Genomic DNA, 112999 nt, shown 5'->3' with positions numbered 1-112999 from the left:
TGTTGCCATGGCTCGAATGACGGACAAGGTTGCGCTGGTGTTGGGTGGTGCAAAGGGTATCGGCCTTGCCATCGCGGAACGGCTTGCAGCCGAGGGTGCGGCGGTGTTTCTTACGGGACGGCAGCGCAGAGAGGTCGAAACGGCAGCCAGGAATATCGGACACGGGGCGCGTGGCATCGTCGCCGATGCCGGTATGCCGCAGGATGTGTCCAGGGCCATCGCGACGGTTCGGGATGAGCATGGCCGCATCGATGCGCTGGTTGTGAACGCGGGTATATCGGAACCGGCGCTGCTCGCCGACGAAACGCCGGAGCATTTCGAACGTCATTTCCTGGTCAATGTCCGCAGCTCGGTCCTCGCCCTGCAGGAGGCGGTCGGCATCATGGGAGACGGCAGCTCCGTCGTGCTCGTCGGCTCAGCCGCGGATACGGCTGGCGTGTCCTCCTACGGCACCTATTCCGCAAGCAAGGCCGCCTTGCGCTCCTATGCGCGCACCTGGACCGCTGAACTTGGGCCGCGCGGAATTCGCGTCAATGTCGTGAGCCCGGGTCCAACCGACACCGCGATGTTCGACGCGGTGTCGGACGAAGTGCGCTCGGCGCTTGTCGGCCACATCCCGCTCGGACGCATGGCTCGGCCCGAGGAAGTGGCCGCCGCGGTGCTGTTTCTGCTCAGCGACGAGGCGAGTTTCATCGCCGGTGCCGAGCTCTGCGTCGACGGTGGCATGCGGCAGGTTTGACGCTTGGATCGCTCGACCGCCATGCGCACATTCCATGCCGCCGATGCGCGAATGGATGGGCGCAGTGGCAGCTTGGTTGCCGTCCGGACGTCCGGCGTTCAAGGCGGATTTGGGAACGCTGGCGCATAGCGTGCGTCAGTAAAAATAGGCGGATCGTGACCCTATTTTTTCTTCGCGGTTTTCCCGCTGACCAGCCGGTAGGCCGACAGTTCCTCGCGCGAAAAGTAATAGAGGGCGCGCGGCGGCGTATCGAGCGCGTGCAGCCATAGTGCCGGATCGACGTCGAGGGACGCCAAATGCCGCGAAATCCGTGCGGTGGTGGACTGCGCGTCGGCCATGATCTGTTCGGGCGCGGACTCGATCGTGGCGGCGGCGTAGAACTGGTGCACGCCGATCGCCGCCTTGTCGCCGGCCGCGCGGTGTTTTCCGCCGGCCATCAGCAGCGGGCAGGAGGAGGCGCAAAGCGCGCCGTCGGCGACCTCGGTGTCGAGGCCGCGTTCGCGGATCAGGCGGGCCATCGCCATCGCGTCGTCCAGCGCGCCGCCGGGCGAATTCAGCGACACGGTCTTTACATATTCGCCACGCTCGTTCATTTCGGCGGCGAAACGTTCGGCGGTTCCCGGCTGGATGCTGCCTGTTGCCTTCAATCGGCCGCCGGGCTCGAGCGCAAAACTCATCGGCTTGCCGAGCAGGCTTTCTTCGGTCGTCAGGAAGGGACGCGGATCGGTCGAGGGAGCGTCGGGCACGCCGACCTTAACGGCGGGCGGCAGCACCGGCTCCATATCCGCGGGTGCTGCGATCTCGGCAAAAGCCCAGCCATTGGTTTCGGCGAGATCGCGCAGGTCGATCGCCAGAACGCTGACCGCGCCTATCAGCAGGCCGCGAAACCCCCAGCGAAGCACCTCGCCGTCGTCGAAGCGCGAGAGGTAGCGGACCAGCAGGTTGGGTCGCGTTTCCCGCTCCGTCGGCGCGTCGACCGACCGAATATCACCCGGCAGGCTCATGGCTCGAACCGCTTGCGGTCGGAGAGCGAAAGCGGCGTCACGTTTTCGGCGGTGCCTTGCCTGGCCGGCGGCTCCGGACGTTCCGGCTCAACCGGCGGCGATGCTTCCGACATGACGGGCGCACTGGCCGGCATGTCGTCCGCTGCATTGCTTTCCGCAGTCCTTTGCTCCCGCAGCCGTACCTGCAAAAGTTCGTTGTATTTCAGCGACCGCAGCATGTCGCCCGCCGTGATGCGATCGGCCTCTTCCAGATCGTCCTCGCCGCGCCGCATCACGCCATGCACCACCGCCATGATGCCGACCAGCACGGCGGGCAGGAGATCGATGGAGATCGCGCCGGCCCAGCTCGGAATGAAATCGCCGGCATAACGCAGCACGGCTTCCGCCGAGGTCAGCGGCACGTAGCGGCGCTCCGGCACTTTCGGCTGGTTGAGAATCTCGGCGGCCGCGTCGGACAGCGCCCTGGACTGCGCCGCGACCGAGGCGCGGATCGTCGCCATCACCTGGTCCTGGCGGCCGGCAAGGTCCGGGGTCGTGCCGTCGGCGACCGGAGCGATGAAGCCGACAGTCAGGTCGGCGGCGGCGCGGCTGACCGAGGCGGCGATCGACGTCTGCTCCAGCGATGAGATCACGCCCGACAGCGCCACCGATTCCGCTGCGAACTGGTCGGAGCGCTGCTCGATCGGCCCCGGCGCCGAGACCAGCCCGCGCATCGTCGAAAGATGTTTCTGGCCCTGCTCGAATGCCTGCTGGATCGGCTCGCGCGACGACTGGATGGTGGTCTCCAGTTCCTTCATCTGCGCTGCCATCTGGCTGAGCAGTTGCACCACGCTGCCGGAGCCGGAGGTGCCGGTCAGCGCGCCCGAGGCCTGCTCGTCGGCGGCAAGTCGCGAAAACCGCTCGCCGGCGCGCTGGATGTCGGGCAGCAGCGACAGCGCGCCCAGCGCGTTGCCATGCGCCTGGTCGAGGTCGGCGGTATATTCCTCGATGGTGATGGCGAGATGTTGCTCCACCGCCGCCGAACCGGCCAAGGCGGCGGCGTTCAGCCAGGACGACATGGCGATGATCATCGCCGAGCCGACCGCCATGATGCCGACCAGCGCCAGCCGCGAGCCGCCGTCGCGCATCTCCGGCAGGAAACGGATCAGGTAGGTCCAGAAGCCGTACATGGCGACGGACACCGACGCCGAGTAGATGACGGCCGCGAAGAACACGACCGTGGCGGAGCCGTCGAGCAGACTGCGCACGCCGAGATAGGTGTAGACGCCGCTCGCCAGCGCCAGCGTGGCGAGCACGAAACGCGTCATGGTTTCGAGGCCGGCAATATGGTCCTTCAGCCGGCGAGACTGGGCCGCATGGCTCATTTAAGGTTAACCGTTCCTCAACGCCCCGGTCGCCAAGCTTGGCCGGACAAAGGTGACCGAAAAAGGGCCGGGGCAGTTTCGCGGCCCGGAAGCGCCCTGGCGACCGATTGCAGATGGATCAGGACGTGGCGAAAACGGTGTTCACAGCCCGTCCGCCGCCAATTCCCGATGATCCCTCAGCGGCAGGGTCCCCCTTGCAGTGGAATTTCGCCCTGGTCGAAGCCATACATGTAGCTGCGGCCCTTCACCAATACCGGCGGCCGATAACAGCCTTCCGAGATGATCTCTCTGGCCGGGTCGGCATAGATGACCTCGCCGCCATCCGGCTGGCCCGCGCCGACAAATTTCGACAGGCGCTCGGCCTGGGCACCCTCGCCGACGATGATACGCTTGAAGCCGGCGGCGCTCTCGATGACGAGATTGCCGAAACTGTCGGCGTAGACCAGGTCTTGATCCCAGGCGGCGGCCGGCGCGGCCGTCGCGATCGCAAGGGCCGCGCTCATCGCGGCGCCTGCGAGAATTTCGAGTGCGAGACGCATCATGCTCTCCTTGGCTCGAGGCAAAGCCTCCTCGAATCGCAAGGTTAATACTTTCTTAACCAAAGTTAAGGGCACGGCATCTCGCCGCGCCGCCTATCGGGGATTATGGTTAACGACGGGAGGGCCATGAGCCATTTCCTTGCTGCGACTCCACTGCTGACCTCGGCCCGCTGCCGGGGTCGGCCGTCGATTTTCTCCGCCCGCCCTTTTGGGCTCACAGATGCAAAGGCGGGCCGTCCGGGCCTCGCAAATCGAGCGAAGCGCGTTGGACGAAAACCCTCTTCCGCCAATCCGTATCGCCCCGTAGTCGCCATGCGCGGCGCCGAAAAAAGAGGGTTCGTGAAGCGAATTACGCGGCTGCGGTCCTGCTACTCGAACAATTCTTTGAAACTGCTCGATCTTCCGGACTTCACACATGCGTGGCGAAGTGTCGCCCGCGGACGGCTTTCATCCCGGCTCCCCCACAGGAGGCCGTACAAGCCGCGTTCGGCCGGGCGCCCGAAGTCATTGAGATCGCGCCTGTTTCCAGCCCGCGGTGGATATCGGACCTGCCCCGCTCCCGCCCCATTGATCGCCGATCCTGTCCGAACTTATGCTTGGCGCCGATGAAGGAGGGTAGCGTTGCGTCGAATTGTTGGGATTGCCCTCCTGTCCATGCCCTTCGTGTGCCTTGCCGCCTGTGTCGGCGAAGGCGATGCCGCTTCCACCCATGCGGCGGCGCACCTGGAAAACCGGCCAGGCCTCGCGACATTCCGCTGTGAGGACGGTTCGATCACTGTCGACAACCGGTCGAGCGAGGTCGTGCTGACCGACATGAGCGGCGAGACCGTCACCCTGCCGGCCGCCCCCGCCGAACAACGCTCGCGCTACGGGCTGCCCGGATACGCGCTTGTTCTGGAAGGCAACAATGCGCTCTACGTCAAGGGCGGCAAGCCGATGGACTGCTCGCGATAGGTAGCCCGCCACGATTTTTTGTCCGATTTATACAGCGGCGGCGCAATCGGCGATTTTGCCTCCCTCGGCTGGTTTTCAGAGCCCTGGCGCGAGCGCCAATATGTTGAACCGATTGAAGTGCAGCGCACCCACACATTGCTCATTCTTCGTGACTAAATCCGCGCGCCGCAACGGTTTTTTGGCCTTTGACGCGGTGCGAAAAGCGCATTAAGTAGCCATCGTCCAGTCGCTTTCGGATACGGTCCATGTCGTTCCGGCGACGGGATGGGCGACGACGACAAGGGGCAGCCATGAGCCAATCACCAGCCACCCGCCAATCCCCGCGCGCCCGGCCGCTTTCGCCGCATCTCACCATTTACCGCCCAACCATCACGATGACGATGTCGATCGTCCATCGCATCACCGGCGGCGCCCTCTATTTCGGGACGCTGCTGGTCGTCTGGTGGCTGGTCGCGGCCTCGATCTCCGAAAGCTACTTCGATTTCGTCAACGGCATCTTCGGCTCCTGGCTCGGGCGCCTCGTGCTGTTCGGCTACACTTGGGCGCTGATGCACCACATGCTGGGCGGCATCCGCCACTTCGTCTGGGATACCGGGACAGGATTGGAAAAACACACGGCGTCGAAGATCGCCTGGGCAACGCTCGCCGGCTCGGTGGTGCTGACGCTGGCGATCTGGGTCGTCGGCTATCTGGCGCGGGGAGCCTGACCATGAGCAGCGGCAAGAACGACATGCGCACACCTCTCGGCAGGGTGCGCGGGCTGGGCTCGGCCCGCGAAGGCACCGAGCATTTCTGGCGGCAGCGGCTTACCGCCATCGCCAACGTTCCGCTGACCCTGTTCTTCGTCGGCCTTCTGATTTCGCTGAACGGGGCGGGGTTTGCGGAGACACGTGCCGTGCTTTCCAACCCGCTTGTGGCGCTGGTGCTGCTGCTGTTCGTGATATCCGGCCTCTACCACATGCGCATCGGCATGCAGGTGATCATCGAGGACTACGTGCATGGCGAGGGTATGAAGCTTGCCCTGCTGGTACTCAACACCTTCTTCACGGCCGCGGTCGGCGTCGCGGCCGGCTTTGCGCTTCTCAAAATGGCATTCGGGGGCTGATCCAGTGGCAAACGCACCGTCCGCGGCCGCCGGCAAAGGCTACAGGTTCGTCGATCACAAGTTCGACGTGGTGGTGGTGGGCGCCGGCGGCGCCGGCTTGCGCGCCACGCTCGGCATGGCCGAGCAGGGCCTGCGCACGGCCTGCATCACAAAGGTCTTCCCGACGCGCTCGCACACCGTTGCCGCGCAGGGCGGCATTGCCGCCTCGCTGGCCAATATGGGGCCGGACAATTGGCAATGGCACATGTACGACACCGTCAAGGGGTCGGACTGGCTGGGCGACGTTGATGCCATGGAATACATGGTCCAGCAGGCGCCGGCCGCCGTCTACGAGCTCGAGCACTATGGCGTTCCCTTCTCGCGCACCGAGGAGGGAAAGATCTACCAGCGCCCGTTCGGCGGCCACATGACCCAGTTCGGCGAGGGCCCGCCGGTGCAGCGCACCTGCGCCGCCGCCGACCGCACCGGCCATGCCATCCTGCATACGCTCTACGGCCAGTCGCTGCGCCACAGCGCCCAGTTCTTCGTCGAATATTTCGCGCTCGACCTGATCATGTCGGAAGACGGCAGCCGCTGCACCGGCGTGGTCGCCTGGAACCTCGACGACGGCACCATCCATCGCTTCTCGGCAAAGATGGTTGTGCTGGCGACCGGCGGCTATGGGCGGGCCTATTTCTCGGCGACCTCGGCGCATACCTGCACCGGCGACGGCGGCGGCATGGTGGCGCGCGCCGGGCTGCCGTTGCAGGACATGGAGTTCGTGCAGTTCCATCCGACCGGCATCTACGGCGCAGGATGCCTGATCACTGAGGGCGCGCGCGGCGAGGGCGGTTATCTCGTCAATTCCGAGGGCGAGCGTTTTATGGAGCGCTACGCGCCCTCGGCCAAGGATCTTGCGTCCCGCGACGTGGTCTCGCGTTGCATGACGATGGAAATCCGCGATGGGCGCGGCGTCGGCAAGAACAAGGACCACATCTTCCTGCATCTCGACCACCTCGATCCGGCGGTGCTGCACGAACGGCTGCCGGGCATCTCGGAATCGGCCAAGATTTTCGCCGGCGTCGACGTCACCCGCGAGCCGATTCCGGTGCTGCCAACCGTTCACTACAATATGGGCGGCATCCCGACGAATTATTGGGGCGAGGTGCTAAACCCGACACCGGAAAAACCTGATGCCGTGTTTCCCGGCCTGATGGCGGTCGGCGAAGCGGGCTGCGCCTCGGTCCACGGCGCCAACCGGCTTGGCTCCAACTCGCTGATCGACCTCGTCGTGTTCGGCCGCGCCGCGGCGATCCGCGCCGGCCAGGTCATCGACCGCAAGTCGGCGATCCCGTCCATCAACGAAGCCTCCGTCGACAAGATCATGGAGCGCTTCGACCGGCTGCGGAATGCCAACGGCTCGACCCCGACCGCGGTGCTGCGGGAGAAGATGCAGCGCGCCATGCAGGAGGACGCCGCCGTGTTCCGCACGCAGGAATCGCTGGCCAAGGGTTGCGAACGGATTTCGGCGATCTGGAGCGAACTGCCGGACATAAAAGTGTCCGACCGCTCGATGATCTGGAATTCCGACCTCGTCGAGACGCTGGAACTGGAGAACCTGATGGCCAATGCCATCACCACGGTCTACGGCGCGGAGGCGCGCAAGGAGAGCCGCGGAGCGCATGCCCGCGAGGATTTTTCCGCCCGCGACGACGTGAACTGGCGCAAGCATACGCTGTCTTGGCTCGATCCGTCCGGAAAAGTGACGCTCGGCTACCGTCCGGTGCACACGGAAACCATGCTGCCGGTAGAGCAGGGCGGCATCGACCCCAAGAAGATCGCGCCCAAGGCGCGGGTGTATTAGGCGATGGGTAAATTGCGAGAGTGGCGATGAAAGGGCTTTCGCCATGAATGTGATGATGGGTCACAACCGCCCGAGGAGCGGAAGAATGTACGCGATCACCTTTGATCTCGATACACAGACGCTTGAAGCGAGCTATGGAAGCGGCTCTTGGCGCAACGCCTATACGGATATCCGCAACGCACTTCGGAAACATGGCTTCGATTGGCAACAAGGTAGCGTCTACTTCGGCGACGAGAGCGTAAATGCGATCACCTGCGTTCTGGCCGCTCAGGATCTGACCCGGAAGTTTCCGTGGTTTCGTGCGTCCGTGCGAGACATGAGAATGCTGCGGATCGAGGAGAACAACGATCTCGGTCCGGCGATCGAACTTGCCGCGCAAGGATAGCCAGACATGGTCGAACTCACCCTCCCCAAAAATTCGAAGATCAATGCCGGCAAGACCTGGCCGAAGCCTGAAGGCGCGACCAGCCTGCGCGAGTACAAGATCTACCGCTGGTCGCCGGACGACGACGAGAATCCGCGCGTCGACACCTATTTCGTCGATCTCGACGATTGCGGGCCGATGGTGCTCGACGCGCTGCTCTGGATCAAGAACAAGGTCGATCCGACGCTGACGCTGCGCCGCTCCTGCCGCGAAGGCATCTGCGGCTCCTGCGCCATGAACATCGACGGCGCCAACACGCTGGCCTGCACCAAGGGCATGGACGACATTTCCGGCGCGGTGAAAGTCTATCCGCTGCCGCATATGCCGGTGGTCAAGGACCTCGTGCCGGACCTAACAGTGCCCTACGCCCAGCTCACCTCGATCGAACCGTGGCTGAAGACCGCCTCGCCGGAGCCGGCCAAGGAATGGCTGCAGAGCCACGAGGACCGACAAAAGCTCGATGGGCTCTACGAGTGCATCCTGTGCTTCTGCTGCTCGACCTCCTGCCCGAGCTACTGGTGGAACGGCGAGCGCTATCTCGGTCCGGCCGTGCTCTTGCAGGCCTATCGCTGGCTGATCGATTCGCGCGACGAGGCCAAGGGCGAGCGGCTCGACAATCTGGAGGACCCGTTCCGGCTCTATCGCTGCCACACCATCATGAACTGCACGCAGACCTGTCCAAAGGGTCTCAATCCGGCCAAGGCGATCGCCGAGATCAAGAAGATGATGGTGGAGAGGCGGGTCTGAGGCTGCGCCGCCGCGTGCCCCTTGCCGCGCCGGCGCTCATTTGCGAGAAGCGACGGCATGAGCAGCGACCTTCCCATCCTTAACGCTCTCGAAGTCCGCGTGTTGGGCTGCCTGATGGAAAAGCAGCTTCTGACGCCGGACGTCTATCCGATGACGCTCAACGCGTTGCAGTCGGCGACCAACCAGAAAACCTCGCGCGAGCCGGTGATGGCGTTGGAGCCTGTCGACATCAACCGCACGCTCAAGTCGCTCGAGGAGAAGGGCCTGGCGCGGCGGATGATGGCGTCGCGCGTTGACCGCTACGAGCAGACGGCGTCGCGGAAATTCAGCCTAACCACGCCACAGAGCGCGCTGGTCGCCATGCTCCTGCTGCGCGGTCCGCAGACGCTGAACGAATTGCAGACCCGCACCGACCGCATGGCCAACTTCAGCTCTGCCGACGCCGTGCGTACCGAACTCGACATGCTGATCGGCCGCCGTCCGCCGCTGGTGAAGGAGATCGGACGCGCGCCCGGCCAGCGCGAGGACCGTTTTGCGCATCTTTTGGCCGGTGATGTCGATGTGTCATCGATCCCCACGCCGGCGGCCCGCGGCGCCGCTCCCGCCGGCTCCGCGCTGAGCGAACTGGAAGACCGCGTTCGCCAGCTGGAGGAAGAGATCGCCGCGCTGAAGGCCAGGCTAGAGGCCGTGGGCGCCTAGGCCAGTTTTGCGTCGAGCGACACGTTGATTGCGCCCAGCGCGCGCGACACCGGGCATTCGGCCTTGGCCTTGTCGGCCAGTTCCTTGAACTTTTCCGCGCTGATGCCCGGCACCGAGCCGGTCAGCGTGATGGCGCTGCCGGTTCCCGGCACCAGCGTCACCACCGCCTTGGCGTCGAGCTTTTCGGCCGGCGTGCCGTTCTCGGCAAGGAAATGCGAAAGCTGCATGGCGAAGCAGCCGGCATGGGCGGCCGCCAGCAGTTCCTCCGGATTGGTGCCCGACTTGCCGCTCTCGTCCTCGAAGCGGCCCTTGAACGAATAGGGCAATGCCTTCAGCGCTCCGCTCTGGGCGTCGAGCGTGCCCGAACCTTCTTTCAGTGTGCCTTTCCAGACGGCGGTGGCGTGACGGTCCATGATGGTCTCCTTGGGTTGCGCTTGCGAGCCGTTGCGGCTTCGGCGGAAACTATAGCGCGCGTCCGTGACGGCGCCAGCGCCGCGCTGCTGAAAAGCACGCCGGGCACGGAACTCGGCCGTGAAAAAAATCCGCGTGCGAAAATGTCGGCTTGCCGAACCGGCATCCGTCCTGCGTGCGACCGCGCCGATGCGGCTGAACGGAGGCCTATCATGAGCTTGCTTTTCGATGCCTTTCCGAAAGAGTCGTCCCATGCCGGTCTGGCCGAAGACCGGCTTCGTCCAAGGCCCGCCGGGATGTTCCGGCTGGCGATGGCGATTTGCCTGATCACTGCTGTCGTCGGCGCGCTCGAGTTCGGGGCGCAGCAAACAGGCGATGAAGCCGCGAGGCTTGCCGCCTATGATGCCCGGCAACAGGGAGACGTGCGATGAAATACATGTGCCTGGTCTATGGCCAGGAGAAGGACCTGCATGCGCTGACGCCGCAGGGCCGGGAAAAGCTCGACGCATCCTCGCTCGCCTACGACCGTTCCTTGCAGGTCAGCGGCCGGTTCATCGCCGCCGAAGCGTTGCAGTCGGTCAGGACCGCCAAAAGCGTGCGCCGGCGCAAGGGCAGGACGCTGGTCACCGACGGTCCGTTCGCCGAAACCAAGGAGCAACTGCTCGGTTTCATCCTGATCGAGGCGAAAGATCTCGATGAGGCGTTGGAAATCGCCGCCGACATCCCGGTGGCCGAAATGGGTACGGTCGAGGTCAGGGCAATCTACGACATTCCGGAGCCGTGAGGCTGGGAAAATCGGGGAAAAACCGGCAGTCGGGGTCAAACGGTCCCGATTTCCTCGCACCGAGTCTATTGGCAGACATCGACCCATTCGCCGGCGACCAGCGCAACCATGCGCTCCGGTGCAAGCCTGACCGCGGCGTTGGTGGCGCCCGCCGCCGGAACGACCTCGCCGAAACTTTTCAGCGAGGCGTCGCAATAAACCGGCAGCGGCGCCGGCAGGCCGAAGGGGCAGACGCCGCCGACCGGATGGCTGGTGACTGCCACGACTTCCTCGGCGCCCAGCATGCGCGGCTTGCCGCCGAACCGGTCCTTGAATTTGCGGTTGTCCAGCCGCGCTAGCCCGCCGGCGACGACCAGCATCACCTGGTCTCCGACGCGCAGGCAGATGGTCTTGGCGATCTGCGCCGGCTCGACGCCATGCGCGTCGGCTGCAAGTTGCACCGTGGCGGAACTGGCGTCCGTGACGATGACGTCGATGTCGGGGGCTTTTTCGGCGAAGAAGGCGCGGACGGATTCGAGCGACATGCGAGCACGACTACAGATCACCGACCCGGCTGACAATCTGCCCGCGCCGGCCGCTGCTATGGTCCAGACGAAATGTCGGCAGGAACGTGGTGCGTGCGTCCTTGATCCGTCTCAGGGGTAGCCGCCAGAAGGGAGTGAAAGATGCAGTACATCTGCCTGATCTATCATGACGAAAGAATCTTCCAGCGCATGTCGGCGTCCGAGATCGAGACGATGCAGCGCGAGGCGCGAGCCTATGACGAGCGATTGGGAAGTGAGGGCAAGATCGCCATGGCGCGGCCGCTCAAACGCCCGCACAGCGCGAAGACCGTTCGCGTGCGGGCGAAAAAACGTCACATCGTCGATGGGCCGTTCGCCGAAACCAAGGAGCAACTGATCGGTTTCGTCCTGATCGAGGCCGAAAGCATGGACGAGGCCGTCGAACTGGCCAGCATGAGCCCGATGGCCAAAACCGGCTTCATCGAGGTGCGCGGCATCTCATTTCATGGCGATCCCGACCTGGAACAGCCGACGGGTTGACGATCCAACCCCTTTTCCGCGCGGCAGCCTCAGCGTACCGCCGAGCTGGCACTAGAATTTCCGGTCGTCCAGCCGCGCCAGTTCGATACCAGGCGCTTCGGCCGTCAGTTGCACCGCGCCGTATCTTTTCTGTGACGATAACTGCGATGGCCGGAGCTTCTTCGGTGAAGAAGGCGTGAACGGATTCGAGCCTCACGGCGGCGGACAAGCAGCCGCGCCATCAGGCAATCATAAGTTGCAGCGACCCGATCTTGCCTGCCGATGCCCTGGATGGGTCGACGCGGAGCCGACTGGCTTGCAGACTATCCCAAGTTGAAATAGTCTCCGGACTTGGGTGTGCCTGCTGAAATCGGCGGGGTTGTTTCAAGGGGGCTTGGGATGCCAAACACTCCGACGCTTTGGGGCGGCGCTGTCCAGGCGAATACCACCGATACAATCAACGATCCATTCGCGGGGCTGCTGTCGGGCCAGGGCAACGCGCAAGTCGCCGCCATCGGAGGCGGGCGCTTCGTCGTCATCTGGGAGGACGACACCAACACGTTCGGCTTCGGGCTCGGCCCCAAGGACATCGTCGGCCAGGTCTTCGACGCGACCGGTGCGAAGGTCGGCAGCGAGTTCGTCGTCAACGTGGTCTATGCCGACTACGACCAGAGCCAGCCGGATATCGTCGCGTTGCCAGGAGGCGGCTTTGCGGTGGCAATGAAGAGCCTTGGCGATCCGCTTCTCGAAGATGGAGAAAACATCATCGTCGAGATCTTCGATGCCGATGGCGTCAAGGTGTCTGATGACGATTTCCGACAGTTCCCCGGCGGCCCCGATTTCGTCGACGACACGAGGCCTTCGCTCACCGCCGTGTCCGGCGGCTATGCCGTCGTCTACCAGCAGTCGGACGGCGTCGACGAGGACATCGTCGGCCACATCGTCTCGGGCGGCGTGATCGGAACCGCCTTCACCGTCGAAGGCACGGCCGGAACCGGACGCGATCCGGAGACGACCACGCTGGAGAATGGCAATTTCGTGGTGGTCTACGAGGTCGAGGCCGCTGGCGGGGCGACCCAGGTCCGCGCGCAGATACGCACGCCGACCGCAACCCTCGTCACCGACTTCCTGATCGATTCCGACAGCGCGGACGATTTCGGCCCGGTAAAGGTGGCCGCGCTCACCGGCGGCCGCTTCGCCGTTGCCTTCCAGAAGGAGAACGTGGATGGCAACCGGCCCGGCATCCTGGTCAAGACCTACGAAGCCGATGGAAGCCTGGTTGCCGATACCGACAGCATGACCTTCGCCACTACGGTCGACGGCGTGACGGAGCCTGCGATCGTGGGGACGCCGGACGGCGGCTTCGTCGTCGTCTGGCACGAGAACGAAACAGGGGCGATCCGCGGGCAGCGGTTCTACGATGACGACGAGGCCTTCGCCAGAGGCCGGGAATTCATCGTGGCCGACATCGCTGGCACCTTGTCGTCGCCGCAGATCACAGTGCTCGGCGACGGCCGCCTGCTCATCTCGTTCGTCAGGGACGAGGGTGGTGGGGACTCGGACGTCTTCACCACCATCTGGGACCCGCGCGACAGCCCGATCACCGGAACCGTCGGCGACGACGCCCTTACTGCGCGTGTCGAGGGGGCGACGATCCACGGGCTCGGCGGCAACGATACGTTGTATGGCGGGGCTGGAAACGACGTGCTGCATGGTGGCCGCGGCATCGATCGGATGGAAGGAGATGCCGGCAACGATATCTACTACGTCTACGAGGCGGGGGATGTAGTTGTCGAACTGCCAGGGCACGGATCGAATGACTGGGTCGCAACCGGAACGGACTACCGTCTCGCGGCCGGCGCCGAGATCGAGAAGTTCACCACCACCAACGTCGGCGGACTGACGGCCATCGACCTGACGGGCAACGCCTTCTCCCAGGTAATCCATGGCAATGCCGGAAGGAATTGGATCGACGGCGGCGGCGGCGGTGACCGGATGATCGGTCACGGGGGTAACGACGTCTATATCGTCAATTCGGACGCCGACATCATCGTCGAGGCAGTCAACGAGGGCGCCTTGGATATCGTCGCTGTCCGGACGAGCTACGTCCTGACTACGGGCGCCGAGATTGAAAGCTTGCGCACCACGAATTTTGGAGGGCTGTCGCCGATCAACCTGACAGGGAATGAGTTCGGGCAGACCGTCTACGGCAACGCCGGCAACAACGTCATCAACGGTGGCAGCGGCAACGACACGCTTTTCGGGCTCGGCGGGGCCGACACTTTCGTCTACGACACGCCGCTCGGGCCGAACAATGTGGACACGCTTGCCGATTTTGTCAGCGGAGAGGACTTCATCCATCTCGATAATGCGGTGTTTGCAGGTATGGCACCGGGCGCGCTTTCGGCAGCCGCCTTTTTCGGGGGCACGGCTGCGACGACGGCCGGTCACCGCGTTATCTATGATTCGGCCAACGGACGATTGCTGTTCGATGCGGACGGCAACGGCGCGGCACTTGCGGTCGAATTCGCCGCCGTGTCGCCGGGCCTTCCCGTCGCCTTCAGCGATTTCTTCGTCGTCTGACGCGGCCTCCGGTCAGATCCCCTCGCCGCGCAAAAGCCTCGGCGTGCCGCCGGTCAGGCCCGACGCCTGGCGGATGAAATAGTCCTTCAGGCGCGGCATGCGGTCGACCAGGCCGAGGCCGATATCGCGCACCGCGCGCAGCGGAGCGAAATCGTTGGAGAACAGGCGGTTCAGCACGTCGGTGGTGATGCCCATCTGCACCGTGTCGAAGCGACGCCACTGCTGATAGCGCTCCAGAACGTCGAACGCGCCGATATCCTGCCCGAGCCGGTCGGCCTCGACTACCGTTTCGGCCAGTGCCGCGGCATCCTTGAAGCCGAGGTTGAGCCCCTGGCCGGCGATCGGATGGATGCCGTGGGCGGCGTCGCCGGCCAGCGCGAAGCGTGGTTTCACGAAGTCGCGCGCAAGCGTCAGGCCCAGCGGCCAGGCGCGAGGCTTGCCCTCGACGCGGATCTCGCCGAGCTTCAGGCCGAAACGCAACTCCAGCTCGGTCTCGAACACCAGTTCGTCGGAGGCGACCAGCCGCTCGGCGGCGTCGGTTCGCTCGGTCCAGACGATGGAGGAACGGTTGCCGCCATCGTCACCCGCCGGCAGCGGCAGGATGGCGAAGGGGCCCGCCGGCAGAAAATGCTCCTCCGCCCGGCCGCCATGCGGCCGCTCGTGGCCGACTGTGCAGACGATGCCGGACTGGCCATAATCCCAGTGCAAGGTCTTGATGCCGGCCATATCGCGCAGCCTCGACTTCACGCCGTCGGCCGCGACGAGCAGGCGGGTGCGGATTGTCACGCCGTCGGCGAGGTGCACCAGCGCCATGCCGGAGCCGGTCTCGAACCCCTCGACGGCGACGCCCTCGATGATGTCGATGCCGAGTTCGGCGGCGCGGCGGCGCAGGCTGCCATTCAGCACCTTGTTGGAGACCATGTGAGCGAAGGGCTCCCCGGTCCCAACGTCGCCGCCGAAGGTCAGGAACACCGGCCGTACCGGATCGCCGGTGCGCGAATCGGTGACGATCATGTCGGTGATCGGCTGCGCCCTGGGCTCGATCTCGTCCCAGCAGCCGAGTTGCCCGAGCATGCGGCAGGCGGCTGCCGCGATCGCCGAGGCGCGCCCGTCGCGCTCCCAGGCGCCGGCCGGCGCGGCGTCGACGACGGCCACGGCCAGGTTCGGTCGCGCCTGGCGGATGGATACGGCCACGGCAAGGCCGACATAACCCGCGCCTGCCACGAGCACGTCGAGCGCCGGGATTTTCGTGTTCGCGTCCTGTGGCTTGATCATCACATGCCTCGCATTCGCTGACTGGCGCCGGAGGGTCGGCGATCCCCACACTATATGGTTATGGCCGCGCGGTCACCGTTGCCGTGTTACCCGGACGTCAGAGCGGCCGCTGCATGCGGTGCCTGACATGGGTCTTGGCGCGGATGGCCGCCGGCGGAAAACTCCGCTCCAGCCGGAATCCTTCGCGCTCCCAGAAGGCGCGGCCGCGCACATTCTCATCCAGCACCGCAACCAGCATACGTCCGGCATTTTCGGTGCGCGCCATCGCCGCCAGATGCTCGACAAGCGCTTGTCCCAACCCTTTTCCCCGATGGGCGGGGTCGATCAACAGCAGTCCGATATAGGCGTCGCCGGCCTCGGGATAACCGAACGCCATGTCGGCGATGGCGACAAGCCCGTCGCGGTCGAGGAAGACCCCCAGCTTTCCCGAGGCGGCAAGATCTGAGCCCGGCGGACAGGCGGCGAAAAAATCCTCGACCATCCTGTCGTCCGGCGCGCCGCCGCTCTCCATCGACACATAATCGGCGGCACGGTCATAGAATTCGCGGACGGCCGGGGCGTCTTCACGGGAAGACAACGGGCGAATCCGGACCGACTCGAATGCGGGAGGCATGAAAAGCCCTTTGATGACCATAGGCACCGCCCTTGACGGGACTGCCATGTTGCCCCAGACGCAAGTCGCACAAAAGCAAGGAAGACCCAATGTCCGCCGCCATGCGGGAGCTGCTCTCCATTCTCGACCTGGAGAAGCTCGAACACAACCTCTATCGCGGTCGCAGCCCGAAGGAGAGCTGGCAGCGCGTGTTCGGCGGGCAGACGATCGCCCAGGCTCTGGTAGCCGCGCAACGCACCGTCGAGGCGGACCGCCATGTGCATTCGCTGCACGGTTACTTCATCCGGCCGGGCGACACCGCTGCGCCTGTCATCTACGAAGTCGAGCGCACCCGCGACGGCGGTTCCTTCACCACGCGGCGCGTTGCGGCGATTCAGCACGGCAAGACGATCTTTTCGCTCGAAGCCTCGTTCCAGGCCGACGAGGACGGGCTGGACCACCAGATGCCGATGCCGGACGTGCCGGAACCCGAAACGCTGATGGCGCCCGCCGACCTGCTGCGTGAATATGGCGACGCCGTTCCGGAAGGGGTGCGCCGCTACTGGGCCCGCGAAAGGCCGCTGGACATCCGGCCGGTCATCCTCGAGCACTATACCAGCCGCGAAAAACTGCCGCCGGCGCAGCATATCTGGATCCGCACCACCGGCCCCGTGCCTGCCGACCGGGCATTGCGCTGCGCCATACTGGCCTATCTCTCCGACATGACGCTGCTCGACACTTCGACTTTCGCGCATGGGCGCGCCGTATTCGACCGCGACCTGCAGGCGGCGAGCCTCGATCATGCCATGTGGTTCCACCGGCAGGACCCGCTCGACGGTTGGCTGCTCTATGCGCAGGACAGCCCCTCGGCCAGCGGGGCGCGCGGCTTCACCCGCGGCGCGCTCTATTCCCGCGGCGGCGTGCTGATCGCGTCCGTTGCACAGGAAGGACTCATCCGCCTGCGGAAGTCGCCTGCCCAATAGGCAAAATTTAGTTTTTGCCTATTTTTTAGGCGATGGCTTTGCCGCATGCACGATGCCAGCGGGCCGCGAAGCGCGCAATTCCGTTCGATTCCAAAAGGTTAAGGCGTGCCCCACGCAGTTGGCACGCAGTTTGAATTGCCCTTTGCACTCACCGGCTGCCTCGCGGCAACCGCCGAGGCACGAAACGCGGGGGAACCCGCAGAGCAAAGGGTGAAACCTTATGAAAATCGTGATGGCTATCATCAAGCCGTTCAAGCTCGACGAGGTGCGCGAAGCGCTCACCGCCGTCGGGATTCAGGGCCTGACCGTCACCGAAGTCAAAGGCTACGGGCGTCAAAAGGGTCATACGGAAATCTACCGCGGCGCGGAATACGCGGTGAGCTTCCTGCCGAAGATCAAGATCGAGGTCGCCGTCGGCACCGACATGGCCGACAAGGCCGTGGAAGCCATCACCTCGGCGGCCAAGACCGGACAGATCGGCGACGGCAAGGTCTTCGTCTTTTCGATCGACCAGGCGGTGCGCATCCGCACCGGCGAGACCGACACCGACGCGCTCTAAGGCACGCCACAAGGCATCATGGAGATATCAATGACCTTACTGAACCGAATTGCGCCGGTGGCGCGCACAAGCCTTGCGACCGCGGCGGCGCTCTGCGCGCTGGGTACGCTGGCCGCTTTTGCCCAGGAGGCCACCCCGGCCGCCACCGAGGCCGCCGCCGCGGCGCCCGCGGCTGTCACGGAAAAGGGCGACGTGGCGTGGATGCTGGTTTCGAGCCTACTCGTGCTGTTCATGCTGCTGCCCGGTCTCGGCCTGTTCTACGGCGGCCTGGTGCGCGCCAAGAACATGCTTTCGGTGCTGATGCAGTGCACCACGATCTGCGCGGTGGTCATCATCGTGTGGGTGCTGTGGGGCTATTCGTTCGCTTTTGGTGGCGGCACCAGCCCCTATTGGGGCGGTCTTGGCAAGCTGTTCCTGGCCGGCGTCAACCTTGAGTCGACCGCGGCGACCTTCACCGACGGCGTGGTGCTGCCGGAATACGTCTTTATCGTCTTCCAGATGACCTTCGCCTGCCTCACGCCGGCGCTGATCGTCGGCGCCTTCGCCGAACGCATCAAATTCTCGGCGGTGGTGCTGTTCACCATCCTGTGGGTCACCTTCGTCTACTTCCCGATCGCGCATATGGTGTGGGACGCCAACGGCCTGATCTTCAGCTGGGGTGCGCTCGACTTCGCCGGCGGCACCGTCGTCCACATCAATGCCGGCATCGCAGCCCTGGTCGGTTCGCTGATCGTCGGCAAGCGGGCGGGCTACGGCAAGGACAACATGGCGCCCCACTCGATGACGCTCACCATGGTCGGCGCCGCCATCCTGTGGGTGGGCTGGTTCGGCTTCAACGCCGGCTCCAATCTCGAAGCCAATGCCGGCGCGGCACTCGCCATGATCAACACCTTCACCGCCACCGCCGGCGCGATCCTGGCCTGGGTCGTCATCGAACGTCTGGCCCGCGGAAAGGCCTCCATGCTGGGCGCGGTTTCGGGCATGATCGCCGGCCTCGTCGCGGTGACGCCGGCCGCCGGTATCGTCGGGCCGGTCGGGGCCATCGTGCTGGGCGCCTTCGCCAGCGCGGTCTGCTACTATTTCGTGGCGGTCGTGAAGATCAAGGCGGGCTACGACGACTCGCTCGACGTGTTCGGCATCCATGGCATCGGCGGTATCATCGGCGCCATCGGAACCGGCATCTTCGCCTCGTCGTCGCTGGGCGGCATCGGCTATGCAGACGGCGTCAGCATGGGCGGCCAGGTGTGGACGCAGATCCTGGCCGTGCTGGTGACGATCGTGTGGTGCGGCGTCGTCTCGGCGATCCTCTACAAGATCGTCGACGCAGTCGTGGGTCTGCGCCCGGCCGTCGAGGCGGAGCGTCAGGGCCTCGATCTCACCTCGCACGGCGAAGTGGCCTACCACTCGTGACGCATTGCGGCGCGGAACGGTCCGCGCCGCCGGCTTCCATCCCGTCGGGCGACCAAAAGTCTCCCGAACCTGAACCCGGCTCCGGCCGGGTTCTTTTTTCCCGCCGGACACTCCGCGAACGGGCAGCTTCCCTGAGCGGAAGCCGGCGTCAGTTCGGGCCGGCGATTACCGTGTAGTTGTGCGCGCCCTTGAAACCCGACGGCGAGCGAATGCCGTTCGCCAGGTTGCTCATGTCGAATTCGAGTTCGCCCAGGAAGGCAACGTCGGTCGGGTCATACATGCCGCCCTCGTATTTCAGGATCGAGCCGGTCGGCCACGGGTCGATACAGAGGAACCGCGTCGCCGAGTAGCCGATGACAGTGAGGAAATGCGACCGCCAGTCGCCCTGGATCACCTTCTTGAAGCCGTCCGCGTGGATCATCCACAGGCGGACCGGAATGTTGTCATCGACAAGCCCCTTGATGCGGGCGACCCGCTTGCGCATCGCCTTCTCGTCGAAGCGCAGGTCGGCCATCTTGTCGCTGGTCGGCGGCAGGTAGTAGGTGTAGTACGGCGTGTAGGCCTCTTTCGCGAACAGCTTCTTGCCGTAGCCGGCGGCCACGTCGCCGCAATTGAATTTGCCCTTCTCGGTGTTCTGCGAAAGCATATGGGCATTCGTCGAAGGGCCGTTGATGATGCGGCTGTAATCCCATATCTGCTTGCCGTTGCCCTTGATGGCGAGATCGGACAGCATGTCGACGTCATACCCGGTATGCTTCTTGGGCTCGCCCATCACCCTCAGCCTCAGATCCTCGCTGTAAGTCTGCATGCGCTTGGAATCCTTCACATAGGCGGAGACATTGGCGGTTGCGCCTTTCTTCCGGCCGAGTGCGGTGAAGATGGTGGAGGCCGCGGCCGCCTTGTCGGGCAGCACATTGACTTCGACGTCCGTGGTTGAGGCGTTGAGCGCCACGTCGAGTTGGTTGTTCTTGCCGTCGCCGCCCCATTGCCGCAGCTTGACGGTACGATTGAGCGGGAGGTCGAAGGACGAGATGTCCTGGTCGATCTCGAAAAGTTTGAAATTGGCCATGATGCCTCCTGAGAGAAAGCGCCCCGGAGTCACTGGAATCGGCGCTGGAAGCACCAAGCGCGCCGCTCGTCGCCAGCGCGTCTTTTCTGCGATTCGACGCTGTGGCGCAGCATTTGTCAATTGCCATGACGTTGGGGCGCGCCGACTTGGCCCAACCCTTTCCGCCAGGCAGTCGAACAGCGCTCCTTGACTTGAACTTGAATCGATTTAATACCCGCGGCTTCTCGTTTCGCAGTCGCAAGGGCCGCCATGGACGCCTCCAACATGATCCGCACGGGTCAGCGCCATCGATGGGCTGTCGCCGGGCTGTTCCTGATGAACGGCTTCGTGTCGGGGAGCTGGGCGCCGCAGATTCCGGTCTTCCTGACCCGGCTCGGCATCAGCGAATTCACGCTCGGCCTGCTCATCCTGTTGTTCGGCGTCGGCGCCGTCACCGCCATGCCGTGGTCCGGCTACCTGATGTCGCGCCATGGATCGAGCAAGGTGGTGCGCGGCTTCGCCACCGTCACCGCCTTCGGCCTGCTCGGCGTGGCGCTGGCGCCCAACGTTCCGCTGGCGGCGGTCGCCATGTTCCTGTTTGGCGGGCTGATCGGCGGCATGGACGTTGCCATGAACGCCAACGCGGTTGTGGTCGAGCGCTACATGTCGCGCGCCATCATGTCGTCGTCGCACGCCTTCTGGAGCCTTGGCGGCTTCTTCGGCGGCGGCGCCGGCGGCCTGATCATCCAGAACTACGGTCACCTCTCCCACGCCATCGGCGTAACGCTGATCGCGCTTCTGGTGCTGGCGATTTGCTATCGCCACGTCATCGCCGACAAGGCGCCGGCGACCCACGAGCACCACAAATTCTCGCTGCCGAGATCGCCGACCGTCTATCTCGTTGGTCTCATGGCACTTTTTTCAATGATCCCGGAAGGCGCGGTGCTGGACTGGGCGGCGCTGTACCTGCAGCAGGAGCGCGGCACCGATCTCGCCACCGCAGGCTTCGCCTTCGGCCTATTCGCCGGCGCCATGGCGCTGATGCGTTTCCTCGGCGACGGCGTGCGCAACCGTTTCGGCGCGGTCAAAACGCTGCGCGTCTCCAGCCTGATCGCGGCGGCCGGCATGCTGATCGCAGGTCTGTCGACGCAGCCCTGGCTGGTCATCGCGGCTTTCGCGCTGTCCGGCATCGGCATCGCCAATGTCGTGCCGATCATTTTTTCCGCCGGCGGCAACCAGCCCGGCATGGCGTCCACGACCGGCATGAGCGTGGTGACGACGATGGGTTATTCGGGCATCCTGCTGGCGCCCTCGGCCATCGGCTTCGCCGCGGAGCGCACCGGCTTTTCGATCATCTTCGTGGCGCTGTCGGCGCTTCTGGTGATCGTCTGCCTGATGGGCAATCTGGTGCGCACCGCCGATTTCGACCATAACAAGGTGGGGGAATAAAAGTCTTTCAGGTCAGCGTCTTAGCCTGAAGCCGTGCGGGTGCGGCCGCCGTGCCCGCGAGCTGCGTGAAGTCCGTAATATCAAGTGATTTCAACGTGTTATGAGATCAGAATGGTCGCATGTCGTCGAATCGCTTGACGAAGACCGTCAAAATCCCTGGCGCTCCGCGATTTTTCAGCCCTTTCGCATCGCGGCCGACCCGATTTGCATTCACGCAAGGCCCTATCGCTGTTGCGTGCGGCGCATCCTCTGCTCCAGCGCCCTGAGCAGCAGCGACAGGCTGACGGTCAGCAGCAGGTAGATGTAGGCGACGATCGAATAGGTCTCGAAGAAGCGGAACGAGCCGGCCGAGTAGATCTTTCCCATCTGTGTGATGTCAGCGACGCCGAGCACCGAGACGAACGACGAGTCCTTGACCATGGTGACAAAGTCGTTGCCGAGCGGCGGCAGGATTGTACGCATGGCCTGCGGAAAGACGATCAGGCGGAAACGCTGGAATGGCCGCAGCCCTAGCGATTTCGCCGCCTCGATCTGGCCGGCATCGACGGACTGGATGCCGGCGCGAAAAACCTCCGCGATGAAGGCGCCGTAGCCCAGCGTCAGCGCGATGATCGCGCGCCATAGCAGCGAGACGTCGCGCACCAGCAGTTCCCCGACCAGGCCCGCATCACGCAGCGGCGTCATGATCGTGTTCCACAGCGCGACGAAGGCCGGAACGCCGGCGAAGGCGATCCAGAACAGCAGCACGAGGAACGGAATGCCGCGGCAGATCTCGACGTAAAAACGTGCGATCTGCCGCAGCCAGATGGAACCAGACAGAGCCATCAAGGCAAGACACAGGCCAAGCAGCGACGCCAGCGTGAAGCCGACGATGGTCACATAGATGGTGATCCAGGTTCCCTGGACCACGGTCATGAATATCTGCGAGTAGAGGTCGCTCGCCGCAATGGAGATCGCCGCGGCGACCGCGATCAGGACAAGCGCGACCAGCCAGTAGGGGAAATCCGGTTTGCCTGTCTGGCGTGGTCTTATCCGGTCGGCCGCGATGCCGCCTGCTGGCATTTCATCCAAGATCGGTCACTCAAGCAGGCGGCGTAAAAACGTTACGGCTTGTAGTCCACGAACCATTTCTGGGTGATCTTGTCGAAGGTGCCGTCGGCCTTCAGCGCGGCGATGCCGGCGTTGATCGGTGCGACGAGATCGGATCCCTTCGGGAAGATGAAGCCGAATTCCTCGGCCTGCAGCGGCGCGCCGATCAGCTTCAGCTTGCCGCCGGAGTTGTCGGAGAGCGCCTTGCCGGCGGCGCTGTCGGTAAGCACCAGGTCGACGTCGCCGGCCTGCAACGCGGCGACCGTCGAGGCAAAAGTATCCATCAGCTTGATGCGCGGGTTCTGCTCGTTGCCGTCCAGCACATTGTAGACGGCGACGTAGAAGGGCGAGGTGCCGGCCTGTGCGCCGACCAGCAGCTTTTCGTCGGCGGCAAAACCCTTGGCGTCGGTGAAGCGGCTCTCGTCGCCGCGCACCAGCATGAATATCTCGGAGAGCATGTAGGGGTCGGAGAAGTCGACCTTTTCCTTGCGGTCGTCCTTGATGGTGATGCCGGTCATGCCCAGGTCGTACTGCTTGTCCGACACCGCCTGGATCATCGCATCCCACGACGTGTTCTGGTACTCGACCGTGAAATTCAGCTTCTTCGACAGCGCCTCCATCGCATCATATTCCCAACCAACCGGCTTGCCGGTCTTGGGATCGACGAATTGCAGCGGGAAATAGGCGTTTTCGGTCACCACCACGATCTTCTTGCCGCCGAGGTCGGGCACGGCTTGGGCGAAGGCGGCGAGCGGAAACAAGAGGACTGCCGCAAGCGCGGCCAAGACTAACTTCAGACGGGACATGACGCACTCCTGGGCAGCCGCCGCACGTGAGCGTGACCGGCGTTTTGCGCGACTTTAGCGGGCCGTGCATACGATTCAAGCCAGCCCCGCTCCCGGCAACCTGATCGCCTTGGGATTTTTTGTCGTGACTGCGCGGAAGCCGGAAATGTTATCGCGCCGCACGGCCTGCCAGCGGGTCGATCGCACGCGCACCCGCCCTTCGGACTAGGGTCTGTTGATATTCAGGATTCCATGTTTGGCTTGGTCATGATTCAAGCTTTGGATGGAACGATTCGTATTGACGAACGCCCAGTGGGCAAAGATGGAACCGCATTGTCTGGGTAAGCCGACGGACCCCGGGCGAAGTGGGGATGACAATCGGCTGTTCGTCGAGGCGGTGCTTTGGGTAGTGCGGACCGGAAGCCCGTGGCGTGACCTTCCGGCTTTCTTCGGCAAGTGGAACAGCGTCTTCACGCGATATCGCAACTGGGTCAAAGCCGAGGTTTTCATTTGGCTTTTCGAGGCTTGCTCGGACGGGCCGGACATGGAATACGCCATGGTCGACGCCACCATCGTCAAGGTCCACCGCCACGGCCAGGGCGCAAAAGGGGGACTCAAAGCCAGGCCATAGGCCGCTCCAAGGGCGGCATGATCACCAAAATCCTGGCGTTGACCGACGCGCTGGGCAATCTCGTGCGCTTCATCCTGCTGCCGGGCCAGCGCTTCGATACGGTCGGCGTCGAGCCGCTCATCGACGACCTCTGCTTCGGCGCCCTGATCGCCGACAAGGCGTTCGACAGCAACAGCATCATCGCCGATCTCAACGAGCGTGGCGCCAAGATCGTCATCTCCCAGCATCCGCGCCGGACAAAGCCGCTTCCGATCGATGCCGAGATCTACAAATGGCGTCATCTCATCGAGAATTTCTTCTGCAAACTCAAAGAGTTCAAACGCATCGCCATGCGCGCCGACAAAACCGACCAGAGCTTCAATGCCATCATCCATCTCGCCGCTGCCGTCATAAACTCCAGATGAATATCAACAGACCCTAGGCATAAAATGAGATCGCACACCTTCATGCTGCACCTCATTTTTCGCCAGCCGATACGGCTCCGCTCGCGACATCGGCTCAGCGGAGGCGCCCGCCGCCGATCGGCGTCGATGTCGCAGGGGCGCGAACGCCGCTTTTCGGGATGCATAGGCGAGAATTGGGTCCTATATGAGCCATGCAGAAGTCGATGATCCTCCGTCTCGTCGTTTCCTGGGCCGCGGTTGTGGCGTTCCAGCTTTTCGGCGCGCAACTCCTGGGTCAACTCGGGCCGGTCGTGCCGTCGCTGCTGGTGTTCGCCTCGCTGCTGGGCGTTATCGTCTGGTCGGCCTTCGGCGTCGTCCACGAGGCCGAGGAACTGGCGCATCGTCTTGGCGAGCCGTTCGGCACGCTCATCCTCACACTTGCGATCGTGATCATCGAGGTCGCCCTGATCTCCGCGGTCATGCTGGGGGCCAAGGGCGCCCCGACGCTCGGCCGCGACACGATGTTCGCGGTGCTCATGATCGTTCTGAACGGCGTGGTCGGGGTCGGGCTTCTGATCGGGGGGTTCCGGCATTTTTCGCAACGTTACAACCTCAAGGGCGCATCCTCCTATCTTGCGATCATCATTCCGCTGACGGTCATTCCGCTAATCCTGCCGAACTTCACCACTTCCACGAACGAGGGTACCCTGAGCACCGCGCAGGCAGCGATGTTCTCGCTGTTCACGATCGGCCTCTATGGCGCGTTCCTGGTATTGCAGATCGGCCGGCACAGCGGTTTCTTCCAGGAGCCGGTAGACGAGAAGGACGAGCAGGATGCCGACAGGACGGAGGCCGGGCACCATCCCCCGGCAGGCGGCTCCAACATGGTCCATGTCGTGCTGCTTCTCGCCAACATCCTGCCGATCGTGATCCTGGCCAAGAGCCTGGCGACTGTCCTGGATTACGGCATCGCGCGGCTGGGCGCGCCGGCGGCGCTGGGCGGCGTCCTGATCGCCATGGTGGTGTTCACGCCGGAATGCATCGCGGCGCTGAGGGCCATCACCGCCAACCAGATGCAGCGCGCCATCAACCTGTGCCTCGGCGCCGCCACCTCGACACTCGGACTGACCGTGCCGGCGGTCCTCGGGATCGGCCTGCTGACGGGCCAGCCGGTGATCCTAGGGCTCTCGGCCGCCAACATGGTCGTCCTGGCGATGACGCTGCTGCTTTCGACGCTGACGTTCACCGGGACGCGCACGACCATGCTGGAAGGCGCGGTGCACCTGTCGGTGTTCTTCGTGTTCCTGGTGCTGATCTTCAGCCCGTGACGGCTTTTTTGGCCGGCCGGCTTCCCGGCGGTCGTGGCGCCGGATCAGCGCCGCACTTCCAGCACCGTGCGACGCGACAGGTGCGGCAGAAGCCGCGCCATGACCTGCGCGGTCACCGCTACGCAGCCTTGCGTCGGCGAAAAACCCGGCCGGGCGAGATGGAAAAAGATGGCGCTGCCACGGCCGCGCCGTCGCGGTGAAATATTCCAGTCGAGCACAATGCAATAATCGTAAAGTGGATCGGTGCGCCGCATGGTTTCGTGGCTGGCCGCATAAGGCATCTTGACCGGGCGGTTGTAGTTGCGGTCGTCCGGCACTTCGCACCAGCCGAGGTCGGCGCGAATCGCCTCCATCGTCAAGGGCGTGCCGCCGATGCGGACATGGTCGTTGCGGAAATAGCCGCCGAGCAGGCGCATCGCCCCCAGCGGCGTCGCGCCGTCGCCCTCGCGCTTGTTGGCGGAAATGCCGCCGCGCCCCAGTGCGCAGGGAAAGACGGTTTGGCCGGCCTGCAAGAACCCTTGCGTCGGCACGCCGGGCCGGGCGCGCACCACCAGCCGGATCAGCCCTGCCCCTCTCGTCCCAAATGACTGCTTGCGCTCACGTTTTTTGGAGTATGATCGCATGCGCCGACAAATCACCGTGATCAGGCTGGTTGTCGGCGCAGGTTCCGCATAAACGGGCGGCGGTCAACCCGAATTATGGTTGCAGGACAACGGATTGGACCATGACATCACGCACCATCCTGATCGTCGACGATGATGACGACCTTCGCGGCACGCTCGTCGAGCAATTGTCGCTCTACGAAGAATTCGACGTGCTGCAGGAAGCGACGGCCGGCAAGGGGATCGCCGTGGCGCGCGGCGGCATGGTCGACCTGCTTATCATGGACGTAGGCCTGCCCGACATGGATGGCCGCGAGGCGGTAAAACTGCTGCGCAAGGGCGGCTACAAGGCGCCGATCATCATGCTGACCGGCCACGACACCGATTCCGACACGATCCTCGGGCTGGAAGCCGGCGCCAACGACTATGTGACGAAACCCTTCCGCTTCGCCGTGCTGCTCGCGCGCATCCGCGCACAGCTTCGCCAGCACGAGCAGAGCGAGGACGCAACCTTCTCCGTTGGCCCCTACACCTTCAAGCCCAGCCAGAAGCTGCTGCTCGACCAGAAGGGCGCAAAAGTGCGGCTAACGGAAAAGGAGGCCTCGATCATCAAATATCTTTACCGGGCCGGCGAAAAGGTCGTCACCCGCGACGTGCTGCTTGAGGAAGTATGGGGCTACAATTCGGGCGTGACCACGCACACGCTGGAGACCCACGTCTACCGCTTGCGCCAGAAGATCGAGCGCGATCCTTCCAATGCTGAAATTCTTGTGACAGAAAGCGGCGGTTACAAGCTGGTTCCCTGACCGGTGGAGGCGGTGGGGGCTGCCTCGGGGAGTGTGAGCCGGCCAGCGAATCGGGGACCGGATGGCGCTGGATGACGATATTCGCATCCTGTCCGGCGTGAGGCTGTTTGAGGGCTTCACCGCCGAGCAATTGCGCCTGCTCGCCTTCGGCGCCGAGCAGGTCACTTTGCCCAATGGCAGAAGGCTGTTTCGCGAGGACGACGAGGCCGACGCCGCCTATGTCGTCGTCCGGGGGTCGATCAGTCTGTTCCGCGAGGACGATGACGAACGCCGGCCGGTGGCGATCGCGGGAACGGGCGCGATGATCGGCGAGCTGGCGCTGATCGCCGATACCCGACGGCTGACCAGCGCCGAAGCCCGCGCCGACACCGAACTGCTGCGGCTGAGCCGGCGCACGTTCCGGCGCATCCTGGAAGAATATCCGGATACGGCGGCGGTGCTGTTGCGGCGCATCCAGGCGGACTTTTTGGCGCTGATCGAGCAGATCGAGGGGCTTGCGCCGAGGTTTGGAGAGTAGGTTCGCCCTCCGGTGGCTCACTCCAGATCGAAGCGCGCGATCACCGGCACGTGGTCGGACGGACGGTCCCAGCCGCGCGCGGCGCGCAAGATCTCGTATCCCTTGAAGGCGGGCAAAAGGTTCGGCGACGACCAGACGTGGTCGAGCCGCCGGCCGCGGTTCGACGCTTCCCAGTCTTGCGCCCGATAGCTCCACCAGGTGTAGAGTTTTTGTTCATAAGGCACGTTGTGGCGCATCAGGTCGACCCAGTCGCCGGCCTTGCGCATCGCCTCGAAATTCTCGGTCTCGACCGGCGTGTGGCTGACGACGTTGAGCAACTGCTTGTGCGACCAGACGTCATGCTCCAGCGGCGCGATGTTGAGATCGCCGACCAGGATCGAGCCGGCGGCGTCGCCGGCCTCGGCGCGCACCGCGTTCATCTCGGCAACGAAGTCGAGCTTGTGCTTGAACTTCCAGTTGATGACCGGATCGGGCTCGTCGCCGCCGGCCGGGACGTAGAAATTGTGCAACAGCAGCGATTTTCCGCCTGCCGGGAAACGCACGGAAATATGCCGGCAATCCTGCATGTCGCAGAAGCGGCGGCGGTCGACGATTTCGATCGGCCGGCGCGCCACGGTGGCGACGCCGTGGTAGCCCTTCTGGCCGCTGATCGCCAAATGCTCGTAGCCAAGTTTCCGGAACGCGGCGGAGGGAAACTGGTCGTCCGGGCATTTTGTCTCCTGCAGGCAGAGCACGTCGGGCTGGTGTTCGATCAGGAAGCGCTCGACGATCGGCATGCGCAGGCGGACGGAATTGATGTTCCAGGTGGCGATCTTGAGCGGCATGCAAAAATCCGGAGGAAAGGCGCGGCAAACTGGCAGCCAGACGTCCGGATGGCAAGTCCGCGCGATCACCGTCTGGTGGGAAAGGGAAAGCGACGATCCAGGCAACCGGTGAAGAAGTCGATCCCGGGAACCTACAAAGTAGGTGGGCGCCGTGTGTCCGAACCCACGGGTCCGGCCAGGGACAGCTCCCTTCGAGATCGATAAGGCCCCGGGGAAATGTCTCTCCTGCCGCGAAGCCCAGACCGTCGGAAGCGAATATAAGCCGGCACGTCGCCGCCTGCCAGTGCCATCTTGGGCAAAGCGCTGCTTGCGCGTCCGTGTATCCGTACTTATGCACCGTTTGGAACGATCGGCCGGAAGGAACGTGCATGCGCTTCGAAGGAACGGCGGCCTATGTCGCCGACAAGGACCTGATGGTGGCCGTCAACGCGGCGATCGCGCTGGAGCGGCCGCTGCTGGTCAAGGGCGAGCCGGGCACCGGCAAGACCGAACTGGCGCGGCAGGTGGCGGCCGCCCTCGGCCTCGACCTGATCGAGTGGAACGTGAAATCCACCACCAAGGCGCAGCAGGGCCTTTACGAATACGACGCCGTCAGCCGGCTGCGCGACAGCCAGCTCGGCGATACCCGCTTCAACGACATCCACAACTACATCAAGCGCGGAAAGCTGTGGGATGCGTTTTCGGCCGACCGCAAGGTCGTGCTGCTGATCGACGAGATCGACAAGGCCGACATCGAGTTCCCCAACGACCTGTTGCAGGAACTCGACCGCATGGAGTTCTTCGTCTACGAGACCGGCGAGACGATCTCGGCGCGCCAGCGGCCGATCGTCATCATCACCTCCAACAACGAGAAGGAACTGCCGGACGCGTTCCTGCGCCGCTGCTTCTTCCATTACATCCGTTTCCCCGACGCCGAGACGCTGCAAAGAATCGTCGACGTGCATTATCCCGGCATCAAGCAAGCCTTGGTGCGGGCAGCGCTCACGCAGTTCTACGAGATCCGCGACGTGCCGGGGCTGAAGAAAAAACCCTCGACCTCCGAGGCGCTGGACTGGATCAGGCTGTTGGTGGCCGACGACGTGGCGCCGGAGGATCTGCGCGCCGACCCCAAGAACATGCTGCCGAAACTGCACGGCGCGCTGCTGAAGAATGAGCAGGACGTGCATCTGTTCGAAAAGCTGGCATTCATGGCAAGGCGGCAATAGGCGCCGTGCTGATGCGTTGAGGTCGTATCCGGCAAAGCGGCGTAAACTGCTCCAGGGGTAAACGAGGTGGCCGTTCCCAGGGCCGTGCACCAAGTTTTCCGCCTTGCGCGCGTGACCGCGTGCCGCTAGCAAGACGGCGGTTTTTCCAAGCAATTCAGGGACGACGACATGGCCTCAAAAAAACTGCTCCTGCTCCCCGGCGACGGCATCGGCCCCGAGGCGATGGCGGAAGTGGAGAAGCTGATCGCCGTCATGAACGCGGATCTCGGCGCCGGTTTCGAGACCGAGCGCGGCTTGGTCGGCGGATGCGCCTACGACGCCCATGGCAAGGCGATCTCGGAAGAGGACATGGGCAAGGCGCTGGCCGCCGACGCGGTTCTGTTCGGCGCGGTCGGCGGGCCGAAATGGGATGCCGTGCCTTACGAAGTGCGCCCCGAGGCCGGGCTGCTGCGCCTGCGCAAGGATCTGGCGCTGTTCGCCAATCTGCGCCCCGCCATATGTTATCCGGCGCTGGCCGAATCCTCTTCGCTGAAGAAGGACGTCGTCGAGGGTCTCGACATCCTGATCGTGCGCGAACTGACCGGCGGCGTCTATTTCGGCGAGCCGAAGGAGATCGTCGACCTCGGCAACGGACAGAAGCGCGGCATCGACACGCAGGTCTACGACACGTTCGAGATCGAGCGCATTTCCGGCGTCGCCTTCGAGCTGGCGCGGACGCGGAAAAACCACGTGACCTCGATGGAAAAGCGCAACGTCATGAAGTCGGGCGTGCTGTGGAACGAGGTCGTCACGCAGACGCACAAGGCGAAATATTCGGACGTGAAACTCGACCACATGCTGGCCGACGCCGGCGGCATGCAGCTTGTGCGCTGGCCGAAACAGTTCGACGTGATCGTCACCGACAATCTGTTCGGCGACATGCTGTCCGACATCGCCGCCATGCTGACCGGCTCGATCGGCATGTTGCCCTCGGCCTCGCTCGGCGCGCCGGATGCAAAAACCGGGAGCCGCAAGGCGCTCTACGAGCCCGTCCACGGCTCGGCGCCCGACATCGCAGGCAAGGGCGCCGCCAACCCGATCGCCATGATCGCCTCCTTCGCCATGTGCCTGCGCTATTCCTTCGGCATGGTCGCCGAGGCAGACCGGCTGGAAGCCGCCATCTCGGCGGTGCTCGACAGCGGGCTGCGTACCCGCGACATTCTGTCCGACGGCATGACCGAGGTCGGAACGACCGCCATGGGCGACGCCATCGTCGAAAAATTCCGGGCGCTGTCGGCCTGATCGGAGCCTAGCAGCCGGAAAATTCGGGGAGCCTGTCGGAGCCGGAGCGTTTCCTTCGTCCTTTGGCTGAGGTGATCGCAAGGGAAAGAAATGTCCTAGGTCGACGGGCGCCGAGGGCCGAACTTTGAGCGCGGCATGGAGGACCGATGACGGAATTCTCGAAAACCATCCCGATCCTCCGGTCCTTCGACGAGGCCAAGGCCAAGGAATTCTATGTCGGCTTCCTCGGCTTCACCGTCGACTGGGAGCATCGCTTCGCACCGGACCTGCCGCTCTACATGCAGGTGTCGCGCGCCGGCCTGTCGCTGCACGTCAGCGAGCATTATGGCGACGCAACTCCGGGTTCCGCCGTCTTCGTCGAGACCATCGGGCTGCGCGCCTTCCATGCCGAGCTGATCGGCAAGAAATACCGCAATTTGCGGCCCGGTATCGAGGATGCGCCGTGGAATGCCTGGCTGATGACGGTGATCGATCCGTTCGGCAATTCGATCCGTTTCAGCGAAAGAAAGCCGGAGTGAACGAAACGACGCGGCGGAACCTCGGCGAAGCCATTTTCGTTGCGATTCCGCTCGGCAGCGGCTATAGGACGGGTGATTTCCCAAAATTGGTGGTTCTGACCACCGCCCGCGCTAGGGACGCGGGCGAACGAGAGGATATTCTGTAATGGCAAACACCCTGCTGATGCCCAAGGCGACCGCCGTCTGGCTGGTCGACAACACCGCGCTCTCCTTCGACCAGATCGCCCAGTTTTGCTCGCTGCACCCGCTTGAAGTGAAGGCGATCGCCGACGGCGAGTCCGCGCAAGGCATCAAGGGCATGGACCCGATCATGACCGGGCAACTGTCGCGCGACGAGATCGCCCGCGCCGAAAAGGACCCGAACTACCGCCTGCGCCTGTCAGACCCGAAAGTGCGCGTGCCGGAATCGAAACGCCGCACACCTCGCTACACGCCGCTGTCGAAGCGCCAGGACCGCCCGAACGCCATCTTGTGGCTGGTGCGCAACCATCCGGAGCTCAAGGATGCGCAGATTTCGCGCCTGGTCGGCACCACCAAGTCGACCATCGAGCAGATCCGCGAGCGCAAGCACTGGAACGCCGCCAACCTGCAGCCGATGGACCCCGTCACGCTCGGCCTGTGCTCGCAGATCGATCTCGACATCGAGGTGCAGCGCGCCTCGGCCGGCAAGCCGGCGCCTGCGCCGGCCGGCGACACGCTGCTACCAGCATCGATGACCGAGCGCCTTACGCCGGCGGTCGACAAACCGAAGAGCGAGGACGATGAGCTCGACGCCGATGCGGTGTTCGCAAAATTGTCGGCGCTGAAGAAGAAAGACGACGACGAGGAATAGGTCGTAACCGGCTGAAACGGGCGGGCGCTTCGTTCGTCCGTTTCAGGTCATTTGTACCGATCTACTCACACAAGCACGTCGCCCTCATTCGACGATCAAGGCTGGCGGGTCAGCCTGGCGCAAACCGCTGCCGCCTTCGGCCTGGATTCGGCGTAGCAAAAATCGAGCGTCTTCGTATCGACCAGGTCGAAGGAATAAGTGCCCTCCTCGTCAGCGGCCACAATCAGCCTGCCACCTGGCGTGAACGCGCCCCATAGCGGCTCCGTCTGGTCGCCACTGGGGTTCGCGCGGACCAGATGACCGGTAAAGGTTCGCCCCTTCTGCTCGGTGATCACCAAGGTGGCCAGGCCTTCCTTCCACCCTTCCTCTTGCCTGATGCGTTCCCGCGGGCCGGTCCATTTGCCGACAAGCGAGATTTCATCCGCGGCGTTTGCCGGCAGAGCGAAAAGCAGTGTTGCGGCTATCGGCAAGAAAAACTTGGACGTCATGTCGGCCCCCCAATGATAAAGGCGCAGACTATGCGGTGGCCGTCCTACTGAAATCTTTATTTCGACCTCAAAATTGTCACGACGGCCGATCCATCTTGGGTAGCCGGCAGCCCGACCGGCGCCAGAGGTCAGCCGAGACCGACAAGGGATCCGGTGCGCTGTCCAGCCCGACCCACCGTCGGGACGCTGTTCAGGACTCGCGCGCCTGCCGGTTCGATGCCATGTCGTCGCCGCTGCGTTCCATGGTTCGGTAGAAGTCGGCGAGCGTCTTGCCCTTTTCAGGCTTGAACTTGCGCTCGGCGCAGATGACGCTGGCGATGCGGTCGATGCGGAAGGCGCGGAAATCGCCGCGCATCTCGCACCAGGCGACCAGCGTCCACACCTTTCCCCAGAACCACAGGCCGAGCGGCCGCACGTCGCGCATCGAGCTTCGGCCGCCCTCGTCCCTATAGTCGAGGGTGAGCACCGCGCGGTTCTCCACCGCGCGCTCGATCAAGTCGATGGCCTGGCGGTCGGCGTCGCTGACCACCCACATGGGCGTGTGGATCTCGGTGCGGGCGATGCGGTCCTTCTCGCTGTCGGGCAGCACCGCGCCGATCTTGACCAGTGCCTCCTCGGCCGCCCGCGCCATCGCCGCGCCGCCGAAGGCGCGCACCATGCGGGCGCCGGCGACCAGCGCCACGATCTCGTCACGCGTGAACATGAGCGGTGGAAGGTCGAAGCCTTCCCGCATGATGTAGCCGACGCCTGCCTCGCCGTCGATCGGCACGCCGGTCGACTGCAAATCGGCGATGTCGCGATAGATGGTGCGCTCCGAAACCTCGAGCCATTGGCCGAGTTTCTGCGCCGTCACCAGACGGCCGCCGCGAAAATGCTGAACGATCTGGAAGAGCCGGTCCGCGCGCCGCATCGATCAATCTCCCAGTCCTTCCCGCCGCCGCTGCTTTGCGACGAACTCCGCGCCGAATGACAGTTTTTTGGTCGTCGGCGTGCTGGCATCGAGCACCCGCCAGAAGGGGGTTATGTCTTCCAGCGGCACGCCCCGTTCCAGCGCTTCGTTGGCTGCTTCCGCGACGGTACGCAGATGATATCCCGTATAGACAGGACAGGATACCTCCGCGCCGTGCTCGATCGCCATGGCGGTGCGCAGCGCGCGCACGTCGATCCTGGCGCCAGGCGGGATCGAGCGGATGAACTGATCGACCTGCCGCGCAGTCGGCACCAGCATCGTCTGTCCCTCGACAACGTCGCCAACGGTGCGCGGCGTTGGCTTTATCACCGCTTCGCCGGCATCGAGCCTGTCAGTCCATGTCTTCATCAGGCGGCCACCGCCGGGACGAACAGACCAAAACTGTTGCCGTCCGGATCGAGGCAATAGGCGAAACGGCCGGACGGAATGTCGATCACGGGAGAGACCACCTGTCCGCCATTGTCGGCGACTCGCTTCAGCCCGTCCTCGATGGGTGCCGCGACCGCTAGATGAACCGTCGGCCCGGTGCCGGCGGGAGCCGGCTTGCCGGGATAGAGATGACCCGACGCCATGCGATCCTGCGCGGCGAACATCGCGATGGGATTCGGTCCGGTTTCCTCGTGGGTCAGTTCATTCTGCAGCACCGCACCATAGAACCGCTGGGCGGCGTCCATGTCGGCGACCGGAATCTTAAACCAGATCGATGCTTTGGGCGGCGTATAGCTGGCCATTGCGGCTCTCCTCGAACTGCTGACACTACTCTTGTCACGACGCTCCTGACAGCATTCTGTCAGGAGGCCAGTCATGATGCGGACAGATGCTCGCGGGCATAGAGCGCCTTCATGTCGGCAAGCTCTGCACCGCGCTCAGGATAAAGGGTCGACAGGAAGGCATGAGCGAAGGTGCCGGGAGCCGATCCCGGGGCGGATATGATCCTGCCATCCGCCAAGGCATGCTGCACGTCGGCGTATCTTTCGCGTCCCGCATAGTCCGGCAGGTGGGTCAGGATCCAGTCGCGGCCATTGCTGGTGTGTTTCGCCTGCGCAAACAGTCCGGCGCGCGCCAGTGGCAGCGTGCCGCCGCAGATGCCGCCGACCACACCGCCGCGCCTGGCAACGGCCGAAAGCAGCGGCGACATGTCCGGCGCCTCGGGCGACGGCCACAGATCGGAGCCGATCACAGCAACCGCGTCGAGATCGGCATTTTCATCCGCAGCGATGCCGCGTTCCGGTGTCAGCAGGAAGCCGGCCATCGAACGCACGGCGTTGCAGTCCGGCGACAGCGCAACGGCCCTCGCGCCGAACCATTCGACGGCGGAAGCGGACAGCAGGCCGAACTCCCAATCGGCAAAACCCTCGACGAAAACAAAACCGATCGTTTTGGGGTCCGGCATCGATCTGCTCCTTCGCTACACAGGCGGCACACTATGCGCCGCCATACGGATATTGCTTCGGAATCAAGTCCTTATTGGAAGGACGTCTGCTTTCCGAACCGGTCCGGCCAGCCGATGTCCTTGCGGATGCTGGCCGGCAGCGAATTGAGGTACCGCTCGGTACGGGCCTGGTTGCGCAGGGTCTGCATCTTGCCCGTATACTGGCGGATCGAGCGGACGACGTTCAGCGGGTTCATGACGGCTTCTCCTCATCTTAGCGAAGCCATTGTCGCACACCCCTCCTGACAGCACTCTGTCAGGTGTCCGACACGGGTTCAGCCCTTGGGAACAGGCACGGTGTAATTCAGCGCCAGCCGGCCGCCATCGGCATAAAGCGTCTGGCCGGTGACGTAGCTGGCCTCGTCCGAGGCGAGAAAGGCGGCGATTGCCGCGATCTCGTCGGGGTCGCCGATGCGGCCGAGTGGCGTGCGCGATAGAAGGCGGTCGCGTGCGTCCGCGTCGCTGTTGGCCGCCGACAGCATTTCGGTGGCGATCGAGCCCGGCCCGATGGCGTTGACGCGGATTCCGTGCGGCGCGAGCGCCAACGCCATGACGCGGGTCAACTGGTTCACACCCCCTTTGGAGACGGAATAGGCGACCAGGTCCGGGATGGCGACGACCGCGTTGACCGACGACATGTTGACGATCGAGCCCGGACTGCCGCCCCGCTGCACCTTCTCGACCATGTAGCGCGCGACCGCCTGTCCGGTCAGGAATGCGCCTTTCAGGTTGACGTGCAGAACGCGGTCGAAATCCTCCTCACTGAGGTCCAGGAAGGATTGGCTGTGGACGATCCCGGCATTGCTGACCAGCACGTCGATGTCGCCGAAATCCTCGAGCGTCGCCGCGACGAGATTATGGACGTCCAGCCGCCGTCCGACATCGGTCTTGACGAAGCGGACGGAGCCGAAGCCGGAAAGGTCGCGTTCCGCCTTGCCGCCGCGTTCGTTGTCGATGTCGGCGATCGCCACCTTGCAGCCTTCCTGCAGGAAACGCCGGGCGATGGCGAAACCTATGCCGCCGGCCGCCCCGGTCACGATCGCCACCTTGCCCTGAAGCTTCATCGTGTGCTCTCCTGAAGGTTGAAGGTGGTGAAGCCACGGCGCAACGTCAACAGCCGGCCTCCCATTCCCGTGGGTTGCACTGGTGCCGCCGCGGGGACACACTATCTACATCCGCAGACGGCCGTTCCACGAAAGACGTTCGCCATGCCAGGTTTCGCCACCAGGATCACAGCCTCCGCCCTGATTGTGCTCGCGGCAGTTGCCGGCGCACCGGCGCGAGGCCATGCCTTGGAGATACGCCAGCAACAGCGCATGCAGAACGACCTGATGCAGAAGCGGCTCGGCCTGCCCCTGCCATCGATCGAGCGCCGCCAGCGGCAACTGGACTATCAGGCGGATCAGCGCCGGTATCGCGAGCAGGACCGCATGCGGATGCAGCGATACAGGCCCAAACCGGTCGTCCCACGCATGCGGCCGTCCTGCCAGAACCAGATCCACGGCAACGAATATCTGCGCCGCGACTGTTCCTAAAGCATGCTGGAGCGGTTTCGCGAGTCGACGGTTTTTCGGGCCTTGCGCCATCGTTGGAACGAGCTGCGCGAACACCGCGCGTCCGGCCGCGTTCAACTCGCGGTCCTAGCGGTTTCGGGCAAAAGAATGTCAGGATCGTGCATCGCCTGGACTCGCTCGGCCGCTATGTTGCGTCGCAGCAGGGCTTGATCGCCGCCTGCCGAGTCCATAAATCGATCTAGCGTACGAGACTGGCCTGGCGTTGCGAGAGAGGGTTCCCCATGCACAGCACAGCCGACAAACCTTCTTCTCGTCCATCCATGCTGAGTATCGCGCCGCGCCTCCCGATCGCCGGATTCCTGGCGGCGGCGCTGTTCACGGCGACCGCAGCGCTGGCCCAGCAGGCGCCACCCCCGCCGGTCACCGTGGCAAAGCCAGTGGTTCGCGACATCGTCGAGGACGACGAGTTCGTCGGCCGCTTCGAGGCCGTTGACGAGGTTGCTGTCCGCTCGCGCGTCGCCGGTTACCTGCAGGAAGTCCATTTCCGCGACGGCGCTTTGGTCAACAAGGACGACCTGCTGTTCACCATCGACCAGCGCCCGTACCAGGCTGCCTACGATGCAGCCAAGTCGCAGGTGGACGTGACCACCAGCGCGCTGGAATTCGCCAAGATGCAACTCGAACGGGCCGAACAACTCGCCAAGACGGGCAACTTGTCCGCTTCCGCGCTCGACGACCGCCGCCGCGAGTTCCTGGCCGGCCAAGCCCAGCACAACGGTGCGCAGGCCTCGCTGCGAACCGCCAGCCTCAACCTCGAATTCACCGAGATCAAGGCGCCGCTCGCCGGCCGCATCGGCCGCCGGCTGGTGTCGGTGGGCAATCTGGTGCAGCCTGATTCGACGCTGCTGACGACGATCGTGGCCGTCGACCCGATCGATTTTTACTTCGACATCGATGAGCGCTCATATTTCGCCTATGCGCGTGATGCGCGCACCCGAGGCGACGTGATGCAGGAAGGCGGCGGCGGGCTCGACGTGGTGGTCCGCGTCGCCGACCGCAACGAGGCGGCATTCAACGGCAGGCTCGACTTCGCCGAGAACCGGCTGGATCAGCAGACCGGCACGATGCGCGTGCGCGCCCGCTTCGACAACAAGGACGGCGTGCTGCAGCCCGGCATGTTCGGCCGCGTCAACGTTCCCGGCTCGCTGCCGCATCCCGGCATCCTTCTGCCGGACGAGGCGATCGGCGCCGACCAGAACCGCCGCATCGTCTATGTGGTCGACGATGCCGGCCTGGTCTCGACCAAGCCTGTGCGCACCGGCCCGCGCATCGACGGCTACCGGGTGATCCGCGAGGGGCTGACCGGCGACGAGACCATCGTCGTCAACGGCCTGATGCGGGTGCGCCCCGGCGTCACCGTCAAGCCGGAGATGACCACCCTGCCGCCGAAGGCGACCGAAGGCCAGACGCAATGAGCTTTGCCCACTTCTTCGTCAACCGCCCGATCTTCGCGGCGGTGCTGTCGATCGTGCTGCTGATCGTCGGCGGCATAGCCTACACGCAGCTACCGGTCGCGCAGTATCCCGAGATCGCGCCGCCGACCATCGTGGTGCGCGCCTCCTATCCGGGGGCCGACGCCGAGACCATCGCCGCCACCGTGGCGACGCCGATCGAGCAGGAAGTCAACGGCGTGGAGCACATGCTCTACATGTCGTCCTATTCCTCCAACGACGGCTCGATGGCGCTCACCATCACCTTCAAGCTCGGCACCGACCTCGACCAGGCGCAGGTGCTGGTGCAGAACCGGGTGTCGATCGCCGAGGCGCGGCTTCCCGAGGAGGTGCGCCGGCTCGGCATCACCACGGCGAAGAGCTCGCCCGACCTGATGATGGTCGTGCACATGCTGTCGCCCGACGATACCTACGACCAGCTCTACGTCTCCAACTATGCCCGCACCCGGGTGCGCGACGTACTGCTGCGGCTCGACGGCGTCGGCGACGTGCAGATCTTCGGCGAGCGCGAATATTCGCTGCGCATCTGGCTCGACCCGCAAAAGCTGTCGGGCTACGGCATGACCGCCGGCGACGTTGTCGAAGCGCTGCGCCAGCAGAACGTGCAGGTCTCCGGCGGCTCGATCGGCGCGCCGCCGATCGACGACGGCTCGGCCTTCCAGTACACGGTGACGACGCAGGGCCGTTTCGACGACGCCCGCGATTTCCGCTATGTCATCGTCAAGTCCACCGAGGACGGCCGGCTGATCACGCTGCAGGATGTTGCGCGCATCGAGCTCGGCGCCAAGGACTACGTCACCAACTCCTATCTCAACGGCAAGGCGGCCGTGGCGCTCGGCATCTTCCAGCGGCCCGGTACCAACGCGCTGGCCTCGGCCGAAGAGATCCAGACGACGATCAAGCAGCTTTCGGCGGATTTCCCGAAGGGGCTCGCCTACGACATCATCTACAACCCGACCGAGTTCATCGCCGAATCGATCAACGAGGTCTACAAGACCATCATCGAGGCGATCCTGCTGGTCGTCATCGTCATCATCGTCTTCCTGCAAAGCTGGCGCATGGCGATCGTGCCGATCGTGGCGATCCCGGTATCGCTGATCGGCACGCTGGCGGTGCTGCTGGCCTTCGGCTTCTCGCTCAACATGCTGACGCTGTTCGGTCTGGTGCTGGCCGTCGGCATCGTCGTCGACGACGCCATCGTGGTGGTCGAGAACGTCGAGCGCAACATCGCCATGGGGCTCGGTCCGCGCGCCGCCGCGCACCGCACAATGGACGAGGTGGGCACGGCGGTCATAGCCATCTCGCTGGTGCTGATCGCGGTGTTCGTGCCGACCGCCTTCATTCCCGGCATCTCCGGCCAGTTCTACCAGCAATTCGCGATCACCATCGCGGTGTCCACCGCGATCTCGGCCTTCAACTCGCTGACGCTGTCGCCGGCGCTGGCGGGCGTTCTGTTCAAGCCGCACGGCACGCAGCATTCGAACTTCTTCCTCGCCCGCTTCGGCCGCACGCTCGCCAACGGCTTCAACAGCGGTTTCGACAGAATGGCGCACGGCTATTCCAGGCTGGTGCATTTCCTCGTCGGCTCGACAACGATGCTGCTGGTCATGCTGGCGATCTTCGCCGGGCTGATCTATGCCACCTACCACATGCTCCAGACCGTGCCGCGCGGCTTCATCCCGCAGATGGACCAGGGTTACGCGATCGTGGTCATCCAGTTGCCGGAAGGCGCCTCGCTGGGCCGCACCGACGCGGTGGTGCAGAAGGCGTCCGAGATCATCCGCAACACGCCGGGGGTCGCCAACGCGGTCGCCTTCGCCGGCTTCTCAGGCGCGACCTTCACCAACGCCAGCAATGCCGGCGTGGTCTTCGCGCCGTTCAAGAGTTTTGAGGAACGGCTCGAGCACGGCCAGTCGGCCGGCCAGATCATCGGCCAGTTGTTCGGCAGCCTGCAGAGCATCCAGGAAGCCTTCATCATCGCCGTGCCGCCGCCCTCGGTGCGCGGCATCGGCAGTTCCGGCGGCTTCAAGATGATGCTGCAGGAGCGCAACAGCGCCGACATGCGGCCGATCCTGGGACTTGCCTACCAGATCATGGGTGTCGCCAACCAGACTCCCGGCCTGACCGGCGTGTACACCACCTTCTCCACCTCGAGCCCGCAATTCTTCCTGGAGATCGACCGCGACAAGGCGCGCATGCTCAACGTGCCGATCCCCAACATCTTCGAGACCCTGTCGATCAATCTCGGCACGTCCTACGTCAACGACTTCAACGCTTTCGGCCGCGTCTACCAGGTGCGGGCGCAGGCCGACCAGGCGTTCCGCGTCGAACGCGACGACATATTGAGGCTGAAGGTGCGCTCGGCGACGGGCGCGCTGGTGCCGCTCGGCACGCTGGTCGAAATCCGCGACGTCACCGGGCCCTCGCTGGTGCAGCGCTACAACATGTATGTGTCGGTGCCGCTGCAAGGCAACGCCGCGCCCGGCGTGTCGACCGGCACGGCGCTCGACCTGATGGAGAAGGTGGCGGCCGAGAACCTGCCGCAGGGGACCTCCTACGAATGGACCGAACTGGCGTTGCAGGAGCGGCAGACCGGCAACACGGCGATCTTCATCTTCGGCCTGTCGGTACTGTTCGTGTTCCTGGCGCTCGCCGCGCAGTATGAAAGCTGGGTCATGCCGTTTGCGATCGTGCTGATCGTGCCGCTCGGCGTGCTGGCGGCACTGCTCGGCGTCGCCTTCCGCGGGCTAGACAACAACATCCTCGTGCAGATCGGCCTGATCGTGCTGGTCGGCCTGGCGGCCAAGAACGCCATCCTGATCGTCGAGTTCGCGCGACAAGGTCAGGAACGCGGCGCGACAGCGGTGGAGGCGGCCGTCGAGGCGGCCAGGCTACGGCTGCGGCCGATCCTGATGACCGCCTTCGCCTTCATCCTCGGCGTGGTGCCGCTGATGATCGCCACTGGCCCCGGCGCCGAGATGCGCCAGTCGCTCGGCACCGCGGTGTTTTCCGGCATGCTCGGCGTCACCATCGTCGGCCTGTTCCTGACGCCGGTGTTTTATGTGACGCTGCGGCGGCTGGTGCCTTACCGCCCGGCGGCCGATACCGAGACGCCGGTGCTCACGCCGGGCGAGTGAGTGAAAGAGCGCCCGCGCGTCTGAGCAGATTGCGAGGCAACCGCCTCCCGGGGCCGCAGGCAGGCCTGAGCAGCGCAAAAAAACCGAAGGGCCGCGTCGCCGAGCGGCCCTTTTTGTCTTTCGACGCCGAATTGCGGCGTCAGATGACGCTGAAATCCGCGTTGGTCAAAGCGAGACCGGCCGTCAATGTGGCGAAATGGATACCGGCGGTCGCGCCGGTCCCGTCGGCATCGTACAACAGCCTGCCGGTATCGGTCTCGTAGATGATGCGGTCGCTGGAGTCGCCGGCCGCGCCCGTCGTGTTCGCCCGGAAGGCGGCGACCGCAAGAGTCCCCGTGGCAGTCAGCGCGGTGAAGATCGCGTTCTCCAGTTGGATCGTATCGTCGGCGACCGAAAAGTCGGTGACGGTGTCGACATTGGTGCTGGCGCTGAGCGCGGCGTTGAAGCGGAAGGCGTCCTTGCCGGCAGCGCCGGTCAGCGTGTCCTTGCCGGAACCGCCGATCAGCGTATCGTCGCCAGTGCCGCCATTCAGCGTGTCGTTGCCAGAACTGCCACTCAGCGTGTCGTTGCCCGAAGAGCCGGCAAGCGAATTGTTGGCGGTATTGCCGGTGATGATGTTGCTCAGGCTGTTGCCCGAGCCGTTGATGGCGCTGCTGCCAATGAGCGTCAGCCGTTCCACAGCGCCGAACACCTTTGTCGTGTCGGCAAGATTGAAGGTGATCGCCGACTTCACCGTGTCGGTCCCATCGGCAAAATCGGAGCCCGGATTCTCGTCCACCGTGTCGCCGGCATTGTCGACGACATAGGTATCGTTGCCCCAGCCGCCACGCATATCGTCGGCGCCGGCCCTGCCGTCCAGCACGTCGTCGCCGCCAAGGCCGCGAAGGCGATTGGCAGCGCTGCTGCCGATCAACGTGTCGTCGGCTTCGGTGCCGCGGACCCTCTCGATGCTGACGAGGGTGTCCTGCCTGCCGAAACCGTCGATCGCCAGGCCCGTGGTCAGGTTCACGGTCACGCCGTCGAGGCCGCCCCTGCGGTCGTCGCGGTCGTAGCGCACCTCGTCGAAACCACCCTTGCCGTCGATCTTGTCGCGGCCGCCCATTCCCATGAAATGCTCGTCGAGCGAAGAGCCATTGAGCGTGTCGGCAAACTGCGTTCCCCGGAAAGACTCGACATTCTTGAACGTCTCGCTGTTGCCCCAGGGATCGATCACCGTCCCGACCGTCGCATTGAGCACGACGCCACGCAGCGCCGTGGGATCGAAATAGGCCTCCTGGAAGCTCAACGTATCAAAGCCTGCGCCGCCGTCGTAGGTGTCCTTGCCGGGGCCTCCTTCCAGGAAGTCGTCACCGCTACCGCCCTTCAGTATGTCGTTGCCGGCGTGGCCATATACATCATCACTGCCCGTCGATCCGTTGACCGTGTCGTTGCCGTTCATCAGCCAACGATTGAAGCCCCAGGGGTCGAACCCGTCTTCGTACTGATAGACTTCGGAGGAATCATAAACATCGACCAGCGGCAGGTTGAGACCCGTGACGGTCTGCTGAACCGTCGTGCCGTCCGCACGGAACAACTGCACGCCCGTCAGCGTGCCCGCCGTCGGCCAGCCGTTGGCATCAAGGGCGAAGCCCGTGCCGTTCAGCCTGAGAACGAGGCCATTCTGCAACTGGAAGACGATCCTCGTCGCGGTCGGCGTGCCGACCAGCGCTGCATTGTGGAGATCGAGAAGTTCTCCAAGAGATGGGTTGTAATCCACGAATTCGGGAAGATACGTTCCTCCCGGGAACGCCATTGTCACGGTTGCCATTTGATTTCCCCCTGGTTGCCGGTTGCAAAATCAACCATCCGGCCGTCCAGACAGCCGCTGCCGTATGACAAATTTCCGGCGGCAATCCGCGCTGGACAGACACGCTGTCGGCAGGGGGCCAGGCAAGCCTCCCGCCAGTTCCCCAATCGCCATTTGGGCGAAGGTTACGGGCTTTTTGTCGATTTTTCAAGCATCTGTGCGAATCCTGGAAACATTAGTGCAGGATCAAAACGATTTTACCTCCGGGACGGCGCAGTAAATGTTGCCGGCGCCTACCTGGAGTGGAAATCTATTCTCGCTAAACTACCCTGAAACAACGGCAGCGGGCGATGATCGGTACAATTGCTTGCCGGCCGCCGGCATCATTCCCAAAAGGGGAATGCTACGCTGTATGGCCCCTGCGCGCCGCCTAAAGGCCGATCCCCCGCGCCGCCAGCGCCGCGGCGATCTCGTCCAGAATCGCCGGATCGTCGATGGTCGCCGGCATCGCCCAGGGCTCTCGGTCGGCGATCTTCTGCATGGTGGCGCGCAGGATTTTTCCCGAACGCGTCTTCGGCAGGCGCTTGATCACCACCACCGTCTTCAGCGCCGCCACCGCGCCGATGCGATCGCGCACCAACGCCACGATCTCGCTTTCGATCTCCGCCGCATCGCGGTTCGTGCCGGCATTCAGCACCACGAAGCCGCAGGGCACCTGGCCCTTCATCGCGTCGGCAATGCCGATCACCGCACACTCGGCGACGTTCGGATGTTCGGCAAGCACTTCCTCCATGCCGCCGGTCGACAGGCGGTGGCCGGCGACATTGATGATGTCGTCGGTACGCGCCATGATGAACAGATAGCCGTCGGCGTCGACCAGGCCTGCGTCGGCGGTCTTGTAGTAGCCGGGGAACTCGGCGAGATAGGCTTCGCGGAACCGCTGGTCGGCGTTCCACAGCGTCGGCAGGCAGCCGGGCGGCAGCGGCAGTGTCAGCACCACATTGCCGAGTCTCCCTGCCGGCACCGGATGGCCCGCATCGTCCAGCACTCGCACGTCGAAACCCGGCATTGGCACGCCCGGCGAGCCGTGCTTCACCGGCAACATGCCGAGGCCGACCGGGTTCTGGGTGATCGGGTGGCCGGTCTCGGTCTGCCACCAATGGTCGATCACCGGCACCCCCAGCATCCGCTCCGCCCATTCGAGCGTGGGAGGGTCGGCGCGCTCGCCGGCCAGGAACAGCGTCCGGAATTTCGTTAGATCGTACTTCGGGACAAATGAACCCAGCGGGTCCTGCCCCTTGATGGCACGGAAGGCGGTCGGCGCGGTGAACAGCGCGGCCACACCGTGCTGAGAGATGACCCGCCAGAACGTGCCGGCATCCGGCGTGCCCACCGGCTTGCCCTCGAACAGCACCGTCGTGCAGCCATGCAGCAGCGGCGCATAGACGATGTAGGAATGGCCGACCACCCAGCCGACGTCGGACGCAGCCCAGAACACCTCGCCCGGCCTGACGCCGAACTCGTTTTCCATAGACCATTTCAGCGCGACCATGTGGCCGCCATTGTCGCGGACCACGCCTTTCGGCTGCCCGGTCGTGCCCGACGTGTAGAGCACATAGAGCGGATCCGTCGCCGCGACGGGCACGCAATCGATATTGGCGCCCGCCGCGCGTTCCCGCGCCACCTGGTCGGCGAAATCGAGATCGCGGCCTTCGACGAGGTCGCAGCGCTGCTGCTCCCGCTGCAGGATCAGGCAGCGGCCGACCTTGTGCCGAGCCATGCCGATGGCGCCGTCGAGCAGCGGCTTGTAGGCGACGGTGCGCCCCGGCTCCAGGCCGCAGGAAGCCGAGATGATCAGTTTCGGCGTCGCGTCGTCGATGCGGGTGGCGAGTTCGCGCGCGGCAAAGCCGCCGAAGACGACCGAGTGGATGGCGCCCAGCCGCGCGCAGGCGAGCATGGAAAACACCGCTTCCGGCACCATCGGCATGTAGATGATGACGCGGTCGCCTTTTTGGACGCCCTGATTCCTGAGCACCGAAGCCAGCGCCACCACCTCCCGCTTCATCTCGGCATAGGTGAATTTCTGGACCGTGCCGGTGATTGCGCTGTCGTAGATCAGCGCAAGCTGATCGGCGCGGCCGCGCTCGACGTGGCGGTCGAGGGTGTTGAAGCAGGTGTTGCACTCGGCCCCCGCGAACCAGCGGCCATAGACGCCGGCTTCGGCGTCGAACACCTTTTCCCAGGGTTTCGACCAGTCGATCTCGCGCGCCGCCTCGGCCCAGAATCTTTCCGGGTCGGCCTGCCACGCGGCATAGACTTCATGGTAGCGCGATGCCATCGGCGCTCCTCCCGCTCCGATTTTTCGCGAGTTTAGCTGCCCGCGCGGTGCAGCGTCCACCTGACTATCGGCTTATAGCTTGTTGCGCCGCCAGCCATCACCGATTGCTCTTTGACAGGGACATCGTCTCCTGCTCAAAAACATCCCATGTCGAAAGCCCTGTCGCTCGTCATCCTCGCCATGATGGTCATCCAGATCATCAAGCCGCTCGGCCTGCCGGGGCTCAGGCAGCGCCGCGACTTCTGGAAGCTGGCGGTCGCCGCGCTGGCCGCGATATCACTGACGGTGATCCTCAGCCACGCAACGGTGTGAGAGCTGTTCCCTTCTCCCCATTCACGGGGAGAAGGTGGCCCGAAGGGCCGGATGAGGGGCGGCGCCACGCAACCCGATGTTCGTGCCGCCCTTATCAGGCTGCCGGCATCTTCTCCCGGTAACGGCGAGAAGGGAGCCTTCACCCCTTCTTCAGCACCTCGACGCCGGGCAGGTCCTTGCCTTCCATCCATTCGAGGAAGGCGCCTCCGGCGGTCGACACATAGCTGAAATCGTCGGCGACGCCGGCATGGTTGAGCGCGGCCACCGTGTCGCCGCCGCCGGCGACCGATACCAGTCGTCCGGCCTTGGTCTCGGCGGCCGCCGCCCTGGCGGCCGCGACAGTCGCCTTGTCGAAAGGCGCGATCTCGAAGGCCCCCAGCGGGCCATTCCAGACCAGCGTGTTGGCGCGGCCGATCCATTCGACGATCTTTTCGACCGTCTTCGGGCCGACGTCGAGGATCATGCCGTCCGCCGGGATGTTTTCGACGGGCAAGACCTCGTGGGCCGCTCCGGCCTTGAATTCCTTCGCCACCACCCCGTCCGACGGCAGGATGATGGCGCAGCCGGCGGTGGCGGCGTCGATCATGATCTGCTTGGCGGTGTCGGCGAGATCGTGCTCGCACAGCGACTTGCCGACATTGGTGCCGCGCGCCGCGAGAAACGTGTTGGCCATGCCGCCGCCGATCACCAGCGCGTCGACCTTCTTCACCAGATTGGTGAGCAGGTCGATCTTGGTGGAAACCTTGGCGCCGCCGACGATGGCAACGACAGGGCGCTTCGGGTTGCCGAGGCCGGCGTGCAGCGCGTCGAGTTCCGCCTGCATGGTGCGGCCGGCATGAGCGGGCAGGTGGCGTGCCAGCCCCTCGGTCGAGGAATGGGCGCGATGGGCCGCGGAAAACGCGTCGTTGACGAAGATGTCGCCGTTCCTGGCCAGCGCCTCGGTAAAGGCCTTGTCGTTCTTCTCCTCGCCCTTGTGGAAGCGGGTGTTTTCCAGAAGCAGGATGTCGCCGTCCTGCATCGCCGACACGGCGTCGGCGGCTTCATCGCCGATGCAGTTCGAGGCGAAGCCGACCTTTCGGCCGATCACTTTACCGGTGGCCCCGGCGATCGGCTCGAGCGAAAATTCCGGCGTCGGCCCGTCCTTCGGCCGGCCGAAATGCGCCAGCAGGACCACTCTCGCGCCCTTGTCGGAGAGTTCGGTGATGGTCGGCGCGACACGCTCGATGCGGGTGGCGTCGGTCACCTTGCCGTCGGCAACCGGCACGTTCAAATCGACGCGCACCAGCACGCGTTTGCCCTTCACGTCGCCGATGTCGTCGAGGGTCTTGAAGGCGGTCATCTGCGTCTCCGTGGTTGGGTCGCGCGGACATTATCGCGCCGCGCCGCCGATGCAAGCTGGCCTTTCAGCCGACCGTCGTGTCTTCCGGCGCGGGCGCCGGCTGGGCAGGCGTGGCCGATTTGTCGAAGCGGCGGCGAAGATAGGCCTTGATCCGGTCGCGGATTTCCGCCGCGCCGAAAAAGGCCGGGATCGCCGGCGGTGGCGTCGGCTCCAGCGCCACGCCGACGCTCGATATGCGGCCCTTCTCGTCGACGTCGCGCACGATCAGTTCGATCGGCCCGAGGCTGACGCGATCAGCATATTCGGCATGGCCGCCGAGCTTTGTCACCATCAGCGCGCCGATGGTCAGGCCGCGCTCGGCCTCGGCAACCTGCGCCTCGTAGGCCGCCTCCAGGTCGGTCGCCGGCCGGGCGGGGTCGACGGCGAAGGCGCCGAAAAAATCCTCGTCCTCGGGATCGACCTCGGTACGGCTGGCGAACAGCCGGTCGAGCAGGCGCGGATAGCGATCGGGCACGAAGATATAGACATGGTCGCCGGCGACCAGCCGGCCGGCATCCTGGAACTTGATCGAGCGCCCCTCGCGCACCACCAGCGACGGCCGCGCCCAGCGCGGGATGCGCTGGCCGCGCAGCACCGGGCTGCCGGCCACCACCGTATAGGCGAGCAGTTCGTGATGCGCCGAGCCCGGCAGCTCAAGCTCCACCTTCTGCAGCGGTCCCAGCCGCGCCGGCACGATCAGCCCGAGGAAGCGCGCGAGCGGCCCGACCGTCCAGCCCTGCACCACCAGCGACACCAGCACGACGATGAAAGCGGTGTTGAAGATCAGCCGTCCATGCTCCAGACCGCCGAGAATGGGCGTGATCGCCAGCAGGATCGACACCGCCCCGCGCAGGCCGACCCAGGAGATGAAGGCCGTCTCCTGCCGCGGCATGCTGAACGGGATAAGGCAAAGCCAGACCGCCAGCGGCCGTGCCACGACGATGAGCACCAGCCCGAGCAGGACCGCCACGGGCAGGATCGGCAGGAACTCCGACGGAGTGGCGAACAGGCCGAGCACCAGGAACATGATGATCTGCGCCAGCCAGGACATGCCGTCCTGGAAACGCTTGAGCACGGAGACGGCGCGGATGTCGGAATTGCCGGCGATCAGCCCGGCGAGGTAGACGGCGAGGAAACCCGAGCCGCCGACGGCGCCGGCGGCGGCGAACACCATCAGCGACAGCGTCAGCACGAAGATCGGAAGCAGGCCGCTGTCGAGATGCAGGCGGTCGACCAGTCTTACGATGCCATAGCCGCCGGCGAGCCCGATCGCCGCGCCGAACAGCATGTGGGTGACGAAGCCCAGCACCAGGTCCATGGCGATGACCTCGGCATGCGGCTGCGCGCCCAGCGCGATGATCTCGACCAGCGTGATCGTGAGGAAGATGGCGATCGGGTCGTTGGTGCCGGATTCGATCTCCAGCGTGGCGCGCACCCGCTCGCGCAGGTTGACGTTGCCGGCGCGCAGCAGGAAGAACACCGCCGCCGCGTCGGTCGAGGCAACCGCGGAGCCGAGCAGGAAGGATTCCATCCAGGAGAGTTCGGTCAGATAGAAGGCGGCGACGCCGAACAGCGCGGTCGTCAGCACCACACCGGCCGTCGCCAGCGTCAGCGCAGGCGCGGCAGCCTGGCGAAAGATCTTCAGCGGCGTTCCGAAGCCGGAATCGAACAGGATGACGGCAAGCGCCAGCGAGCCGGCGAAATAGGCCAGTTGCGCGTTGTCGAACTTGATGCCGAGCCCGTCCTCACCGGTGGCCAAGCCGATCGCCAGGAAAAGCAGCAGCAGCGGCGCGCCGAAACGGAAGGCGATCAGGCTCGAAAACGCCGCTGCGACCACCAGGGCGCCGCTGACCAGCGTGACGAGATAGATTGCCTGATCCATGCCGATGCCGTTCCCACGCTCCTGTCTTCGTGGATCGATGCAGAGTGCGGCGAAGACAAGGCGTTAGCCCGCATTTCTCACACTCGATGCGGCCTGCGCCGGTTCAAGAAGCCGGCAGGGCAGGAGCGGCGCGACGAGCGATGTGGTTCATCGGGCAAGCGCCGCGACGCACCACACTGTTGGCTTCTTCAACCGGCCCTCCGGGTTGCCTTTCGGCGGGCGCCTGCGACGTCGGGGGCTCGACCGTATTCCCGATACGACCGTTCGCCGCCCGACGCCGCATCCGCCTCGCCGAAAGAGCAACGCAGGCCACATGGAGTGTGAGAAATGCGGGCTGGGCAATGGATTTGCGACAAAGATTCCGCTGAAACGAAAAACGCCCGGCCGAGGCCGGGCGTCGCGATTTCATAAGCCCGTTTCGAGGCTTAGCCGATGGTCTTGGCGAAGGCCGCCGTGACGTCGGCCATGCGGTTGGAGAAGCCCCATTCGTTGTCGTACCAGCCGAGGATGTTGACGAAGTTGCCATCCATCACCTTGGTCTGGTCGAGCAGGATGGTCGCCGAATGCGGGTCGTGATTGAGGTCCGACGATACCAGCGGATGGTTGGTGTAGGTCATCACGCCCTTCAGCTTGCCGTTGGAGGCGGCGATCAGCGCGTCGTTGACCTCCTGCACGGTGGTGTTGCGCTTCGCGACGAACTTCAGATCGACCAGCGAGACGTTCGGGGTCGGCACGCGGATCGAGATGCCGTCCAGCTTGCCCTTGAGCTCCGGCAGCACGAGACCGATCGCCTTTGCAGCACCCGTCGAGGTGGGGATCTGCGACAGCGCCGCGGCGCGGCCGCGGTAGAGATCCTTGTGCATGGTGTCCAGCGTCGGCTGGTCGCCGGTGTAGGAATGGATGGTCGTCATCATTCCCTTCTCGATGCCGACCAGCTCGTTCATCACCAGCGCCATAGGCGCCAGGCAGTTGGTGGTGCACGAGCCGTTCGAGATCACCACGTGATCCTTGCTCAGTTTGTCGTGGTTGATGCCGTAGACAACGGTCAGGTCGGCGCCGTCGGCCGGGGCCGAGACGATGACGCGCTTGGCGCCTGCCGCCAGATGCGCCGAGGCCTTGTCCCTGGAGGTGAAGATGCCGGTGCATTCCAGCGCGATGTCGACACCGAGCTCCTTCCATGGAAGCTGCGACGGATCCTTGATCGCGGTCACCTTGAACTTTTCGGAACCGATGCGGATCGTATCGCCGTCGACCGTCACCTCGCGCGGGAAGCGGCCATGCACGCTGTCGTAGCGCAGCAGATGCGCATTGGTCTCGACCGGGCCGAGATCGTTGACGGCGACGACGTCGATGTCCTTGCGGCCGGATTCAAAGATGGCGCGCACGATGTTGCGGCCGATGCGGCCGAATCCATTGATGGCAACTCTGATGGTCATGAAATTCCTCCTGTCGCGGTGAAGGCGCGGCTACGCTCGGGAATGGTGCCGCCCGCTTCATAAACTCGGGCGTTCAAAGAATCCATATGTCGGAAGGGTGAATTTAAATCGATTAGCAGCTGGTACAGCGCTTTATTCCGCCTGCCCGGGATGCGACATCGCGGCGCATGATGGACGCGCCGCGAGTCGATGGTCAGGACCGGAAGTCGCTACTTCTTGTGCAGGCGCTTCTCGACGGCGTCGACGGTCGCCCCGGCGGTGATGCCGAAATGCGGATAGAGCTGCTCGATCGAACCGGACGCGCCGAAGCCGTGCATGCCGATGAAAAGGCCGTCGAGCCCGATGAAGCGGTCCCAGCCGAGGCGGATGCCGGCCTCGATCGCCACCTTGACCTTGGCCTTGCCGATCAGCGCGGCCTTGTAGTCGTCGGACTGCTCCTCGAACAGTTCGAAGCAGGGTACGGAGACAACCCGCGTCGGATGGCCGTGCTGCTGCAGCAGCGTACGGGCGGCTACCGCGATCTCGACCTCGGAGCCGCTGGCGAAGATCGTTACCACGGCTTCGCCGTCGGCGGTCGCCAGTTCATAGGCGCCGAGCCGGCACGGGTTCTCCTCGGAGAACTCGGTGCGCAGCGCCGGCAGGTTCTGGCGGGTCAGCGCCAGCGTTGACGGCGTCTTGGTGCTTTCCAGCGCGATCTGCCAGCATTCGGCAGCTTCGGTGGCGTCGGCCGGCCGCATGACCAGATGGTTGGGGATCGCCCTGAGCGCCGCCAGGTGCTCGACCGGCTGGTGGGTCGGCCCGTCCTCGCCCAGCCCGATGGAATCGTGGGTCATCACGAAGACGGTGCGGATGCCCATCAGCGATGCGAGCCGCATCGACGGCCGCGCATAGTCGGAAAAGCACATGAACGTGCCGCCATAGGGGATTACGCCGCCATGCAGCGTCAGGCCGTTCATAGCCGCCGCCATGCCGTGCTCGCGGATGCCGTAATGCACGTAGCGGTTGCCGTAGTTGCCGGCCGAGATCGCGTTGGTCTGGCTGGTCTTGGTGTTGTTGGAACCGGTCAGGTCGGCCGAGCCGCCGATCGTCTCCGGCACGACGCCGTTGATGACCTCAAGCGCCATCTCGCTCGACTTGCGGGTCGCGACCTTCGGCTTGTCGGCGGCGAGCTTCTTCTTGTAGGCGGCGATGGCCTCGTCCAGGCCGGCCGGCAGGTCGCCGCGCAAGCGCCGCTCGAATTCGGCGCGGGTCTCGGCGCCGCTGTCGGCGAGCCGCTTCTCCCAGTCCTTGCGTCCCTTGGCCGAGTTGAGGCCGGCCAGCCGCCAGGCGTCGAGAATGTCGGAGGGAACCTCGAACGGCGCGGACTCCCAGCCGAGCGCCTTGCGCGTGGCGGCGATCTCGTCCTTGCCGAGCGGCGAGCCATGCGCGGCCTTGGTGCCGGCCTTGGTCGGCGCGCCGAAACCGATGGTGGTCTTGCAGGCGATCATTGTCGGACGGTCGGACTTCTTCGCCTGCTCGATGCAGTTGGCGATTGCCTCGGGATCGTGGCCGTCACAGGCCAGCGTGTTCCAGCCGCTGGCGGCGAAGCGTGTGCCCTGGTCGGTGGAGTCGGCCAGCGACACCGCGCCGTCGATCGAGATGTTGTTGTGGTCCCAGAAGACGATCAGCTTGTTGAGCTTCAGATGGCCGGCCAGCGCCAGCGCCTCCTGGCTGATGCCTTCCATCAGGCAGCCGTCGCCGGCGATCACATAGGTGTAGTGGTCGACCAGCGCGTCGCCGAACCGGGCATTGAGGATGCGCTCCGCCAGCGCCATACCGACGCTGTTGCCAAATCCCTGGCCGAGCGGGCCGGTGGTGGTCTCGATGCCGGCGGCGTGGCCATATTCCGGATGGCCGGCGGTCTTCGAGCCGAGCTGACGGAAGTTCCTGATCTCGTCGATGGTGATGTCCTCGTAGCCCGTGAGGTAGAGCAGCGAGTAGAGCAGCATCGAGCCGTGGCCGGCCGACAGCACGAAGCGGTCGCGGTCCGCCCAATGTGGGTTCTTCGGGTCGTATTTCAGATAGCGCGTGAACAGCACGGTGGCGATGTCGGCGCAGCCCATCGGCAGGCCGGGGTGGCCGGAATTCGCCTTCTCCACGGCATCCATGGACAGGAAGCGGATCGCATTGGCCATGCGGTCGTGCTTTTCGCGGCTCGTCATGCTGGATCTCCGAGGATTTTGGCGGGCTGCCCCAAGGCACGGGGACACATAACAGGTGCCATGCCGCTGTCAACGCGGGCCTGCGGGCCGGACCAAAGCTGCGGGATCGGGCGATCGTGCTCGGCCGCTGCCTGCCCGGCCGCTCCGCCAGCGGGGACGCATTCGGGATTGCTGCGCCGGTTAACGGGGGATAGGCGCGCCGGCTTGTTGACTGACTGTTGACACGGTGCCTAATCTTTCACGGGTAAATTGTTATTATCCGTCATTGATTCGGGGATTGGCGGGGTTTCGAAAGGTGCCATGACCGGGGAAACGACGCTGCGGGAAGTCATCGTCCGCCTTGGCAAGGCGATGGACACGCTCGAACAGTCGGCTGCTTCGCGGCTGGAGCACGAGCAGGACTATTCCGAGGCGGAAGCGGAAGTGCAGCGCATGAATGCCGACCGCAGCCGGCTGGCGCAGGAACTCGACCTCTCCGAAGCGCGCGCCGAGCGGCTCGAAGAAGCCAACAAGGAAGTGTCCCGGCGTCTGGTAACCGCGATGGAGACGATCCGCGCGGTCCTCGATAGGTAGGTTGTGGCGATGGCCCAGGTGACTGTCACGATCGATGGCAAGACCTACCGGATGGCCTGCGACGAAGGTCAGGAAGAGCACCTTCTCGACCTTGCCCAGCGCTTCGACCGCTATGTCTCGCATCTGAAGGACACGTTCGGCGAGATCGGCGACCAGCGGCTTACCGTCATGTCCGGCATCATGGTCATGGACGAGCTGACCGAGCTGCAGAAGCGCGTCAAGGGCATGGAGAGCGAGATCATGACGCTCCGCAAGACGCGCGACGACGCGCTGATGAAAGCCGACAAGAACGACGCGGCGCTCACCGGCGCACTGGCCGGGCTCGCCCAGCGCATGGAAGGCCTCGCCGAAAGACTGGCGGTCCGCAAGGAGTGAAGGCGACGGCGCTGTGCGGGCGCCGGATTCGCCCTCGACGCCCTTCCTACATTCTGCAACACTTCCCCTGCTGGGTGCGCCGAACGCCGTGCCCGCATGAGCGAGGTGGCATATGCGGCGATTTTTTCGGCTGATGGCAACCTTTGTGGCGCTGGCGGGATCGCTGGCTCCGCCGCCGGTAGCGGCCGACGAAATTCCCGTGCCGGCCCAGGCTCAATGGGCCGACGCCAAGAAGACGGTGAAACTCGGCAACGGGCTGACGCTTGCCTACGTCGAGGCCGGCAACACGGATGGCGTGCCGACCCTGCTGCTGCACGGCTACACCGACAACAGCCGCAGTTGGTCGCTGATCGCGCCGTTCCTCAAGAACCGTCGCCTCCTCGCCGTCGACCTGCGCGGCCACGGCAAATCCGAAGCGCCGCCCTGCTGCTACGCCTATACCGACCTTGCCAATGATGCCGCGCTGTTCCTTGAGGCGATGGGCATCGCCAAGGCGGACGTGATCGGCCATTCGCTGGGCTCGCTCGCCGGCCAGCTCCTCGCCGCCCAGCATCCCGACAAGGTCGGCAAGCTGGTTCTGGTCTCCTCCACCACCGCGATCGGCAGCGGGCCGGGCTCGTGGCTGTGGGACAACGTCACCCAGCTCAAGGCGCCGATCGACCCCAACAGCCAGTTCATGAAGGACTGGTACGCCAACCCCAATCCGGTCGACGAGGATTTCATCACCCGCGAACGCACTGAAAGCGCGGCGACGCCGATCCAGGTCTGGAATGGCGTGCTGTGGGGGGCGGCAACCGGGGATCTCGCCCCTATCACCTCGCAGGTCAAGGCGCCGGTGCTGGTGCTGTGGGGCGAGAAGGACGGGCTGTTCGACCTGCCGCATCAGGAGAAACTGGAAAAGGCTTATCCGGACGCCCGTTTCGAGGTGTTCGCCGGCGCCGGCCACAACATGTTCTGGGAGTTCCCAAAGGACGCGGCGACGATCATCAAGGATTTTCTGGATCAGAAGGACGGTCCCTGACCTTCGCGCCGGGGGGCGGCTACCGGCTGGCGATCAGCGCGCCGGTGCCGATCATCGCGCCGCCCGCAACGCGGTTCATCCAGCGCAGCCGTGCGCCGGTCCGGAACCAGGCGGAAGACCTGCCGGCCAGCACGGAATAGGTGCTCATGGTCAGCACGTTGACGCTGAAGACCACCGACATGATCACCAGCGCGTCGACAACGGTCAGTGTCCTGAGGTCGAGGATGAGCGGCATGAGGCTGGCGTGGAACAGGATCGCCTTCGGATTGGAAAGCGCCAGCATCAGCCCAAGCAGGAACGGACGCCCGGCGCCGCCCGCCGGCTGCGGGACATTCGTCTCGATCGTGCCGGCGGAACGCCACATCGTGAAGCCCAGCCAGACCAGATAGGCTGCGCCAAGATATTTGGCGGCGAGGAAGACGATTGCGAAAGCTTGCGCCAGTGCGATCAGGCCGCACATGGCGATGGTGACGAGCGTCATGTCGCCCAGCGCCACGCCGAGCCCGACCAGGATGCCGCGCCGCGTGCCGCGCGAGATGCCGGTGGCGATCACCGCCAGCATCGACGGCCCCGGCGTCACGGCGGCGACGAAATGCGCGGCGCAATAGGCAAGAAACACGGTCAGCGTCATGGCGGTCCCTCCTTGTCGGATGGCAAAACTATGCCAGCCGTGCCGCATCGTCAGCGGCGTCATTGTGACGGGGACAAGAAAGCGGACGGTTCGCTGCCGGCTACCGGCCACACAAACAAACAAACGGCGGGCTTTCGGCCCGCCGTCGTTCGATGTTTGCGCGGAACCCGCAATCAGGAAGCTGCGGCTTCCTCGGCCGGAGCGGCGGTGGCGGCGGCGATCGCCGCGGCGGCCTCGTCCTGCGCCTTCTTGATGGCGTCGAGGCGAGCCTGCGCCTTCTTGCCGGGCAGCGCCTTGGTCGGGTTGGAGCGCGCCTCGCGCTTGGACAGGCCGGCCTCGTCGAGGAAGCGGGCGACGCGGTCGGTCGGCAGCGCGCCATTGCCCAGCCAATGCTTGACGCGGTCGGCGTCGAGCTTCACGCGCTCGCCGTCCTTCGGCAGCAGCGGGTTCCAGGCGCCGATCGCCTCGATGAAGCGGCCGTCGCGCGGGCTGCGCACGTCGGCGACGACGATGTGGTAGTAAGGACGCTTCTTGGAGCCCGCGCGGGCCAGTCGGATCTTCAGTGCCATTTTCTACTCCTAAGCTCTGGTTCGGTGGCTGAGGTCAGCCGTTGGTGGAGGCGCCCTCAGCGCCGGGTGCAGTCGCGCCGTTGCTGGCGGCGATCTGTTCGTGGTGGCGGATCACTTCCTTGATGACGAAATTCAGGAATTTCTCCGCGAAATCGGGGTCGAGCTGGGCGTCCTGCGCCAGTTGCCGGAGCCGCGCGATCTGCCGCGTCTCGCGCGCCGGATCGGCGGGCGGCAGGCCGTGCGTCGCCTTCAGCACGCCGACCGCCTGCGTGCAGCGAAACCTCTCGGCCAGCATGTAGATGAGTGCGGCGTCGATATTGTCGATCGAGGCGCGGTAAGATTTCAGCGCCGCATGCGCATCGGTCACGCGCTTGTAGCCCGCGGCTACCGGATCGTAGGCGTCCTGCTCCTTCATCTCCCCCTCACTTCTTCTTGCCCAGGCCGGGAAACCTGCTCGGACTGCCGACGTGAAAGAACCGCACGCAACAGATACAAAAGTAACCACCCGCCAAATGCGGGCAATGCGATATTGCCAATCGAGTTGAGCTCTGGAACCGGTTTGGGTGCCCCCAATTCCGCTGAGCCCACAAACGCATTCGGATCAAACCACAAACCAACCGTAAGACCCCACGGCGTAAATGGGACCACGGTCCCAATCAGACCGATCACCAGCAACAAACGTGAAATCCAGTTCAACACCCTTTCCGTCATTTCTTGCCGCCCTTGCCCAGTCCGGGCAGCCCGCCCGGACCGCCCAATCCCGGCAGCTTCAGGCCGCCCGGCAGGCCGGGAAGCCCGCCGCCGCCAAGGCCCGGAAAGGTCGGCGGCAGGCCCTTCGGCAATCCGCCGCCAAGGCCGGAGGCCTCCGCCTGCTTCTGCAAGGCTTCCAGTTGCTTGGGGTCCATCTTCGACAGGTCGGGCATTCCGCCCATGCCGCCCAGCCCCATCTTGGAAGCCAGCCCGCCCATCATGCCGCGCATCAGGCCGCCGCCCTTGCCCTTGCCGCCCATGGCCTTCATCATGTCGGCCATCTGCCGGTGCATCTTCAAGAGCTTGTTGATGTCCGAAGCATCGGTGCCCGAGCCGGCGGCGATGCGCTTCTTGCGGCTGTGCTTCAACATGTCCGGATTGGCGCGCTCAGCCCTGGTCATCGACGAGATGATGGCGAGCTGGCGCCCGAACATCTTGTCGTCCAGCCCGGCGGCCGCCATCTGGTCCTTCACCTTGCCCATGCCGGGCATCATGCCCATGATGCCGCCCATTCCGCCCAGCTTCTGCATCTGGCCGAGCTGGTCGGCGAGGTCGTTCAGGTCGAACTTCCCCGACTGCATCTTTTTCGCCATCGCCGCGGCCTTTTCCGCGTCGATGTTTTCGGCGGCCTTCTCGACCAGGCTGACGATGTCGCCCATGCCGAGGATGCGGTCGGCGATGCGGCGCGGATGGAATTCCTCCAGCCCGTCCATCTTCTCGCCGGTACCGATCAGCTTGATCGGCTTGCCGGTGACGGCGCGCATCGAAAGCGCCGCGCCGCCGCGGCCGTCGCCGTCCATGCGGGTGAGCACGAGGCCGGTGATGCCGACGCGCTCGTCGAAGCTTCTGGCGAGGTTCACGGCGTCCTGGCCGGTCAACGAGTCGGCGACCAGCAGGATCTCGTGCGGGTTGGAGACGGCCTTGATCTCGGCCATCTCGGCCATCAGCGGCTCGTCGATATGGGTGCGGCCGGCGGTGTCGAGAATGACCACGTCGTGGCCGCCGAGCCTTGCCGCCTGCACCGAGCGTTTGGCGATGTCGACCGGCGACTGGCCGGCAACGATCGGCAGCGTAGCAACCTTGGTCTGCTCGCCGAGCTGGCGCAACTGCTCCTGCGCAGCCGGCCTGCGCGTGTCGAGCGAGGCCATCAAGACCTTCTTGCCCTGGCGCTCGGTCATGCGCTTGGCGATCTTGGCGGTGGTCGTGGTCTTGCCCGAGCCCTGCAGGCCGACCATCATGATGACGACCGGCGCCGGCGCGTTGAGGTCGATCGTCTTGCCCTCGGCGCCGAGCATGTCGACCAGCTCGTCATGGACGATCTTGACGACCATTTGGCCGGGCTTGATCGACTTCAACACCTCGGCGCCGACGGCCTTGCCGCGCACCTTGTCGACGAATGAGCGGACGACCTCGAGCGCCACGTCGGCCTCGATGAGGGCGCGCCGCACCTCGCGGAGTGCCGCGGAAACATCCGCCTCCGACAGCGCGCCGCGGCCCGTAAGACCGTTGAGAATGGAACCAAGCCGTTCCTGTAGGCTCTCGAACATCCGTCTTCCTTTTCCCGTGCGCCACAATGGTGCCCGAGAGGTAGTGTCTTCGCGGCGAAGTCCCAACCGGGAAAATCGTCATTCCGAAGCGCCAAACCCAAAAGCACCCGGGGGCGCATCGCGCTGCCGGGTGTTGGCCTCCGGGGTCGGCTCTGCCTAGCAGGCGCCCCGGGCGGCGGCTCGGAAAAAGATCCTCGTCGCTGAATTGCTGCGGCTTCAACAGGAAACCGATCGGAAAGTCAAGCTTAGCGGAAATTTGTCCGGGGCGGGCAAGCAAAATATGGGGGCAACGGGGCGGCCCGCTGCGCGACCGCCTGTGCCATTCCCCAAGCCGGGCATTGGCAAGTGGAACCTCAGATCAATCGGAAGTTGTCCGACCACAAGATTTCATTATCGTAAGTCAACAGCCTCTAAGCTTGGTGCAAGTCTTGTGATTATTGGATCAAAGTCGTAGTATATTACTCCTATTGGAAGGTCAGGGGAGGTGGCGATGCTGCTGCGGACATTGATCCTTGCCATGCTCGTCGCGGGACCTGCGTGGGCGGGCTGCCCGCTCGACAAAAGCCAATCCGTGCCCAAGATCATCGGCCTGCCATATCCGGCCGCTCGTGCCTGGTTGATAACCGCGGGCTTTCAACCGCTCCTCGATTGGAACCGGATGCAGCGCGACTATTCTCTGGCGGACGAAGAGTGGATTGCGGAAAGGGGCTATTTCGAGGTTCAGGCATGTTCGAATGCGGGTGAGGGATCGTGCCGGGCACACTTCGTCGACAACTACCGCAATCTGTTCAGGATCGTCAGCGATCCCTACGGGGCCGGCTCCGAGGTCACGGACGCCTTCTTCGTCTGCGGTGCAGATGCTGCGAACGTATTCGCGTTCGGGAGCAGCCGGTAGCTATGGCCCAGATGCAGGCCGGCCTGGTAGTCCATCGAATCCCGCCGGTCGAACGCTTGCCTCGCGTTGCTCGACGAACAGGCCGAGGCACGGCCGGCTTGTTCGGTGCCGACGGCGCGCCTACAGCCTCAGTAGCCAGGCCTCGACCTTGCCCTTGCCTTTGACTTCGATCGCGCCGCGCGACTCGAAGACGAAGTGGTCCTTGAGCCTCTCATAGACCGGGCGCGTCACCTGGACGGAGTCCGGGACCCCGCCCGATTCCATACGGCTCGCGATGTTCACCGTGTCGCCCCACAGGTCGTAGATGTACTTGCTCTTGCCGATCACGCCGGCCACCACCGGCCCGCTGTTGACCCCGACCCTGAGCTTCATCGAGACATTGTTCTCCATGGCGTGCTCGCGGGTGATGTGGACCATGCGGATCGCCATGTGCACCATGCGCTCGGCATGGTTGGCCACCGGCTCCGGCAGCCCGCACACCGCCATATAGGCGTCGCCCACCGTCTTGATCTTCTCGATGCCGAGTTCGCTGGCGGCGGCGTCGAAGCGGGTGAACAGCCCGTTGAGCAGGTTCACCACATCCTGCGGCGGCATGTCGGAAGACAATTGGGTGAAGCCGACCAGGTCGGCGAAGGCCACCGTGACCTCCGCGAACCCGTCGGCGATCCGCTGCTCGCCGCCGCGCAGCCGGTTGGCGATCGGCGCCGGCAGCACGTTCAGGAGCAGTTGCTCGTTCTCGCGGTTCTTGTTCTCGATGACGGTGTTCTTGTCGCGCAGTTCCCCGACCATGCCGTTGAAGGCAGAGCAAAGCTGGCCGATCTCGTCCTTCGTGCGTACCGGAACGCTGGCCGCATAGTCGCCGGCGGCGAACCGTTTGACGCCGGCGGTGAGTTCGCGCAGCGGCCCGAGCAACGCGCGTGCCAGCCACGCGGCGGTGGCGGCCACGATCAGCAGCGCCAGCCCGCCGACCAACAGCAGATCGCGGCGCAGCCGTTCGATCGGCGCAAACGCCTCGGCGCTGTCCACCTTGGCGACGAGCGCCCATTTGACATCCTCGATCGCAAGCGGGCCCCATGAAGCGAGTGTCGGGACACCACGGTAGCCGATGATCTCGCCGGTGCCCTCGACGCCGGCAAGCGCGGCTCGCGTAGCCTGGGTGTCGATACGCTGGTGCAGCACCGGCGTCCCGTAACGATGGATGGCGTCGATCTCCTCTTCGGAGGCGCCGACTGCCTTGAGGTCGGCGAAATAGCCGTTGCGGTTTTCGTAGAAATCGCGTGGGGCCGAGCGCACAAGATGGTCGGACCCGACGAGATAGGCCTCACCCGTGGCGCCGAAGCCTTCCTGCCGCCAGCGGCGGCCGCTGGTTACCACCTTGTCGATCTCCTCGTTCGACAATTGCGCGATCAGCACGCCGATGACAGCGCCCTGGTCGATGATCGGTGCGCCCATGAAGGCGATCGGCGCGCCGCCGGACGGGGCATAGGGAGAAAAATCCTCCAGGCATATGGCCGAGCGGTCGGCGGTCTCCGCGCAACTCGCGACCGCCGCGGCGACGTTGGTTCGGCGGTAAGGACCGAACTGCAGGGAGGTGGCAAGATCGGTCTCCTTCTGGACTGTGTAGATCAGGCGGCCCGATTTCGGATCGGCGATCATGAAATCGAAAAAGCCGACCGTCGTGGCCGCGGCGCGCATCAGCGGATGATAGACGGCATGCAGTTTGGTGTACTCGCTGCCGTCGCCTGCATCGTCGAGAAGTTTTCGCCGCTCCGCCGGGTTCGGGTTTTTCACGATGTAATGATACTGCAGATAATAGGGTGCGCCGCCGACCGGCAGATAGTCGGACAGGGCCGGCTCCCTGCCCAGCACGGCTGTCATCTGCGGGATGAAATTTTCGGCATACCAGTTGCCGACCTTCTGGCGCAGTGCGGGCGGCGCGCCGGCGCGGTCGAGCTGGTCGACCGCGATCTTGAACTCCCGCGTCGCCTCGACCACCATCTTGGAGGTGGCAAGCAGGCGCAGCTCCGCCTGGATCGTGCGGAAGTATGTTTCAACCTGGTGTGCCTTGGCCTGACGGGCGGCCGTTAGCTGGTCGAACACCGCTTTTTCGAGCGCATCCTTGGCGCGGAAATAGCCCAGCACCCCGGTCACCATCACCGCGGTCGCGCCCAGCAACAGCAGGGTCGTGAATAGTTTTGCCGCCAGACCCCAGCGCGCGGCGCCGCTCACCGCCGGGGAAGACATGATTTTGACCTGACGGCTACCCGGCCGCCGATAGCAATCCGCAATCTGACCCCCGGAGACCGTTTGAAATCCTGACCGGCCGACGGATGCTAGCGTATCCGCCGCGCGATGGGCAGCGCAATCTTGGGCCGGCAGAGGTTGTTTGGCCGAAGATCCCCGATCGCGGATACCCGATCTCGTCCATGGCGGCGCGCTGCCAAGGTCGAACGCCCGATGGCGACGGAGAAATCCCGGCAACGGCGCGGTCCATCTGGAGCCCGCCCTCCAATGTTTCGAGAAGGGCTCCTACTCCAATCCCGCCAACTTCAATCCGTGGGCAAGAAGCTCACGCGACTTGCTGTCTCGCCACTGTCCGACAAACGGCGCTGTCTTGAAAAAGGGACTAAGGCGCTTCACCTCCTTGGCGGCACGTTCGGCATCGTCTGTGCGTCCAAGTTCCGCATAGGCTGCTGCCAAGCCTAAATAGACGATGTAGCGTTCCGGGTTGCCTCCCGTCAGCGGCTCGAGGATTGCCACAGCGTCGTGGTGGCGGCCAGCAAGATAGTAGGCGAAGCCCAGGACATGGAGGCTGTCCCAGTGGAGCGTAGGGTCGAAGATCTTGGCCCTTTCCATCGCGGCGATCGCCCCTTCGGCATCGCCGGACCACATGAGCATCGCGCCCAGTGAGGCGTAGCCATATGCATCGCTCGGATTGATCTCGATGGCCCGTCTGGTCTCGGCGATTGCGCGTTCATACTCTCCGCGCGCGAGAAAAGTGAACGCCAGCGTCTGATGTGCTTCCGCCAGTTCTGGCGACAGGCCGAGGGCTTCGCGGACGTGCGCCTCGGCCCTTCCCAGCGCTTCGCCGCGAAATTCGGTCCAGCCTTGCGTCGCTTCGATCTGATAGGTCTGCCCAAGCGCTTCCAGGGCGGCGCCGTAGTGTGGATCGAGTGCGACAGCCTTCTCGAACATGGCGCGGGCTTCCATCAGCGCGGACCGTTCCGAGTCCGCAAGACGGGCCCGGCCGCGGAGGAAGTAATCGTAGGCGTCGAGGTGTTCGGTCTCCTTGGCGAACGCCCGGTCCCGCTCGAGGCTTGAGAGCTTGATCGCGAGCGAGCCGGTGATCTCGCGGGTGATGTCGTCCTGCAGCGCGAAGATGTCGGTGAGTTTTCGCTCGAACTGCCGCGACCACAGATGCAGGTTCTTGTCGGTGTCGGTCAGGTCCACGGAAATTCTTATTCGGTCTTCGCTGCGGCGCACGCTGCCGACCACGACATAACGTGCGCCGAGTTTCTCCTTCAGCTCGGCGGAATTGGCGTCGCTGCCCTTGAACTTGGCGGTGGCGTTGTTGGCGAGAACATGAAGATTGGAGAAACGCCCCAGCGCCGCCACGATGTCCTGGGTGACCCCGTCGCTGAAATACTCCTGGTCCGGTTCGCCGCTCAGATTGGCGAATGGCAAGACCGCAATGGTCGGTGGGCCCGATGCCTGCCGAACCCAACCGATCGACTCCCAGGGCCGCAGGTAAAGCGCGCCGCCTGCCAGCAGCACGAAGATCCCGAGAATTGCCGCGACGGTCGCCAACGAGCGGCGATTGCGCAGGAAAGGCTTCTTTCCCGGCCTTGCGGGCTTCGCCGCCTCGCCCGGCTGGACGACATGGAAGGCCCTGACCGGGCGGAGAATGTTCTTCAGCTTCTGGACGCCGAGATCGGTAAAGGCGCATTGGAGCTTGTCTCTCACCTGTTCCTTGACGCTGCGCGAGATACAGATGCCGCCGGGCTCGGCAAGGGTTTGAAGCCGCTCGGCGACGTTGACGCCGTCGCCGAACAGGTTGCTCTGCTCGATGATCACATCGCCCAGATTGATGCCGATGCGGAACAGCATCCGCTCCCCGTCCGCAGCCGCCCCGTTGAGGGAGGCGACCGCCGACTGGATATCGATCGCCGCCCTCAGGGCATCGACCGCGCTTGCAAACTCGGCCACCACGCTGTCGCCGGCTTCGCCGAAAACCCTGCCCATGTGGTTGGCGACGCTCTCCGCGATGACGACGCGCCTCGCATGGAAAACCCGCAAGGCGCGTTCCTCGTCGTCGCTCATCAGGAGCGAGAAACCGACAGCGTCGGCAATCAATATGGCCGCGAGCTTTCTTTGCGAATGGTGCTCTTCCATGCCGTCGTGCGCGCCGTCGACTGGCCGGGACGCCCTCTGATGAAACGACAAGGACATCATAGTCCCGGGGCAGGAATTGGAGTAGACTTGCTCACCGAATTCGTCCGCTCAACTCCGGCCCCTGGAATGGGCCTGGAGCGATACGCTCGGTTCCGGACGATGATTCTTGGCAATGGCGGATCGGGAGGCCGATATGTTCATTTCCAAACGAAATTTCTTCTTTCTGGCAGCCATGACATACCTTTCGCTTGGCTTGGACTGGCAAGCGCACGGCGGCAATCGGCAGGCCGGCGATGTAAGCACTGACCGCGAAAACGTGGCCATCGGGGGCTACGATACGGTTGCGTATTTCACGGATGGAAAACCCACCCAAGGCAGTTCCGACCATGAGTTCGTTTGGAACGGCGCGCGCTGGTGGTTTGCCAGCGGCGCGCATCGCGACATGTTCGCCAGCCAGCCCGAGTCCTATGCTCCTCGCTTCGGCGGATATTGCGTGATGGCCATGATTGACGGCGCGAGGTTCCGACCTGATCCGGAAGCCTGGGCAATCGTCGACGGCCGGCTCTATCTCAGCGGCGACCGAGAGGGCATCATTGCATTTCAGCAAGATACGTCCGGAAATATCCGGCAGGCCGACGAGCGCTGGGAGGCGCTTCACAAATAGACTGCCTTGCCGCATTTCGGCTGAGGTGTGGACGGCGCTGCGGTTATGGCTGGCGTTTCAAGGACAGGCCCTGTTTCAATCCCCCATCCCAAACACTTCTACCGGCTCCTCGACCCCCTTCACCTCGTATCTCCCGCAGGAGCGGAAGGTGCGCCGAGAAAATCCGTCCACAAACGCCGCGCTGACCAGGATCGGCTCGTCGGCGGTGCGCGTAAGACCCTCGATGCGGAAAGCCAGGTTGACGGCGTCGCCGAGCGCGGTGTTGATGCCCTTGCCCATCGAGCCGACTGCCACATCCCCGAGATGCAAGCCCAAGCGGCAATCGAGCGCAATGCCGTGCCTTCCCCTGAGCAAAGCGCGCATCGGGGAGGACGGCACCGCCTCCGCCGCGCGCAGCGCCTCGGCGGCCCGGATCGCGCTGTCGCGGATGTCGGGCTCGGTGCCGTGCCAGTAGGCGAAGACACAGTCGCCGATGAACTTGTCGATCGAGGCGCCATGGCGTTTCAGGATGGCTTCGCAGTCGGCATACCATTCACGCAGCAGGCCGGCGACCTCTTGCGCCGACAGAAGCGTGCAGATCGCCGTAAACCCCTTCAGATCGCCGACGAGAATGGTCATCGGCGCGCTGCGGATCGGCTGGGGCGGCAGGCGCGAGATCTGCGTCCGTTCGTCGAGCACTTCCGTGCGCGCCGTCGCGGAGCCCTCGTCCTCGAATACCAGCACCACCTTGCCGAATTGCAGCCGGTCGCCGCCGCGCAGCACCCTCGGCGCGCCGAGCGCCGAGCCGTTGACGAAGGTGCCGTTGGCGCTGCCGAGATCGACCACCCAGAAATTGGCGTCCTGATAGCGCACGCTGGCATGCTGGCGCGACACGCTGGCGTCCGCCAGGCGGATGGTTGCGCTATCGCCGCGGCCGATCAGCGACACGTCGCCGAGCGGAAAGATTTCTCCGCTGATCGCGTTGCGCATCGACGCCCGCATCGGCCTGCTGTCACCCCCAGTACATGCCGCCGGCCATCTTTGAGCGCGGCGGACGAGGGCACACTACTATGGCTGCAACGCTTATCCAATGCGCAAGCTGACGACTTTCTTGCTCACCGTGGCCGAAGGTCTTTCAGCCAAAGTAAGTCCACGCGACGAAGGCCGCCAGCACGAAGAAGGCGAACAGGTCGGTAACCATCGCAACCGTCTCGTTGCGGCTGCGCGCCGGCTGCATCGCGTGGCGAACGCCGGCGACGCCGTAGAAAATGCCGGCGGCGATCGCCACCGGCAGGACAAAGCTTGGTGCAAGCAGCGATAGCACGCCGACCGTGCCGATCGAAAAGTTCGCCACGCCGAGTTCGCGCACCACCGGCAACGCCTCGGCGCTCTTCATCTCGAAAATTTCATGGGCGGTGAATTCCGGCTGGAAATACTGGCGGATGCCGGCGAGCATCAGCCGGACGCCCGCGCTCCAGAAGACGAACCATTTTCCGACCAGCGGCATGATCGCCGCGCCGGCGGGCAAGGAAAGATAGTCCGCCACAATCGATCCAGCCGGCAGCACGAGCATCAAGGCAAGAACGCTGACGAGATACATCTTTTTGCGCCCCCAGGCGGTCTGCCGAACCGGCAGGCCGGCCTTGTCATTGCAAAGGCTTGAGGCTCCCGAAAACCGTCGGCAGCAGTTCTGAAACGGTCGGATGGATCGGCACGGAGCGCACCAGCGTGTCCACCTTGGCCTTCGCGTACATCAGGTCCAGAATGCCATGCACCACCTCGTCGCCGCTGGCGCCGAGAATGGACGCGCCAAGAATCTGGCGGCTGTCGGCGTCGACCAGCACCTTCATGAAACCCTCGGTCTCGCCGCGCTCGACGGCGCGGCCGACGCGCGTCATCGGCAGCCGGCCGATCAGGCAGTTCTTTCCGGACTTGCGCGCCTCCGCCTCGGTCATGCCGACACGCCCCAGCGGCGGATCGATGTAGAGCGCATAGCAGGGGAAGCGGTCGCTCAGGCGGCGGCTGTCGCCATCAAGCAGATTTGCCGCGACGATCTCAAAATCGTTGTAGGCGGTGTGGGTAAAGGCGCCGCGTCCGTTGCAGTCGCCCATCGCCCAGACGTTTTCGGCCGTGGTCCTGAGCTGATCGTCGACCTTGATGTAGCCCCGCTCGTCGCTCTCTATGCCAGCCTTTTCCAGGCCGAGGTCGTCGGTGTTGGGCCGCCGTCCCATCGCCAGAAACACGTGGCTGCCCAAAATTTCCGGATCGCCCTGGGTGCAGTCGACTCCCACGGCGATGTCGCCGCCGTGCCTGCGGAAACTGATGCATTCGGCGTTCAGCCGGAAGGCGATGCCTTCCTTGGCCAGGATGTCGTGGATCGTCCTGGACACGTCCTCGTCCTCGCGGCCGGTCAGCCGAGGTCCCTTCTCGACGACAGTCACCTCGCTGCCGAAGCGGCGGAACATCTGCGCGAATTCCAGCCCGATATAGCTGCCGCCGATCACCACCAGATGGCGCGGCAGCGTGTCGAGCTCCATCATCGAACTGTTGGTGAGGTAGGGGATGTCGTGGACGCCCGGCAGGTCGGGCACCGAGGCGCGGCCGCCGACGTTGAGGAAAATCTTCTCCGCCGACAGCACCTCGCCGTTGACCTCGATCTCGCGCGGCGCCCGGAATCTTGCGTGCCCGTCGATGAAGTTGACGTTTTTGGTGCCGTCCAGCCAGGTGCGAAGGCCGTTGCGGGAATCCAGCGTCACCTTGTCCTTGCGCGCCTTCACCCGGTCCATGTCGACGCCGATGTCGCCCAGCACCACGCCGTAGTCGCCGCCGCGCCGCGCCATCTGCGCCGCATAGGCGCTCGCCACCATCGTCTTGGTCGGCTTGCAGCCGGTATTGACGCAGGTGCCGCCCAAAAATTTGCGCTCGATCATGGCGACGCGGTTGCCCGCATTGGCCAGCCGCACGGCGAGCGACGGGCCTGCCTGTCCGCCGCCGATGACGATCGCGTCGAAAATTCTGGTCATGGGAGGACCGAGACCGCCACCAGCCCGAGCACGATGGCGACCGCGTCCTCTATCAGGGCGGCCGGACGGTCCTGGCCGAAGGCGGCGGCGAGGCGGCCGCGCGCCTCCGCGCCGCCATAGGTGCCGATGACGGCGCCGACGATGCCGGCGATCAGCCCGCCGACCATCGAACCGCCCGCCGTGCCGATCACCGCGCCGCAGAAGGCGCCGCTGACGAGGCGCGCCGCGAATTGCTGCGGCACCTTTCGGCTCGGCGTCGACGGAAGCTGGTCGGTGACGAACTCGACCAGCGCCAGTATGCTGAAGATCCAGGGCGTGAAGCGCCAACCCATGAAGGCCGCCCAGCTTTCCGACACCGGCAGCCAGCCGAGGAGGGCGCCCCAGCTCACGGCGGCCGGCGCCGTCATGGCGCGCAGGCCTGCCACGAAGCCGATGAGCAGCGCGGCGAGGTATATCGACATCATTCGGGCCCCTGGATTTCGCGGCAGTACAGCATTCCGCCCGCCCGCCCGCAACCATGGCGGTCATGACACGATGCAATATTCCTGCATCGGTGGAGGGGATTTGACGGATGTTGCCGGCGCTTGCCGACCGCTCAGCTCAGCGAGTCGATCTTGCGCTGCATGGCGGCGATCTGCTCCTTCAATTCCTGCAGGTCGTCGGCCTTTTCCGAAGCTTCCTTCTTCGCCGGCTCGGGCGCGGCCGCCCCGGTCGGCGCACCGCCCGGGAACGGCGTGAACATGCGCATGGCGTTCTGGAACAGCTCCATGTTGCGGCGCGTCTGTTCCTCCAGCGCCTTCATCGGCGCCATCTTCATGAGGTCGACCGGCGTCTTGCCGAACGCCGATTTCATCTGTTCGCGGAACCGCTCCTGCTCCTTGGCGAAGGCCGACATCGACTGTTCGAGGAAACTCGGCACGATCATCTGCATCTGGTCGCCGTAGAAGGAGATCAGTTGCCGCAGGAATGGGATGGGCAGCATGTTCTGCCCGTCCTTGTTCTCCAGCTCGAAGATGATCTGCGTCAGCACCGGATGGGTGATGTCCTCGCCGGTCTTGGCGTCCTGCACGGTGAAATCCTCGCCGCGCTTCACCATTCCGGCGAGATCCTCCAGCGTCACATAGGTGCTGGTGCCCGTATTGTAGAGACGGCGGTTGGCGTATTTCTTGATGACGACGGGGTCGTCCTTCGCGGCCATCAACGATCCTCCCGGGACACCGCGCCGGGTAAGCGGCCGGTAACGATTGCGCGTCGCATGAGGATACGCGCAAAACCGTCACAATTCCAAGCGCTTTGTGCGGTGCGGGATTCTCTTGATGGCGATGCGGCAGGAAAAATGCTGCGCAGCATGAATTGGCTTGCGCGCGGCGCAGGCCAGCCGCCGATTTTTCCGGTTTGACTCGTCTTCGGCGGGAGGCCACATAGGTTGAAGAAGCAGCGCGGCCGCCGCCGCCGTCCAGGTCTGGAGAGCAAAACATGTCCGATGCCATCGTCGTCGCCAGTGCGGCCCGCACCCCGGTCGGTTCCTTCAACGGCGCCTTCGCCGCAGTTCCTGCGCATGATCTGGGCAGCGTGGTGGTCAAGGAAGTGCTGTCGCGCGCCGGCGTGGAAGCCGGCGAAGTCGACGAGGTGATCCTCGGCCAGGTGCTGACGGCGGGCCAGGGCCAGAACCCGGCGCGCCAGGCGGCGATCAAGGCCGGCGTGCCGAAGGAGGCCACCGCCTGGGGCTTGAACCAGGTCTGCGGCTCAGGCCTGCGGGCGATCGCGCTCGGCATGCAGCAGATCGCGTCAGGCGACGCAAAGATCATCGTCGCCGGCGGCCAGGAATCGATGTCGCTGTCCACCCACTGCCAGCATCTGCGCGCCGGCACCAAGATGGGCGACCTGAAGCTGATCGACACCATGATCAAGGACGGGTTGTGGGACGCCTTCAACGGCTACCACATGGGCAACACCGCGGAGAACGTCGCGAAGCAGTTCCAGATCACCCGTGACGCGCAGGACCAGTTCGCTCTCGCTTCGCAGAACAAGGCCGAGGCCGCGCAGAAGGCCGGAAAATTCAAGGACGAGATCGTCGCTGTCACCGTCCCCGGCCGCAAGGGCGACACCATCGTCGACGCCGACGAATATATCCGCCACGGCGCCACGCTGGACGCCATGCAGAAGCTGCGGCCGGCCTTCGACAAGGACGGCACGGTGACCGCCGCCAACGCCTCGGGCCTGAATGATGGCGCGGCCGCCGCGCTGCTGATGACGGAAGCCGAAGCCGCCCGCCGCGGCATCACCCCGCTGGTGCGCATCGTCTCCTGGGCGACCGCCGGCGTCGACCCGGCCGTCATGGGCACCGGCCCGATCCCGGCCTCGCAGAAGGCGCTGGAAAAAGCCGGCTGGACGGTTGGCGATCTCGACCTGGTCGAAGCCAACGAGGCGTTCGCCGCGCAGGCCTGCGCAGTCAACAAGGGCATGGGCTGGAACCCCGACATCGTCAACGTCAATGGCGGGGCCATCGCCATCGGCCATCCGATCGGCGCGTCCGGTGCCCGCGTCTTCAACACTCTGGTCTTCGAGATGCGCCGCCGCGGCGCCAAAAAGGGTCTGGCCACGCTGTGCATCGGTGGCGGTATGGGCGTGGCGATGTGCGTCGAGGCGATGAACTGAATAAAGCGAATAGCGAATAGGGAGTAGCGAATAGGGGGAGGAGCCAAGGCGCGCGGATCAAAATCCCTATTCGCTATTGGCTATTCGCTATTCGCTCCTCCGACCAGAGGGAGGAGAAAAATCATGGCTCGAACAGCACTCGTCACCGGTGGTTCTCGCGGCATTGGAGCGTCAATCTCCGTCGCGCTGAAAAATGCCGGCTACAAGGTCGCCGCCAATTATGCGGGCAATGACGAAGCGGCACAAAAATTCACTGCCGAGACTGGCATAAAAACCTACAAATGGTCGGTCGCCGACTACGACGCCTGCGTGGCCGGTATCAGCCAGGTCGAGGCCGATCTCGGTCCGATCGAGGTGCTGGTCAACAATGCCGGCATCACCCGCGACGCCATGTTCCACAAGATGACGCCGCAGCAGTGGAGCGAGGTGATCGGCACCAACCTCAACGGCGCCTTCAACATGACGCATCCGCTGTGGAGCGGCATGCGCGACCGAAAGTTCGGGCGCGTCATCACCATTTCCTCGATCAACGGCCAGAAGGGCCAGATGGGCCAGGCGAATTATTCCGCCGCCAAGGCGGGTGACATCGGCTTCACCAAGGCGCTTGCTCAAGAAGGCGCCCGCGCCGGCATCACCGTCAACGTCATCGCGCCGGGCTATATCGGCACCGACATGGTGATGGCCGTGCCGGAAAAGGTGCGGGAATCGATCGTGGCGCAAATCCCTGTCGGCCGCCTCGGCGAGCCTGACGAGATCGCCCGCTGCGTCGTCTTCCTCGCCTCAGACGAGGCCGGCTTCATCACCGGTTCGACGCTGACGGCCAATGGCGGGCAGTACATTACGTGATGCGGCGCCGTATCCCTCCCCCTTGAGGGGAGGGATACGCGAAGCGGCCGGGTGGGGTCGCTGCGGCCGTGCTCCAACACCTTTTTGCGTAAAGGCGGTTGAGATTACCCCACCCGCCTCGCTTTGCTCGGCACCCTCCCCTCAAGGGGGAGGGGAACGCTGCGCCTCACTTCTTCCCGAACAGCGCCGAATGCACGATGCCGGCCAGCGCGCCTCCGATCAGCGGGGCGACCCAGAACAGCCAGAGCTGCGCCAGCGCCGGGCCTTCGGCGAACAGCGCCACGCCGGTCGAGCGGGCCGGGTTGACCGAGGTGTTGGTCACCGGGATCGAGATAAGGTGGATCAGCGTCAGGCACAGGCCGATGGCGATCGGCGCGAAGCCGGCGGGAACGTCGCCGGAGGTGACCCGCAGGATGACGAACAGGAAGATGAAGGTCAGCACAATTTCCGTGATCAGGCCAGACAGCATCGAGAATTTGCCGGGCGACGCGTCGCCATAGCCGTTGGAGGCGAAGCCGCCGACGCCCGCGAAGTCCGCCTTGCCGCTGACAATCGCGTAGAGAACGATCGCCGCCACGATCGCGCCCACCACCTGCGCGACGATATAGGGGACGACGTCCTTCGCCTCGAACCGGCCGCCGATGAACAGCCCGACGGTCACCGCCGGGTTGAAATGCCCGCCGGAGATGCCGCCCACGGCATAGGCCATGGTGAGCACCGTCAGGCCGAACGCCAGGGCAACGCCCAGGAACCCGATCCCCAGTTCCGGGAATCCCGCGGCGAGCACGGCGCTGCCGCAACCGCCCAATACAAGCCAGAACGTACCGATAAATTCAGCGATCAATCGCTTTGACATGGCAAAAATTTCCCTCCTTGACCACGCGTCAACTCTATCTCCGATTGCAAGGGAAAAACAGCGCCTGACTGGTGTGCCAGGTCAAATTGTGGCGGTTGTGCGGCCGGCGCTGCTGGATTCGAAAAGAGATTCCGGATCAGTGACATAGGAGAAAAATGCGCCGGGCGGGCGTTTGGAACAAACCCTGAATCGTCGGGAGTCAGCGATTCGTCGCCGATTCGTTCCAGACTCGTTCCGCGAATCAGTCGGTTGTCACGATCAGACCAAGGTGGCTGCCCCGCTCATCCCAGAAGCGAAAGGTGCCTCAGCCCGCCGTTTCGTCGTTCAAGAACTGGATATGGTAGAGCGATGACGGGTTGACGATGTTGGCCTGTGCGTCGAAATCCGGGAAAGCAGCCACCAGCTCGACCAGCTTCTTTTCGCGAAACCTGTCGATGATGGCGAGCAGGTTGACGTTGTATCCAAGGCGCCATGACCACCATGCTGCATTGTGCAACTGGTTGCGACCGGTGAGGAAGCCGCGAGCCATCCGGAACTTGACCCATCCGAAGAACCACGCATCGTCCTTCAATCGCTTCCGCAGCAGCTTCGGATCACTTTGCCAGGCGACCGGTTCGATATGCACAAGGGTGATTGGCCTTCGCCTGGCCGCCAACTGACTGTAGAGTTCGTCGCTGATGAGGTCGACCTGCTCGACCGAATGCCTGGTAAACACGAGCACGTGGCCCTTGCCTTCCGGGAGGAATGACAGATCGGGTTTGCGATAGTCGAAGTGATAAGCTCCGTATCGAATATGTGCATCGTGAGCGGCGAGGGCCAGGGCCGCTGATCGGCCCGATTTGGTGAACTCCGCGCCGTGATAGTGAATCGTCTCCGAGCGCGTTCGGCCCAGGCCGACATAGAGCTGGAACAGATTGCTCGACCAGCCGCTTCCGAGTTCGACGATGTCGGACGTGTCGTCCCGCACGCACTTCAGAAGGTAACGAATGGCGCCGATGTTGCCTGGCGCGTATCGCCCGCCGACCACATTCGGGAAATAGAAATGCCTGTTCGGATCGGCGGCAAGGCGGCCCAGGACACGTCTGCGCAGGGCTCCCACATCGGGATGCGTTTCGTAGAACCTGCTCCGGTTGCTGCGCCCGATCTCCAATTGGCGCAACTCGGAAAGCAGGGACGATATATGGTCGGCGGGGCGCTCCGCGCGCAGTCGCTCTACCCTGTCCGCTACTTTTTGCCAGTCGGTGCCTTCGTCCTCCCGCCGGTGTTTCTTTCTCGGCAGGGACCGGTAAGCTTCCTCGACCGCGGAGATTGCCGCCAGGCGGCCATTTGCCGTCGATGCGCGACGTCCCAGTAGGGATGAAAGATTCGATCTCAATTCCGGACCCCATCGAACCGGTATTTTCGGTTCGCTGATATCACGTCTCTCATGTCGCGGTCCGGTGGAAAGCGCCTCGCGTGGGTTGGAAGAGTGGTGGCCGATTTCCCTTGACTGCGGCTGACAGCCACCCATATCGTTCGCGTGTGCCGCGTTCCACGGCCGTGGGTGTAGCTGCCATAGCACGACCGTAGAGAATGGGCATCCTTGCGGCGACTCTCGCCGAAGGATGTGTCCGGGCGCCGCAACCCTGACGAAGGGCCGATTTCCGATCCGATGAATGTCCACCAGTTCAAGACCGACCCGCTGATCCTCTCCGGGCGCGATGTGACCGCCGTTCTGGGGCCGACCAACACCGGCAAGACCCATCTCGCCATCGAGCGCATGGTGGCACATGAAAGTGGCGTCATCGGCCTGCCGCTCCGGCTATTGGCGCGCGAGGTCTATGCCCGCGTCTGCGAAAAGGTCGGCGCCGCGAAGGTCGCGCTCATCACCGGCGAGGAGAAAATCGTGCCGGTCGGCGCGCGCTATTCGGTCTGCACGGTGGAAGCCATGCCGCGCGAGACCGACGCCGCCTTCGTCGCCATCGACGAGATCCAGCTCGCCGGCGACCTTGAGCGCGGCCATATCTTCACCGACCGCATCCTGCATCTGCGCGGCCGGCAGGAAACGCTGCTGCTCGGCGCTGCCACCATGCGCGGCATTCTGGAGAGACTGCTGCGCGGCATTTCGGTGGTCACCCGTCCCCGCCTGTCGCATCTGGCCTATGCCGGCTCGAAGAAGCTGACGCGGCTGCCGCGCCGATCGGCGGTGGTCGCCTTCTCCGCCGACGAGGTCTACGCCATCGCCGAATTGATTCGCCGCCAGCGCGGCGGCGCGGCGGTGGTGCTCGGCGCGCTCAGCCCTCGCACCCGCAACGCGCAGATGGCGCTCTACCAGTCCGGCGACGTCGACTACCTCGTCGCCACCGACGCCATCGGCATGGGGCTCAATCTCGACGTCGACCATGTCGCCTTCGCTCAGAACCGGAAATTCGACGGTTTCCAGTACAGGGCGCTGACGGCGGCCGAGCTCGGCCAGATCGCCGGCCGTGCCGGCCGGCACCTGCGCGACGGCACTTTTGGCGTGACCGGCCAGGTGGACCCGTTCGACGAGGATCTGGTCGAGAAGATCGAGAGCCACGACTTCGAGCCGGTGAAGGTGCTGCAATGGCGCACCGCGCGTTTCGATTTTTCCAGCGTCGACGCGCTGCGGCATTCGATCGAGACCGTGGCTCCGGTCGAGGGGCTGACGCGCGCCTTGCCGGCGGTCGACGCGCGAGCGCTGGAGCAGCTTGCCCGCGATCCGGACATCCGCCAGCTCGCTGTCGGACGCGACCGCGTCTCGCTGCTGTGGGACGTCTGCTCGCTTCCCGACTATCGCCGCATCGCGCCGGCCCAGCATTCGGAGCTGGTCGCCTCGCTCTACATGGACCTCGCGCGGCGCGGCCATGTCGACGAGAATTATCTGGCCGAACAGGTGCGTCGCGCCGATTCCACCGAGGGCGACATCGACACGCTGTCCAACCGCATCGCCCAGATCCGAACCTGGACCTACGTGTCGAACCGGGCTGGCTGGCTGGCCGATCCGCTGCACTGGCAAGAAAAAACGCGCGAGATCGAGGACAGATTGTCGGATGCGCTGCATGAGCGGTTGACGAAACGCTTCGTTGATCGCAGGACTTCCGTCCTCATGCGACGCCTGAGAGAAAATACGATGCTTGAAGCCGAAATCGACTCGTCCGGAACCGTGATGGTGGAAGGCCATCACGTCGGCGATCTGCAAGGGTTCCGTTTTACCGCCGACCAGGCGGCGGCGGGCGAGGACGGCAAGGCGATCAAGGCAGCCGCGCAGAAGGCGCTTGCCGCCGAGTTCGAGGCGCGCGCCGAAAAATTCTCGCTGTCGGGCAATCACGACATCGCGCTCGCCTCCGACGGCATCCTGCGCTGGATAGGCTCGCCGATCGGAACGCTTGCCGCCACCGAAGACCCGCTGAAGCCGCGCGTCATCGTGCTCGCCGACGAACAGCTCACCGGCCCCGCCCGCGACAAGGTGGCGGCGCGCGCCGAGCGCTTCGTCAACTTCCAGATCGAGACGGTGCTGAAGCCGCTCTTCGACTTGAAGCAGGCCGAGCAACTGACCGGCATCGCGCGCGGCATCGCCTTCCGGCTGGTCGAGCAGTTCGGCCTGATCAGCCGCCGCGAGATCGCCGAGGAAGTGAAGTCGCTCGACCAGGAGAACCGCGCCGCGCTGCGCCGGCTGGGCGTGCGTTTCGGCGCCTACCACATTTTCATCCCGGCGCTGGTCAAGCCGGCGCCTGCCAGCATCATAACCCTGCTTTGGGCACTGAAGAACGACGGCAAGGACAAGCCCGGTTTCGGCGACATCGTCCACATGCTGGCGGCCGGCCGTACCTCGGTGCTGGTCAACGCTGCCTTCGACAAGGCGTTTTACGGCCTCGCCGGCTTCCGCATGCTGGGGCGCCGCGCCGTGCGCGTCGACATCCTCGAGCGCCTCGCCGATCTCATCCGTCCGGCGCTCTCGTGGAAGCCCGGCTCCACCGGCCTTCGCCCCGACGGCGCCTATGACGGCAGCGCGTTCCTGGTCACGCCGGCGATGATGTCCATTTTGGGCGCCACCGGCGAGGACATCGAGGAAATCCTCAAGGGTCTCGGCTACCGCTCCGAGGCGAAACCGGCGGCGGACGTCAAGGCCCGCCTCGAAGTGCTCGACCTTGCTGCGCGGGAGGCCGCCGCGAAGGCTGCCGCCGAGCGCGCCGCCGCCGCCGAGCGGGCAGCCGCCGAAAAGGCGGCAAGAGAGGCCACGGCCGGGACGGATGCCGGCATCGCCGCCGAGTCGGAAGCCAGCACGGCGGCGGTCGCGCCTTCCGTGGGCGACGAGACCGCCATGGTCGAGACCTTGGCTTCGGTCGAGACCGGCGATGCGACCGGGTCCGCTATCGCGGCTGAAGCGGACGCATCCGAACGGCTTTCGGCCGCTGCTGACGACGCTGCTCCCGACGCCGCCCTCGGGACGGTGGAGGCCGAAGCTGGCGACGAGATTGCCCGTGAGGCGGCCATCGATGAAACCGCCGAAACGCTGTCTGTCGATGCGACCGTGGATGAGGTGCCTGCCGATCAGACCGCAATCCAGTCGGCGGACGGAGAGGTCATAGGCGAGATCGAGGCCGGGCCTGCGCAGGCAGTCGAAGATGCAACGCCGGAGCCTCGCTCGGAAGGCGCGATCGCCGAAAACGCAACACTTGAGCCGGAAAAAACGGCCTCGAGCGAAGCGATTCAGCCGGAAGGACCTTCAACTTCCGAAGAAGTGGTTGAAAAACCTCTATCTTCCGGACTTCACGCATCTTCCGACGCTGCGTCCGACGCCCCTGCCGAAGCTGCCGCCGAAACGCCCGCGGAAGAACCTAAGCCATTGCTTTTGTGGCGTCCTGCGCGTTTCGAGCACCGTCCGCGCCATCGTCACGGCGACCGCAACCGCCCGCAGCATGACGGCCGGCAGCGCGACGGTCAGCAGCGGCCCCCGCGCCGCGACGGCCAGCAGAGCGAAGGCCAGCGCGCCGATGGTCAGCGTGACGCGCGCGGCCCGCGCCAGGGCCGGCCTGACGGCGCGCCGGGGCAGGGCAGGGACCGGCCGCAGGGCGATCAACGCTTTGGAAACAAACCGAAATTCGACCGCGAGCGGTTCAAGGGCAAGCCCGACGGCAACCGTCCGCAGGCCGAGCGCGGAGAGCGTCCGGAGCGCGGTGAGCGCCCCGACAACCGACGCAAGGACGGCGGGAAGGCGGTCTTCCAGTCGAAGCCCCGGGAAGAAAAACCCGCCCGTTTCGACCCGGATTCGCCTTTCGCAAAACTCGCCGCCCTGCGCGATCAACTGAAAAAGTAGATGGCCGAAGCCCGGCAACGCGTTGATAAATGGCTATTTTTCACGCGCGCCGTCAAATCCAGGTCGCTCGCAGCCAAGCTGGCGCAGGCCGGCCGCGTGCGCATCAACGGCGAAAAGTCCGACAAGGCCTCCGATCTTGTCCAGCCCGGCGATACGCTGACGATCACTCTCGATCTCCGCATCCTGGTCTACCGGGTGCTTCTGCCCGGCAACCGGCGCGGCCCGGCGGAGGAGGCCCGCACCCTCTACGAAGACCTCTCGCCGCCTCCTGCCAGCGAGAAACCGCTGCCGGATGCCCTTCCGGCCGTGCGCGACCTCGGCAGTGGCCGCCCCACCAAGAAGGAGCGGCGGCAGACCGACCGTTTGCGCGATCATTCGTGACAACCGCCGAAGTGCGCACGGGCGGCGGAAACGTCATTGCAGCCTGCGGCTTACCGGTGCAAAGGCAACCCTTGCCAGCCCGCGACAAAGCAATTACGTCACCCTTGACCGATAAGCGGCGATCCGCCGGAGCCTCGTTATGACCTACGTCGTCACCGACAACTGCATCAAGTGCAAGTACACCGATTGCGTCGAGGTCTGTCCGGTCGACTGCTTCTACGAAGGCGAGAACATGCTCGTCATCCACCCCGACGAATGCATCGATTGCGGCGTTTGCGAGCCGGAATGCCCGGCCGACGCCATCAAGCCCGACACCGAGCCGGGGTTGGACAAATGGCTGCAGATCAATACGGAATACGCTTCCAAATGGCCGAACATCACGGTCAAGAAGGACGAATTGCCAGACGCCAAGGCGTTCGACGGGCAGGAGAACAAGTTCGAGCAGTATTTTTCGGCCGAGCCGGGCGAAGGCGACTGACGCCACCACCCGCGTCGGGCATTTTAAGAAACTGCGCGAAGGCCGGATAAGGGCCTTGCGCTGCGGCGCGTCTTCGCGGGTGCAGTAAATTCTTGATTCTTGCCCGTTTTTATGCTATCCGAAAAAAACATGCCGCAGACACGTCGTCGTTCAATGGCGAAGAGCCTCTATCACTGAAAGGTGGAAATTCCGCTCCGGACCAAGGCAACTTGGGCCTGGGTTAAGCCGTTTCGGCTTTAACCCAGCGCGTGCTTTTCCGGAAACGTTTTGCTGTCTGAGGGCAATTCTCGTTCGGCGGAAGGCCGATCCAATTGCCGGCCGGCACGCGGTGCCGGCGGCGCAACAGGAGTGCAGGGCGTAATGGCAACGACACAGGTGCAGAAGAAGTCCCCGGTCCGTCACGGTTTCAAAAGCGGGGAGTTCATCGTCTACCCGGCTCACGGCGTTGGCCAGATCGTTTCGATCGACGAGCAGGAAGTGGCAGGCCACAAGCTCGAGCTCTTCGTCATCGATTTCGCCAAGGACAAGATGCGTCTCAAGGTGCCGGTCGCCAAGGCCACCGCCATCGGCATGCGCAAGCTGTCGGAGACCGACTATGTCGACCGCGCGCTGAAAGTGCTGCAGGGCCGCGCGCGCATCAAGCGCACAATGTGGTCGCGCCGCGCTCAGGAATACGACCAGAAGATCAATTCCGGCGATCTCATCTCGATCTCCGAGGTGGTGCGCGACCTCTACCGCGCCGAGAACCAGCCCGAGCAGTCCTATTCCGAGCGCCAGCTCTACGAGGCGGCGCTGGACCGCATGGCCCGCGAGATCGCCGCGGTGAACCGTGTCTCCGAGACCGAGGCGGTCCGCATGATCGAGGCCAACCTCGCCAAGGGGCCGAAGCGTGGCGCCAAGGCCGATAATGAGGAAGCCGAGCAGGAAGAGGCGGCGTAATCCGCTTCGTTTCGCTAAACCCTTGAAAAACCCGGCTTCGCGCCGGGTTTTTTGTTGGCTGTGCCTGCCCGCACCGTCCGTGTGGCAATTGCCATGGTGGAAGGGTGTAACGAATGCCTATATTTGCGCGAAAAGAGGACGCCCCCAAGTTTTTGGAGAAATGATATGGACGGCAACACCTATCCCGTCACCCGGACCGACGCCGAATGGCGCGCGAAACTGACCCCAGAGCAGTACTACATCATGCGCCAGCACGGCACCGAGCGGCCGGGCAGTTGCGCCCTGCTCCACGAGAAGCGCGCCGGCGCCTTCAAATGCGCGGGCTGCGACCAGCCGCTGTTCGAATCCAAGCTGAAGTTCGAGAGCGGCACCGGCTGGCCAAGCTTCAACGATCCCGTTCCCGGCTCGGTCGAAACCACGGTCGACCGCAGCCATGGCATGGTGCGCACCGAGTGCCATTGCTCGCGCTGCGGCAGCCATCTCGGCCATGTGTTCGAGGACGGTCCGCCGCCGACCTATCTGCGCTACTGCATCAACGGCGTTGCCCTGAACTTCGAGCCGGCGGCCTGAAGCTGTTCGCACGCGGGCGACCAACCTGCCCGCACCCGTGGGGCGTGACTTCGATCTCCGGCCTTCAACGGGATATCCGCCATGACAGCCTTTATCTGTGTCACCTGTGGAACTCAGTTCACCGAAGGCGCTGACCCGCCGGCCCGCTGCCCGATCTGCGAGGACGAGCGGCAATGGGTGCGCTGGGACGGGCAGGCCTGGACTACGCCGGCCGAACTCGCCGCCTCGCACCGACTGGAGATGCGCGACGACGCCGGCGTGCTCGGCTGCGGTATTTCGCCGTGTTTCGCCATAGGCCAGCGCGCCCTGCTGGCCGAGACGCCGCACGGCAACGTGCTTTGGGACTGCACGAGCATGGTGAGCGACGAAGCCGTCGCCGAAATCGATAGGCGCGGCGGGCTTTCGGCCATCGCCATTTCGCACCCGCATTTCTACGCGGCGATGGTCGATTGGAGCCGGGCCTTCGGCGGCGTGCCGATCCACATTCACGAAGCCGAGCGCCAATGGGTGATGCGGCCCGATCCGGCCGTGCGGTTCTGGAACGGCGAGAGGCTGGCGCTCAACGCGTCGCTTACATTGGTGCGTTGTGGCGGCCATTTCGAGGGAGGGCAGGTGCTTCACTGGAAGCGACCGGGCGGCAACGCACTGCTTGCGGGAGACATCGTGCAGGTGACGCCGACACGGCGGTGGGTCTCCTTCATGTACAGTTATCCCAATCACATTCCGCTCAATGCACGCAAAGTCCGCGGCATTGAGGCGGCGTTGGCGGGTCTCGACTTCGACGACATCTACGGCGGCTGGTGGGACAACAACGTCATCGGCGACGGCCGGCGGGTGTTCGAACGATCGGTCGCACGCTATCTCGCGGCGATCACCGACTGAGATTCAGACGGCTCAGGTTGAGAATGGCCGCTCAGATCAGGATCGCCACGATCAACCAGGCGATCACCGCCATCTGATAGAAGAGAGCCGTGGCGCCGCTGCGCTGGCGTTCGGCGGTGCGCCATACCGAAAAGGCCAGGAAAAGATTGTAGGGGAGTGGCGCCAGATAGACCGTGACGGCGACGGCGGCCGGCGCCTTGGCCACGAACAGCGCCAGCGAGGCGATGGTCGTGACGATGTTGATCGCCGTCCCGGTGAGCAGCGCATCGCGCCAGAACAGGCGCTCCAGTGCAATCTCGCCGTTCCATCGCGCCGCGAAGAACCGCCCGAGACCGCCTTTCGCCGCCCTGCCGGTTTCTTCGCCTGTGGCCATCTCCGCGCTCCCCGCGACGGTCAGTGGTCCAGGTTCAAATCACGGCCGGCCGTGCGGATGGTGACGGAGAAGCCGGCCAGCACGTCGATCAGCGCAATCATCATCAGTGTGAAGAAGACCGGATGCGCGGCGTTACGCACCAGCAGGAACTCAACGAGGAAGGCGACGAAGACGAAGGTGGACAGCAGGTGGTCGATGATCGAGGCATTGGAGGAGCGCGTCGACTTCATCATCTCGATGAACAACAGCACCAGCGCGACGACGATGAGAAGATCGCCGGCCGTCATGGTCCAGACGCCGCCAGACATCATCGTCAGCGAGAAGATCCCGGTCGAGAACGGGTCCGTCGCGGTTCCGCCGAACAGGCCGGCGAGGCCGAGATTGTAGAGCAGGAAAGGGATGATCAGCAGCGGAACCATGCCCAGCATGTCGGCTCTCCTGTCGCTCGAGGCGCAATCGTCTTTCCAGCCGGGGCGGATCGCGTCAAGCCCGATGGGGAGCGGCACGCCCAGCCAAACGCAAAAAGACCGGCGCGAGGCCGGTCCTTCAACCAGTCGGCAAATGCCGGTGCGAGGCTCAGCTTTCCTTCGGCTCGAGCACCTGGCGGCCGCGATACATGCCGGTCTTCAGATCGACATGGTGAGGGCGGCGCATCTCGCCGGAATTCTTGTCCTCGACATAGGTCGGGGCCTTCAGCGCGTCGGCGGCGCGACGCATGCCACGCTTCGAAGGCGAGGTCTTTCTTTTTGGCACAGCCATTGTTGTGTTCCTTCGGTCAATGGACCCGGCTGCTCTGGCAGAAGGAGCCGCGCATTCCGGGCCGGTATGAGAAATTCGGCGTGCCTATACACGCGCGAAGCGGCTTTGGCCAGCGTTGCCGCCATTTTTTTTAGCCGTTCCGGCGGAAAACCGCCTTCGCGGACCGGGCTTGCGCGAAATCCCGGGCGGCGTCAACCAAGGCACTGCACATAGGCGCCGGAGCGTGCCGCCAGACGCTGGACACGATTGGCGAGCCGCCGCATGCCGGGCCCCGGCTTTGCCGGGTTGCGCAGGATCGGATTGGGCAGGGTGACGGCGAGAAGGGCGGCCTGGCGAGCGGTGAGTTTTTTTGCCGGAACGCCGAAATGATGCTGCGCGGCGGCCTCGATCCCGTAGATGCCTGGCCCCCATTCGGCAATGTTGAGGTAGATCTCCATGATGCGCCGTTTCGACATGACCAGATCGACATAGGCTGCGTAGGGCAGTTCGATGGCCTTTCGCGCGGTTCCGAACGGCCGGGACCACAGATAGAGGTTCTTGACCGTCTGCATGGTGACGGTCGAGGCGCCGCGCGACGGGCCTCGCGGGTCGAGAATGACTTTCCTGAGTTCTCCCAGATCGATGCCGTAGTGGCTGCAGAACTGGCCATCCTCCGACATGATGACCGAATGGACGAGAACCGGCGAAACATCGTCGATCGAAACCCATTGGCGGTCGTAACCCTTGAGCGTGACGAGGTCTGCCAGCATCAGGGTCGAGATCGGGCGGACGAAAGGCGGCAGGTAGAGGATCGTCAGCACCAGCGGGATCACGGCCAGCACGACAGCGATCTTGATCAGGCGCCACAGCCAGAAGCGTACGCCGGGCCGGCTTGTCCGGCCGCTACCCTTCGCCGCCACCTCCAGCACCTCGGTTTCCGGTTGAACGGTGTCGCCCAAGCCACTCGCCTTCGCGTTCTCCGTCAACCCGAATAAAGGCGGCGGACCGAGAGCGCAACGGCTGGCGGGCGGCAAGCGCCGGCTTGACCGCGGCAACTTATCGCCTAAACGGGTCGGCATGACGATTTCCGCCCATGAGGACTTCGAAAAGGCCCTGCTTCGACGCGCCCGCGCCGTCGAGGAGCTGTTGCGCAGACTGCTCTCCGACCACGATGCCGAGGGCGAGATCGCCCGTCCGCCGGCGCTGATGGCGGCGATGCGGCACGGCGTGCTCAACGGCGGCAAGCGGCTACGCCCGTTCCTGCTGCTGGAGAGCGCGGCGCTGTTCGGCCATGAAAGCGCGGACGCGCTGCACGTCGCCGCCGCGCTTGAATGTGTGCACTGCTATTCGCTGATCCATGACGACCTGCCGGCGATGGACGACGACGATCTGCGCCGCGGCCAGCCCACGGTGCATCGGGCCTTCGACGAGGCGACCGCCATCCTCGCCGGCGACAGCCTGCTCACCTTCGCCTTCGAGATCATTTCCGACCGCGCGGCCGGCCTGCCAGCGGCACAGCGGCTGGCGCTGGTGAGCGGGTTGGCGCGCGCCGCCGGACATGGCGGCATGGCGGGCGGCCAGGCGCTGGATCTGCAAGCGGAGAAGGCGGCCCCGGACGAAGCCGGGATCATCAGGTTGCAGGCGATGAAGACCGGGGCACTGATCCGCCATGCCTGCGAGGCGGGCGCCATCGTCGCCGGCGCCGCATCCTCGGATCGTGAGCGACTGGCGGAATTCGGCTCGGCGATCGGGCTGGCCTTCCAGTTGGCGGACGATCTCCTCGATGTAACCGCAACCACCGAGACGATGGGCAAGGCGACCGGCAAGGACGCCGCCGCGGGCAAGGCTACGCTGGTCGCGCTTCACGGAACCGAATGGGCGCGGGAGCAACTCGCGGGCCTCGTCGAGGAGGCGCATACGCTGCTGAAACCTTACGGCGAACGCGCGACGATCCTGAAATCGGCCGCGAGTTTCATCGCCGACCGCCAGCGCTGAATGCTGGTCACCCAACCACCCAATCGAACGGCACCGGCTGCGTGGTGGGCACCATGCCAGGTTGGAGACCGCCGGTGCCGCTCGCGCCTCTGACCGGCGGCATGTCGAATTGCGACATGGTGGCGACAAGCCGCCGGTGACCGGAAGCCGGAACGGGGACCCAGAGAAGGAGTTTTCGGTCGCTCTGGTCCCAGTCCCAATCGCCCTTGTCGGTTCCCGTCCGCCCCAGCAGGGCGAGTTGACCCCACCAGTCTCCTCTCGGCGACAGGCTGAGAAGTGTCGGATCCCAGGCAATGTCGATGGGAATCCGGCTGTTTACCCAGCTCGGCGTGATGTGGATCGTGGCACCCTGCAACATGGCGACCACCCCATACGGGCCGCAACGGGCGACCGACCGGTACGACCGGCACGAGCGACTGCTCCGGCCGTGAACATCACGGATATCCGGATGGCACGCTGAATTCGGCACGGCCCGCCTCAAGGATGCTCCCGCTCCAACGTGCGCGCAAGATGGCTCCTCGCGGCAACGTAAACAGACCGGATCGGAGACTGCAGAACGCGCCATCGGCGATGGGATCGAGCTCCCACTGGAACGGTTTTTTAAGGGGAATAAAGCGTAATCCGGCTCGGCAAAATTTTAGCCGTTTTCCGGGGGCGGGGCGTGCCGAACTATTCGACTTTCATCCGATCGGTACGCGTGCGTTATCTGTCCGGCCTGGTGCTGTTCGCGCTGAGCACGGCCGCGATCATGTTCATGTTGAACAGCCTCAACGACTTCCGCCGCAGCGTCGATCGCATCGGCCTCGATCTTTCGACGCTGGCGCGCGATCTCAACGGCGCCGCGAACTTCGCAGAAAATGCGACCGGCACGTGGAACAACGAAACCCGCGGCAAGCTCAGCACAGCAGCGGCCGACCATGCCTCGCGTCTTGCGGCGCAGATCGACATGATCTCCGGCCAGCTTGCCAACGTGCGGGCGAGCCTTTCCACAACGACACAGAGCGAGATCGAATCCGCATCGGTGAACGGCGATCTGTTCTGGTCGTCGCGCGACATATTGCGCAATCTCGGCTTGCTGGCCGGCGCCACGCAGAAGGACGAATGGAGTTCCCGCGAGATCCGCAACCAGAACTCCCTGTTCGCGCAGCCGCTGCTGATGCGGGCACGCGCCGCGCTCGACGCCGAACGTGTCGCCGCCGCCGAGCGCGCGGACCGGTTGCTGGCCTATTCCAGCGTGCTGATGCTGGCGGTGCTGGCCTTCGTTGCCTTCTGGATATTCCGGCCGATGGAGAACGCCATTCGCCGGGCCTTTTCCGAAACGAAGCGCTCGCTTGACCTCGCCGAAGCGGCGGACCGTGCGAAATCGGAGTTCCTGGCCAATATGAGCCACGAGATCCGCACGCCCATGAACGGCGTGCTGGGCATGGCAGAACTGCTCGCCAAGACCGATCTGACGCCCCGCCAGCGGACTTTCACAGACGTCATCGTCAAGTCCGGCAACGCGCTGATCACCATCATCAACGACATCCTGGATTTTTCAAAGATCAATGCCGGCCAGCTTACGCTCGATCCGACGCCCTTCCGGCTGGCAGAGGCGGTCGAGGATGTGGCGACGCTGATCTCGTCGCGCGTGGCGGAAAAAAATCTCGAACTGATCGTGCGGGTCGACCCTCGCCTGCCGACACACGTGATCGGCGACGCCGGCCGTTTCCGTCAGATCGTCACCAACCTGCTCGGAAATGCCGTGAAATTCACCGAGCGGGGCCATGTGCTGGTCGACGTGACCGGCGAGGTTGCCGACGAGAAGCTGACGCTTAAGCTGCGGGTCGAGGATACCGGTATCGGCATCCCGGCCGAGAAACTGCAGACCGTGTTCGAGAAATTCGCGCAGGTGGACGGCTCGTCGACACGCCGACATGAGGGAACCGGGCTCGGACTGGCCATCGCCGCCAGCCTGGTCGACCTGATGGGCGGACGCATCGGCGTCGAAAGCGAAGTCGGTCGCGGTTCGGTATTCTGGTTTTCGGTGCCGTTGCCGATCCACCAGGTCGACTCGATCGCCGATCCGGTGCCGGTCGACATCACTGGCGCGCGTGTACTGGTCATAGACGACAATCCGGTCAATCGCGACATCCTGCTGGAGCAGCTACGCAGTTGGGGTTTTGACTGCGCAGCCGCCGAGAGCGGGGCGATCGGGCTGGCCTTTCTCGACCGCGCCATCAAGCTCGGCGCCTCGGTGGACTGTGTCATCCTCGACTATCAGATGCCTGGTATGAGCGGCAGCGACGTCGCGCGGGCAGTGAGTGCCGATTCCCGCCTTTCGACCATACCGGTCGTGCTGCTCACCTCCGTCGACCAGATCGACTATGCGCGCATGATCGTCGACTACGGCATCGCAGCCCACCTCACCAAGCCGGCGCGCTCGGCGCAACTGCTCGGCACGCTGGTGGCGGTGATCCAGAAGGCGCGGACCCAGGCGGGCCGGGTGCATTATGTCCGGGAGGCCGCGCTGCCGCAGCAACAACGCGATGCGCCGGCCTTCACTGTCTTGCGCACCGCCAACCCGGCCGCCTTGCGCGAGACCACCGCCGCGCCGGCCAATGCGCCGGTCGACATATTGGTGGCCGAGGATAATGAGGTGAATCAGCTTGTCTTCGGCCAGATACTGAACGGTCTCGGCCTGTCCCACCGGATCGCCGGCAACGGCCGCACGGCCGTCGAGATGTATCGCACGTTGAGCCCGAAGCTGGTCCTCATGGACGTCTCGATGCCGGAGATGAACGGCTACCAGGCCGCCCGCGCCATCCGCGACCTGGAGGGCGGTTCGGGCAAGCATACGCCGATTGTCGGGGTCACGGCACATGCGCTGAAAGGCGATCGCGAAAAGTGCCTGGAGTCCGGCATGGACGACTATCTGCCCAAACCGGTCTCTCCCGATCGACTCAGTGCCAAGATCGGAACATGGCTGGGCGAGTCCGTGCTGGCGAAGACGGCCTGAGCTGAAGCGCGCAGATAGACCAGCGACCGCCTCGTCTTCGTCGGTTTAGCAGAGGACGCCTTCCGGCGTTCTAGACGGTCGGCATCGGATGCGATCCGAGCCATGCCCTCCGCGACCATCGAATGGCCGCTTCGCGCCCGATTCTTCAAGGCGGTCCGAAGCACCGGGACCCACGTGAGCACCGCCAGTCCATTCCCTGATCGCGAAGGCCGGAACCGGTCTTCCTGGCATTTCCGAATGAAATCGGACCGGACCATGATCACCACTGCCGCGGTGGGGATTCGTGATGGATGGTTTCGCGGTTTGAGAAAAGTGCCGCGCTCACCAAAATCCGCTTGTCGGATAACAAGGTACTCATTATACCAGTTCATAATGCGGGCCACTTTCCCGTTTGTATGCTGGGAGCGAGACATGACCAGAGTCGCCTTGTTCGGGGCCGGCGGAAAAATGGGCTATCGGCTAGCCTCAAATTTTCGCGGTTCCGCCTACGAGGTTCGCCATGTCGAGGTGAGCGAGGCCGGGCGCGAGCGCCTGAAGGCGGGGCTTGGGCTCGACGCCGTCTCCGTCAGCGAGGCGCTGGATGGCGCGGACGTGGTGGTACTGGCCGTACCTGACACGCATATCGGCAAGGTTGCGGCCGGCATCGAGAAGTCGCTGACGCCGGGCACCATGGTCGTCGTGCTCGACGCCGCGGCTCCCGCGGCAGGTCACCTGCCGGATCGTCCGGACCTTACCTATTTCATCACCCACCCCTGCCATCCGCCGCTCTTCAACGACGAGACGGAGATGGAGGCCAAGAAGGACTATTTCGGCGGCGTAAAGGCCAAGCAGCATATTGTCAGCGCGCTGATGCAGGGACCCGAGAGCGATTTCGCCAAGGGCGAGGCGATCGCAAAGACCATCTGGGCGCCGGTGATGCGCTCGCACCGCGTCACGGTGGATCAGCTGGCCATGCTGGAGCCGGCGTTGGCCGAGACCATGTGTGCTTCGCTGCTGGAAGTGATGCGCGAAGGGGTCGATGAGGTCGTGCGCCGCGGGGTCGACCGGCAGGCCGCGCTCGACTTCCTGCTCGGCCATATCAACGTGCTCGCCTCCGTCATCTTCGGCGAGCGCGAAGGCGCCTTCTCGGACGCCTGCAACAAGGCGATCGAGTTCGGCAAACCCGTTCTCATGAGGGACGACTGGAAGCGAATTTTCGAGCCGGACGAGATCGCCGCCAGCATCCGCCGCATCACCTGACAATCGAACGGCCACATATTGACTATTTCAACTGGGAGGACTGTCCATGAAATTCACCCGCAGAATGACTCTTGCCGCAATGGCCGGCCTGTTGGCCATCGGCACCGCGATGCCCGCCTACGCGGCCGACATCATCGCCATCATCACCCCGTCACACGACAACCCGTTCTTCAAGGCCGAGGCCGATGGCGCCGCCGCCAAGGCCAAAGAGCTCGGCTACGAGACGCTGGTCCTGGTGCATGACGACGACGCCAACAAGCAGTCCGAATTGGTCGACAGCGCGATCGGCCGCGGCGCCAAGGCGATCATCCTCGACAATGCCGGCGCCGACGCCACCGTCGCCGCCGTGCAGAAGGCCAAGGACGCCGGCATCCCGTCATTCCTGATCGACCGCGAGATTAACGCCTCCGGCGTCGCCGCCGCGCAGATCGTGTCGAACAACTATCAGGGCGCCCAGCTCGGCGCCGAGGAGTTCGTCAAGCTGATGGGCGAGAAGGGCAATTATGTCGAACTGGTCGGCAAGGAGTCCGACACCAATGCAGGCATTCGCTCGAAGGGTTATCACGACGTCATCGACGAATATCCGGACCTGAAGATGGTGGCGCAGCAGTCGGCCAATTGGAGCCAGACGGAAGCCTTCTCCAAGATGGAGTCGATCCTTCAGGCCAATCCCGACATCAAGGGCGTCATCTCCGGCAACGACACCATGGCGATGGGCGCCTGGGCCGCACTTGAAGCGGCCGGCCGCAAGGACGTGATCGTCGTCGGGTTCGACGGCTCCAACGACGTGCGCGACTCGATCAAGGCGGGCGGCATCAAGGCCACCGTGCTGCAGCCGGCCTATGCGCAGGCGCAGATGGCCGTCGAGCAGGCCGACGCCTGGATCAAGACCGGCAAGGGCCCCGCCGAAGAGAAGCAGTTGATGGACTGCGTGCTGATCACGGCGGAAAACGCGCCTAAGCTGGAGACGTTCGCTCTCTCGAACTAGGTCGGCGGACCAGAGCCGGCGCCCGGCGCGCCCAGGCAGGCCATAATCCGGAGCGAGGGGCGCGTGCGTTGCCCGTCCCTCGCGTACAATTGCACTAGAAGACCGAGGCGATGTCCAAGCGATTCAGCAGGCCGATCCTTGCGGCGCTCGTGCTTTCCCTGGCCGGCTGCAAGATATTGCCGACGCCGACGGAAGAGGACGCCGCCGCGGCCAAGGCCGGTGCCTTCAATCCCGGCAAGATGGTCGAGGATATCTGGGCGTCGAAGGTGATCCCCTATCTGCAACAGAAGGCGGGTCCGTTCGCCGAAGTGGACGCGCTCGCGAAAAGCGACGCCAAGGCCGCCGGCGAGAAATACGGCAACCCGAAGAAACAGGCGAACTCGCCGTGGACCTATGCCGTGCGCGTCGAGGGCAAGATCGTCGCCTCCAACACGACGTCGCGGGCGGGCTCCATCGACGTCGACGTGAATGGCGACGGCAAGGCGGATATGCGAGCCCAGATCGGTCCGGCCATGCGCGGAACGGCATTGCGGGATGTGCTCGACTTCGTGAACTTCAATGAGTTCGTCAACCAGATCGACTATGCGGAATTCGGCAAGGCGTTCAACACCTTTGCCGACAGGACCGTGTTGTCGAAATTGCCGCGCGAGGCTTTGGATGGAAACGCCGTCAAGCTTCTTGGCGCCTATGTGCCGGCAAGCGGAACCGCCCTGCCGCTGATGGTCCCGGCCGAAGCAGAAATCGGTCCCGCTCGATGAGCAATATTTCGAGTGACGTCATTCTCAGGCTGGAGGATGTTTCAAAGGTCTATGCGGGCACCGTCGCGGTGAAGCATGCGACCTTCGACGTGCGGCGCGGCGCGGTCAACGTGCTTGTCGGCGAGAACGGCGCGGGCAAATCGACCATGATGAAGATGTGCGCCGGCGTCGAGAAGCCGACCAGCGGGCGCATCCTGCTCGACGGTGAGGAAGTCGCCTTCAGCTCGTCTGGCGATGCCGTCGCCAAGGGCATCGGCATGGTGTTCCAGGAACTCAACCTGTTCGGCAACATGTCGGTCGCCGAGAACATCTTCGCGACGCGGGAGATTACCCGGTTCGGCAAGATCGATCATGCCGAACAGCAGCGCCGGGCCGGCGCCTTCCTCGATCGCCTTCAGGCAGGCATCCGGCCGGACATGATGGTCGAAGACCTGATGATCGGCCAGCAGCAACTGGTCGAGATCGCCAAGGCGGTGTCGTTGGACGCCAGGGTGCTGATCATGGACGAGCCCACCTCGGCGCTTTCCGCGGCCGAAGTCGAAATCCTGTTCAAGGTGATCGCCGATCTGAAGGCCCAGGGAGTAGCCATCGTCTACATCTCGCACCGCCTGGAGGAACTCATCCGCATCGGTGACTACATCACCGTGCTGCGAGACGGCCGCATCACTGGCCAGGAGGAGGTGAGAAACGTCGACACGCAATGGATAGTGCGCCAGATGATCGGCTCGGACGCGAAGGATTTCGCCAAGCCGGACGGTCATGAACCGGGCGCGGAGGTCTTTCGGGCCGAGGAGATCTGCCTGCCGCGCGCGACCGGAGGGCTCGCCGTCGACCATGTCTCGCTGACGCTGCGCGCCGGCGAGATTCTTGGCATCTACGGGCTCATGGGCGCGGGGCGCAGCGAACTATTCGATTGCATCATGGGCCGGCATGGCCACGCCACCGGCAAGATCTATCTCGACGGCAAGCAAGTGCACGAGCGTGACACCACGGGGCGCATCCGGCGCGGCCTGGCGCTGATCCCGGAAGACCGCCAGCGCGAGGGCCTTGTGACCATCCTGTCGGTGGCGAGCAATCTCACCATGTCCAGCCTGAAGAAGTTCGCGCGGCTCTTCCACATCGACGGCAAGGCCGAACGCGACGCGGTACTGGGCATGGTGCGCGAGCTTTCGATCAAGGTCGCCAATCCCGACAACGAAGTATCGTCGCTGTCCGGAGGCAACCAGCAGAAGGTGGTGATCGGCAAGGCTCTGCTCACCGGGCCGAAGGTGCTGCTGATGGACGAACCGAGCCGTGGCATCGATGTCGGCGCCAAGGCGGACGTGTTCCGCACGATGCGAAAACTGTCGCGCGAGGGGCTTGGCATCCTGTTTGCCACCTCCGACCTCGACGAGGTGATGGCGTTGTCGGATCGCATCGCGGTGATGAGCAACGGAAAGCTGACCGGCATGTTCGAGCGCGCGGAGGCGACGGAGGCGGCGATCGTGTCCGCATCGGCGATGGGCCATGGGCCGGCCGGGAAAGCAGGGAGGGAAGCCCATGTCTGACGCAGCAGCTCGCGCGGGGGCCGGTGCGCCTGGCAGCGGCTCGATCCTGCTGACGCTGATGAAGGCGCGCACCTTCATCGCACTGATCGCCGTGATCGTGTTCTTCTCGCTCGCCGTTCCGAGTTTTCTGTCAACGGCGAACCTGATCCTGATGTCGAAGCACGTGGCGCTGAACGCCTTCCTCGCCATGGGCATGACCTTCGTCATCATCACCGGCGGCATCGACCTGTCGGTCGGCTCGATCGTCGGGCTTTGCGCGATGGTCGCAGGCTATCTCGTGCTGAACGGCATCGATTTGCAGATCGGCTACACCGTCTATTTCAACGTGCCCGAGATCATCCTGATCACGCTGCTCGTCGGCATCCTCATCGGCGCGATCAACGGGCTGCTGATAACCAAACTCAACGTAGCGCCTTTCATCGCCACGCTCGGCACGCTCTATGTCGCCCGCGGCGCGGCGCTGCTGTCCTCGGACGGCCGTACCTTCCCGAACCTCGTCGGCAATCCCGACCTCGGCAATACGGGCTACGGCTATCTCGGCGCGGGCCGCATCCTTGGCCTGCCGGTGTCGGTGTGGCTGCTGATCGTCGTGGCGCTGGGCGCTGCCTATCTCGCCAAATACACGCCGCTCGGCCGCCACATCTTCGCGGTCGGCGGCAACGAGCGCGCGGCGCGCATCTCCGGCGTGCGCGTCAATATGGTAAAAATGTTCGTCTACATGTTCTCCGGCTTCTGCGCGGGCATCGTCGGGCTGATCATCTCGTCCGAGCTGATGGCCTCGCATCCGGCGACCGGCGAGACTTTCGAGCTCAATGCCATCGCCGCCGCCGTGCTTGGCGGCACGTCGATGTCGGGCGGACGCGGCGCCATCGGCGGCACCATCGTCGGCGCCTTCGTCATCGGCATCCTGTCGGATGGCCTGGTGATGATGGGCGTCTCCTCGTTCTGGCAGATGGTAATCAAGGGCCTTGTGATCATCGTGGCCGTCGTCGTCGACCAGGCGCAACGCAAGCTGCAGCAGCGCGTGACGCTGATGCAGATGGCCAAGGCGGGCTGACGCCGTGGCGGACCTGCGGGGAGGCCTGATCGGCTGCGGGTTTTTCGCGGTCAACCAGATGCACGGCTGGCGCGACGCGAAAGGCGCGAAAATCGTCGCGATCTGCGACCGCGATCCGGAACGGCTCAAAATAGTCGGCGACCAGTTCGGCATCGAGCGGCGCTACGCCGATGCGGCGGAGATGATGGCGAAGGAGGCACTCGACTTCGTCGACATCGCCACGACGGTCGGCAGCCATCGCGCGCTCGTCGAACTTGCATCCTCCCACCGACTGCCGACCATCTGTCAAAAGCCGTTCGCGCCTTCGCTGGAAGATGCGAAAGCCATGGTCGCCGCCTGCGGGAATGCGGGTGTGCCGCTGATGGTGCACGAGAATTTCCGCTGGCAATCGCCAATCCAGACAGTGAAGGCGATCCTGGACTCGGGCGAGATCGGAACCCCCTTCTTCGGCCGCATCTCGTTTCGCTCGGCCTATGACGTGTTTTCCGGCCAGCCCTATCTTGCCGAGGGCGAGCGTTTCATCATCGAGGATCTCGGTATTCACATCCTCGACATTGCCCGCTTCCTGTTCGGCGATGCCACCACGCTGACGGCACGGACGAAACGTGTGAATCCGAGGATCAGGGGCGAAGACGTCGCGACGATCCTGCTCGACCATTTGGGCGGCGTGACCTCCGTCGTCGACTGCAGCTATGCGACAAGGCTCCCGGTGGAGCCTTTTCCCGAGACGTTCGTCGAGATCGACGGCAGCGACGGCACGTTGCGGCTGGGGCAGGGTTATCGGCTGACTGTCACGGGCAAGGAGGGGACGCACGAGCAGGATGTCGCGCCGCCGGTATTGCCTTGGGCGTCGCGGCCCTGGCACAATATCCAGGAGAGCGTCGCCGCCATTCAGCAGCATTGGGTCGACTGCCTGAAGGCAGGCCGTGAAACCTCCACCTCCGGCGCCGACAATCTGAAGACTTTCGCGCTGGTCGAAGCCGCCTATGCTAGCGCCAGACATCGCCAACCCGTGGAACTCGCGGATCTGCTTCGATGACCGACACCTTCATCCTGACAGGCACTCACCAGGTCGAAGAAACCCCGGTCCGTCTGTCCGCCGGTCTGCTGACGGCCGATTTCACCGGCGGCAATTTGCGCTCCATCCGCTATGACAGCATCGAGGTTTTGCGCGCGATCGCCTTCATAGTGCGCGACCAGGACTGGGGCACCTATGCACCCGTAGTGTCGAACCTACGCGTCGAACACGAAGGCGGCACCTTTGCCGTTTCCTATGATGCGCGATGCGTCGCGCCGAACGGCTCGGTGCTCGGTTTCCGGGCGTCGATCACGGCATCGGCCAAAAGCCTTGTCTTCGACGTGACGGCACTGCCCGACGGCGACTTCGAGACGAACCGGTGCGGGTTCTGCATCCTGCATCCCATCGTCGGCCTTGCCGGTGAGCCCGTGACTATAGAGCACATCGACGGCGGCACGGTCGAGACGAAGCTTCCCTATCTGATCGACCCCTGGCAGCCGTTCAAGTCGATGCGGGCGATCACCCACCAGGTGATGCCCGGCCTTCGTGCTGAATGCCGGATGGAGGGCGACAGTTTCGAGATGGAGGACCAGCGCAACTGGTCCGACGCCTCGTACAAGACCTATGTACGGCCGCTCGAACTGCCTTGGCCCTATGTCATGCCCGACGGCCGGGAGAACCGGCAGACGATCACGCTGCGATTCCTGGGCGCGCCGGATGCAGCGGTGAAGCGCAAGGCGAACGACGCCCCGATCCCGCTGGCGCTTGGAAGCGAAGGCCCCAGACTGCCGGAGGTAGGCATTGTCGTCTATCCGTCCGATGTCGCGGAAACCAGCCGCAACATCGATCGGCTGAAGCGGCTCGGACCCCAATCGCTTTTGCTGCATTTCGATCCGATCGCCGGTCATGGCATCGACGATATGCGCGCCTTCGCGTCGCTGGTTGACGCCTATCCGGTGCCCGCCACGCTTGAGATCGTCCTGCCTTGCCGACATGCGCCCGCCGTCGAGCTTGTAGACATCTCGGCCATGGTCGCGGCTGCCGGTCTCAAGCTCGCGGCGGTCGTGGTGTCGCCCGCGGTGGACCGGCAATCGACGCCGCCCGGCAGCAAATGGCCGGACTGTCCTCCCCTGGAGGAGGTCTACGCGGCGGCGCGCAAGGCTTTTCCCGGCGTGCGGCTCGGCGGCGGGATGCTGAGTTACTTCACCGAACTCAACCGCAAGCGCGTGCCCGCCGGGCGGCTCGATTTCATTACTCATTGCACCAATCCGATCGTCCATACGGCCGACGATCTGTCGGTGATGGAATCGCTGGAGGCGCTACCCTTCATCACCGCCTCGACACGCGCCATCTATGGCGACAAACCCTACCGCATCGGCCCTTCGACGATCGCGATGCGGCAGAACCCTTATGGCAGCCGGACCAAGGACAATCCTGACAATATCCGCATCGCCATGGCGGATCGCGACCCCCGGCATAGCGGCTTGTTCGGGGCCGCCTGGGCGGTGGGTTACATGGCGCGCGTGGCCGCCGCGGGGTTGGAGCAGCTTGTGCTGAGTTCGCTCACCGGGCCGTTCGGGCTCGTCGCCGGCGCTGGCGAATCGGTGACCGGTCAGGGTTTGCGGCCGCTCGCCCATATTGTCGGGGCGCTGGCGGCTCGGGCTGGCCTGACGTCAATCGCCGTGGCGACGGACGAACGCCGGCTTGCGGCGGTCGCGGTGAAATCGGCCTCCGGCGGAACCGTCGTGCTCATGGCTAACCTCACGCCACTGGCGCAGGTGGTGGACGTCTCGAGCGTCGCCGGGGCCGGCCAATCCGTCGAAATTCTCGATGCAGAGTCCGTTGCGGCGAGCACAGGCTGGCGCACGGAAAAGGTGGCAGGTGGCACGCTGCCGCTGGCGCCTTACGCGGTCGCCCGAACAGACTGACACCGCGAGCTTTGTCCGAACGTTCCTTAACTCGCGCTTACCACATAGAGGGCGCGGGAACGCTCCAGATGATCGACCATCTCGCGTTCGGCGCCGGCCCTGTCATGCGCGGCGATCCGCTCGATGATCTTCTCGTGCTCGGCCAGGGTGTACTTCTCCTTGCCGGTCCAGATGAGCATGTCGGTATGGTATTCCTTCAGCCAGCCGAGCATCGCTTCGCTGACAGCGGAATAGATCGGATTGCCGGACACCCTGGCGATGCTGATGTGGAAATCCATGTCGGCCTGGATGAAGCCGTCCGCATCGCCCAGTAGAGCGCGTTGCCGGGCAAGGATGGTGCGCAGGGTCTCTACGTCGGCGTCGGTGGCCTTTTCGGCGGCCTCGCGGACCATGCCGCGTTCGAAGAAGATACGCGCCGTCTTCAGATGCTCGAGCGAGTCCTTCGACGAGGAGAGCATGATCTTCGCGGCCCCGTCCACCTGGCGGAGGATCGATTGAGCCGTCAATTGCAGGACCCTGGCACGCTCGCCGTGGGAGATCGCCACCAGGCCCATATTCGCCAGCGCCTGCATCGCCTCGCGGATGGCCGGGCGGCCTACCCCGAACCGCTCCATGAGTTCCCTCTCGGACGGCATCTCGTCGCCGGGCCGGAGGTCTCCGCTGGTAATCAGGCGCTTCAGGCGGACAAAGACTTCGTGGGACAGCTTTCGCCTGACGATCGGTTCAGAATGCTCCATCGGCATCATCCTCGCGCACGATGCGCCTGAGTACCAGTTGTCCATTCCTGATTAACAGGATTCGTTGAAGTCGCCGATTCCCCTTGCGTTACAGGCATGCTCATTATACCAGTTCGGCAGAGAGGGGAAGGACCCGCCGGCGAGAGATGATCGTCCTCACCTACAGAATCGAGACTCCGGGCAGCACCGAAGCCCTCGCGACCAAGATCGCTAGCGATCAGTCGACCGGCACGTTCGTCGACCTGCCCGGCGAGACCCCTGAACTGAAGGCGCGGGTCGCCGCCCGGGTACTGTCCATACGGCCCCTTGAACCATTCGACAGGCCCTCGCTGCCGGGCGCCGAAGGCTTTCGCTTCAATCGCGCCGAAGCCGATATCGGTTTTCCAGTCGACGCGGTTGGCACCGATTTGTCGGCGCTGATGACCATCGCGATCGGAGGCACCTTTTCGATCAAGGAACTGACCGGTATTCGCGTCGTCGACATGAAGCTGCCGGAAGCCTTTCGCGGCGTCCATCCCGGCCCCCAATTCGGTATCGAGGGGAGCCGGGCGCTGACCGGCGTCGACGGGCGCCCAATCATCGGCAGCATCGTCAAGCCGGCGCTTGGCCTGAGACCGCACGAGACCGCCGAAATGGTGGCGGAACTGATCGATGCCGGCGTCGACTTCATCAAGGATGACGAGAAGCTGATGAGCCCGTCCTATTCGCCCTTTGCCCAGCGGGTGAAGGCGATCATGCCGCTGATCCTGGATCGCGAGCAGAAGACCGGCAAGAAAGTCATGTACGCGTTCGGCATATCGCACGCCGATCCCGACGAGATGATGCGCAACCACGACATCGTATTGAAGGCAGGTGGCAATGCCGCCGTCGTCAACATCGCCTCGATCGGCATGGGCGGCATGTCGTTTCTGCGCAAGCGTTCCAGCCTGGTCATCCATGCGCACCGCAACGGCTGGGATATCCTGACCCGCCATCCCGGACTGGGCATGGATTTCAAAGTCTGGCAGCAGTTCTGGCGGCTGCTCGGCGTCGACCAATTCCAGATCAACGGCATAGGCGCCAAATACTGGGAGCCCGATGATTCGTTTGTCGCTTCGTTCGAAGCCGTGACGACGTCGATCTTCGAGCCGCGCGACCGGTCCCTCCCGGTTGTATGCTCCGGCCAGTGGGGCGGGCAAGCGCCCGAAACCTACAGGCGCACGGGTCAGACCCAGGATCTGATGTATCTGTGCGGCGGCGGTATCGTCAGCCATCCTGGCGGACCCGCCGCCGGCGTCCGAGCGGTGCAGCAGGCGTGGCAGGCGACCGTCAAGGGCATCGATCTCCAGACCTATGCCCGCACCCATCCCGAACTCCAGCAGTCGCTGCTGAAATTCGGCGCCAACCCGAACGCTGCATGACCGGCAGGTCCCACAAGAGGGCATGACATGACGATCGCCATCGCGACAGGCAGTGCCGGAAAGCCGCTTGGTTCCAAGCAACCCTCGGCCGGCAATGTGGAGGCCATCGACCGCCGCGCCGCCGGCAAGGCCTGACCGCGCATGCGACCACCGCTGATCAGCTATTACGGCGACGACCTCACCGGCTCGACCGATGTGATGGAAGCCCTGTCGCTGGGCGGCGTGCCGACAGTGCTGTTCCTGCGCGTTCCCAATGCGCCGTTGCTGGCGCGGTTTGCCGACCGCAGGGCGATAGGCCTTGCCGGAACAAGCCGCAGCGAGACGCCGGAGTGGATGGAAGAGAACCTCGCGCCGGCATTCAAATGGCTGCGATCGCTCGGGGCCGCCGTCTGCCACTACAAGGTCTGCTCGACCTTCGATTCCGGCCCGGGCGTCGGCAGCATCGGACGCGCCGTGGAGATCGGCCGGCGTGTTTTTGCACAACGAACGGTTCCTCTGGTCGTCGGAGCGCCGCAGCTCAAGCGCTACACCGCCTTCGGAAATCTGTTCGCCGCCTATCGCGGTACGGTCTACAGGATAGACCGGCATCCGGTGATGAGCCGGCATCCGGTCACGCCAATGTATGAGGCTGACCTTCTGGCGCATCTTTCGCATCAAACGAGTCTGCGTTCGGCCCTGATCGATCTGGCCGCGCTGCGGGCGCCGGACGTGTCCGCCAGGGTCGATGCCGCGGCCGGCGAGGCCGAGATGGTTCTGCTGGACGTCGCCGATACCGAGACGCAGGAACTGGCCGGCCGTGAATTGTGGCGTCGCGCCCGCGAACACGGCGCGTTTGTCATGGGATCGTCGGGCGTCGAATATGCGCTGCTTCCTGAGTGGGAGAAAGAAGGTCTCGCCGCCGGCCCGACCGAATTTCCCCCGCTGGCCAGCGTCGACCAACTTGCCGTGGTTTCTGGAAGCGTCTCGCCCACGACCGAGGCCCAGATCAGATTTGCGCGCAACGCCGGTTTCGAGACGGTTGCCGTGGACCCGATCCACCTCAGTGGCGACGATGCACTCGGCACAATCGAAAACGCTGTCCGCGCCGGCATGGACGCGCTTGGCGCCGGGCGCAGCGTCGTGCTGCATACCGCGCTGGGGCCCGATGGCGACCGGGGCGCCGAGATCGACCAGGATGTGGGCGCGCGGCATCGGCTCGGCTGCGGACTGGGCGACATACTGAAACGGCTGGTCGTGGGCGCCAATCTGCGGCGTGCGGTGATTGCCGGCGGCGACACGTCGAGCCACGCGCTGCGCCAACTTGGGGTCGACGCACTCACCGTTCGCATGCCGCTGCCGCAGACGCCCGGTTCGCCGCTCTGCGTCGCGCATGCCGAGTCGTCGCGGATCGACGGGCTGGAGATCGCCTTGAAGGGCGGCCAGATCGGGCTGGACGACTATTTTCTCAAGATCAGGGACGGGGATCGCCACGCCCCCACCTGAGCATCGTCGAGAAGACATCTCCGCGATCATCGGTTGCGCATCACGATGCAGGAGCCGCCGGCCGAGCGCAAAGTGGCGCAAATCTTGTTCGCCATGGCCCGATCATCGGCGCCGATGCGCACGGCATAGATGCCGCGCCGGCCGCGCGGCGTGCGCACGCGGCTGACCACCGGATCGGGATTTTTCAGGATCTTGCCGAAACGGCCAGCGACACGCTGCCATTGCCTGATCGCGGCGGCGCGGCGGAAATTGCCGGCGACCTGGACGCCCCAGGGTTTTGTCGCAATCGTCGCCATGGCGACGGTCTGGGCATAGATTTTCCGCATGTCGCGGCAGGCTTGGTGGAACGGCCGCTTCGCATCGAGCGGGCGTATGGTGCCGAGATAGGCGCGCTCGGAAAAATTGTCGGCAGGCTCCCCCATGATGTCGAGCACGTATTCGTCGGTCTCCAGCGGCAGAAAACCGCCGGATGCCAGCCAGCGCGTCACCCGCGTCTCGCCGGCATTGTAGGCGGCCGCGGCGAGGCCGAGATTGCCGAAGCCGGTTTTCAACTCCGCGAGGTATTTTGCCGAGGCGGGAAGCGCCTGGGTGACGTCGAAGGAGTCTTTCAGTCCGCGCATCTTCGCGGTCCCCGGCATGAACTGCGCGATGCCTTCCGCGCCGGCGGGGCTGACGGCGTCGGGATCGAAGCGGCTCTCCTTCCAGATCAGCCGTGCGAAGAAATCGCGCGGCAGGCGGTTGGCGCGGGCATGGATGTCGATCAGGTCGCAGATGCGCGCCGTCGTCATGATGCGGGATTTCGGCGGGTCGGCGAGTGCCGTCTCGCTGCTCAGGAAGAGGCCCAACAACAGCGCGAGCGGCGAATGCCGCCAGCGCCTCATAAGGAATGACCGTAGAAGCGACAGCCCGTCATGGACCGCCCGCCTCGGCACATCTCACTCCGCCGCTTCTCTGCCGGACTGGCCGAAGCGCGCCTCGATATAGTCGGCGACCATCTTTTCGAATTCGCTGGCGATGTCGGGGCCGCGCAAGGTCGCCGCCTTGCGGCCGTCGATGAAGACCGGGGCCGACGGCGTCTCTCCGGTGCCGGGCAGCGAGATGCCGATGTCGGCGTGTTTGGATTCGCCGGGGCCGTTGACGATGCAGCCCATCACGGCGACCTTCAGTTCCTCCACGCCCGGATACTTGTCGCGCCACACCGGCATGTTCTTGCGCAAATCCGCCTGGATGTTCTGCGCGAGTTCCTGGAACACCGTCGAGGTGGTGCGGCCGCAGCCGGGGCAGGCGGCGACAACCGGCACGAACTGGCGGAAACCCATGGTCTGCAGCAGCTCCTGCGCGACCTGCACCTCGCGGGTGCGGTCGCCGTTGGGTTCGGGCGTCAGCGAGATGCGGATGGTGTCGCCGATGCCCTGCTGCAAAAGAATGCCCATCGCGGCCGACGAAGCGACGATGCCTTTCGACCCCATGCCGGCCTCGGTCAGGCCGAGATGCAGGGCATGGTCGGATCGGCCGGCAAGCTCGGTATAGACGGCGACCAGATCCTGCACGCGGCTGACCTTTGCCGACAGGATGATTTTTTCACGCGGGAGGCCGATTTCCTCGGCGGCCTCGGCGGACAGCAGCGCCGAGCGCACGATGGCCTCGCGAGTCACTTCGTCGGCGGTCAGCGGCGCACCTTGTCTCTGGTTCTCGTCCATCAGGGCGGTCAGCAGCTCCTGGTCGAGCGAACCCCAGTTGACACCGATGCGCACCGGCTTGTCGTAGCGGATCGCCATCTCGACGATGGCAGCGAACTGCTTGTCCTTCTTGTCCTTGAAGCCGACATTGCCGGGATTGATGCGGTACTTCGCCAGCGCCTCGGCGCAGGCGGGGTGGTCGGCCAGCAGCCTGTGGCCGATATAATGGAAATCGCCGACCAGCGGCACGTTGATGCCAAGGCGGTCGAGCCGCTCGCGGATGCCGGGGACGGCCGCGGCGCTCTCGTCGCGGTCGACGGTGATGCGCACGATCTCCGACCCGGCCTTGGCGAGTGCCGCGACCTGCGCCACCGTGCCGTCGACATCGGCCGTGTCGGTGTTGGTCATCGACTGCACGACCACCGGCGCGTCGCCGCCCACCATGACGCCGCCGACATTCACGCCGACGGAATGCCTCCGCGGCAAGGGAGAGGATTGGTATCCGGTCATGGCCGGCTGGCCTCGTCGTCGGTGAAATCCGCCCATGAGGTGGAGGATGCTGCAATGCTTGTCAATGGTGACCATGCCGCTCGACGCGGACGTGCATTCGACGCGTCCAAGGTCCGATCGCAAATGCCGCCGCACAAGTCCTTGACCGCTTTCGATCTCCGATCGCTTGGGTGCCGGACTGCACGCAGCCTTCCTGGTCGCCACGCTGCGGAAATCCGCCCTGGCCATTGAGTGGAAAATCTCCCTTTCGGGAGGTGGGAAGCGGGGCGCAGGGCCGAGCCTCTCAAAGTTAAAAAACGTGGCGCGAACCTTGCGCCCCGCCGGCGTTCTTGCCCGACCGCTGATACCGCTCACTCGTTCCGGAGCGTGTCGTCGCGGTCTGGGGCCCGGGTCTCAAGGCTCTTGCCAAGCCGCGCACCGTTACGCGGCCACCCCGGCGCCGTCGCTCTCCCCTGATACCCGGTGCGCACCAGGTTTCCCGCGAGAGCGATGGCGAGGATTATGGGGCAGCACGAGCTGGCGGGGATGAAACCGGCAAAAAAATTGTCCGGTCGAATTGTCATGCAATGCGGTGAGGCAACCTAAGTGATGGAAACGGTTGACGTTTCCGACTGCGCGGAGTTGTTGGAAAACATAATTTCTTGCAGAAGGGATGAAAATCGTCCCCGTAGGACGGAACTGTGGTACGGCGCGCGCCATCGCGGTCGGCGGCAATGCTCTGCCGTCCGGAACTGGGGCGCGGTTTGCGTCCGCGCGAAAAGGTAGTAAGATTTGCTACCTTTCGCGAGAGCAAAATCATGCCGAACGTTGAAAAGATGAGCGTCGCGCTCACGACCCAGCAAGTGTCCGCGTTGAAGGCAGCCGTCGACTCCGGCGAATACGCCACCACAAGCGAGGCGGTGCGCGAGGCCGTCAGGGATTGGCAAGCCAAACGCGACCTGCGGCTGGAAGACGTTCGCCGCCTGCCGGAAATGTGGGACGAGGGTAAGGCGAGCGGCACGGCCAAGTCTCTCGATTTCGATACGCTTCGCCAGGAGGCGCGGAAACGGCTCGCGGACAAGCGGTAGTGTCCGTGGATGTCGTCTGGTCGCCGCGGACTCTCACGAGGCAGGGCACCGCTTCATCGACGGTTTGGACGTCCTTCGACCTTGCCGGTTGTGTTAAGAAAATACGCATCTACAAAGCGGTTTTTGCCGAAACAGGATATTTGCATCGGCTTTGGTTCCTTCGCTTCCGAGGCATGGATTCCCGACACTCTCCGCTTCGCTTCGCTCGCTCACGAGGTCGGGAATGACGACAGTTATGGTCTGCCTCGGCTAATCTCCAACGTTCATGACTAGCTGAAGCGGCCGGTGATTGTCGTCATTCCCGACCTCGTGAGCGAGCGAAGCGAAGCGGAGAGTGTCGGGAATCCATGCCTCGGAAGCGAAGGAACCAAAGCCGGTGCAGAACGGCTCTCGGCGAACAAAAGATCATGCCAAGATCAGCCGGTCCAAGGGCGGAATAACATTCGACAAGCCGGTATCGGCGCTGAGCAGATCGACGCTAGAATCCGTGAATGGCATCCCTATCCTATATCCACCGGCGGCTTGATCTGCAGGCCGGGCTCTGTCCAGTCGGTGGGGCGCACGACCATGCGATGCACCTTCGGCGGCTCCGCGCCGCTGTGCAGCGCGCGGATGCGGTCGTCGACGCCGGCGTCGGCCTGGGTGCGGCGCTGGTTGTGGCGCAGATAGTCGTGCCAGGTCGGAACGTGGTAGGATTCGATCCACTGATCGGGTTTTTGGGTGTCGCGCAGCAATTCCCATTGCCGCGCGCCGTCGCGGCGGCGGATACGTTCGCGCTCGTGCATGGCCTCCAGGAAGGCGCGCGTATCCTGCTCGCGGATGACGTATTCGATCAGGATCGCCACAGGGCCGCTGCGGCCGCGCAGGTCGAGCGCGACGTTCGGTGTCTGCCAGCGGTTCAGCGGGTCGAGATTGTCGGAGGTCTTTTCCGGCAGCGCCAGCTTCAGGCCGATCGCCGCGCCGACCAGCATCAATGCGGCGGCTGCGAGCAGGGCGACATCGGTGCCCCGTTCCTCCGCCACCAGTCCCCAGACCCAGGCGCCCAGCGCCATGCCCCCAAAAGTCGCGGTCTGGTAAAGCGAAAGCGCCCGGCCGAGCACCCAGCGCGGTGTCGACAACTGCACCGTGACGTTGAACATCGACAACGCAAACACCCAGCTCGCGCCGCCGATGGCGACGCCGATGCCGGTGATCCAGGCGGTCGGGCTGAGCGCGATGATGGTGGCGCAGGCGGCGAAGGCGATGAAGGCGGCGCGGGCTATCGCCTCGTTCGACCAGTTTTCGCGCATGCGGCCGCCGAGGAACGCGCCGCCGATGGCGCCGATACCGTAGCAGCCGAGCAGCAGGCCGTAGAGCAGCGGCCCGCCGCCCGGCAGGTCGCGCGCCACCAGCGGCAGCATCGCCAGCGCCACGATGGCGCTGAAGCCAAAGACGAAACCGCGCAGCATCACTTTTTCGATGTGCGGAGACATGGCGACGTAGCGCAGCCCGGCCGTCATCGCCGGGCCGATCGTCTCCGGCGGCAGGCTGTTGGGAACGACGTCGCGCTTCCAGCGGGCGATGACGAAGATCAGCGGCAGATAGCTCAGCACGTTGACGGCGAAGGCGGCGGCCGCCCCGGCTGTTGCGACGATGATGCCGCCGATCGCCGGCCCGACGCTGCGGGTCAGGTTGAAGTTGACGCTGTTCAGAATGACCGCGGAGGAGAGCAGCGAACGCGGCACCATGTCGCCGACCGAGGCCTGCCAGGACGGGTTGTTGAGCGCGGTGCCGCAGCCGATCAGGAAGGTGAAGACCAGCAGAAGCCACGGATTGAGCATGTCCAGATAGGCGAAGACCGCGAGCAGGATCGACACCGCCAACATCAGAAGCTGGGCGGCCAGCATGACCCTGCGCCGGTCGAAATTGTCGGCGATGGCGCCGGCGGCCAGCGAGAAGATCATGATCGGCAGCGTGGTCGACGCCTGCACCAGCGCCACCATGTCGTCGGAGGTGGAGATGGAGGTCATCAGCCAGGCGGCGCCGACGGACTGGATCAGGCCGCCGAGATTGGACGCAAGGCTGGCGAACCATATCGCCCGGAAGACGGGATGCCCCATGGGAGCCAGGGGCGATATGCGGTCGGTCACCGGCGCCTTCCTCCTTCGCGGCCGCCCTGCTTTACCGTGACTTCATATCGTCACAAGGCGCCGGCGAGAACCGTCGAGAAGCCGATTTTGTCGCGCTGGGCCAATGCCTTGGCCGGCGACCGGACAGATCGGATGCGAATTGGCTTGACGGGATCGGCCTCGAAAGCCGGCGCTGCCCTGGAGGGCGACGCCGGCGGGCTTGTCGACAAGGCTATTCGGCTGCCTTGCGAAACGGCTCGGGAGCTTCGACCGACTTTGCCGCTGCCGCCGCATTTCGCTCCTTGGTGGTGGTGATAGGCTTCAGGCTGCGCAAGAACGCATAGACCTTGCTGTTCTTGCTGCGGGTGAACACCATCAGCATGGACGGTGTCACGATCAGCGTCAGCACGGTGGCGAAGGACAGGCCGAAGACGATTGCCGACGACAGCGCGATCCACCATTGCGTCGACGGCGCGTTGATCGTCGTCTCCTGGTGGAAGATTTCCAGCCCGAGGCCGAAAGCTATCGGCAGCACGCCGAGAATGGCCGAAGCCGCCGTGAGAACGACGGGGCGCGCGCGTTCGCGGCAGGTCTGGAGAACCGCTTCTTCCTTCTCCCAGCCTTCCTCGCGCAGCCGGTCGTAGGTGTCGATGAGCACGATGTTGTTGTTGACCACGACGCCGGCGAGCGCGATGAAGCCGATGCCGGACATGACGATGACAAAAGTCTGGCCGGTCAAGAGCATGCCGAGCAGGGCTCCGACGATCGCCATCACCACGCAGGTCAGCACCAGCACGACACTGGTGAACTTGTTGAACTGCGCGAGCAGCACGATGAAGATCAAGAACATCGCCGCGCCGAAGGCATTAATGAGGAACGCGCCGGCCTCGGCGCTGTCCTCGTTGGAGCCGGCCAGTTTCCAGTCGATGCCAGGTTGAGCCATGTCGCCGACCACCTTGCTGACGGCGGCCTGCACTTCCGCTACCTGGAAACCCGTGGCCACATTGGCCTGGATGGTGATGGTGCGCTTGCCATCGATGCGGTTGAGCACGCCGACGGTGGGTTCGGGCTTGCGGGTGACGAAGTTGGAGATCGGCACGGAGCCTTGCGCCGTCTCGATGCGCAGGTCGTCGAGCGCCGACAATGTGCGGCGGTCCTCGGGCAGGCGCAGCCTTATATCGACGGCGTCGTCGGCGCCCGGCGGCCGGTAGTCGGTCAGCTTCAGGCCGGTGGTGACAAGCTGTACCACCGTGCCGACCGCCACCGGCGAGACGCCGTACTGCGCCGCCTTGGCGCGGTCGATCTCAAGCGCCCAGTCGACGCCGGGCGGCGGCAGGCCGTCGGACAGGTCGATGACGCCGGGCACATTCGCGACCGCTGCGGCGACCTGTTTGGCGTAGTCGTTCAAGCCGGTCGGGTCGGTCGCCGAGAGCTGCACCTGGATCGCCTTGCCGGTCGGCGGACCGGCGTCCGGCACGCGCACCTCGACATCGACGCCGGGAATGCCGGCCATGGCGACGCGCAGTTCGTCGAGGATATGGTGCGCCGACTTGCGCTCGCGCCAGTCGATGAACTCGTAGTTGATGACGCCGACCACGTCCTCGGGAATGTCCTCGCCGCCGCGGGTCTTGCCGACCTTGGTGAGCACCGACTTGATGCCCGGCCAGCCGAGCATGCGCTCCTCGGCGACGCGGGTCGCCGCGTCCATCTCCTCGAGCGAGAGGTTGCCGCGCGCATGCACGTAGAGCAGGCCGTAGTCGGGCTCCACCTGCGGGAAGAACTCGACGCCGTTGCCGTATTTGACATAGGCGAACATGCCGCCGCCGAGCAGCAGGACGGTCAGGACGAGCGCGGTGATCGGCCAGCGCACGGCGGTCCTGACCACCGCCATGTAGGCGCCGTCGCGGTTTTCGTGTTCGCCATGCAGCGGCGCCTTGCCGATGATGGCGCCGATCGCCGGCGCGAAGAGCAGCGCATAGGCCATCGACGCGGCCAGCGTGACGATCAGCGTGATCGGCAGGTATTTCATGAAGTCGCCGACGATGCCCGGCCAAAACAGCAGCGGCGAGAAGGCGGCGATGCGGGTCAGCGTCGCGGCGATCACCGGACCGGCCATGCGCTTGGCCGCCTCCTCGAAGGCCTGCGCCTTCGGCATGCCCTCCGACATGCGGCGCTCGGCATATTCAGTGACGATGATGGCGTCGTCGACGAGCATGCCGACCGCCAGGATCAGGCTGAACAGCACGATCATGTTGATCGTGTAGCCCATCAGCGCGAGCAGCAGGATGCCCATGAGGAACGATGACGGGATGGCAAGCCCGATCAGCATCGAGGCGCGGCCGGAGAGCGCGTAGAGGATGACAATGAAGACCAGGATGACCGCGATCAGCACATGGTTCTGCAGGTCGTTGAGCAACTGGTTGACGAAGATCGACTTGTCCTGGGTGTAGGTCACCTTGAGGTCGGGCAGCGTCTGCTTGCTCTGGGCGGCGAATTCCTCGGCGACCTTCTTCGAGCCCTCGATGGTCTCGACCACATTGGCGCCGATGCGCTTCTTCACCGCGATGGTGATGGCGCTCTTGCCGTCGATGCGGGCGATGGTCTCGGCATCCTCGAAGGTGGAGCGCACGGTGGCGAGGTCGCGCACCCGCACCACGGCGTCCTGGCCGGCGACGACCGGTAGGTTGGCGACATCCTCCGGCGTCTCGATCAGCGCCGGCACCTTGACGGCGTATTTGCCCTCCGAGCCCTCGATCGCGCCGGCGGCGACGAGGCTGTTGGAGGCGCCCATGCCCTGGATCAACTGGTCGAGCTGCAACCCGTAGGAGGAGAGGCGCACCGGGTCGATGATGGCTTCGACGAGCTCGTCGCGCGAACCCTGGATTTCGCCTTCCAGAACGCCCGGCACTTCCTCGATGCGGTCGCGCAAGGTTTTTGCCGCCGCGGTCAGCAAGCGTTCGGGGATGTCGCCGGACAGCGTGACGAACACCACGGGGAATTCGGAGAGGTTGACCTCGTTGACGGTCGGCTCCTCGACGCCCGCCGGCAGGTCGCGCTTGGCGTCCTGCACCTTGTTGCGGGTGTCGATGAGGGCGTCGCCGAGGTCGACCGAAGGATCGAACTCGACGATGACGTTGGCGCCGCCCTGGAAGGCGTTGGATTTCATCTCCTTGAGCCCCTTGAGGCTCTTCAGTTGCGACTCAACCGGCCGCAGCAGCAGGCGCTCGGCGTCCTCCGGCGAGATGCCCTGGTAGACCAGGCTGACATACATGATCGGGATGGCGACGTCCGGCTCGGCCTCCTTCGGCACCGCCCGATAGGCCAAGGCGCCGGCGATCACCAGGAAGATGAGAACCGATAGAGTCAGGCGCGCGTTGCGTATGGCAAGGCCGACGATGTCCATAGCTTCTCGTCTTTCGCCTCGTTGACGTTAATTGGTGCCGGCGGCGTCGCCGACCAGCTTCTTGATCGTCGCTTCGTCGGCCGGAACGGCCTTGACCTGGACGCCCTCGGCGACGAGGTCCTGGCCGGCGACGATGACCCGGGCCTCGGCGGGAATGCCGCCGAGAACCAGCCCCTTGGGCGTGTCGTCGACGATGTCGATCGGGAAGAACACTACCTTGTCTTGCGCATCGACGGCGCGGATGCCGATGTCGCCGGCGTCGGAGAGCGTCACAACCGAGCGCGGCAGCACCACCGCGTCCGTCGGCTCTGCGCGCAATACGATCTCGGCGGTCATGCCGGCGGGCAGGCTCTTGTCCTCGTTGGGGATCGCCACCTCGATGCGGAAGGTGCGGGTGGCGGACGTGGCATCGCGGCTGATGTAGCGCAGCGTGCCCTCGACGCTCGTTCCATCGACCAGCCGAATGTCCGCCTTGCCGCCGAGCCGTATGTATTTCAGGTCGCGCTCGCTGACCTCGCCGATGGCGAGCAGCGGGTCGAGATTGATCAGCGTCGCCACCTCCGAGCCCGCCAGAATGGCGCTGCCGCGCTGCACGGGCAGGCGGTCGATGACGCCGTTGAAGGGGGCGTAGATCTCATGCTGGGCAAGCTCCGCCTTGGCGCTTTCCAACTGCGCCTGGGCCGTGGCGAGCGCGGCGCGCGCCTGGTCGACCTGGAGCTTCGGCGCACTGCCGCCCTTCGCCAGTTTCTCGGAGGCGTCGAATTCCGCCTGGCGCTGCGTGACAGTGCTTTCGGCCATGCGGATCTGGGCCTCCTTGTCCGAAGCTTCCAGCCGCAGGATCAGGTCGCCGCGCTCGACGCGCTGGCCCTGCTTGATCGGCAGGCGCTCGATGACACCCATGACGCGGGTGGCGAGCGTGACGCGCTTTTCGGCGTCGGTCCTGCCGGAAATGCGGATGGCGCGCGCATGCTGGACGCGAGGCGGGGCAAGCACAGCGACAGTGCGCAGCGGCGCGGCCGGCTTGTCGGCTTGCTCAGCGGCTTTCGCCGCCTCGGCGTCCTGTGCCGCGCTGCCGACCGACGAGAACTTGCCTGTACCCATCCATGCCGCGAATCCGACGAGCACAATGACAGCGGCAAGCTTGTGGAACCTGAACTTAGCCATGATCGCTTCCGTTTGCCGAACGAACCGGACCTTTGCAGCACCGCATATGGGTACGCACAGCCGCACTTGCACGCCCGGTCGACAAGCCACCGGGAAGCCGCCGGACACGTACAACATCTGGTTCTCACCCAAAAGTGAGAATTTTTTATCAACCGATCAAAACAAACCGGCGGAATTGAGCCTTGCGGCCTCGAGGTGCCGAGAAAGCCTGCTTTCGCGGCAAGGTTGCATAATGGCAGCAGGCGTCAGCAATATTGTCGCATAGCTCAGAGCCCGTCTCGAAACACGTGAGGGCGGGCTGCAAATGCGATTTTCTGCGCTTCCGGTGCTCACGTACCTGCACGTACGCTGCGCTCGTCGCTTCGCGACCCCGAAATCCGCATTTGCAGCCCGCCCTCACGTGTTTCGAGACAGGCTCTCAGGCGAACGTCACCTCCTTGCCGAGCGGCAGGGAACGGAGGCGCTTTCCGGTGAGCGCGAACACCGCGTTGGCCAGCGCCGGGGCGGCCGGCGGCGTGCCGATTTCGCCGACGCCGCCCATCTTGTGAAAATTCTCCAGGATCGCGACTTCAAATACGGGGCACTGGCCGATGCGCATGGCGTCGAAATCATGGAAATTCGATTGCTCGACCGCGCCGTCGGCAAAGGTGATCTCCTGGCCCATCGCCGCCGACAGGCCGTAGATCGCGCCGGATATCAGTTGCGCCTCGATGATGCCGGGATCGAGTGCGGTGCCGACATCGGCGGCAATCCAGACTTTTTCGATGCGGATGCCGGCAGGCATTTGGGCGACCTGCACGACCTCGCCGACCCAACTGCCGAAAGACAGGGTGAAGGCGATACCCTTCGCTTTGCCGGCCGGCAGGCGCTCACCCCACTTGGCCATCGCCGCAACCTTCTCGACGACTTTCACGGCGGCGGGATAGCCGGCCATCAGCCGCTTGCGCAGCGCGACCGGATCGGTTTTGCCGGCGACCGCGATCTCGTCCAGAAAACCTTCATGGAAAAAGCCGTTGATCGAACTGCCGACAGAGCGCCAGGAGCCGACCGGCACCGTGACAGGGGCGGCAATGCCGGTCACCCGATAATCCGGGATCGTGTAGGGCTGGTTGTAGGCGCCGTCGACGATGGTCCTGTCCGGCCCGAGCGGCGACATGGACGGGAACAGCCGCCGCAAGGTGCTGGCCATGACCGAGGGCGAGGAGATCTTCATGTCGAGTGCGACGGGCGCGCCGTCGTCGCCGAGCCGCGCCTGGAATCGTCCCGCCGCGGCCGGCCGGTAAGCGTCGTGGCGCATGTCCTGCTCGCGCGTCCACACGACCTTGACCGGACGGCCACCAGTCTCCCTCGCCATCAGCGCGGCGCAGAGCGAAAAGTCGACCTCGACGCGCCGGCCGAAACCGCCACCGAGCGATGGCGTGTGCACATTGACCTTGTGCTGGTCGATGCCGAGCGCCGTGGCGCAGAGACTGCGGGTGATGGTCGGCGCCTGGTTGCCGGCCCACAGGTCGAGCACGCCGTCGCTGAACCGCGCCGTGGCGTTCATCGGCTCCATGGCGGCATGGGCGAGATAGGGCACGAAATAGTCCGCCTCGACGATTCTTTCGCGCGGCGCGTCGGCGAAGGCGATATCGACATCGCCGTCGTCGCGCATCGCCGAGCCGTCCGGCGAGGCAAGGCCGTCGGTCAGCACCTTGGCAATCCCTGCGCTGTCCGGCGGATATTCGGGCGCGTCCCACTCGGCCTCGATGGCCTCGGCGGCCCTGAAAGCCGCCCAGGTGTTTTCGGCGATGACGCCAAAACCGTGCCCGTAGTTCGTGGCGAGCGGCACGATCCTTATCACGCCGGGCATCTTCTCGGCCTTGGATAGATCGGCCTTGATTGGCGCCGCCCAGAAACGCGGACTGAGTATTACCGTGCCGAACAACATGTCCGGTAGCATGACGTCCATGCCGAAGACCGGTGCGCCCGTGACCTTGGCCAGCATGTCGACACGCTTCTGCGGCTTGCCGAGCAGTGTCCATGCCGACTTTTCCTTGAGCGGCGGATCGGCGGGCGGCGAAAGCTTCGCCGCGTCCAGAGCCACCTCGCCATAGGTCAGCGAGCGGCCCGATGCCTCGTGCACGACGCTGCCGGCGGCTGTCTTCAGCTCGCCGGCCGGCACCTTCAGTCGCGCGGCGGCCGCCTCGACCAGCATCAGTCGGGCGGCGGCGCCCGCCTGCCGCAATTTTATGAAACCGTCGCGGGTCGAGGCGGAACCGCCGGTGCCTTGCAGGCCGAAGACCTTGGCGACGCCGCCCATGACGGAGCGCATGACCTCGGCGGTCACGCTCTCGTCGTAGAAGGCAAAAGGCCCGCCCTCCTCGATCATCGCCGAATTGTAGTAGGCCCAGGAGGCGGGACCGTGCTCGACCTTCAGGCCTTCCAGCGGCACGTCGAGTTCCTCCGCCACCAGCGCGGCGAGCGTCGTCGAGATGCCCTGACCCATCTCGGCGCGCGGCGCGATCACGGTGATCGTGTTGTCGCCGGCGATCTTGACGTAGGGGTTGAAGGTGGCCTCGCCCTCGGCAAGGTCGCCTTCCAGCGGATTTTCATAGGGGGTGCTGACATACCAGTAGCCGAAGACCGCCCCGCCGGCGACGGCGGCGGCGCCGAACAGGAAGGCGCGGCGGGTGATTTTTCCGAGGCTGGCCATGGTCAGATCCCCGCCGTCTTGAGTGCTGCCGCCTTCTTGATGGCGGTACGGATCTTCGGATAGGTGCCGCAGCGGCAGAGGTTGCCGCTCATCGCCGCGTCTATGTCCTCGTCGGTCGGGTCGGCGACCTGGTCGAGCAGGGCGACGGCGCTCATGATCTGGCCGGCCTGGCAGTAGCCGCATTGCGCCACCTGCTCCTCCAGCCAGGCCTGCTGCACCGGATGCAGCTTGCCTTCCCGCGCCAAGCCCTCGATGGTCAGCACCTCGCCGTCGACCTGCCCGAGCGGCAGCGAGCAGGAGCGCACCGGCGACCCGCCGACATGCACCGTGCAGGCGCCGCACATGGCGATTCCGCAGCCGAATTTCGGGCCGGTCTTGCCGGCGATGTCGCGCAGCGCCCACAGCAGCGGCATTTCCGGATCGGCGTTGATTTCCGTGGGTTTTCCATCGACGATCAGGCGCATGGATTGGCAATCCTTCTGCCAGCGGGTAGGAAGGCGGACTTGACTTGTTGTAACAATCTGACAAAATCCGTCAAAATGTCAAGTAGCCTTCGCCAAGCCGAAAATCCGACCCCGCCCGATGCAACGGCGGAGGACGGCAAGCGTTCCCGCATACTGCGGGCGGCGATGAAGGTTTTCCTCGCCTACGGCTATTCGCGCGTCACCATGGACGACATCGCCAAGGCGGCCGAGATGTCGCGCCCTGCGCTCTACCTGCTGTTTCGCAACAAGGCGGACATCTACCGCGCCATTGCCGCCAGCCTGGTCGACGAATCCTTCGGCAAGGCGCGCGCCGCGCTGGCCACGGAGGGAACGTTTTCGGAGCGGATGAACGCGGCGATCGATTCCTGCATGATCTCGATCTTTTCCGAGATAGCGGCCTCGCCGCACGGCGCCGACATCCTTGACGCCAAGAGCAAACTTGCCGCCGATCTCCTGCTCTCGTGGAAGCGCGACCTCGGCGGCATCATGCGCGACGCCATCACGGTTGAGGCGCAGCGTAGCGGCGTCGACCTCGCCGCCGGCGAGCTTTCGCCAGAAATGCTGGCGCAGTTCCTGCTCGACGGCATCGAGGGCATGAAATCGCGCCTGACCGACCCCGCCCAGCAGCGCAAGGCGGTGCGCGGACTGGTCAAGATCGTCGAACGGACCTTGCAGCCGGTCGGTTGAGAGAACGGCAAGATGGCAGGGTTGCCTGTTCCAACGGGCGAAAAAATCATGCCGCCGTCCAACCGCCGTCGACCGAAACATGCGTCCCGTTGATCTGCGCGGCCTCGGGCGAGCACAGGAACGCGGCGGTGGCGGCGATCTGTTCGACGGTGACGAATTCCTTGGTCGGCTGCTTGTCGAGCATGACCTCGCGGATGACAGTCTCGCGGTCCATGTTGTGCGCCTTCATCTGGTCGGGGATCTGCGCCTCGACCAGCGGGGTCAGCACATAGCCGGGGCAGATGGCGTTGCAGGTGATGCCATCGCGGGCGACTTCCAGCGCGATCGTCTTGGTCAGGCCCATGATGCCGTGCTTGGCCGAGACATACGCCGACTTGAACGGCGAGGCGACGAGGCCGTGGGCGGAGGCGATGTTGACGATGCGGCCGCCGCCTGCCTTCTTCATGATCGGAATGGCTGCCGCGGAGGTATGGAAGGCCGACGACAGGTTGATGGCGATGATCTGGTCCCATTTGGCGATCGGGAACTCCTCGACCGGCGCGACATGCTGGACGCCGGCATTGTTGACCAGCATGTCGACCGTGCCGAAGACCTCGGCGGCTTTGGCGACCAGCGCCCGGCATTGGTTGGGTTTCGCCATGTCGGCCTGCACATAGATCGCCTTGACGCCGAACTCTTTCTCGATTCCGGTCGCGAAGGCGTGGTCCTCAGCCGTGTCGCTGAAGGAGTTAAGCACGACGTTGCAACCGTCGGCACACTACACGACAGTGATTAGGCGAGAGGCCGAGAATCAGTTGGAATGAAGGATTCGTCTCGCCAAAGAAGGATCCTTCGATGTCGCTGTCTCCCGACGCTCTCGCCTTGACGTTATCGCGGC

The 112999-nt window shown here is 64.6% G+C and carries 107 protein-coding genes, 1 other RNA gene and 1 pseudogene; 54 read left to right on the top strand and 55 right to left on the bottom strand.

Going from position 1 to position 112999, the window contains the following annotated elements; genetic code table 11:
• Positions 1-7 precede the first annotated feature (7 nt).
• Positions 8-739: an SDR family oxidoreductase gene (locus RB623_RS08300; RefSeq protein ID WP_308056308.1), complete on the top strand. Its 732-nt coding sequence runs from the start codon at positions 8-10 to the stop codon at positions 737-739.
• Between the two features lie 161 nt (positions 740-900).
• Here the strand turns inward: RB623_RS08300 and RB623_RS08295 are convergent, their stop codons facing one another.
• The 3 genes from RB623_RS08295 to RB623_RS08285 form a co-directional block, all read right to left on the bottom strand.
• Entirely contained in the window at positions 901-1743 is an 843-nt protein-coding gene (locus RB623_RS08295; protein WP_308056307.1) for a hypothetical protein, read from the bottom strand.
• A complete protein-coding gene (locus RB623_RS08290) occupies positions 1740-3107 on the bottom strand; it encodes a hypothetical protein (RefSeq protein ID WP_308056306.1) in 1368 nt (455 codons plus the stop codon). The genes RB623_RS08295 and RB623_RS08290 overlap by 4 nt, the downstream gene beginning before the upstream one ends.
• 176 nt (positions 3108-3283) lie before the next feature.
• Entirely contained in the window at positions 3284-3649 is a 366-nt protein-coding gene (locus tag RB623_RS08285; RefSeq protein WP_308056305.1) for a hypothetical protein, read from the bottom strand.
• A 651-nt stretch (positions 3650-4300) separates the two neighbouring features.
• Between RB623_RS08285 and RB623_RS08280 the strand changes: the two genes are divergently transcribed.
• The 7 genes from RB623_RS08280 to RB623_RS08250 all read left to right on the top strand — a co-directional run bounded on the left by RB623_RS08280 (position 4301) and on the right by RB623_RS08250 (position 9418).
• Positions 4301-4600 carry a hypothetical protein gene (locus tag RB623_RS08280; protein WP_308056304.1) on the top strand — a complete coding sequence of 100 codons (300 nt, stop codon included), beginning with the start codon at positions 4301-4303 and terminating at the stop codon, positions 4598-4600.
• A 290-nt stretch (positions 4601-4890) separates the two neighbouring features.
• Complete coding sequence (gene sdhC / locus RB623_RS08275; protein ID WP_308056303.1) at positions 4891-5307, top strand: succinate dehydrogenase, cytochrome b556 subunit; 417 nt, start codon at positions 4891-4893, stop codon at positions 5305-5307.
• A 2-nt stretch (positions 5308-5309) separates the two neighbouring features.
• Complete coding sequence (gene sdhD / locus RB623_RS08270) at positions 5310-5705, top strand: succinate dehydrogenase, hydrophobic membrane anchor protein (protein WP_308056302.1); 396 nt, start codon at positions 5310-5312, stop codon at positions 5703-5705.
• A gap of 4 nt (positions 5706-5709) precedes the next feature.
• On the top strand, positions 5710-7548 hold the full coding sequence (gene sdhA / locus RB623_RS08265; RefSeq protein ID WP_308056301.1) for a succinate dehydrogenase flavoprotein subunit: 1839 nt from the start codon (positions 5710-5712) through the stop codon (positions 7546-7548).
• Positions 7549-7633: 85 nt separating this feature from the next.
• Positions 7634-7933, top strand: coding sequence for a virulence factor (locus RB623_RS08260; RefSeq protein ID WP_308056300.1), 300 nt, complete (start codon positions 7634-7636; stop codon positions 7931-7933).
• Positions 7934-7939: 6 nt separating this feature from the next.
• Positions 7940-8719 carry a succinate dehydrogenase iron-sulfur subunit gene (locus tag RB623_RS08255; RefSeq protein ID WP_308056299.1) on the top strand — a complete coding sequence of 260 codons (780 nt, stop codon included), beginning with the start codon at positions 7940-7942 and terminating at the stop codon, positions 8717-8719.
• A gap of 57 nt (positions 8720-8776) precedes the next feature.
• Complete coding sequence (locus RB623_RS08250; protein WP_308056298.1) at positions 8777-9418, top strand: DUF480 domain-containing protein; 642 nt, start codon at positions 8777-8779, stop codon at positions 9416-9418.
• On the opposite strand, the gene RB623_RS08245 is transcribed toward RB623_RS08250, so the two are convergent.
• A complete protein-coding gene (locus RB623_RS08245; protein ID WP_308056297.1) occupies positions 9415-9831 on the bottom strand; it encodes an OsmC family protein in 417 nt (138 codons plus the stop codon). The genes RB623_RS08250 and RB623_RS08245 overlap by 4 nt on opposite strands.
• A gap of 210 nt (positions 9832-10041) precedes the next feature.
• Here RB623_RS08245 and RB623_RS08240 point away from each other — a divergent pair, with 210 nt between their 5' ends.
• Positions 10042-10260, top strand: a complete 219-nt coding sequence (locus RB623_RS08240) for a hypothetical protein (RefSeq protein WP_308056296.1) — start codon at positions 10042-10044, stop codon at positions 10258-10260.
• Positions 10257-10613 carry a YciI family protein gene (locus tag RB623_RS08235; protein WP_308056295.1) on the top strand — a complete coding sequence of 119 codons (357 nt, stop codon included), beginning with the start codon at positions 10257-10259 and terminating at the stop codon, positions 10611-10613. Before RB623_RS08240 ends, RB623_RS08235 begins: the two co-directional genes overlap by 4 nt.
• A 65-nt stretch (positions 10614-10678) precedes the next feature.
• On the opposite strand, the gene RB623_RS08230 is transcribed toward RB623_RS08235, so the two are convergent.
• Entirely contained in the window at positions 10679-11137 is a 459-nt protein-coding gene (locus RB623_RS08230) for a YbaK/EbsC family protein (RefSeq protein ID WP_308056294.1), read from the bottom strand.
• A 141-nt stretch (positions 11138-11278) separates the two neighbouring features.
• Here RB623_RS08230 and RB623_RS08225 point away from each other — a divergent pair, with 141 nt between their 5' ends.
• Both RB623_RS08225 and RB623_RS08220 read left to right on the top strand, forming a co-directional pair.
• Positions 11279-11656, top strand: coding sequence for a YciI family protein (locus RB623_RS08225; RefSeq protein ID WP_308056293.1), 378 nt, complete (start codon positions 11279-11281; stop codon positions 11654-11656).
• 378 nt (positions 11657-12034) lie between these two features.
• Positions 12035-14218, top strand: coding sequence for a calcium-binding protein (locus RB623_RS08220; RefSeq protein WP_308056292.1), 2184 nt, complete (start codon positions 12035-12037; stop codon positions 14216-14218).
• Positions 14219-14230: 12 nt separating this feature from the next.
• On the opposite strand, the gene RB623_RS08215 is transcribed toward RB623_RS08220, so the two are convergent.
• A complete protein-coding gene (locus RB623_RS08215; RefSeq protein ID WP_308056291.1) occupies positions 14231-15493 on the bottom strand; it encodes a ubiquinone biosynthesis hydroxylase in 1263 nt (420 codons plus the stop codon).
• 97 nt (positions 15494-15590) lie between these two features.
• Positions 15591-16106, bottom strand: coding sequence for an N-acetyltransferase family protein (locus RB623_RS08210; protein WP_374121655.1), 516 nt, complete (start codon positions 16104-16106; stop codon positions 15591-15593).
• Between the two features lie 89 nt (positions 16107-16195).
• On the opposite strand from RB623_RS08210, the gene tesB reads away from it, so the two are divergent.
• The 3 genes from tesB (at position 16196) to RB623_RS08195 (ending at position 19037) form a co-directional block, all read left to right on the top strand.
• Entirely contained in the window at positions 16196-17068 is an 873-nt protein-coding gene (gene tesB, locus RB623_RS08205) for an acyl-CoA thioesterase II (RefSeq protein WP_308056289.1), read from the top strand.
• A 220-nt stretch (positions 17069-17288) separates the two neighbouring features.
• Positions 17289-17627 carry a P-II family nitrogen regulator gene (locus RB623_RS08200; protein WP_308056288.1) on the top strand — a complete coding sequence of 113 codons (339 nt, stop codon included), beginning with the start codon at positions 17289-17291 and terminating at the stop codon, positions 17625-17627.
• A gap of 30 nt (positions 17628-17657) precedes the next feature.
• On the top strand, positions 17658-19037 hold the full coding sequence (locus tag RB623_RS08195) for an ammonium transporter (RefSeq protein WP_308056287.1): 1380 nt from the start codon (positions 17658-17660) through the stop codon (positions 19035-19037).
• Between the two features lie 148 nt (positions 19038-19185).
• On the opposite strand, the gene RB623_RS08190 is transcribed toward RB623_RS08195, so the two are convergent.
• Positions 19186-20106, bottom strand: coding sequence for a C39 family peptidase (locus RB623_RS08190; RefSeq protein ID WP_308056286.1), 921 nt, complete (start codon positions 20104-20106; stop codon positions 19186-19188).
• A gap of 249 nt (positions 20107-20355) precedes the next feature.
• Here RB623_RS08190 and RB623_RS08185 point away from each other — a divergent pair, with 249 nt between their 5' ends.
• Positions 20356-21534 carry an MFS transporter gene (locus RB623_RS08185; protein WP_308056285.1) on the top strand — a complete coding sequence of 393 codons (1179 nt, stop codon included), beginning with the start codon at positions 20356-20358 and terminating at the stop codon, positions 21532-21534.
• 222 nt (positions 21535-21756) lie between these two features.
• Here the strand turns inward: RB623_RS08185 and RB623_RS08180 are convergent, their stop codons facing one another.
• Both RB623_RS08180 and RB623_RS08175 read right to left on the bottom strand, forming a co-directional pair.
• Complete coding sequence (locus tag RB623_RS08180) at positions 21757-22596, bottom strand: amino acid ABC transporter permease (protein WP_308056284.1); 840 nt, start codon at positions 22594-22596, stop codon at positions 21757-21759.
• A 41-nt stretch (positions 22597-22637) separates the two neighbouring features.
• Positions 22638-23429: a transporter substrate-binding domain-containing protein gene (locus tag RB623_RS08175; protein WP_308056283.1), complete on the bottom strand. Its 792-nt coding sequence runs from the start codon at positions 23427-23429 to the stop codon at positions 22638-22640.
• 262 nt (positions 23430-23691) lie between these two features.
• Here RB623_RS08175 and RB623_RS08170 point away from each other — a divergent pair.
• A protein-coding gene (locus tag RB623_RS08170; RefSeq protein ID WP_308056282.1) for an IS5 family transposase occupies positions 23692-24443 on the top strand; the annotation gives its coding sequence in 2 pieces (ribosomal slippage) (positions 23692-24022 and positions 24022-24443; 753 coding nt in all).
• A gap of 203 nt (positions 24444-24646) precedes the next feature.
• Positions 24647-25750: a calcium:proton antiporter gene (locus tag RB623_RS08165; protein WP_308056281.1), complete on the top strand. Its 1104-nt coding sequence runs from the start codon at positions 24647-24649 to the stop codon at positions 25748-25750.
• A gap of 44 nt (positions 25751-25794) precedes the next feature.
• Here RB623_RS08165 and RB623_RS08160 read toward each other — a convergent pair whose 3' ends face one another.
• Entirely contained in the window at positions 25795-26373 is a 579-nt protein-coding gene (locus tag RB623_RS08160; RefSeq protein WP_308056280.1) for a L,D-transpeptidase, read from the bottom strand.
• A gap of 101 nt (positions 26374-26474) precedes the next feature.
• On the opposite strand from RB623_RS08160, the gene RB623_RS08155 reads away from it, so the two are divergent.
• Positions 26475-27158: a response regulator transcription factor gene (locus RB623_RS08155; protein ID WP_308056279.1), complete on the top strand. Its 684-nt coding sequence runs from the start codon at positions 26475-26477 to the stop codon at positions 27156-27158.
• A 61-nt stretch (positions 27159-27219) separates the two neighbouring features.
• Complete coding sequence (locus tag RB623_RS08150) at positions 27220-27675, top strand: cyclic nucleotide-binding domain-containing protein (protein WP_308056278.1); 456 nt, start codon at positions 27220-27222, stop codon at positions 27673-27675.
• Positions 27676-27692: 17 nt separating this feature from the next.
• Here RB623_RS08150 and RB623_RS08145 read toward each other — a convergent pair whose 3' ends face one another.
• Both RB623_RS08145 and ssrS read right to left on the bottom strand, forming a co-directional pair.
• Entirely contained in the window at positions 27693-28499 is an 807-nt protein-coding gene (locus RB623_RS08145; protein WP_308056277.1) for an exodeoxyribonuclease III, read from the bottom strand.
• Between the two features lie 90 nt (positions 28500-28589).
• Positions 28590-28746: non-coding RNA, 6S RNA (gene ssrS / locus RB623_RS08140), on the bottom strand.
• A gap of 121 nt (positions 28747-28867) precedes the next feature.
• Here ssrS and RB623_RS08135 point away from each other — a divergent pair.
• The 4 genes from RB623_RS08135 (at position 28868) to RB623_RS08120 (ending at position 32335) form a co-directional block, all read left to right on the top strand.
• Positions 28868-29704 (top strand): MoxR family ATPase, encoded by an 837-nt coding sequence (locus tag RB623_RS08135; RefSeq protein WP_308056276.1) that lies wholly within the window; start codon positions 28868-28870, stop codon positions 29702-29704.
• Positions 29705-29872: 168 nt separating this feature from the next.
• Positions 29873-30985, top strand: coding sequence for a 3-isopropylmalate dehydrogenase (leuB, locus tag RB623_RS08130; RefSeq protein ID WP_308056275.1), 1113 nt, complete (start codon positions 29873-29875; stop codon positions 30983-30985).
• Positions 30986-31131: 146 nt separating this feature from the next.
• The gene (locus RB623_RS08125; protein WP_308056274.1) at positions 31132-31503 is read left to right on the top strand and encodes a glyoxalase superfamily protein; all 372 of its coding nucleotides are present in this window, start codon (positions 31132-31134) and stop codon (positions 31501-31503) included.
• Positions 31504-31648: 145 nt separating this feature from the next.
• Positions 31649-32335, top strand: a complete 687-nt coding sequence (locus RB623_RS08120) for a DUF1013 domain-containing protein (RefSeq protein WP_308056273.1) — start codon at positions 31649-31651, stop codon at positions 32333-32335.
• 95 nt (positions 32336-32430) lie between these two features.
• Here the strand turns inward: RB623_RS08120 and RB623_RS08115 are convergent, their stop codons facing one another.
• The 8 genes from RB623_RS08115 to RB623_RS08080 form a co-directional block, all read right to left on the bottom strand.
• Positions 32431-32823, bottom strand: a complete 393-nt coding sequence (locus RB623_RS08115; RefSeq protein WP_308056272.1) for a hypothetical protein — start codon at positions 32821-32823, stop codon at positions 32431-32433.
• Positions 32824-33013: 190 nt separating this feature from the next.
• Complete coding sequence (locus RB623_RS08110; RefSeq protein WP_308056271.1) at positions 33014-33733, bottom strand: YafY family protein; 720 nt, start codon at positions 33731-33733, stop codon at positions 33014-33016.
• A gap of 3 nt (positions 33734-33736) precedes the next feature.
• A complete protein-coding gene (locus RB623_RS08105) occupies positions 33737-34141 on the bottom strand; it encodes a hypothetical protein (RefSeq protein ID WP_308056270.1) in 405 nt (134 codons plus the stop codon).
• Positions 34141-34524 (bottom strand): VOC family protein, encoded by a 384-nt coding sequence (locus RB623_RS08100; RefSeq protein ID WP_308056269.1) that lies wholly within the window; start codon positions 34522-34524, stop codon positions 34141-34143. The genes RB623_RS08105 and RB623_RS08100 overlap by 1 nt, the downstream gene beginning before the upstream one ends.
• Positions 34525-34595: 71 nt before the next feature.
• Positions 34596-35186 (bottom strand): DJ-1/PfpI family protein, encoded by a 591-nt coding sequence (locus RB623_RS08095; protein ID WP_308056268.1) that lies wholly within the window; start codon positions 35184-35186, stop codon positions 34596-34598.
• A gap of 71 nt (positions 35187-35257) precedes the next feature.
• Entirely contained in the window at positions 35258-35422 is a 165-nt protein-coding gene (locus tag RB623_RS08090) for a hypothetical protein (protein WP_308056267.1), read from the bottom strand.
• 78 nt (positions 35423-35500) lie between these two features.
• Positions 35501-36289: an SDR family oxidoreductase gene (locus RB623_RS08085; protein ID WP_308056266.1), complete on the bottom strand. Its 789-nt coding sequence runs from the start codon at positions 36287-36289 to the stop codon at positions 35501-35503.
• 105 nt (positions 36290-36394) lie between these two features.
• The gene (locus RB623_RS08080; protein WP_308056265.1) at positions 36395-36856 is read right to left on the bottom strand and encodes a hypothetical protein; all 462 of its coding nucleotides are present in this window, start codon (positions 36854-36856) and stop codon (positions 36395-36397) included.
• Positions 36857-37059: 203 nt separating this feature from the next.
• Here RB623_RS08080 and RB623_RS08075 point away from each other — a divergent pair, with 203 nt between their 5' ends.
• Together RB623_RS08075 and RB623_RS08070 are read left to right on the top strand one after the other, a co-directional pair.
• On the top strand, positions 37060-38214 hold the full coding sequence (locus RB623_RS08075) for an efflux RND transporter periplasmic adaptor subunit (RefSeq protein ID WP_374121658.1): 1155 nt from the start codon (positions 37060-37062) through the stop codon (positions 38212-38214).
• Positions 38211-41387 (top strand): multidrug efflux RND transporter permease subunit, encoded by a 3177-nt coding sequence (locus tag RB623_RS08070; protein ID WP_308056263.1) that lies wholly within the window; start codon positions 38211-38213, stop codon positions 41385-41387. Before RB623_RS08075 ends, RB623_RS08070 begins: the two co-directional genes overlap by 4 nt.
• Positions 41388-41526: 139 nt before the next feature.
• On the opposite strand, the gene RB623_RS08065 is transcribed toward RB623_RS08070, so the two are convergent.
• Together RB623_RS08065 and RB623_RS08060 are read right to left on the bottom strand one after the other, a co-directional pair.
• Complete coding sequence (locus tag RB623_RS08065; protein ID WP_308056262.1) at positions 41527-43194, bottom strand: calcium-binding protein; 1668 nt, start codon at positions 43192-43194, stop codon at positions 41527-41529.
• A gap of 409 nt (positions 43195-43603) precedes the next feature.
• Positions 43604-45511 (bottom strand): propionyl-CoA synthetase, encoded by a 1908-nt coding sequence (locus RB623_RS08060; RefSeq protein ID WP_308056261.1) that lies wholly within the window; start codon positions 45509-45511, stop codon positions 43604-43606.
• A 147-nt stretch (positions 45512-45658) separates the two neighbouring features.
• On the opposite strand from RB623_RS08060, the gene RB623_RS08055 reads away from it, so the two are divergent.
• Positions 45659-45823: a hypothetical protein gene (locus RB623_RS08055; protein ID WP_308056260.1), complete on the top strand. Its 165-nt coding sequence runs from the start codon at positions 45659-45661 to the stop codon at positions 45821-45823.
• A 139-nt stretch (positions 45824-45962) separates the two neighbouring features.
• On the opposite strand, the gene pgk is transcribed toward RB623_RS08055, so the two are convergent.
• The 4 genes from pgk to tkt form a co-directional block, all read right to left on the bottom strand.
• A complete protein-coding gene (pgk, locus tag RB623_RS08050) occupies positions 45963-47162 on the bottom strand; it encodes a phosphoglycerate kinase (protein WP_308056259.1) in 1200 nt (399 codons plus the stop codon).
• 64 nt (positions 47163-47226) lie between these two features.
• Positions 47227-49083, bottom strand: coding sequence for a potassium/proton antiporter (locus tag RB623_RS08045; RefSeq protein WP_308056258.1), 1857 nt, complete (start codon positions 49081-49083; stop codon positions 47227-47229).
• A gap of 425 nt (positions 49084-49508) precedes the next feature.
• Positions 49509-50519 (bottom strand): type I glyceraldehyde-3-phosphate dehydrogenase, encoded by a 1011-nt coding sequence (gene gap, locus RB623_RS08040; RefSeq protein ID WP_308056257.1) that lies wholly within the window; start codon positions 50517-50519, stop codon positions 49509-49511.
• A 209-nt stretch (positions 50520-50728) separates the two neighbouring features.
• Complete coding sequence (gene tkt / locus RB623_RS08035; RefSeq protein WP_308056256.1) at positions 50729-52720, bottom strand: transketolase; 1992 nt, start codon at positions 52718-52720, stop codon at positions 50729-50731.
• A gap of 300 nt (positions 52721-53020) precedes the next feature.
• On the opposite strand from tkt, the gene RB623_RS08030 reads away from it, so the two are divergent.
• From RB623_RS08030 to RB623_RS08020, 3 genes are all read left to right on the top strand, one after another.
• Positions 53021-53293, top strand: coding sequence for a DUF4164 domain-containing protein (locus RB623_RS08030; RefSeq protein ID WP_308056255.1), 273 nt, complete (start codon positions 53021-53023; stop codon positions 53291-53293).
• Positions 53294-53302: 9 nt separating this feature from the next.
• Positions 53303-53668, top strand: coding sequence for a cell division protein ZapA (locus RB623_RS08025; protein ID WP_308056254.1), 366 nt, complete (start codon positions 53303-53305; stop codon positions 53666-53668).
• Between the two features lie 112 nt (positions 53669-53780).
• On the top strand, positions 53781-54689 hold the full coding sequence (locus tag RB623_RS08020) for an alpha/beta hydrolase (protein WP_308056253.1): 909 nt from the start codon (positions 53781-53783) through the stop codon (positions 54687-54689).
• Positions 54690-54708: 19 nt separating this feature from the next.
• Here the strand turns inward: RB623_RS08020 and RB623_RS08015 are convergent, their stop codons facing one another.
• The 5 genes from RB623_RS08015 to ffh form a co-directional block, all read right to left on the bottom strand.
• Positions 54709-55320: a LysE family translocator gene (locus tag RB623_RS08015; RefSeq protein WP_308056252.1), complete on the bottom strand. Its 612-nt coding sequence runs from the start codon at positions 55318-55320 to the stop codon at positions 54709-54711.
• Between the two features lie 173 nt (positions 55321-55493).
• Positions 55494-55889 carry a 30S ribosomal protein S16 gene (gene rpsP, locus RB623_RS08010; protein ID WP_308056251.1) on the bottom strand — a complete coding sequence of 132 codons (396 nt, stop codon included), beginning with the start codon at positions 55887-55889 and terminating at the stop codon, positions 55494-55496.
• Between the two features lie 34 nt (positions 55890-55923).
• The gene (locus RB623_RS08005) at positions 55924-56304 is read right to left on the bottom strand and encodes a chorismate mutase (RefSeq protein WP_308056250.1); all 381 of its coding nucleotides are present in this window, start codon (positions 56302-56304) and stop codon (positions 55924-55926) included.
• Positions 56301-56585 (bottom strand): hypothetical protein, encoded by a 285-nt coding sequence (locus RB623_RS08000; RefSeq protein ID WP_308056249.1) that lies wholly within the window; start codon positions 56583-56585, stop codon positions 56301-56303. Before RB623_RS08000 ends, RB623_RS08005 begins: the two co-directional genes overlap by 4 nt.
• An 11-nt stretch (positions 56586-56596) precedes the next feature.
• Positions 56597-58186: a signal recognition particle protein gene (gene ffh, locus RB623_RS07995; protein WP_308056248.1), complete on the bottom strand. Its 1590-nt coding sequence runs from the start codon at positions 58184-58186 to the stop codon at positions 56597-56599.
• Between the two features lie 490 nt (positions 58187-58676).
• On the opposite strand from ffh, the gene RB623_RS07990 reads away from it, so the two are divergent.
• Positions 58677-59081 (top strand): hypothetical protein, encoded by a 405-nt coding sequence (locus RB623_RS07990; protein ID WP_308056247.1) that lies wholly within the window; start codon positions 58677-58679, stop codon positions 59079-59081.
• Positions 59082-59201: 120 nt separating this feature from the next.
• Here the strand turns inward: RB623_RS07990 and RB623_RS07985 are convergent, their stop codons facing one another.
• A complete protein-coding gene (locus RB623_RS07985) occupies positions 59202-61325 on the bottom strand; it encodes an adenylate/guanylate cyclase domain-containing protein (protein WP_308056246.1) in 2124 nt (707 codons plus the stop codon).
• Positions 61326-61610: 285 nt separating this feature from the next.
• Positions 61611-63287: a tetratricopeptide repeat protein gene (locus RB623_RS07980; protein WP_308056535.1), complete on the bottom strand. Its 1677-nt coding sequence runs from the start codon at positions 63285-63287 to the stop codon at positions 61611-61613.
• Here RB623_RS07980 and RB623_RS07975 point away from each other — a divergent pair.
• Together RB623_RS07975 and RB623_RS07970 are read left to right on the top strand one after the other, a co-directional pair.
• Positions 63175-63513, top strand: coding sequence for a hypothetical protein (locus RB623_RS07975; RefSeq protein WP_308056548.1), 339 nt, complete (start codon positions 63175-63177; stop codon positions 63511-63513). The two genes, RB623_RS07980 and RB623_RS07975, sit on opposite strands and share 113 nt — an antisense overlap.
• A 153-nt stretch (positions 63514-63666) precedes the next feature.
• Positions 63667-64137, top strand: coding sequence for a YHS domain-containing (seleno)protein (locus RB623_RS07970; protein WP_308056245.1), 471 nt, complete (start codon positions 63667-63669; stop codon positions 64135-64137).
• A gap of 75 nt (positions 64138-64212) precedes the next feature.
• Here RB623_RS07970 and RB623_RS07965 read toward each other — a convergent pair whose 3' ends face one another.
• The 5 genes from RB623_RS07965 to phaR form a co-directional block, all read right to left on the bottom strand.
• A complete protein-coding gene (locus RB623_RS07965; RefSeq protein ID WP_308056244.1) occupies positions 64213-65106 on the bottom strand; it encodes an adenylate/guanylate cyclase domain-containing protein in 894 nt (297 codons plus the stop codon).
• Positions 65107-65251: 145 nt separating this feature from the next.
• The gene (locus RB623_RS07960) at positions 65252-65716 is read right to left on the bottom strand and encodes a DUF6790 family protein (protein WP_308056243.1); all 465 of its coding nucleotides are present in this window, start codon (positions 65714-65716) and stop codon (positions 65252-65254) included.
• Positions 65717-65762: 46 nt separating this feature from the next.
• Positions 65763-67139 (bottom strand): FAD-containing oxidoreductase, encoded by a 1377-nt coding sequence (locus tag RB623_RS07955; RefSeq protein WP_308056242.1) that lies wholly within the window; start codon positions 67137-67139, stop codon positions 65763-65765.
• A complete protein-coding gene (locus RB623_RS07950; protein ID WP_308056534.1) occupies positions 67136-67600 on the bottom strand; it encodes a DUF4126 domain-containing protein in 465 nt (154 codons plus the stop codon). Before RB623_RS07950 ends, RB623_RS07955 begins: the two co-directional genes overlap by 4 nt.
• A gap of 134 nt (positions 67601-67734) precedes the next feature.
• A complete protein-coding gene (phaR, locus tag RB623_RS07945; protein ID WP_308056241.1) occupies positions 67735-68337 on the bottom strand; it encodes a polyhydroxyalkanoate synthesis repressor PhaR in 603 nt (200 codons plus the stop codon).
• Positions 68338-68615: 278 nt separating this feature from the next.
• On the opposite strand from phaR, the gene RB623_RS07940 reads away from it, so the two are divergent.
• Positions 68616-69797: an acetyl-CoA C-acetyltransferase gene (locus RB623_RS07940; RefSeq protein ID WP_308056240.1), complete on the top strand. Its 1182-nt coding sequence runs from the start codon at positions 68616-68618 to the stop codon at positions 69795-69797.
• Between the two features lie 123 nt (positions 69798-69920).
• Positions 69921-70643: a beta-ketoacyl-ACP reductase gene (locus tag RB623_RS07935; protein WP_308056239.1), complete on the top strand. Its 723-nt coding sequence runs from the start codon at positions 69921-69923 to the stop codon at positions 70641-70643.
• A 166-nt stretch (positions 70644-70809) separates the two neighbouring features.
• Here RB623_RS07935 and aqpZ read toward each other — a convergent pair whose 3' ends face one another.
• Both aqpZ and RB623_RS07925 read right to left on the bottom strand, forming a co-directional pair.
• Complete coding sequence (gene aqpZ, locus RB623_RS07930; RefSeq protein ID WP_308056238.1) at positions 70810-71499, bottom strand: aquaporin Z; 690 nt, start codon at positions 71497-71499, stop codon at positions 70810-70812.
• A 304-nt stretch (positions 71500-71803) separates the two neighbouring features.
• A complete protein-coding gene (locus RB623_RS07925) occupies positions 71804-72874 on the bottom strand; it encodes a hypothetical protein (RefSeq protein ID WP_308056237.1) in 1071 nt (356 codons plus the stop codon).
• Positions 72875-73150: 276 nt separating this feature from the next.
• On the opposite strand from RB623_RS07925, the gene RB623_RS07920 reads away from it, so the two are divergent.
• The 6 genes from RB623_RS07920 (at position 73151) to RB623_RS07895 (ending at position 80066) form a co-directional block, all read left to right on the top strand.
• Complete coding sequence (locus RB623_RS07920; protein WP_308056533.1) at positions 73151-76816, top strand: helicase-related protein; 3666 nt, start codon at positions 73151-73153, stop codon at positions 76814-76816.
• The gene (locus RB623_RS07915; RefSeq protein WP_308056236.1) at positions 76817-77197 is read left to right on the top strand and encodes an RNA-binding S4 domain-containing protein; all 381 of its coding nucleotides are present in this window, start codon (positions 76817-76819) and stop codon (positions 77195-77197) included.
• A gap of 139 nt (positions 77198-77336) precedes the next feature.
• A complete protein-coding gene (gene fdxA, locus RB623_RS07910; RefSeq protein WP_308056235.1) occupies positions 77337-77675 on the top strand; it encodes a ferredoxin FdxA in 339 nt (112 codons plus the stop codon).
• 360 nt (positions 77676-78035) lie between these two features.
• Positions 78036-78614, top strand: coding sequence for a CarD family transcriptional regulator (locus RB623_RS07905; RefSeq protein WP_308056234.1), 579 nt, complete (start codon positions 78036-78038; stop codon positions 78612-78614).
• Between the two features lie 165 nt (positions 78615-78779).
• Positions 78780-79184, top strand: coding sequence for a peptide-methionine (R)-S-oxide reductase MsrB (gene msrB, locus RB623_RS07900; protein WP_308056233.1), 405 nt, complete (start codon positions 78780-78782; stop codon positions 79182-79184).
• Positions 79185-79265: 81 nt separating this feature from the next.
• Positions 79266-80066 (top strand): MBL fold metallo-hydrolase, encoded by an 801-nt coding sequence (locus tag RB623_RS07895; protein WP_308056232.1) that lies wholly within the window; start codon positions 79266-79268, stop codon positions 80064-80066.
• A gap of 31 nt (positions 80067-80097) precedes the next feature.
• On the opposite strand, the gene RB623_RS07890 is transcribed toward RB623_RS07895, so the two are convergent.
• From RB623_RS07890 to RB623_RS07875, 4 genes are all read right to left on the bottom strand, one after another.
• Positions 80098-80439 (bottom strand): hypothetical protein, encoded by a 342-nt coding sequence (locus RB623_RS07890; RefSeq protein ID WP_308056231.1) that lies wholly within the window; start codon positions 80437-80439, stop codon positions 80098-80100.
• A 20-nt stretch (positions 80440-80459) separates the two neighbouring features.
• Entirely contained in the window at positions 80460-80867 is a 408-nt protein-coding gene (locus tag RB623_RS07885; protein ID WP_308056230.1) for a hypothetical protein, read from the bottom strand.
• Positions 80868-81015: 148 nt separating this feature from the next.
• Positions 81016-81198, bottom strand: coding sequence for a 50S ribosomal protein L32 (gene rpmF, locus RB623_RS07880; protein WP_024922770.1), 183 nt, complete (start codon positions 81196-81198; stop codon positions 81016-81018).
• A gap of 191 nt (positions 81199-81389) precedes the next feature.
• On the bottom strand, positions 81390-82136 hold the full coding sequence (locus RB623_RS07875) for a transglycosylase domain-containing protein (RefSeq protein ID WP_308056229.1): 747 nt from the start codon (positions 82134-82136) through the stop codon (positions 81390-81392).
• A 118-nt stretch (positions 82137-82254) separates the two neighbouring features.
• On the opposite strand from RB623_RS07875, the gene RB623_RS07870 reads away from it, so the two are divergent.
• On the top strand, positions 82255-83172 hold the full coding sequence (locus RB623_RS07870; protein ID WP_308056228.1) for a farnesyl diphosphate synthase: 918 nt from the start codon (positions 82255-82257) through the stop codon (positions 83170-83172).
• A 7-nt stretch (positions 83173-83179) separates the two neighbouring features.
• Here RB623_RS07870 and RB623_RS07865 read toward each other — a convergent pair whose 3' ends face one another.
• Positions 83180-83530 carry a hypothetical protein gene (locus RB623_RS07865; protein ID WP_308056227.1) on the bottom strand — a complete coding sequence of 117 codons (351 nt, stop codon included), beginning with the start codon at positions 83528-83530 and terminating at the stop codon, positions 83180-83182.
• A gap of 303 nt (positions 83531-83833) precedes the next feature.
• On the opposite strand from RB623_RS07865, the gene RB623_RS07860 reads away from it, so the two are divergent.
• The 8 genes from RB623_RS07860 to RB623_RS07825 all read left to right on the top strand — a co-directional run bounded on the left by RB623_RS07860 (position 83834) and on the right by RB623_RS07825 (position 94705).
• Positions 83834-86170, top strand: coding sequence for a response regulator (locus RB623_RS07860; protein ID WP_308056226.1), 2337 nt, complete (start codon positions 83834-83836; stop codon positions 86168-86170).
• A 411-nt stretch (positions 86171-86581) separates the two neighbouring features.
• Positions 86582-87409: a phosphogluconate dehydrogenase C-terminal domain-containing protein gene (locus tag RB623_RS07855; RefSeq protein ID WP_308056225.1), complete on the top strand. Its 828-nt coding sequence runs from the start codon at positions 86582-86584 to the stop codon at positions 87407-87409.
• A 46-nt stretch (positions 87410-87455) separates the two neighbouring features.
• Complete coding sequence (locus tag RB623_RS07850) at positions 87456-88397, top strand: D-ribose ABC transporter substrate-binding protein (RefSeq protein ID WP_308056224.1); 942 nt, start codon at positions 87456-87458, stop codon at positions 88395-88397.
• Positions 88398-88507: 110 nt separating this feature from the next.
• The gene (locus tag RB623_RS07845; RefSeq protein WP_308056223.1) at positions 88508-89155 is read left to right on the top strand and encodes a DUF2291 family protein; all 648 of its coding nucleotides are present in this window, start codon (positions 88508-88510) and stop codon (positions 89153-89155) included.
• A complete protein-coding gene (locus RB623_RS07840; protein ID WP_308056222.1) occupies positions 89152-90702 on the top strand; it encodes a sugar ABC transporter ATP-binding protein in 1551 nt (516 codons plus the stop codon). The genes RB623_RS07845 and RB623_RS07840 overlap by 4 nt, the downstream gene beginning before the upstream one ends.
• Positions 90695-91759 carry an ABC transporter permease gene (locus tag RB623_RS07835; RefSeq protein WP_308056221.1) on the top strand — a complete coding sequence of 355 codons (1065 nt, stop codon included), beginning with the start codon at positions 90695-90697 and terminating at the stop codon, positions 91757-91759. Before RB623_RS07840 ends, RB623_RS07835 begins: the two co-directional genes overlap by 8 nt.
• 4 nt (positions 91760-91763) lie before the next feature.
• Positions 91764-92798: a Gfo/Idh/MocA family oxidoreductase gene (locus tag RB623_RS07830; protein WP_308056220.1), complete on the top strand. Its 1035-nt coding sequence runs from the start codon at positions 91764-91766 to the stop codon at positions 92796-92798.
• On the top strand, positions 92795-94705 hold the full coding sequence (locus RB623_RS07825; protein ID WP_308056219.1) for a hypothetical protein: 1911 nt from the start codon (positions 92795-92797) through the stop codon (positions 94703-94705). Before RB623_RS07830 ends, RB623_RS07825 begins: the two co-directional genes overlap by 4 nt.
• A gap of 26 nt (positions 94706-94731) precedes the next feature.
• On the opposite strand, the gene RB623_RS07820 is transcribed toward RB623_RS07825, so the two are convergent.
• Positions 94732-95442 (bottom strand): transcriptional regulator NanR, encoded by a 711-nt coding sequence (locus tag RB623_RS07820; RefSeq protein ID WP_308056218.1) that lies wholly within the window; start codon positions 95440-95442, stop codon positions 94732-94734.
• 146 nt (positions 95443-95588) lie between these two features.
• Here RB623_RS07820 and oiaX point away from each other — a divergent pair, with 146 nt between their 5' ends.
• Both oiaX and RB623_RS07810 read left to right on the top strand, forming a co-directional pair.
• A complete protein-coding gene (oiaX, locus tag RB623_RS07815) occupies positions 95589-96842 on the top strand; it encodes a 3-oxo-isoapionate-4-phosphate decarboxylase OiaX (RefSeq protein WP_308056217.1) in 1254 nt (417 codons plus the stop codon).
• A gap of 141 nt (positions 96843-96983) precedes the next feature.
• Positions 96984-98324 carry a four-carbon acid sugar kinase family protein gene (locus RB623_RS07810; protein WP_308056216.1) on the top strand — a complete coding sequence of 447 codons (1341 nt, stop codon included), beginning with the start codon at positions 96984-96986 and terminating at the stop codon, positions 98322-98324.
• Positions 98325-98350: 26 nt separating this feature from the next.
• On the opposite strand, the gene RB623_RS07805 is transcribed toward RB623_RS07810, so the two are convergent.
• Both RB623_RS07805 and ispG read right to left on the bottom strand, forming a co-directional pair.
• Positions 98351-99205: a lytic transglycosylase domain-containing protein gene (locus RB623_RS07805; protein WP_308056215.1), complete on the bottom strand. Its 855-nt coding sequence runs from the start codon at positions 99203-99205 to the stop codon at positions 98351-98353.
• Between the two features lie 54 nt (positions 99206-99259).
• The gene (gene ispG, locus RB623_RS07800) at positions 99260-100513 is read right to left on the bottom strand and encodes a flavodoxin-dependent (E)-4-hydroxy-3-methylbut-2-enyl-diphosphate synthase (protein ID WP_308056214.1); all 1254 of its coding nucleotides are present in this window, start codon (positions 100511-100513) and stop codon (positions 99260-99262) included.
• Between the two features lie 797 nt (positions 100514-101310).
• Here ispG and RB623_RS07795 point away from each other — a divergent pair.
• On the top strand, positions 101311-101580 hold the full coding sequence (locus RB623_RS07795) for a type II toxin-antitoxin system ParD family antitoxin (protein ID WP_308056213.1): 270 nt from the start codon (positions 101311-101313) through the stop codon (positions 101578-101580).
• Between the two features lie 500 nt (positions 101581-102080).
• Here the strand turns inward: RB623_RS07795 and RB623_RS07790 are convergent, their stop codons facing one another.
• The 5 genes from RB623_RS07790 to RB623_RS07770 form a co-directional block, all read right to left on the bottom strand.
• Positions 102081-103709, bottom strand: a complete 1629-nt coding sequence (locus RB623_RS07790; RefSeq protein ID WP_374121654.1) for an MFS transporter — start codon at positions 103707-103709, stop codon at positions 102081-102083.
• 211 nt (positions 103710-103920) lie between these two features.
• Positions 103921-107091, bottom strand: coding sequence for an efflux RND transporter permease subunit (locus RB623_RS07785; RefSeq protein WP_308056212.1), 3171 nt, complete (start codon positions 107089-107091; stop codon positions 103921-103923).
• 27 nt (positions 107092-107118) lie between these two features.
• On the bottom strand, positions 107119-108255 hold the full coding sequence (locus tag RB623_RS07780; RefSeq protein ID WP_308056211.1) for an efflux RND transporter periplasmic adaptor subunit: 1137 nt from the start codon (positions 108253-108255) through the stop codon (positions 107119-107121).
• A gap of 418 nt (positions 108256-108673) precedes the next feature.
• The gene (locus RB623_RS07775; protein WP_308056210.1) at positions 108674-110950 is read right to left on the bottom strand and encodes a xanthine dehydrogenase family protein molybdopterin-binding subunit; all 2277 of its coding nucleotides are present in this window, start codon (positions 110948-110950) and stop codon (positions 108674-108676) included.
• Positions 110951-110952: 2 nt separating this feature from the next.
• Complete coding sequence (locus RB623_RS07770; protein WP_308056209.1) at positions 110953-111414, bottom strand: 2Fe-2S iron-sulfur cluster-binding protein; 462 nt, start codon at positions 111412-111414, stop codon at positions 110953-110955.
• 75 nt (positions 111415-111489) lie between these two features.
• Here RB623_RS07770 and RB623_RS07765 point away from each other — a divergent pair, with 75 nt between their 5' ends.
• Positions 111490-112122, top strand: a complete 633-nt coding sequence (locus tag RB623_RS07765) for a helix-turn-helix domain-containing protein (RefSeq protein ID WP_308056208.1) — start codon at positions 111490-111492, stop codon at positions 112120-112122.
• A gap of 46 nt (positions 112123-112168) precedes the next feature.
• On the opposite strand, the pseudogene RB623_RS07760 reads toward RB623_RS07765, so the two are convergent.
• Positions 112169-112876 (bottom strand): annotated as a pseudogene (locus RB623_RS07760) (3-hydroxybutyrate dehydrogenase); the annotation flags it as partial.
• Positions 112877-112999 lie beyond the last annotated feature (123 nt).

It is taken from the genome of Mesorhizobium sp. LHD-90 (genome assembly GCF_030929505.1).
GTDB lineage: Bacteria > Pseudomonadota > Alphaproteobacteria > Rhizobiales > Rhizobiaceae > Kumtagia.
The sequence above is the reverse complement of the archived record's forward strand: the minus strand, read 5'-3'. Positions and strand labels throughout refer to the sequence as shown.

Bases quoted from the DNA above. Each gene is read 5' to 3' on its own strand.
- RB623_RS08300 (WP_308056308.1), top strand. From the start codon at position 8: ATGGCTCGAATGACGGACAAGGTTGCGCTGGTGTTGGGTGGTGCAAAG.
- RB623_RS08295 (WP_308056307.1), bottom strand. From the start codon at position 1,743: ATGAGCCTGCCGGGTGATATTCGGTCGGTCGACGCGCCGACGGAGCGG.
- RB623_RS08290 (WP_308056306.1), bottom strand. From the start codon at position 3,107: ATGAGCCATGCGGCCCAGTCTCGCCGGCTGAAGGACCATATTGCCGGC.
- RB623_RS08285 (WP_308056305.1), bottom strand. From the start codon at position 3,649: ATGATGCGTCTCGCACTCGAAATTCTCGCAGGCGCCGCGATGAGCGCG.
- RB623_RS08280 (WP_308056304.1), top strand. From the start codon at position 4,301: ATGCCCTTCGTGTGCCTTGCCGCCTGTGTCGGCGAAGGCGATGCCGCT.
- sdhC (WP_308056303.1), top strand. From the start codon at position 4,891: ATGAGCCAATCACCAGCCACCCGCCAATCCCCGCGCGCCCGGCCGCTT.
- sdhD (WP_308056302.1), top strand. From the start codon at position 5,310: ATGAGCAGCGGCAAGAACGACATGCGCACACCTCTCGGCAGGGTGCGC.
- RB623_RS08260 (WP_308056300.1), top strand. From the start codon at position 7,634: ATGTACGCGATCACCTTTGATCTCGATACACAGACGCTTGAAGCGAGC.
- RB623_RS08255 (WP_308056299.1), top strand. From the start codon at position 7,940: ATGGTCGAACTCACCCTCCCCAAAAATTCGAAGATCAATGCCGGCAAG.
- RB623_RS08250 (WP_308056298.1), top strand. From the start codon at position 8,777: ATGAGCAGCGACCTTCCCATCCTTAACGCTCTCGAAGTCCGCGTGTTG.
- RB623_RS08245 (WP_308056297.1), bottom strand. From the start codon at position 9,831: ATGGACCGTCACGCCACCGCCGTCTGGAAAGGCACACTGAAAGAAGGT.
- RB623_RS08240 (WP_308056296.1), top strand. From the start codon at position 10,042: ATGAGCTTGCTTTTCGATGCCTTTCCGAAAGAGTCGTCCCATGCCGGT.
- RB623_RS08235 (WP_308056295.1), top strand. From the start codon at position 10,257: ATGAAATACATGTGCCTGGTCTATGGCCAGGAGAAGGACCTGCATGCG.
- RB623_RS08230 (WP_308056294.1), bottom strand. From the start codon at position 11,137: ATGTCGCTCGAATCCGTCCGCGCCTTCTTCGCCGAAAAAGCCCCCGAC.
- RB623_RS08225 (WP_308056293.1), top strand. From the start codon at position 11,279: ATGCAGTACATCTGCCTGATCTATCATGACGAAAGAATCTTCCAGCGC.
- RB623_RS08220 (WP_308056292.1), top strand. From the start codon at position 12,035: ATGCCAAACACTCCGACGCTTTGGGGCGGCGCTGTCCAGGCGAATACC.
- RB623_RS08215 (WP_308056291.1), bottom strand. From the start codon at position 15,493: ATGATCAAGCCACAGGACGCGAACACGAAAATCCCGGCGCTCGACGTG.
- RB623_RS08210 (WP_374121655.1), bottom strand. From the start codon at position 16,106: ATGCCTCCCGCATTCGAGTCGGTCCGGATTCGCCCGTTGTCTTCCCGT.
- tesB (WP_308056289.1), top strand. From the start codon at position 16,196: ATGTCCGCCGCCATGCGGGAGCTGCTCTCCATTCTCGACCTGGAGAAG.
- RB623_RS08200 (WP_308056288.1), top strand. From the start codon at position 17,289: ATGAAAATCGTGATGGCTATCATCAAGCCGTTCAAGCTCGACGAGGTG.
- RB623_RS08195 (WP_308056287.1), top strand. From the start codon at position 17,658: ATGACCTTACTGAACCGAATTGCGCCGGTGGCGCGCACAAGCCTTGCG.
- RB623_RS08190 (WP_308056286.1), bottom strand. From the start codon at position 20,106: ATGGCCAATTTCAAACTTTTCGAGATCGACCAGGACATCTCGTCCTTC.
- RB623_RS08185 (WP_308056285.1), top strand. From the start codon at position 20,356: ATGGACGCCTCCAACATGATCCGCACGGGTCAGCGCCATCGATGGGCT.
- RB623_RS08180 (WP_308056284.1), bottom strand. From the start codon at position 22,596: ATGCCAGCAGGCGGCATCGCGGCCGACCGGATAAGACCACGCCAGACA.
- RB623_RS08175 (WP_308056283.1), bottom strand. From the start codon at position 23,429: ATGTCCCGTCTGAAGTTAGTCTTGGCCGCGCTTGCGGCAGTCCTCTTG.
- RB623_RS08165 (WP_308056281.1), top strand. From the start codon at position 24,647: ATGATCCTCCGTCTCGTCGTTTCCTGGGCCGCGGTTGTGGCGTTCCAG.
- RB623_RS08160 (WP_308056280.1), bottom strand. From the start codon at position 26,373: ATGCGATCATACTCCAAAAAACGTGAGCGCAAGCAGTCATTTGGGACG.
- RB623_RS08155 (WP_308056279.1), top strand. From the start codon at position 26,475: ATGACATCACGCACCATCCTGATCGTCGACGATGATGACGACCTTCGC.
- RB623_RS08150 (WP_308056278.1), top strand. From the start codon at position 27,220: ATGGCGCTGGATGACGATATTCGCATCCTGTCCGGCGTGAGGCTGTTT.
- RB623_RS08145 (WP_308056277.1), bottom strand. From the start codon at position 28,499: ATGCCGCTCAAGATCGCCACCTGGAACATCAATTCCGTCCGCCTGCGC.
- RB623_RS08135 (WP_308056276.1), top strand. From the start codon at position 28,868: ATGCGCTTCGAAGGAACGGCGGCCTATGTCGCCGACAAGGACCTGATG.
- leuB (WP_308056275.1), top strand. From the start codon at position 29,873: ATGGCCTCAAAAAAACTGCTCCTGCTCCCCGGCGACGGCATCGGCCCC.
- RB623_RS08125 (WP_308056274.1), top strand. From the start codon at position 31,132: ATGACGGAATTCTCGAAAACCATCCCGATCCTCCGGTCCTTCGACGAG.
- RB623_RS08120 (WP_308056273.1), top strand. From the start codon at position 31,649: ATGGCAAACACCCTGCTGATGCCCAAGGCGACCGCCGTCTGGCTGGTC.
- RB623_RS08115 (WP_308056272.1), bottom strand. From the start codon at position 32,823: ATGACGTCCAAGTTTTTCTTGCCGATAGCCGCAACACTGCTTTTCGCT.
- RB623_RS08110 (WP_308056271.1), bottom strand. From the start codon at position 33,733: ATGCGGCGCGCGGACCGGCTCTTCCAGATCGTTCAGCATTTTCGCGGC.
- RB623_RS08105 (WP_308056270.1), bottom strand. From the start codon at position 34,141: ATGAAGACATGGACTGACAGGCTCGATGCCGGCGAAGCGGTGATAAAG.
- RB623_RS08100 (WP_308056269.1), bottom strand. From the start codon at position 34,524: ATGGCCAGCTATACGCCGCCCAAAGCATCGATCTGGTTTAAGATTCCG.
- RB623_RS08095 (WP_308056268.1), bottom strand. From the start codon at position 35,186: ATGCCGGACCCCAAAACGATCGGTTTTGTTTTCGTCGAGGGTTTTGCC.
- RB623_RS08090 (WP_308056267.1), bottom strand. From the start codon at position 35,422: ATGAACCCGCTGAACGTCGTCCGCTCGATCCGCCAGTATACGGGCAAG.
- RB623_RS08085 (WP_308056266.1), bottom strand. From the start codon at position 36,289: ATGAAGCTTCAGGGCAAGGTGGCGATCGTGACCGGGGCGGCCGGCGGC.
- RB623_RS08075 (WP_374121658.1), top strand. From the start codon at position 37,060: ATGCTGAGTATCGCGCCGCGCCTCCCGATCGCCGGATTCCTGGCGGCG.
- RB623_RS08070 (WP_308056263.1), top strand. From the start codon at position 38,211: ATGAGCTTTGCCCACTTCTTCGTCAACCGCCCGATCTTCGCGGCGGTG.
- RB623_RS08065 (WP_308056262.1), bottom strand. From the start codon at position 43,194: ATGGCAACCGTGACAATGGCGTTCCCGGGAGGAACGTATCTTCCCGAA.
- RB623_RS08060 (WP_308056261.1), bottom strand. From the start codon at position 45,511: ATGGCATCGCGCTACCATGAAGTCTATGCCGCGTGGCAGGCCGACCCG.
- RB623_RS08055 (WP_308056260.1), top strand. From the start codon at position 45,659: ATGTCGAAAGCCCTGTCGCTCGTCATCCTCGCCATGATGGTCATCCAG.
- pgk (WP_308056259.1), bottom strand. From the start codon at position 47,162: ATGACCGCCTTCAAGACCCTCGACGACATCGGCGACGTGAAGGGCAAA.
- RB623_RS08045 (WP_308056258.1), bottom strand. From the start codon at position 49,083: ATGGATCAGGCAATCTATCTCGTCACGCTGGTCAGCGGCGCCCTGGTG.
- gap (WP_308056257.1), bottom strand. From the start codon at position 50,519: ATGACCATCAGAGTTGCCATCAATGGATTCGGCCGCATCGGCCGCAAC.
- tkt (WP_308056256.1), bottom strand. From the start codon at position 52,720: ATGACGAGCCGCGAAAAGCACGACCGCATGGCCAATGCGATCCGCTTC.
- RB623_RS08030 (WP_308056255.1), top strand. From the start codon at position 53,021: ATGACCGGGGAAACGACGCTGCGGGAAGTCATCGTCCGCCTTGGCAAG.
- RB623_RS08025 (WP_308056254.1), top strand. From the start codon at position 53,303: ATGGCCCAGGTGACTGTCACGATCGATGGCAAGACCTACCGGATGGCC.
- RB623_RS08020 (WP_308056253.1), top strand. From the start codon at position 53,781: ATGCGGCGATTTTTTCGGCTGATGGCAACCTTTGTGGCGCTGGCGGGA.
- RB623_RS08015 (WP_308056252.1), bottom strand. From the start codon at position 55,320: ATGACGCTGACCGTGTTTCTTGCCTATTGCGCCGCGCATTTCGTCGCC.
- rpsP (WP_308056251.1), bottom strand. From the start codon at position 55,889: ATGGCACTGAAGATCCGACTGGCCCGCGCGGGCTCCAAGAAGCGTCCT.
- RB623_RS08005 (WP_308056250.1), bottom strand. From the start codon at position 56,304: ATGAAGGAGCAGGACGCCTACGATCCGGTAGCCGCGGGCTACAAGCGC.
- ffh (WP_308056248.1), bottom strand. From the start codon at position 58,186: ATGTTCGAGAGCCTACAGGAACGGCTTGGTTCCATTCTCAACGGTCTT.
- RB623_RS07990 (WP_308056247.1), top strand. From the start codon at position 58,677: ATGCTGCTGCGGACATTGATCCTTGCCATGCTCGTCGCGGGACCTGCG.
- RB623_RS07985 (WP_308056246.1), bottom strand. From the start codon at position 61,325: ATGTCTTCCCCGGCGGTGAGCGGCGCCGCGCGCTGGGGTCTGGCGGCA.
- RB623_RS07975 (WP_308056548.1), top strand. From the start codon at position 63,175: ATGCGGAACAGCATCCGCTCCCCGTCCGCAGCCGCCCCGTTGAGGGAG.
- RB623_RS07970 (WP_308056245.1), top strand. From the start codon at position 63,667: ATGTTCATTTCCAAACGAAATTTCTTCTTTCTGGCAGCCATGACATAC.
- RB623_RS07965 (WP_308056244.1), bottom strand. From the start codon at position 65,106: ATGCGCAACGCGATCAGCGGAGAAATCTTTCCGCTCGGCGACGTGTCG.
- RB623_RS07960 (WP_308056243.1), bottom strand. From the start codon at position 65,716: ATGTATCTCGTCAGCGTTCTTGCCTTGATGCTCGTGCTGCCGGCTGGA.
- RB623_RS07955 (WP_308056242.1), bottom strand. From the start codon at position 67,139: ATGACCAGAATTTTCGACGCGATCGTCATCGGCGGCGGACAGGCAGGC.
- RB623_RS07950 (WP_308056534.1), bottom strand. From the start codon at position 67,600: ATGTCGATATACCTCGCCGCGCTGCTCATCGGCTTCGTGGCAGGCCTG.
- phaR (WP_308056241.1), bottom strand. From the start codon at position 68,337: ATGGCCGCGAAGGACGACCCCGTCGTCATCAAGAAATACGCCAACCGC.
- RB623_RS07940 (WP_308056240.1), top strand. From the start codon at position 68,616: ATGTCCGATGCCATCGTCGTCGCCAGTGCGGCCCGCACCCCGGTCGGT.
- RB623_RS07935 (WP_308056239.1), top strand. From the start codon at position 69,921: ATGGCTCGAACAGCACTCGTCACCGGTGGTTCTCGCGGCATTGGAGCG.
- aqpZ (WP_308056238.1), bottom strand. From the start codon at position 71,499: ATGTCAAAGCGATTGATCGCTGAATTTATCGGTACGTTCTGGCTTGTA.
- RB623_RS07920 (WP_308056533.1), top strand. From the start codon at position 73,151: ATGAATGTCCACCAGTTCAAGACCGACCCGCTGATCCTCTCCGGGCGC.
- RB623_RS07915 (WP_308056236.1), top strand. From the start codon at position 76,817: ATGGCCGAAGCCCGGCAACGCGTTGATAAATGGCTATTTTTCACGCGC.
- fdxA (WP_308056235.1), top strand. From the start codon at position 77,337: ATGACCTACGTCGTCACCGACAACTGCATCAAGTGCAAGTACACCGAT.
- RB623_RS07905 (WP_308056234.1), top strand. From the start codon at position 78,036: ATGGCAACGACACAGGTGCAGAAGAAGTCCCCGGTCCGTCACGGTTTC.
- msrB (WP_308056233.1), top strand. From the start codon at position 78,780: ATGGACGGCAACACCTATCCCGTCACCCGGACCGACGCCGAATGGCGC.
- RB623_RS07895 (WP_308056232.1), top strand. From the start codon at position 79,266: ATGACAGCCTTTATCTGTGTCACCTGTGGAACTCAGTTCACCGAAGGC.
- RB623_RS07890 (WP_308056231.1), bottom strand. From the start codon at position 80,439: ATGGCCACAGGCGAAGAAACCGGCAGGGCGGCGAAAGGCGGTCTCGGG.
- RB623_RS07885 (WP_308056230.1), bottom strand. From the start codon at position 80,867: ATGCTGGGCATGGTTCCGCTGCTGATCATCCCTTTCCTGCTCTACAAT.
- rpmF (WP_024922770.1), bottom strand. From the start codon at position 81,198: ATGGCTGTGCCAAAAAGAAAGACCTCGCCTTCGAAGCGTGGCATGCGT.
- RB623_RS07870 (WP_308056228.1), top strand. From the start codon at position 82,255: ATGACGATTTCCGCCCATGAGGACTTCGAAAAGGCCCTGCTTCGACGC.
- RB623_RS07865 (WP_308056227.1), bottom strand. From the start codon at position 83,530: ATGTTGCAGGGTGCCACGATCCACATCACGCCGAGCTGGGTAAACAGC.
- RB623_RS07855 (WP_308056225.1), top strand. From the start codon at position 86,582: ATGACCAGAGTCGCCTTGTTCGGGGCCGGCGGAAAAATGGGCTATCGG.
- RB623_RS07850 (WP_308056224.1), top strand. From the start codon at position 87,456: ATGAAATTCACCCGCAGAATGACTCTTGCCGCAATGGCCGGCCTGTTG.
- RB623_RS07845 (WP_308056223.1), top strand. From the start codon at position 88,508: ATGTCCAAGCGATTCAGCAGGCCGATCCTTGCGGCGCTCGTGCTTTCC.
- RB623_RS07840 (WP_308056222.1), top strand. From the start codon at position 89,152: ATGAGCAATATTTCGAGTGACGTCATTCTCAGGCTGGAGGATGTTTCA.
- RB623_RS07835 (WP_308056221.1), top strand. From the start codon at position 90,695: ATGTCTGACGCAGCAGCTCGCGCGGGGGCCGGTGCGCCTGGCAGCGGC.
- RB623_RS07825 (WP_308056219.1), top strand. From the start codon at position 92,795: ATGACCGACACCTTCATCCTGACAGGCACTCACCAGGTCGAAGAAACC.
- RB623_RS07820 (WP_308056218.1), bottom strand. From the start codon at position 95,442: ATGGAGCATTCTGAACCGATCGTCAGGCGAAAGCTGTCCCACGAAGTC.
- oiaX (WP_308056217.1), top strand. From the start codon at position 95,589: ATGATCGTCCTCACCTACAGAATCGAGACTCCGGGCAGCACCGAAGCC.
- RB623_RS07810 (WP_308056216.1), top strand. From the start codon at position 96,984: ATGCGACCACCGCTGATCAGCTATTACGGCGACGACCTCACCGGCTCG.
- RB623_RS07805 (WP_308056215.1), bottom strand. From the start codon at position 99,205: ATGAGGCGCTGGCGGCATTCGCCGCTCGCGCTGTTGTTGGGCCTCTTC.
- ispG (WP_308056214.1), bottom strand. From the start codon at position 100,513: ATGACCGGATACCAATCCTCTCCCTTGCCGCGGAGGCATTCCGTCGGC.
- RB623_RS07795 (WP_308056213.1), top strand. From the start codon at position 101,311: ATGCCGAACGTTGAAAAGATGAGCGTCGCGCTCACGACCCAGCAAGTG.
- RB623_RS07785 (WP_308056212.1), bottom strand. From the start codon at position 107,091: ATGGACATCGTCGGCCTTGCCATACGCAACGCGCGCCTGACTCTATCG.
- RB623_RS07780 (WP_308056211.1), bottom strand. From the start codon at position 108,255: ATGGCTAAGTTCAGGTTCCACAAGCTTGCCGCTGTCATTGTGCTCGTC.
- RB623_RS07775 (WP_308056210.1), bottom strand. From the start codon at position 110,950: ATGGCCAGCCTCGGAAAAATCACCCGCCGCGCCTTCCTGTTCGGCGCC.
- RB623_RS07770 (WP_308056209.1), bottom strand. From the start codon at position 111,414: ATGCGCCTGATCGTCGATGGAAAACCCACGGAAATCAACGCCGATCCG.
- RB623_RS07765 (WP_308056208.1), top strand. From the start codon at position 111,490: ATGTCAAGTAGCCTTCGCCAAGCCGAAAATCCGACCCCGCCCGATGCA.